Below are 113,508 nucleotides of genomic sequence, written 5' to 3'. Positions count from 1 at the left end.
GTAGGTTGATCGTAAGTCAGGCCCTGCTGCTGCAGCGCCCAGGCGGCGCGCAGCGCCAGCTGTTCGTTAAACGGCGCGGCAATCAGCTGTACGCCAATCGGTAAGCCGCTGGCGGTGAGCAGCGGTACGCTACATACCGGCAGGCCAGCGAACGAAATCGGCTGCGTCAGCATGCCCATGCTGGCGCGTGTCGGCAAATCCTGACCGTTGATGTGAATGGTTTCCTGGCCGATGGTGGTGGCGGTACAGGGCGTGGCGGGGGCGATCAGCACGTCATAATGGTCGAACAGCGGCAGCACCTGTTGCTGGAAGTGACGCCGGAAACGCTGGGCCTGCACATACCACGCGGCGGGCAGCATCGCGCCGGCCAGCAGGCGTTCGCGTGAATTCGGCTCAAAGCGTTCTGGCTGGGTGCGCAGAGCGGGCAGATAGTGATTGCCGCCTTCCGCCGCGGTCATGATAAACGCGGCCGCGCGCGCCAGTTCGGCCTGGGGCAGCGTCACTTCTTCTGCCGCGCCGAGCGCGCTGGCGGCTACCGCTACCGCCGCGCGCGCCTCATCATTGCACCAGGTGGTAAAAAAACCGCCCAGCGTCGCGCAGCGCAGCCCGTCGCTGCCCGCCTGCAGGCGGTCGCTGACCAACTCCGGCGGCCGCGTCAGCTGAAACGCATCCTCTGCGTCGCGGCCCTGCAGCGCATCATAAACCAGGCTGAGATCCTCAACCGAGCGGGCAAACGGGCCGATATGATCGAGGCTGGCGACAAACGGCTGCGTACCGCTGCGCGACAGGCGGCCAAAGGTGGGCTTAAGGCCGAAGATGCCGCACAGCGACGCCGGTACGCGAATCGAGCCGTTGGTATCGCTGCCGAGCGAAAAGTGCACCAGTCCGGCCGCTACCGCGGCGGCTGAGCCGCCGGATGATCCACCGGCGATGCGCGTGATATCTCGCGGGTTGCAGGTGGCGCCATAGTGACTGTTTTCGGTGGTAAAGCCGTAAGCGTAGGCATCCATGTTCAGCATACCGGAGAGTAGCGCGCCCGATTCACGCATCCGGCTGACCGCCCAGGCGTCTGCACGCGCCGCCGCCCGCGTGCTAAACAGGCTGGCACCCGCCAGCGTGGTATGGCCGGCTACATCAAACAGATTTTTTACCGCATACGGAATACCCGCCAGCGGTGGCAGCGTTTCACCGCGCAGGCGCTGCCGGTCAAGCTCTTCAGCCTCGCGCAGCATGCGCTGCCCGGTGATCGCCGTCCAGGCGTTGAGCGCCGGGTTATGCTGCTCAATCGCCGCCAGCGTATGGCGGGCAATCTCAGCGGCCCCGATTTCACCCTGCTGCAGCGCACGCTGCAGCGCTGCGATCGATAATGATGTCAGGCGCATGGCTGGAATACCCCGGCCACTTCCAGGCGATCGTCCAGCGGCAGCGCCATCAGCGGCGCGGCTATAGCCGCAATCCGGCTGAGCTGCAGCTGCAGCTCAGCACGACGTGCGTCATCCAGATCCAGTGCGAGGATCTGCTCCATCTGAGCGACATAGTTCGCCCACTCTGCGGATTCGGTCATGAGTCTCTCCTGTTAAAAACCGGCTGCGCTGCCGTTGCTGCGCGGATCGAAAGCGCCTTCCAGCATGCCGCTGGTGTGGCGCACTACGGCGCCCGCATGGCCTACCACTTCACTGAAGTCAGAGAGCAGCTCAACCTGATGACCCAGCAGACGCAGCCGACCCACCGTTTCCGGCGCTACGCGCGCTTCCAGTTTGAGTGAGTCAGAGGCCTCGCCCCAGGTGCGCCCCAGCAGCCAGCGTGGCGCACTGACCGCCTGCTGCAGCGGCATACCCTGAATGACGTGACGGGTAAAAATGGCCGCCTGCGTCTGCGGCTGACCATCTCCGCCCATCGATCCATACACCATGACCCGGCCATCTTTCAGGCGGGCGGCAGCAGGGTTAAGCGTGTGAAACGGCTGCTTGCCCGGCAGCAGCGCCAGCAGATGATCGGGCTGCAGGCTGAACGCCGCGCCGCGATTCTGCCAGGTGATGCCGCTGCCTGGCAGCACCACGCCGCTGCCAAATTCGTGGTAGATGCTCTGAATAAAAGAGACTGCCAGCCCGCTGCTGTCGATGGCGCCCATCCAGACGGTATCGCCCGGACCGCGTCCGGTTCCCCACGGCGCGGCGCGATGGTCATCAATATTGGTCGCAAGGCTGGCAAGATGATCGGCACTGAGCAGCGCCTGCACGTCGGTATCGCTATGGCGCGGATCGGTGATATGCCGATCGCGCAGGCTGAACGCCTGCTTGGTCGCCTCCACAATCCGGTGCAGCGTCTGAGCTTCATCAGCCTGCGCCATATCCAGACGATCGGTAATACCCAGAATCGCCAGCGACACCAGCCCCTGCGTCGGCGGCGTCATGTTCCAGATATCGCCTTCGCTGTGTGCGAGGTGGAGCGGGGTGCAGCGCCGGGCGCGATGCTGCTGCAGATCGTTCAGCGTGACCGGCATCCCCAGCGCGTGCATGTCATCTGCCAGCGACCGCGCCAGCCGGCCGCGGTAAAAGCTCTCCAGCCCCTCTTCACTCAGCTGGCTGAGCGTGGCCGCCAGCGCAGGCTGGGTAAAGCGGCTGCCCGGCTGTGGCGGTCCGCCGTCCGGCATAAACGTGGCGGCAAAGCCGGGCTGATGCTGCAGCTCAGGCGCTTTTGCGGCGGTAGCGGCCGCCTGCGAGGCGGTAACCGGTATGCCGTCGGCAGCGTAACGGATAGCATCGCGCAGCAGACGGTGTGGCGGCAGCGGCGCATGGCCCAGCTCCTGTGACAGGGTCAGCGCCTCCTGCCAGCCGCTGACGGTGCCGGCGACGGTCAGCGCCGCTTCCGGCCCGCGATGCGGGATCGTCTGCCGGCCCTGATAAAAACGCATTGTCGCCAGCGAGCCGGCGGCGCCACTGGCATCAATCGCAACGGGTTCTCCTTCAGGCGGCACCACCAGCCAGAAGCCGTCGCCGCCCAGCCCGTTCATATGCGGATAGACCACCGCAATGGTTGCGGCGGCGGCGACCATCGCTTCGAGTGCGCTGCCGCCGTCGCGCAGTACGGCAAGGGCGCTTTCACTCGCCAGATGATGGGGGGTGACGACCATGCCCTGCGGGGCCATGTTGCTCTGAATCATAATTGTTCCCGGCTGATTTCTGCTCATCTCCATCCGGCACAGCTGCCAAACCCGCTGCGGCGGCATTCCCTGACGTAAACATAAGCAAGAGCTGTTCCACTTTTTCTGTCGGTGGGTGCTGGATCGATTTATGCTAGAGCAGGGTGAAACGAAAGTTACAGGACAACGCATGAAACAACTCGATGAACGCCTGCGCAGCCAGTACGCGCAGCTGTCGCCTCAGGAGCAGCGCATTGCTGACTTTGTGTTTGACCATTTTGATGACCTGATCAGCTACAACAGTGCTGAACTGGCGCGGCTAAGCGGCGTCTCCAAAGCAACGGTAAGCCGGCTGTTCCGGCGCCTTGGCTATGAAAAATATAAAGATATGCGCGATGAGCTGCGCACCCTGCGGCAGAGCGGAATGCCGCTCACCGACAACCGCGATGCGGTGCAGGGCAACACGCTGCTGGCGCGCCACTATAAGCAGGAGATGGCAAACCTCACGCAGTGGATCAACCGTATCGACAGCCAGCAGTTAAGCGACGTCATCGCCGCACTGGGCAGCGCAAAACGCGTCTTTATCATCGGTATGCGCAACGCGTATCCGGTCGCGCTGCATCTGCGTCAGCAGCTGCTGCAGGCGCGTGCCCACGTGGTACTGCTGCCGCAGCCGGGCCAGACGCTGGGCGAAGAGCTGGTGGATATTACCCCGGACGATATGGTGGTGGTGATGGCGTTCCGGCGACGTCCGCGCCTGCTGCGTCCGCTGATGCAGCAGCTGCAGCAGCGTGATATCCCGCTGCTGGCGCTCTCGGAGCCGCAGGCGCAGGGGATTCAGGGCGTGGCACGCTGGCAGCTTTGTGCACCGCTTGACAGCGTGTCTGCCTTCGACAGTTACGCTTCAGCCATGAGCCTGGTCAATTTACTGGCAAACGCGCTGCTGCATGAAACCCTGTCGCAGGGGCGGCAGCGTATTCATCAGATAGCCGATCTCTATCAGCATCTGGATGAGCTGGAACACCGATAGCGGGCACTGAAATGGTGCGTTGCACCGTTTTGAATCTCTGAAGCAGGGTACGCCAGTACCCGATTTTTCCTGCTGCTGACCCCTTTTATGCCGGTTTGTTACCGGTTTTTTTCTGTCGCTTTGATTGGCACATTAGTTGCAGTCACTGCCTGTAAGAATCTTTTGTTTCACGTTCAACACACCGGGGTGCATAATGAAAAAGGTTTTACTGGCGGTAGCGGGTGCGGCGCTTTTACTGGCTCAGGCAGGCAGCGCGCAGGCGGATCAGCTACAGGATATTCAAAAGCGCGGCGTGATCCGCATCGCAGTGCCGCAGGATTTCCCGCCGTTTGGATCAGTGGGCACCGATCTGCAGCCGCAGGGATATGACATCGACATGGCGCGCTATCTGGCAAAGCAGATGAAACTGAAGTTGCAGCTGGTGCCGGTCTCCAGTGCCAACCGCGTACCTTATCTGCAGACGGACAAAGTCGATCTGGTGATCTCCAGCATGGGTAAAAATGCGGAGCGGGAAAAGGTCATAGCCTTCAGCCGCGCCTATGCGCCCTTTTTCCTCGGCGTGTTCGGGCCGAAAGGTGAGACGCTGAAGGATGCCGCCGCACTGAGCGGCAAAACGATCGGCGTTACGCGTGGCGCGGTTGAAGATATGGTGCTGAGCGCGGCCGCGCCGAAAGATGCGCAGGTCAAGCGTTACGAAGATAACAACACCACGCTTTCGGCTTATCTCTCCGGTCAGGTGCAGTATGTGGCAACCGGTAATCTGGTGGTGGCGGCCATTACCCGGCAGAACGCGGCAAAAGCGCCGGTGGCGCAGTTTATGCTGAAAGATTCTCCCTGCTTTATCGGTCTGAAGAAGAATGAGCCGGCGCTGAAAGCAGAGGTCGATACGCTGATCGAACAGGGTATAAAGGATGGTACGCTGAATAAGCTCTCGGAAGAGTGGCTGAAAGCGCCGCTGCGCGCTTCGCTCGGTGCCTGAGTCATGGCGCAGCTAAATTTCGCTGAACTCTGGCCTTACTGGCCGGAACTGCTGGCCGGGCTATGGGTCACTGTGCAGCTTACGGTGGTGGCTACGCTCGGTGGCGTCAGCCTCGGCATCCTCGGCGCAGCGCTGCGCAGCGGCAGGCCAGGCTGGGCCAGCCGCCTCTGGGGCGTCTATGTGGAGCTGATCCGCAATACGCCGTTTGTCGTACAGCTGTTTTTTATCGTGTTTGGCCTGCCCAACCTGGGGGTAAAACTTACCGCCGGAGAAGCTGCGCTGCTGGCAATGCTGATCAATCTCGGCGCTTACAGCACAGAGATTATCCGCGCCGGCATTCAGGTCACGCCGAAAGGACAGTGGGAAGCGGGGCGCGTGCTGGGTTTAAGCCGCGCGCAGACCTTTCTGCGCGTGGTGCTGCCACCTTCGCTGCAGCGCATCTATCCGGCCCTGGTCAGTCAGTGCATCATCGTTATGCTCGGCTCATCGGTGGTGTCGCAGGTCTCTTATGAGGAGCTGACCTTTGCGGCCAATCTGATTCAGTCCCGCACATTTTTGAGTTTTGAAGTCTACCTGGTGACCACGCTGCTCTATCTGGCGTTGTCAGTTGCGATGCGTCAGCTGCTGCTGGCGCTGGGGCGTAAATGGTTTGGAGTAGAGCCGGCATGACAACCTTTACCGACTGGGACATTCTGCGCAATCTGATGCTGGCCGCACGCTGGACGCTGCTGCTGTCGCTGGTGGCCTTCGCCGGCGGCACGCTGGTGACGCTGCCGCTGCTGCTGCTGCGCCTGCTGAAAAAGACGTGGCTGACGCGGCTGATTCAGGGCTATACCGCGCTGTTTCAGGGCACGCCGCTGCTGATGCAGCTGTTTCTCGCGTTTTTTGGCGTCGGGCTGTTTGGCGTGGACGTGGCGCCGTGGACCGCCGCCTCGCTGGCGCTGACCTTTTATACCAGCGCCTTTCTGCTCGATATCTGGTACGGCAGCATACGCGCGCTGCCAAAAGGTCAGTGGGAGGCGTCACGCTGCCTCGGCCTGAACTTCGGCCAGACGCTCTGCCGCGTCGTGGCACCGCAGGCGATCCGCATCGGCATTGCGCCGACGGTGGGCTTTGCGGTGCAGGTGATCAAAGGCACCGCGCTGGCCTCAATCATCGGTTTTATCGAGCTGACGAAAGCCGGCACTATTTTAAACAACGTCACGTATCAGCCGTTTAAGGTGTTTGGCCTCGTGGCGCTTGGCTACTTCCTGATGTGTTATCCGCTGTCGCGCTACAGCCAGTACCTGGAGAAAAAATTCCATGCCGCTCATCACCATTAATCAGGTTCAGAAATACTACGGCGAGAATCATGTCCTGAAAGGGGTTGATCTGGATATCGATAATGGCGAAGTGATCTCGATTATCGGCCGCAGCGGCTCCGGTAAAAGCACGCTGCTGCGCTGTATGAACGGTCTGGAGGGTTACCAGGAGGGCAGCATTAAGCTGGGCGGCATGACCATTACGCATCGTGAATCTCAGGCGCGTGAAATCAGCCGCTCGGTCGGTATGGTGTTCCAGAATTTCAATCTTTTTCCGCACATGACCGCGCTGGAGAATGTGATGCTGGCACCGCGCCGCGTGCTGAAAAAAAGCGCGGCGGAGTGCCGGCAGCTGGCAACAAAAATGCTGGAAAAAGTGGGGCTGGGTGAGCGACTGGACTACTACCCGGCCAGCCTCTCCGGTGGCCAGCAGCAGCGTGTGGCGATTGCCCGGGCGCTGGCGATGCAGCCAAAAGTGCTGCTCTGCGATGAGATCACCTCCGCGCTCGATCCGGAGCTGGTGGGCGAGGTGCTGAAGGTGCTGGAGCAGCTGGCGGCGGAGGGGATGACGCTGATACTCGTGACGCATGAAATGAATTTTGCCCGCGACGTGGGCGACCGGGTGGTATTTATGCATCAGGGGCGGGTGTGGGAGCAGGGCAGCAGTAAAACGCTGTTTGCGCAGCCGCAGACCGCCGAACTGAAACAGTTTATCTCGACCGTACGCCTCTGAGCGGGGCCATTAAGGAATTCACTATGGACATTCATCAGTTCTCTCAGATCAATCCGCCGCAGCGTCTGCTGATGGGGCCAGGGCCGATTAACGCCGACCCGCGCGTGCTGCGCGCCATGTCGAGCCAGCTGCTCGGGCAGTACGATCCGGCGATGACGCACTACATGAATGAAGTCATGGCGCTCTATCGTGGCATTTTTCGCACCGAAAACCGCTGGACGCTGCTGATTGACGGCACCTCACGCGCCGGCATCGAGGCGATTCTGCTCTCCGCTATCCGTCCCGGCGATCGGGTACTGGTGCCGGTGTTTGGCCGTTTTGGTCATCTGCTGTGCGAGATTGCGCGGCGCTGCCGGGCGGAAGTGCATACGATTGAAGTGCCCTGGGGCGAAGTGTTCTCGCCGGATCAGATTGAGGATGCGATCAAACGGGTTAAGCCGCGCCTGCTGCTGACGGTGCAGGGCGACACGTCAACCACTATGCTGCAGCCGCTGGCGGAGCTGGGCGCTATCTGTCGCCGGTATGGCGTACTGTTCTATACCGATGCCACCGCCTCTCTGGCGGGTAACGCGCTGGAAACTGATGCCTGGGGGCTGGATGCGGTCTCTGCCGGCATGCAGAAATGCCTGGGCGGTCCCTCCGGCACCTCTCCCGTTACCCTGAGCCCGCAGATGGAGGAGATCATCCGCAAGCGTAAATGCGTGGAGGAGGGGATCCGCACGGCGGCGCATCAGGATGGTGATGACGAGATGATCTACTCCAACTATTTCGATCTCGGCATGATCATGGATTACTGGGGGCCGGAGCGGCTTAATCACCATACGGAAGCGACCAGCGCGCTGTTTGGTGCCCGGGAATGCGCGCGCATCATTTTGCAGGAGGGGCTGGATAACAGCATCGCCCGGCACAAGCTGCATGGTGACGCGCTGCTGAAAGGCATCCAGGGCATGGGACTGGAGACCTTTGGCGATCTGCAGCACAAGATGAACAACGTGCTGGGCGTTGTCATTCCGCAGGGCGTGAACGGTGACCAGGTGCGCAAACTGATGCTGGACGATTTTGGCATTGAGATCGGCACCTCATTTGGTCCGCTGCACGGCAAAGTGTGGCGCATCGGCACCATGGGCTACAACGCGCGTAAAGATTGCGTGATGCAGACCCTGAGCGCGCTTGAAGCGGTACTGCAGCACTGCGGTTTTGGTACGCCGCAGGGTGCGGCGCTGCAGGCCGCCTGGGATCGCTACGGGAGCGAAGCATGAGTGCACGCCAGATGAGCGCTGAAGAGGCGCAGTCGGCCGCCGCGCGCATTATGGCGCGTTGTGATGCGCTGGCGGAGATCAGCGAGGAGGAGGATAGCCTGACGCGCGTTTATCTCTCTCCGGAGCACCTGCGCGCTAACGCCTGCGTGGCGGAGTGGATGCAGGCGGCGGGCATGCGGACCTGGCAGGATGCCGTGGGCAATATCTGCGGCCGCTATGAGGCGGCCGAGCCGGGCGCAGCGGCGCTGCTGCTCGGTTCCCATCTTGATACCGTGCGCAACGCCGGACGCTATGACGGCATGCTGGGCGTGCTGAGCGCAATTGAAACCGTGCAGTGGCTGCACGATCGCCGGCAGCGCCTGCCGCTGGCGGTCGAGATAGTGGGTTTTGCGGATGAGGAGGGGACCCGCTTCGGCATTACGCTGCTGGGCAGCCGCGGCCTGACCGGCAGCTGGCCGGAGAGCTGGATCACTCATCCCGACGGCAACGGCATTACGGTCGCCGCCGCGATGCAGGATGCCGGGCTGGATGCCGCACAGGTAAGTCTCGCAGCACGTCATGTCAGCGAGATCGCCGCCTATCTGGAGCTGCATATCGAGCAGGGGCCCTGCCTGGAGGAGGCGGATTTAGCTCTGGGCGTGGTCACCGCCATCAACGGCGCGCGCCGCCTTAACTGCCATTTTAGCGGCGAGGCGGGACACGCCGGCACTGTGCCGATGCTGCTGCGTAAAGATGCGCTGGCCGCCGCCGCCGAGTGGATGCTGTTTATCGAACAGGCGACGCAGGCGCCGCTGGTGGCGACAACCGGCACACTCAGCTGTCAGCCTGGCGCAGTGAATGTCATTCCGGGAGAGGTGCAGCTGTCGCTGGATATTCGCGGCCCGCAGGATGAGCCACTGGAGCGGCACCTGTCGCAGCTGTTAACGCAGGCGCAGGCGATTGCGCTGCGGCGCGGGGTGAGCTTCAGCGCCAGCGAATATTACCGCATTGCCGCGACGCCGTGCGATAAACGGCTGCAGCAGGCGCTGGGCGCGGCGGTTGAAACCGTTCAGGGCTGCACGCTGGCACTGCCGAGCGGGGCGGGCCATGATGCAATAGCCATGGCGGAGCGCTGGCCGGTCGGTATGCTGTTTGTGCGTAACCATCACGGTATCAGCCACCATCCGGCGGAATCGGTAAATACGAACGACGTGGCGCTGGGCGTGCAGGCGTATCTGCAGGCGGTAACCGCGCTGGCGCAGGCATAAGGGAGCGGGCATGAAGCTGAATGAGTTTAATCAGGCGGATGAGGCTGACGCCCGTCAGGCGATCGCGCACTGCGTCGCCATTGCTGCCTGGCAGCAGGCGCTGGTGGCCGCACGGCCCTATGCCTCCCTGAGTGCGCTGGCCGGGCAGGCGCAGCAGCTGGCGCAGCGCTGGCAACAGGCGGAGCTGGAGCAGGCGCTCAGCGCCCATCCGCGTATTGGTGAAGCAGCCCTGGGTACGGCGCATGAGGCCACGCTGTCGCGTCAGGAGCAGGCTGCGATGCAGCAGGCGGACCGCGACCTGCAGCTCGCGATGCGCGCAGGGAATCAGGCCTATGAAGCACGCTTTGGCCGGGTATTTCTGATCCGGGCCAGCGGACGCAGCGCGGAGCAGATGCTGGCAGAGTTGCAGCGCAGGCTTAACAATAATAAAGCGTGCGAACAGCAGGAGACGCTGGCGCAGCTGCGGGAAATTACCCTGTTACGGCTTAAGGAGAGCATCATATGAGCACCATCACCACGCACATTCTTGATACCGCGCTCGGCACACCGGCCGCAGGCGTTGCCGTCTCGCTGGAGCAGAACAGCCCGGAAGGGTGGTTTCCGGTCAGTGAAGGAGAAACCGATCGCGACGGGCGTATCAGCGATTTAACACCGGAACCTTTAGCGCCGGGGCACTACCGGCTGACGGCAGAGATTGGCGACTATTTTGCCGCTGGCGGGCGCGATGCGCTCTATGTCAGCGCGCAGATAGACTTTGTGATCGGACGGGCGGGCAGCCATTATCATCTGCCGTTTCTGATCTCCCCCTGGTCCTGGTCCACCTATCGCGGCAGCTGAACGGTCGCGCTTCATTTTGTGCAGCCTGTCACAAAACCTCTTTTTGAAAGACAAAAGCTATCAAAGCTTTCGGTCCATCCAAATATATTCTGCTCCTGAGTGCCGCTATCTTAACCGCAAAACGTGAAGCCAATGGAGCCGAATAATGAGCACGCCAGACCATAACGATAATGCTGCAGCGTCCGGAAAATGTCCTTTTCATCATGGAGCGTCAGAAGAGAAGAGCGTGCTTGCACGCGGCGCCGGCAGCGGCACCTCGAACCGCGACTGGTGGCCTAATATGCTGCGGGTCGACCTGCTGAATCAGCACTCCAGCCGCTCTAATCCGCTGGATGAAAATTTCAGCTACCGCGAAGCGTTCAGCCAGCTTGACTACGTGGCACTAAAAGCGGATATCCGCGCGCTGCTGACCGATTCACAATCCTGGTGGCCCGCCGACTGGGGCAGTTACATTGGCCTGTTTATTCGTATGGCGTGGCACAGCGCCGGCACCTACCGCACCATTGATGGCCGCGGCGGCTCCGGACGCGGACAGCAGCGCTTTGCGCCGCTCAACGCCTGGCCCGATAACGTCAGCCTTGATAAAGCACGACGCCTGCTCTGGCCGGTAAAACAGAAGTATGGCCAGAAAATTTCCTGGGCCGATCTCTATATTCTGGCGGGTAACGTCTCCCTGGAGAACGCCGGGTTCCGTACCTTTGGTTTTGGTGCCGGTCGTGAGGATGTCTGGGAGCCGGATATGGATGTGGACTGGGGCCATGAAAAAGAGTGGCTGGCCCACCGTCATCCCGAGAGCCTCGCAAATGCCCCGCTGGGCGCCACCGAAATGGGCCTGATCTATGTGAACCCTGAGGGCCCGGAAGCGAGCGGCGATCCGCGTTCTGCAGCACCGGCGATCCGCGCCACCTTTGGCAACATGGGCATGAACGATGAAGAGATCGTCGCGCTTATCGCTGGCGGGCATACGCTGGGTAAAACGCACGGGGCGGCGGCCGCCAGCCACCTTGATGTCGATCCTGAAGCCTCGCCGATTGAAGCGCAGGGCTTTGGCTGGCACAACAGCTACGGCAGCGGCGCCGGCGCAGATGCCATCACCTCCGGTCTGGAAGTGGTCTGGACGCAGACGCCAACCCAGTGGAGCAACTACTTCTTTGAAAATCTGTTCAAATATGAGTGGGTGCAGACGCACAGCCCGGCGGGCGCGATTCAGTTTGAAGCGGTAGATGCAGAAGCGATCATCCCCGATCCGTTTGAGCCGGAGAAAAAGCGCAAGCCCACCATGCTGGTGACCGATCTGACGCTGCGTTTCGATCCGGAGTTTGAGAAGATCTCGCGCCGCTTCCTGAACGATCCGCAGGCGTTTAATGAAGCGTTCGCCCGCGCCTGGTTCAAGCTGACTCACCGCGATATGGGACCCAAAGCGCGCTACCTCGGCCCGGAAGTACCGAAGGAAGATCTGCTGTGGCAGGATCCGTTACCGCAGCCGGTGCATCAGCCTGGCGCTGATGATATTGCGCAGGCTAAAGCGCAGATTGCCGCATCGGGCCTGAACGTCAGCCAGCTGGTCTCCGTGGCCTGGGCATCCGCTTCAACGTTCCGTGGCGGCGATAAGCGCGGAGGGGCCAACGGTGCGCGTCTGGCGCTGGCACCGCAGAACGGCTGGGCGGTCAATGCCGGCGTGGTAAGCGATGTGCTGCCGGTCTTGCAGCAGATCCAGCAGGCGTCCGGCAAGCTCTCACTGGCGGATATCCTTGTGCTGGCGGGCAGCGTCGGTATTGAGCAGGCGGCAGCCGCCGCTGGCGTGGCGGTACAGGTGCCGTTTATGCCAGGCCGCGTGGATGCGCGTCAGGATCAGACCGATATTGAGTCGTTTAACGTGCTTCAGCCGCTGGCCGATGGCTTCCGTAACTATCGTCGCGTGCAGAGCGGTTCCTCAACGGAGACTCTGCTGCTGGATAAAGCGCAGCAGCTGACGCTGAGTGCGCCGGAGCTTACGGCGCTGCTGGGCGGCCTGCGCGTGCTCGGCACCAACTATGACGGCAGTCAGCACGGCGTGTTTACCGATCGCCCGGGCGTGCTGAGCAACGACTTTTTTGTCAATCTGCTCGATATGCGCACCGCATGGCGCGCCACTGATGAACGCGCGGAGCTGTTTGAAGGACGCGATCGTGAAAGCGGTGCAGTGAAATATCACGCCACGCGCGCCGATCTGGTGTTCGGCTCTAACGCCATCCTGCGCGCGCTGGCGGAAGTGTACGCCAGCAGCGATGCGAAGCAGAAATTTGTCCATGACTTTGTGGCCGCCTGGACGAAAGTGATGAACCTGGACCGTTTCGATCTGGCGTAATTATCCTGCGCTGCATCGCGCCTGATACGCCCGTGTAAAAACAGAACCGGAAGCCACGCGCTTCCGGTTTTTTTGCTTTTCTCACCGGCGTTACCGGTGCCGGCCGGCGGTCTATTCCAGCGTCCACGTATCAGCATCGCGCCACGCCGGAAAGCGCTCGCGGTACGCCTGCAGCGCCTCCAGCGACAGCTCCGCATCCAGACGTGCCGGGGTGAACGGTTCAGCGGCTGCGAGGATCTCCCCCTGCGGTGAGATAATCTGGCTGTCGCCGCGGTAGCGATGATGATTGCCGTCGCTGCCCACCCGGTTACAGCCGGCGATATACGCCTGATTTTCGATGGCGCGCGCCATCAGCAGCGCCTGCCAGTGATGCGCGCGTGGAGCCGGCCAGTTGGCCACATAGAGCGCCAGATCGTAATCGTTGCGGTTGCGGGAAAACACCGGAAAGCGCAGGTCGTAGCAAATCTGCGGGAGAATGCGCCAGCCGCGCCAGTAAACCAACTCCCGGCGTTCGCCCGGCAGATAGTGCTGATGCTCCTCCGCCATACGAAACAGATGGCGTTTGTCATACTGATGCAGCGTGCCGTCTGGCTCCACCAGCAGAAACCGGTTTACCGCACCCGCTTCTGTCTGAATGGCCGCGCTGCCGCCGATCAGCGCCTGGGTGGCCCGCGCGTGATGCTGCAGCCAGGCCACCACCTCCTGCTGCGGCAGCGAAGCCTGTGCCGCCTCCATGGCAAAGCCGGTCGTAAACATCTCCGGCAGCACAATCACATCGCGTCCGCTCAGTTTTTCCAGCAGCCGATCAAAGTGACGCAGGTTAGCGGCGCCGTTCATCCAGCTCAGCGGCTGCTGCAGCAGAGTAATCTTCAAAGTTTGCACAGGCGCTCCGCGGCGGCGTCAAGCGTCGCCTCTTGTTTGGCAAAGCACAGGCGGATCAGCCGGTGCGGGAAAGGATCAGCGCAGAACACCGACAGCGGGATAGCAGCGACGCCCGCCTCTCTGGTCAGCCACTCGCAGAAGCTGACGTCATCGAGATCGGAGATCGCGCTGTAGTCCAGCAGTAAAAAATAGGTGCCTTCACAGGGTAATACCTGAAAGCGACTGGCTGCCAGCGCCTGCGTCAGACGATCGCGCCGCGCACGGTAAAACTCAGGCAGCGTCCGGTAGTGTTCCGGCTGCTGACGCAGCATATCCGCCAGCGCCAGCTGGGCCGGAGTATTGACGGAAAAGGTCAGGTACTGATGTACCTTACGCAGCTCGGCGCTGATAGCGGGTGGCGCTATGGCGTAGCCCACTTTCCAGCCGGTCATATGATACGTCTTGCCAAATGAGGAGACGGTGACCGCGCGCTGGCGCAGTCCGGCATGCGCCAGCACGCTGGCATGGCCTGCCGTGCTGAAACAGATATGCTCATACACTTCATCGCTCAGCACATAAATCTCCCGATCCGCAATCGCCTGCCACAGCGCCTCCAGATCGCTCTGCTGCCAGACGGTAGCGGAGGGATTGTGCGGCGTATTCAGGATCACCAGCCGCGTACGTGCGCTGAGCCGATCGCGAAACGCAGGCCAGGGGACGCGAAACTCAGGCGGCTGCAGGGCGATGCGCTGCATCACGCCGCCCGCCAGCGTTACCGCGGGCGCATAGCTGTCGTAGCTGGGGTCAAAGCAGATCACTTCGTCGCCGGGGCGCACCAGCGCGGTAATGGCAGCGTAGAGCGCTTCCGTCGCCCCGCTGGTCACGGTAATGTCGCTGCCGGCGTCGGGCCGGTAGCCATAAAGCCCGGCGGTTTTATCCGCTATGGCGTCGCGCAGTTCCGGCGTGCCGATCATCGGCGCATACTGATTGGCTCCCTGACTGACGTGATGCGCCAGCCACGCCTGCAGCAGGGCGGGGCCGCTGAAATCGGGAAATCCCTGGGAAAGATTAATGGCGCCGTGCCGGGCGGCAAGCGCGCTCATCTGCGTAAAGATCGTGGTGCCGGTCGCGGGAAGCTTGCTGTCGGGAATAAGATCAAATGGCGTCATAGTAAGCTGGCCTTGCGCATAAGCAGCGTGATAAGAAACCCTGTATTGCTGACACTATAATCAGGATGCTACTCTTTGGCAATCGAGACGCTTAGATGGCTAAATGCAGCTTTTACAGGAGCAGGTAATGGCACAACCTCATGACAACAGCGCCGCCGGCGAGGCGCTGGCGCAGACTTTGCTGGCGGCATCAACCGGGATAAATGACGGAGCGGCACGCCGGCTGGCGGAACAGCTGTTCAACTGGCAGCCCGCGACGGTGCCGGTTACGCTGCAGGGGCTGGCGGCGGAGCTGCAGCAGGATGAGGCGCTGCAGCAAATCCTCGGTGTACTGCGCTGGCGTTTTCTTACCCGTCCGGAAACGCTGCTGCCTGAGCATGGCTGCGCTGCGCCTGTCGGTTTTGCCGTCAGCGGGGCGTTAAGCGATCTGCTGATCCACTACTGCGCTGCCCCCGGCCAGCTGCCGCTGCGCGAAGCCGCCGATGCGCGCGAGCAGCATCTGCAGGCAGTTCAGCAGCTGTGGCGCGGATTTTCCGCCAGCTTTCGCCGCCGGGTCGGCAGCGAAGCGCTCTTCAGCTGGCCCGGATGTGACCAGCTGCTGCTGCAGTCGGTCTGGCATGACGCTCTCGGCTACAGCGGTGCAGCGCTGATCCGGCGCAGCCTCAGCGCTATCACGCTGAGTGATTTTTCCGGTATCGATGATGAGGAGATGCGCAACGCCTGTCTGCACAGCGCGCTGGCGCTGGGGCGCACCCTGATGCTGGCCGCTGACCATATTGCGGATGAAGAGGCGCTGGTTGCCCGCATTCGCCAGGCCGCGTAGGCGCTGGCGCAGGCAAAAAAAAAAACGCCTCCGTAAGGAGGCGTCTGGCACCTGGTGTCGGGATTATGCCGCTTCGCTGGGCTGCGCCCGCGGCCGGGGTTGTGGCTTCGGTGCGGCCAGGGCTTCCGGCACGAACTCATCTACATTAATGGCTTTCAGCCGGCTTGCTTCTGCGCGGATCAGCACCTGCGCTTCGCTCTCGTCGATCAGCCCCTCTTTCAGCGCCCGCTGCGCCAGCGCATCAAGGCGGGTAAAGGAGAGATGCTTTTTCTGTTGCTGACAGAGGCGATCGTGGATCACTTCTGCCGCCATCACATCCTGCAGCGCCTGCTCCAGCTGGCCCGCCGGATTATGCTCAGCTGGCGTCAGATACTGACCGCGGCCAAGGCGGGAGCGGGTGGCAGAAGGCAGCTGCAGCAGCTTCGCCAGTTTATGATCAAGTTTATCTGACGGCGGCAGGCAGCGTTTGCCGCCGGCGAAGATAGCCAGGCGCAGCGCACCGGCGGCCAGACGGTTCGGGAAGTTACGCAGCAGATCGTCCATCGCCACTTCTGCCTGATGCAGCGCATCCTGCACGCCCCAGTGCACCAGCGGCAGATCGGCCTCATGGCGGCCTTCTTCGTCATAGCGTTTCAGCGTGGCGGAGGCCAGATACATCTGGCTCAGCACATCGCCAAGGCGGGCAGAGATGCGCTCGCGCCGCTTCAGGCTGCCGCCGAGCACCGCCATGGAGATATCGGAGAGCAGCGCCAGGTTCGCGCTCAGACGATTAAGCTGCTGATAGTAGTGGCGCGTGGCGTCACGCGTCGGCGCGGCGCTGGTGCGGCCGTTGGTCAGGCCGAGCCACAGGCTGCGTACCGCGCTGCTGCCGACGTGACCGATATGGCTGAACAGCGCGTGGTCAAAGCGGGAGAGATCGTTCTTCGCCGCCGCGTCCATCTCTTTAAGCACCCAGGGATGGCAGCGAATGGCACCCTGGCCGAAGATAATCATGCTGCGCGTCAGGATATTAGCGCCCTCAACCGTAATGGCGATTGGCGCACCCTGATAGGCGCGGGCGAGGAAGTTGTTATCTCCGAGCATAATGCCTTTGCCGCCCGCGATATCCATCGCGTCAATAATGGCGCGCTGGCCGCGGTGGGTGCAGTGATACTTCACAATCGCAGAGAGCACGGCGGGCTTTTCACCCTGCATAATGCCGGTGGTGATCAGCGTGGCGGCCGCGTCCATAACGTAAGCATTACCGGCAATACGCGCCAGCGGCTCTTCAATACCTTCCATTTTACCAATCGCCACTTTGAACTGACGGCGGATGTGCGCATAAGCGCCGGTGGCCAGCGCCACGCTTTTCAGACTGCCGGTGGAGTTAGAGGGCAGGGTGATGCCGCGCCCGACCGAGAGGCACTCGACCAGCATGCGCCAGCCCTGACCGGCCATCGCCGGGCCGCCGATGATATAGTCAATCGGCACGAAAATGTTGTTGCCGCGCGTCGGGCCGTTCTGGAACGGCACGTTGAGCGGGAAGTGGCGATTACCAATCTCCACGCCCGGCGTATGGGTCGGGATCAGTGCACAGGTAATTCCCGGCTCCGGGTTATCGCCCAGCAGACCATCGGGATCGGAGAGTTTAAACGCCAGGCCCAGCACGGTGGCAACCGGTGCCAGCGTAATATAGCGTTTGTTCCAGGTCAGGCGCATGCCCAGCACCTGCTGACCCTGCCACTCGCCCATGCAGACCACCCCGGTATCAGGAATGGCGCCCGCATCAGAACCCGCTTCCGGGCTGGTCAGGGCAAAGCAGGGGATCTCATCGCCGCGTGCCAGACGGGGCAGATAGTGATCTTTCTGCTCCTCAGTACCGTAATGCTGCAGCAGTTCGCCCGGTCCCAGAGAGTTCGGTACGCCGACGGTGATTGCCAGAATACCGGAGACGCCAGCCAGCTTCTGCAACACGCGCGCCTGCGCATAAGCGGAAAACTCCAGTCCGCCATACTCTTTTTTGATGATCATGGCGAAAAAGCGGTGCTGCTTCAGATAGGCCCACAGCTCCGGCGGCAAATCGGCCAGCTCATGAGTAATCGCGAAGTCGTTTGCCATACGGCACGCTTCCTCAACCGGACCATCCAGAAACGCCTGCTCCTCAGCGGTGAGGTGCGGGCGCGGATAGTTGTGCAGCTTCTGCCAGTCCGGCTTGCCCTGAAACAGGTCGCCTTCCCACCAGGTCGTGCCGGCATCGATCGCTTCCTGCTCTGTGCGTGACATCGGCGGCATGACGTTACGAAAGCCCCGCAGGGCTGGTTTTGAAAACAGGCGCTGGCGCAGCGACGTCAGGTTAAGCGGCAGCAGGAGCAGCGCCAGCGGCGGCAGCAGCCAGGCGCTCCAGAGGCCGGTTAAGGCCATGGCAGCGGTCCAGAGCAGCAGGATGGCGCTGCTCAGACGCAGAGATATCTGATGATAAAAGAGGGCGCTAACCAGCAGTAGCGTCGCCACAATGGAAACCAGCAGCATAGTGAATCGCTCCGTAAGTAGTAAGAGGTCTGACCTGTTAGTCACAGGTTTAGAGCAGCCGCTCTTAATAAGCAATTCCTTTACATCACAATTACAACCAGGCTCACAAAATCATCGCGGCTGGCGCATTTATCGCCTGGCTACGCTGTGGCAGACGCGTTTTCCCTGCTGCCAGCGCTTTGCGCCCCTGTGGCATTCCGTTAAACTTGCCGGGTTAACCTCTCCGCTAAAGGACATCTCTTATGTATCAGGACATCATTCGCTCGGAACTCAACGAAGCCGCCGACACCCTGACCCGATTTTTAAGTGACGACGCGAACATCCACGCTATTCAGCGCGCTGCGGTGCTGCTGGCAGATAGTTTCAAAGCGGGCGGAAAAGTGCTCTCCTGCGGTAACGGGGGATCGCACTGTGACGCGATGCATTTTGCCGAGGAGCTGACCGGCCGCTATCGCGAAAATCGTCCTGGCTACCCGGCGATTGCGATTTCTGATGTCAGCCATCTCTCCTGCGTCAGCAACGACTTCGGCTATGACCATGTGTTTTCGCGCTACGTGGAAGCGGTCGGGCGCGAAGGCGATGTGCTGCTGGGGCTCTCCACTTCCGGCAACTCCGCTAACATCATCAAAGCGATTGAGGCCGCGCGCGCGCAGGGAATGAAAGTGATCACCCTGACCGGCAAAGATGGCGGCAAAATGGCGGGCAGTGCGGATATTGAGATCCGGGTTCCGCATTTCGGCTATGCCGATCGCATTCAGGAAATCCACATTAAAGTGATCCATATCCTGATGCTGCTGATTGAAAAAGAGATGGTTAAGTAATTTACGCTGCCTTCCCGCATGCCGGGAGGGGTGAGAAGGGGGGAAGCTATGTGCGAATTGCTTGGGATGAGCGCCAATGTCCCTACGGATATCTGTTTCAGTTTTACCGGACTGGTGCAGCGCGGCGGCGGTACCGGACCGCATAAAGATGGCTGGGGTATCGCCTTTTATGAAGGTAAAGGGTGCCGCACGTTTAAAGATCCGCTGCCGAGCGTAAATTCACCGGTTGCCCGCCTGGTGCAGGAGTATCCGATCAAATCGCACTCGGTGGTCGCGCATATCCGTCAGGCAAACCGGGGCGAAGTCTCGCTGGAGAATACGCATCCGTTTACCCGCGAACTGTGGGGCCGCAACTGGACTTACGCGCACAACGGACAGCTTAAAGGCTATCGCCAGCTCGACAGCGGCCACTTCCGCCCGGTGGGGGAGACCGACAGTGAAAAGGCGTTTTGCTGGATCCTCTCACAGCTGCAGGCGCGCTATCCGCGCACGCCAGGTAACTGGCCCGCCGTGTTCCGCTATATCGCTGAAATCGCCGGCGAGCTGCGTGAAAAGGGCGTTTTCAATATGCTGCTATCGGATGGTCGCTATCTGATGGCGTTCTGCTCCACCAATCTCTACTGGATCACGCGGCGCGCGCCGTTTGGTAAAGCGCGCCTGCTGGATCAGGATGTGGAGATCGATTTCCAGCAGCAGACCACGCCGCATGATGTGGTGACGGTTATCGCCACGCAGCCGCTGACCGGAAATGAAACCTGGCACCGGATAGCGCCAGGCGAGTGGGCACTATTTTGCCTGGGTGAGCGCCAGGAATGATTTGGACGCCGCGTCCGGTGCAGAAAGTACCGGCGTGTTGTTCACCGCATACTGACCCGTTGCGGTGACGTTAACGCTGGGCGGTACGTGATATTTAGCAAAATAGGCGTAGCCCGGCTGCAGTTCGCGCCAGAAATCGATGTAGGTCGAATAGCGATGACGCTGAAGATTGCTTTCCGTCATGCGGAACGGATAAATATTCAGCTGCATCTCCTGCTGGCCGTTACGCAGGGCCGCATTAACGTAGTTGAAAATCTCATCCATTGAGCCGTTGGTCATGGCGTAGCAGCCCACGGAAACGCAGTCGCCGTGAATCATCAGATAGTTGCCGTTATAGCCCTTGCTGCGATCGTACTGGTTAGGAAAACCGGTATTGATGGCGCGGTAAAAGCGGCTGTCAGGTTTCAGCTGATTGAGTTTGACGTTGTAGAAACCTTCCGGACTTTTGAAGTCGCCCTGGCGGCGCTTGGGACCGAGTCCGCCGGAAAAATTACAGATGCGATAGCTGTCCAGCAGGCGATATTCATTACCGATTTTGCCATAGAGCTCCAGCGTACGCTCTTCTTTGAAAATCTGAATAAACACCGGTGTACCCAGCAGTTGTTTTTTTAACTCTTTGCTTACCGGAGCCAGCGGCTGTGCGGGTTCAGGTGTGATTGCCCAGCTAAGGACTGGCATAAGAATCATCGCGAACAGCAGTGCGATTCTGCCCATTCTGTGTGTACCTTGAAGTGAAGAAAAACTCAGACGCGCAGCGTCACTCAGTTGCATTATCGGAAATATCCGCTATCGCTGCGCAACATTAACATTGTCTGGCTTTTAATCAAGATAGCGGGCAACAAAATGGCGCAAAGTTGTGATGCATCGGGGAGTAAAAGCGCTCAGGCGCGGCATCGGTGCCGATGACGATTGCTCAACGCCTTCGCTACTGTATACTTAGCCAGTGTCCGGAGGGGGTATGCGCAAAATCATTCATGTCGATATGGACTGCTTTTACGCAGCGGTTGAGATGCGTGACGATCCGTCGTTGCGGGATATCCCTATCGCGATTGGCGGCAACCGCGTTCAGCGCGGAGTGATCAGTACCGCTAACTATCCGGCGCGCAAATATGGCGTGCGCAGCGCCATGCCGACCTCGACCGCGCTGCGTCTCTGTCCGCACCTGCGCCTGCTGCCGGGACGCTTTGACGCCTATAAAGAAGCCTCGCGACAGATCCGCGACATCTTTCTCCGCTACACGCCGCTGATTGAACCGCTCTCGCTGGATGAAGCCTATCTGGATGTCACCAGCAGTCTGCACTGCCAGGGGTCGGCGACGCTGATGGCGCAGGCGATCCGCGCGGATATTCTGCGCGAAACCGGACTGACCGCGTCAGCCGGCATCGCACCGATCAAATTTCTGGCGAAAATCGCCTCCGACCTTAATAAGCCTGACGGCCAGTATGTGATCACCCCGCAGGCGGTGCCGGCGTTTCTGCATGAGCTGCCGCTCAGCAAGATCCCGGGCGTGGGCAAAGTGGCGACCAAAAAGCTGGAAGAGATGGGGCTGCGTACCTGTGCTGACGTGCAGCGCGCCGATCTGGCGCTGCTGCTGAAGCGGTTCGGAAAGTTTGGCCGCTCGCTCTGGGAACGCAGCAACGGCATCGATGACCGCGAAGTGATCGTCGAACGTGAACGTAAGTCGCTGGGGGTAGAGCGTACGCTGCCGGAAGATATCCACCACTGGGAGCAGTGCCTGCCGATTATCGACTACCTCTATGCGGAGCTGGATCGCCGTCTGGGGGCTATCCGGCCAGATAAGCAGATCGCCCGGCAGGGGGTGAAATTTAAGTTCAGCGATTTTCAGCAGACCACGCAGGAGCACGTCTGGGCGGTGCTGAATAAAGAGGATATGGTGGCGGTGGCGCGTCAGGTCTGGGAGGCGCGTCGGGCAGATCGCGGAGTAAGGCTGGTGGGACTGCACGTTACGCTGGTGGACCCGCAGCTGGAGCGTCAGCTGCTGCTGGGACTCTGAAATCTCCCCCGCCCGGCAAGCGGACAGGGGAGCGGCATCGATTACGCTTTTGCCGGAATCGCGTTCAGTAGCGCAGTGAGCAGCTTCCAGTAGAGGCCAACGCTCTCAATATGCACCTGCTCATCCGGCGAGTGCGGGCCGGTAATGGTCGGTCCGATAGAGACCATATCCATATGCGGATACGGTTTCTTGAACAGGCCACACTCCAGACCGGCATGGATCACCTGAATGTTTGGCGTTTTGCCAAACAGCGCTTCGTAGGTGGTGCGCGTCAGCGCCATGACCGGTGAGTCAGCGTCAGGCTGCCAGCCCGGATAACCGCCTTTTGGCGCAGTCTGCGCGCCCGCCAGCGCGCCCAGCGAGGTCAGCGTCTCTACCACCCACTCTCTGCCGGTATCGATCAGCGAACGGATCAGGCAGATGATTTCAGCGTTAGCCTGATCCATGCTGACCACACCCACGTTCAGCGAGGTTTCAACCACGCCTTTCGCCACGTCTGAATTACGGATCACGCCGTTAGGGGTGCTGTTGAGCAGGTTGATAAAGCGATCGCGGCTCTCTGCGCTCAGCGCCTCAGCCTGCTGCGCCAGCGGCTCGGTCTGCAGCACAATATGCTTCTCTTTGCTGCCGAGCTCGTTGAGCAGTATCGCCTGGAAGTGCATCGCCGCAGATTTCAGCGCGTCCACTTTGTGGCTCTCAACGGCCAGCGTGGCAAAGGCTTCACGCGGGATCGCGTTACGCAGCGTGCCGCCGGTAAAGTCGATCAGACGCAGATCCAGCTCGCGGGCATGGGCGGCCAGGAAACGCGCCAGCAGTTTGTTCGCGTTGCCGAGACCAAGATGGATATCCGCACCGGAATGACCACCTTTCAGACCTTTAAGCGTCAGCTTCAGCGTTTCATAGCCGGCTGGCACCGCTTCGCGACTCAGCGGCAGCGTGGTAATAAAGTCGATGCCGCCCGCGCAACCCATGTAGATCTCACCCTCTTCTTCAGAGTCGGTGTTGATCAGGATCTCTGCCTGCAGCCAGTCCGGCTGCAGGCCAAACGCGCCATCCATGCCCGACTCTTCGGTCATGGTCAGCAGCACTTCCAGCGGGCCGTGCGTCAGGCTGTTGTCAGCCAGTACCGCCAGCGCTGACGCCATGCCGATACCGTTATCTGCACCCAGCGTGGTGCCGCGCGCTTTCACCCATTCGCCGTCCACCCACGGCTGAATCGGATCTTTCGTGAAATCGTGGGCGGTATCGTTGTTCTTTTGCGGCACCATATCCAGGTGCGCCTGCAGGGCAACCGGCGTGCGGTTTTCCATGCCGGGCGTGGCAGGTTTGCGGATCAGAATATTACCGACCCGATCGCGTTCGACCCAGAAATTCTGCTCTTTGGCCCAGCTGACCACATATTCAGCCAGCGCCTCTTCATGATAAGAAGGGTGGGGAATGGAGCAGATTTTGGCGAAGATATCCCACAGCGGCTGCGGGGAGAGTTGAGACAATTCAGACACAACGCGTCTCCTGTATCAGCGTGGCGGACAGGCCGCTCGCACGCAGTTTCCGGTTTAAGATCGCCGTCAGCTCATCTGACGTGATGAGCCAGAGAATATCACCCTTTATTCGCAGGCGCGTCATCAGGCGCGCTAAAAACCTGCAACCAGTGTGACGGATGCTGGTTTTTAACGCGTCAGATCCTTATAATCTCGCGCAACCTTTTCCCCCTTGCATATTTTTAAGCCACTTTTGGTGGTTGGGATTCCTTTTATGAGCGAAAAATACGTCGTAACCTGGGACATGCTGCAGATTCATGCCCGTAAACTGGCCCAGCGCCTGCTTCCTGTGGAACAGTGGAAAGGCATCATCGCGGTAAGCCGCGGCGGTCTGGTTCCGGCATCGCTGCTGGCGCGTGAGCTGGGTATTCGCTACGTCGATACCGTTTGCATCTCCAGTTACGATCACGATCACCAGCGCGAAATGAAAGTGCTGAAGCGCGCCGAAGGCGACGGTGAAGGCTTTATCGTTATCGACGATCTGGTCGACACCGGCGGCACTGCGCAGGCGATCCGTGATATGTATCCGAAAGCGCGTTTCTGCACCATCTTCGCCAAGCCTGCTGGCCGCGCGCTGGTGGATGATTACATTGTGGATATCCCGCAGAACACCTGGATCGAACAGCCGTGGGACATGGGCGTGGTCTATATTCCGCCAATCGTCAAAAGCTGATTGATGCAACGCAAACAACGCCCGGTTAAGCCGGGCGTTGTGCTATTCGCGCCTCGCGCAGCCGGGGCGGGTGCAGTAAACTCATAGCCATCTATGCGACCGCCGCAGGAGAAACCATCAGATGGCCGAAAAAAATCTTAGCGAAGAGTTATTCAAGCCGCGTTTTAAACATCCCGAAACCTCTTCCCTGGTGCGCCGCCAGCATCACGCTACCGCACAGGTGCATAACGCGCTGGAGGGGGATACTCAGCGCGGCTGGTATCGCATGCTTAACAAGCTGCTCTGGACATGGCGCGGCCTGTCACCGCAGGAGATCAGCGAAGTCCTGGCGCGCATCGCCGTCAGCCGCTTTGAACACACCGATGAGGCGCTGCTGGATACGGTAATCGGCTATCGCGGTGGCAACTGGAATTTTGAGTGGTCAAAGCAGGCGGCGCTCTGGCAGCAGCGGGCGATGCAGAGCGAGCAGCATGATGAAGCGGGCCAGCAGTGGCTGCATGCGGCGAATCTCTACAGCCTCGCGGCCTATCCCTATATTAAAGGCGATGAGCTGGCTGATCAGGCGCAGGTGCTGGCTAATCGCGCCTATGAAGAGGCGACCCGGCGGCTGCCGGGCGAGCTGAAATCGCTGACGTTTCCTGTCAGTGGCGGCAGCCCGGTTACCGGGTTTCTGCATATGCCGGCGCAGGCCAGCGCACCTTATCCCACCGTGATGCTGTGCGGGGGGCTTGATTCGCTGCAGAGCGATCACTATCGGCTGTTTCATGACTACCTGGCCCCGCGCGGTATCGCTATGCTGACGCTGGATATGCCATCGGTTGGCTATAGCAGTAAATGGACGCTAAACCAGGACACCAGCCATCTGCATCAGCAGGTTCTGCGCGAGCTCAGCAACGTGCCGTGGATCGATCACACCCGCGTGGCGCTGTTTGGCTACCGCTTTGGTGCCAATATTGCGACCCGACTCGCCTGGCTTGAAGTACCGCGTATCCGTGCCGTGGCCACGCTGGGCGCGATGGTACACGGCGTGTTTGTTGACGCGGCGCGTCAGCAGCAGCTGCCGGACATGTATATGGATATGCTGGCGAGCCGGCTGGGTATGGCGTCAACGTCCGACAGCAACCTGCGCATTGAGCTGAATCGCTATTCGCTGAAGGTACAGGGGCTGCTGGGACGCCGCACCCCGGTGCCGATGCTGGCCGCTTACTGGCCGGACGATCTTTTCAGCCCGGAGGAGGACTCACGCCTGATTGCCGGTTCGTCGGCGCAGGGCAAAACGCTGGCTATTCCGGCTTCACCGGTATTTCACAGTTTTGAGAAAGCGCTGAATCAGATTTGTGACTGGCTCAGCAAACAGTTGCAGCGGTAACTGGCAAAACACAAAACCTCTGCTAAAACTTAATGTCGGCATATTACGCGCTGCGCCTTTTGCTCAGCGCGCTGCTTTTTTTACGGTTTATTTGAGGGAGAGAATTAGCATGACGTTACCGAGTGGTCACCCCCGTAGTCGCCTGCTTAAGCGCTTCACCGAATTGGGGCCGTACATCCGTGAAGGAAAATGCGAAGATACGCGTTTCTTTTTTGACTGCCTGGCTGCCTGCGTTAACGTAAAGCCTGCACCGGAGAGCCGCGAGTTCTGGGGCTGGTGGATGACGCTGGATGCGCACAGCGATCACTTTACCTACGAATATCACTTCGGCCTGTTTGATAAAGAGGGCGACTGGAGTGTGACAACCATTAAAGGTAAAGAGAACAACGAGCGTGTAGAGAGCACCCTGCGTAACTTTCATGAGCGGCTGAAAGCGATGCTGCACGAGCAGAAGCTCGATCTGCGTCCCGCAGCTGGTTTTAAAGAAGAGCCGGTTAAGCTGAGCGCATAACATAAAAAAAAGAGCCGGTCATGCGCCGGCTCTTGCGTTGTCAGGGTGTCGATACCGCAGCGGGTAATCAGAACTGATAGGTCAGCGCAACGGCAACCACATCGTCATTGTTCAGCCCCAGCTTGTTGTTGTCATCCAGCTGATTAATTTTGTAATCCACCATGGTCGACATGTTTTTATTGAAGTAGTACGTCAGGCCCAGATCAACATATTTCACCAGGTCTTCATCACCCACGCCTTCAATATCCTTGCCTTTGGTCTGTACATAGCCGAGTGACGGACGCAGACCGGACTCGAACTGATACTGCGCCACCATTTCAATGTTCTGCGCTTTGTTGGCAAAGCCGCGCGTGCCGATTGGCGTCATGTTGCGCGTCTCGGTGTAGATGGACGCCAGGTAGAGGGCGTTGGCATCATATTTAATACCGGCTCCCCAGGACTCCGCTTTGTCGCCGCGTCCGAGCAGGCCAGCCTGCTGCTGCTGGCTGGTGCGATCGGATGAGGTAATGGCTGACATCAGGCTGACGCCGCTATCGCCAATGGTGTAGCCCAGGGATGCGCCGTAGCCGTCGCCGTTCTGGGTGCTGGTATCCGCTGCGCTGCCGCGGCTGTTCGCGCTGTCGGCGTCGTTTTTACCCTGATACTGCAGGGCGAAGCGCAGGCCATCCACCAGACCAAAGAAATTACTGTTGCGGTAAGTTGCCACGCCTGACGTGCGCGCCGCCATAAAGTTATCGGTGCGCGCGGTGCCGTCACCCCCGAACTCAGGGAAGACGTCGGTCCAGGCTTCCACGTCATACAGCACGCCGTAGTTACGGCCATAATCGATTGAGCCGTAGTCGCCAAATTTCAGGCCGGCAAAGCCGAGACGGGTTTTGTTGCCGTTGTTCGCGTCACTGCCTTCAGAGCGGTTGCCCTGAAACTGATATTCCCACTGGCCGTAACCCGTCATCAGATCGTTGATCTGCGTCTGACCTTTAAAACCGAGACGCACGTAAGTTTTATCACCGTCCGCGCCTGCATTGTCACTGAAATAATGCATCCCTTTTACGCGACCGTAGAGATCCAGTTTGTTGCCGTCTTTATTATAAATTTCTGCGGCTTGTGCCGTTGTGGCCAGAGCCAGTGCGGAAACAACCAGTGCCAGTGTGCTTTTCTTCATTTGCTATCAATCCCGATGAGTAAAAAAAGTATGTACCCGTGAAAAGGTTTGTAAAACACGGGACGTTTTACCGATCGCTGATGAAGGTTTTATGACAGATTTGCGCAATCGGGGTGAATGAGGCGGTTAAGTTGTGCTGACTGGCCTGCGGAAATTCGCGCTTTTCCCGGCGTGGCTGTTGGCTTCCTTGCTGACTCCTGATAAAACGTCCGTTCGCGGATTTTTTCTCAGATGGCAGGAAAATATGAGTGGCAGTCAGACCCTGGTGGTCAAATTGGGTACCAGCGTTCTCACCGGCGGTTCGCGCCGGCTGAATCGGGCGCACATGGTGGAGCTGGTTCGCCAGTGTGCACAAATGCACGCGGCGGGACATCGCATTGTTATTGTCACCTCCGGCGCGATTGCGGCCGGACGTGAACACCTTGGCTATCCCGAACTGCCACCGACCATCGCCTCAAAGCAGCTGCTGGCTGCGGTGGGACAGAGCCGTCTGATCCAGCTGTGGGAGCAGCTGTTCTCTATTTATGGCATCCATATCGGGCAGATGCTGCTGACGCGCGCGGATATGGAAGATCGCGAACGCTTTCTTTATGCGCGCGATATGCTGCGCGCGCTGCTGGATAACCACATCGTTCCGGTGATCAACGAAAACGATGCGGTCGCCACGGCGGAAATTAAAGTTGGCGATAACGACAACCTCTCGGCGCTGGCGGCAATGCTGGGCGGAGCGGACAAACTGCTGCTGCTGACCGATCAGCAGGGGCTGTTTACCGCCGATCCGCGCACGAATCCGGAGGCGCAGCTGATTAGCGACGTGCACCAGATTGATGATGCGCTGCGGACGCTGGCGGGCGGCAGCGTGTCAGGATTAGGCACCGGTGGTATGGCAACCAAACTGCAGGCTGCGGATGTCGCCTGTCGCGCCGGCATCGATGTGATTATCGCTGCCGGCAGCCGTCCCGATGTGATTAGCGATGTGCTGAACGGCAAACCGGTCGGCACGCGCTTTCATGCGCAGCAGTCGCCGCTGGAGAACCGCAAGCGCTGGATCTTCGGCGCGCCGCCGGCCGGCGAAATCACCATTGATGATGGTGCCCTGGCGGCGGTGCTGGAGCGCGGCAGTTCGCTGCTGCCTAAAGGCATCCGCGAGGTGCAGGGAAATTTCTCACGCGGTGAGGTGATCCGGATCCGCAACCTGCAGGGACGCGATATCGCCCACGGCGTGACGCGTTACAACAGCGATGCGATGCGCATGATCGCCGGACATCACAGCCAGGAGATCGGTGATATTCTCGGTTATGAATATGGCCCGGTTGCCGTGCATCGCGACGACATGGTTGTCAGCTAAGGAGCAGAAAATGTTAGAGGAAATGGGTAAGGCGGCGCGGGCGGCATCGTACGCGCTGGCGGCGCTCTCCACCGCAGAGAAAAATCAGGTGTTGCTCACCCTGGCTGAAGGGCTGGAGGCGGATCACGCAGAGATTCTGGCGGCGAATGAACAGGATCTGGCCGACGCGCGGCAGAGCGGCATGAGCGCGGCACTGCTCGATCGCCTGACGCTGACGCCGCAGCGGCTGAAGAGTATCGCCGATGATGTGCGGCAGGTCTGCCAGCTGGCCGATCCGGTCGGACAGCTTATTGACGGGGGCCAGCTCGACAGCGGCCTGCGTATTGAACGGCGTCGTGTGCCGCTCGGCGTAGTGGGCGTTATTTACGAAGCGCGTCCGAACGTCACCGTTGATGTGGCGGCTCTCTGCCTGAAAACCGGCAACGCAGCCATCCTGCGCGGTGGTAAAGAGACATGGCGCACCAATGCGGCCACGGTCAGAGTCATTCAGCGTGCGCTGGTAAAACATAACCTGCCAGCCGGGGCCATACTGGCGATTGAAAATCCGGATCGCGAGCTGGTCAGTCAGCTGCTGAAGCTGGATCGCTATGTCGATATGCTGATCCCGCGCGGCGGGGCAGGGCTGCATAAGCTGTGCCGTGAACACTCCACTATCCCGGTGATCACCGGTGGTATCGGCGTCTGCCATCTCTATCTTGATGAGACGATGGAGATCGCGCCGGCGCTTGAGATCATCGTTAACGCCAAAAAACAGCGGCCGAGCGCCTGCAACTCGCTGGAGACGCTGCTGATCCATCAGGATCAACTCGATCGTTTCCTGCCAGCTTTCCTGCAGCGTATGGCGCAGGAAAAGATTACGCTGCACGGCGATGCCAATATTCTGGCGCAGCTGCAGACAGGGCCGGCCAGCGTCGTCGCAGTGAGCGAGGCGCACTATCGCGATGAGTGGCTGTCAAACGATCTCAACGTGAAGCGGGTAGCGGACATGGATGAGGCGATTGCGCACATTCGTGAATATGGCACCCAGCACTCCGACGGCATTCTGACGCGCAGCATCCGGCACGCGAATGCGTTTGTTCAGCAGGTGGACTCTTCTGCGGTCTACGTCAACGCCAGTACCCGTTTCACCGACGGCGGCCAGTTTGGTCTGGGCGCTGAGGTGGCAGTCAGTACGCAAAAACTGCACGCGCGCGGTCCGATGGGGCTTGAAGCGCTGACCACCTACAAATGGATTGGCTGGGGCGACGATACGCTGCGCCGCTAGCCGTCCTGCCCGCCTCAGATGGGTACCTGTACAGGTACCCATTTTTTTTGCTTTAGATCCACTCAATATCACAGCTTTCTGAAATTTATCTGTCATCTGTGGCGCGTCAGCCGCTTTTCACCCATTTTTTTGTGTAAGCGCTGGTCCGGGTTTAACAGAAGATTCCTGAAAACCTCAGTCAGAACAAGCTGTCACACATTCATTGCTGGTTTAGCGCAGACGGGCGAGGATAATGATCCTCCAGCTTCATTGATAATATCGCGTGGGTAGTAAACTAGCGGTAATATAAAATGAACTGGTAGCAAAAACCAAAATAACATTCAGTCTTTTACTGATGGCAGACAATTAACTGATGGTTAAAAAAGAGAGTACAAAACACGCTTTTACTGCCAGGCTGATTGCCGCATGCGAAAGTGCGGGAATTGTCGGACATGGACGAAACAAACAGGTTGCAAAGGCGTTGCAGCAAAGAGGATGCAAAATTTCAACGCCGGGGGTATGGAAATGGTTCAACGGTCAGTCGATTCCGGATGACGGGAATCTGTTAGCGCTAAGCGATCTGCTGGGCGTGCGCGTGGAGTGGCTGCAGTTTGGTATGGAGAAACCGGATGCCGGGCTTTCGCAGCAGCGTCTGCTCTCCGCCGGGCATATGTTCCGCGTGGAGAGCCTGGATATCGGCCAGCGCAGCGCGCAGGGCATTGCCGCGCGCGATGAGCTGGTAGAGACCATTCAGGCGATAGAATATGGTCTGGATGAGGCGCGCGTGCTGTTTAATGGCCGCCCGGCAGAAAGCATCCGGCTTATTGCGCTGAACAGCGATTCAATGGCCGGCACCTTCGCACCGCGCGATCAGCTGTTTGTCGATATCAGCGTACATCACTTTGATGGCGATGGAATTTATCTGTTTACGCTTGACGATCAGCTCTATCTCAAACGCCTGCAATTGCAGCATAAAAAAGTGGCCGTTATCTCAGATAACAAGCGCTATGAGACCTGGTATCTGACGCTGGATGAAGCCGATTCTCTGCAGGTGATCGCCCGCGTCATCATGAGCCAGGCACGTGATTATCAGATCCTGGGCTGAGCCGTTGCCGGCATCGGCAGAAAAAAATAACCCGGCTGAAATCATAAATTTAACTGCTGGTAAATAAAAAATTAACTGTTGGTGTTTGCCAAAGTATTAGAACATGTTAATAATTTGACCATAGATGGACGAAATCGTTGCCCCCGGATGGGCCCGCTCTTAAACAATTGAGGCGCTGCACAAGCGCGAAACTACCCACTCAAAATCAGTGTATTTTGGGATGGGGTGGATACGCACTCAGCAGCGTTGTCAGTTGTCTCCTGCCTTCACTTCTCTCTGCTTTTTCCTGGCCGTTTTTTAACGACCGGGAAAGCGGATTGTGGGTGATTCCAGTGGCACACCGGACGCACCGGCCTCTGCCGGAAGGCCGCGTTTGCCACCCCATCGCCAAAAACTCATTCACAGGAGGAGTTATGGCGATTATCCAATATGGCAAATCAGCGTTTACCGGTAATGCACGAACCCGGCGTCATCGACGACGCCAGCCACTCGCACGTCTGAACCGTACTATCGACAACGCACTCGGGCTCGAATGCGATGACGTCACGCTGCGCACTGCTGAACGTATCTGTCAGCGGGAGATTCGATCCAGAGTAGAGCGTGCCGTACTGGCGCCGGGACGCTCGCACAGTGAAAGCGCCAGTTTCGATAACTGCTGTTTACCCCACGTTCATCTCTACGCTACCCGTTAAGTTTCTCCTGCTTTTCCAGTTCTGAACGGAACGTTTTTACATTGCTCACTGTTTAACCACGCTTGAGCGTTGCGCTTGAATCTGGCGTGCGCGAATGGCTGACCGATCAGTGACGTTTAAGTGTGCTGACCCTGTGCGCAGCGTACTCCGTGTTGCGCCTCAAAGAAGGAACGGATATGAGCCAGATTATTGCCATTTTAAATTTTGAAGAGGGTTATCGCGAAGCGCCCTATCTGGATACGCAGGGCTTTCCCACCGTGGCGGGCGGCATCCGCATCGGACCAAAGGGCGCCTCGCTGAGCAACTACATCTTTCAGGTGCCGCGCCGCGTCGGGGACGTCTGGAAGCAGTGCATTGTGGAGAAAAAAGTGCAGGAGATGCAACAGCGCGAACTGATCCGCCAGGCGCTGCTGAAGTGCAACGATGCCCGCAGTGACGTGCTGATTAGCATGGCGTATCAGATGGGCGTGGAGGGGCTTGCGCTGTTTCGCGGCATGCTCACCTCGGTCACGCAGGGCGACTTTGACGCCGCAGCGAATGCCATGCTGGATAGCCTTTGGGCGCGGCAGACAGCCGGACGCGCCCGGCGGCATGCGGAAGCGATGCGCAGCGGCACCTATGACATCTACCGGGGGCTGCTATGAACATGAAGTGGATGATCTTCATCATTGCGGTACTGGCGGCAATCATACTGCTGCTCCTGCTGCAGCGCTTCACCACGCTGGAGTTTGTTAAACACGCGCGCCTGCTGTTTAAAACCTGGTCAGTGTGGCTCGCTTCACTCGGCTCCATGCTCAGCGCGTGGGCGCAATCTTTTCCCGCTTCCGCGCTCGATGCCTGGAACGCGCTGCCGCCGGACGTCAAAGAGGTTCTGCCGCACAACTACCTGGGGTTAATTGGTGCCTTTATGGTGGCAATGGGCGTTATGGCGCAGTTTGTGCGACAGAAAAATCTGGCGGAAAAACGCAGCGCGCTGGAGGAAAAATCATGAGTTTTCTTCTTTCCCTGCTGGCGGGCAGCTGGCACTGGCTGGCGGCGCTGTTCGGCATCATCGCCGCGCTGGTAGCCAGCTACGCTGGCGGTAAAAAGATCGGCAAAGTGCAGCAGCAGGCTAAAGCAGACACCGAACGCGCAGAAAAAACAGCGGCGCAGGCGGTAGCGGTTAACCAGCAGCAGCAGCAGCTGCGTGAGGAGGCCCGACGTGTGGAAATCAGCAACAGTAATCTTGATGATGCTGCCGCTCGTGACAAGCTGCAGCAATCGAAGTACCACCAGCCCTGAGGCGCCGGTCGTTATCGACTCCGCCTGCTCTCTGTTTTCACCCATTTATACCCACGGCAGTGACGCCGATCGCATGGATATTCGCACCGTGCGTGCCATTAACAATCACAACGACCTCTGGGATCGGCACTGCCGCACGCCGGCACGCTAACGCCGCTCCTTCTGACGCTATTCCAATACCCCTGTATAAGCCGAGGAGGCTGACATGATCGAAGTTAATTCATTTGCTGAACTGCGTACCACTGCACCTGCTAAAAACGGCGATTCTGCGTTTTTGCGCCGCTACAATGCGGACTCAAACTTTCGCGGTGGCGGTGACTTTACCGGTTTTATCGGGACGACCACGGCGGCTGACGATGGCGGTACGCTGGCGGTCGGTAATGGCTTCTACTGGAAGCGCGTGATCAACGACCCGGCAGACCTCAACGTCTACCACTTTGGTGCGAAGGGGGATGGCTACGCCAATGACACCGAACCCTTCAAACGCATGCTGGCGTGGACCCAGGGCTACAGCGGCAATATCCGCGATCTGCCGGTGCGCTTTCCGGGCGGTAAATTCCTGATTAACCCGATAGATATCAGTGATACTGAGGTCGCCTTCTTTGGCCTGCAGGGGGATGATGTGGAGCTGGGTTCGCTACCGCGTACCACGATCATTTCCGACAAGAGCGCCAATACGGTGTTCAAGGTGAAGGCGCGCCGCACCGCGATCAAAGGGATCACCTGGCATGGTCAGGCGTCCGCCGATACCAATACCAACAAAGGCACTATCACAGCCGAGCTGTGTACCAACGTGCAGCCCTTCTTCGAAAACACCTGCATCGAAGGCTCTACGGTAAATATCTACTGTTTCCGCGCGCAGAATAGCGGCGGGACCGTCATTAAAGTGCTGGATACCCTCGACAGCAAGTTTGACCAGATCTACACCCTGTGGACCTACGGGCGCGTATTCGACATCGGCTGGTCAAACTCGCCAAAAGGTAAGTGGGACCACTCCACCGCGATTGAGATCTGCAACTGTAACTTCCAGACCGGTTACGGTGACGCCACGCTCTATATGCCGCGCGTGACGCAGGGCATTATGCGTAACGTCTGGATTGAGCATACGCGTAACCCTGGCGATCTCTCCGACGGCGGCTGGACCATCGATACGCTGAACATTGAGGATTGCGGCTCGCCGTTTAACCTCAATAACGCCCGCGTGATCATGCGCCAGATTGGCCTGCAGTCGGGTGCCACTATCTCCAACGACCTGGCGGGCACGCGCTGGCTCTCGACGTTTGAGTATGGCTACCGGCGTGAGGAGAACCACGGCACTATTATCACCGGCTCCCTGCGCACGGGTTACTACAGCGGCCATAAAGTCACCAATAACACCGATACCGATAACTGGTATCGCCTGGGACAGCTCTTTTTCCCGGTGGCGAACCAGCAGTGGGTGATGGAGCTGATTGGTAAAGCGGATGCGACCCAGCCCACCGGCACGGCGGCGTCGCCGGTCAATATGGCCGGCACCGGTAAAACCTGGATCAACCTGCAGCGGCTGGATACCGTCTGGGCTGACGCCTGGCATATGGGCCAGCCTGCGGTGATGGATATCCGCTACAACCGGGTCGGCACCACCTATGCGGTGGTGTGGGTTAAGCTGCGCGCCAAAAGCGGTGATACGCTGATTAACCTGAAAACCACCGGGCCAACGCGTTTTGAGTCAGGCTCCTGCTCGCTGTTCCAGACTGACTTTTCGGTGGTGACCGATACCACCAAAATGGGCACGCTGAAGCCAGCGGCACGCTTTGGTTTTCATAACGGCGTAGCAGGCATTGGTGCCAATGAGAAAGGGGTGCTCACTGTCGCGACGGCAGCGGGTAATCCCACCAATAAAACGGCCCCTTCGGGCTTTGTGCTGGTCAATATCAACGGTGTTGATCGTAAGCTGCCTTATTACGATTAAGGCCAGCACCTTTTTGGCGAGGCTCCGGCCTCGCCTTTTTTTTTTGTGGTGGAAAACGCGCCGGCGCTGCTGAAAAAGCGGGCGGTTGAATCACCGCATCTTGACGCCGCGCGTCACATTTCCTATTTTTACTCCCCGTAGTTCCCGCCCCATTGCCGGTGTAGCTCAGTTGGTAGAGCAGCGCATTCGTAATGCGAAGGTCGCAGGTTCGACTCCTGTTTCCGGCACCAGTTAATTCCATCTCTTATAGATTATTTTTTCTTCCCCTTTCAGCATCTGCATAACACAGCCTCCGGCAGACCCCAGCTGGACGTATTCTCATCCGTTGACCAGACTTAGCGTTCCCCCCGAAAAGGAGAATGCGCAATGAGTACCCGATACAAAGTGACCTATGAACATCAGGATGGCGACGTTAAAAAGCGCGAAGAGGTGATACTGGAGAGCGAAAATGAGCCTTCAGATGAAGAGGCGCATGAAGCGGTGCTGCAGGATCTTGCGATGATGAAAACTCCCGGCACCGGCGTAGATGGCGTGGCGAAGTTCGATATTATCAGTATCGCCCCGGCTGACGAGTAAAAGGGGCGGTTGCCCCTTACCCCTGCAGCAGCTTAAGCACCTGCTGCGGTTCCTGCTGCGCCTTTGCCAGCACGGAGTTACCGGCCTGCTGCAGAATTTGCTGACGCGCCATCGCTGACACTTCCTGCGCATAGTCAGCGTCTTCAATACGCGAGCGGGCTGTTGCGTAATCGGTTGTGCTCTGGCTCTGCAGCCGCTGCGCCGACTCCAGCCGGTTGGCAATCGCACCCAGCTGGCTGCGCCGGCTGTCAATCAGCGCCAGGGCGCGATCCAGCGTTGCCAGCGGATCGTCCGGGTGCTTCAGGCGGATCTCATCGCCCATCTCTGAAACACGCATCGTCGTCAGATTGGTTGAGGCATCAGTGGTTGAAGAGATGCCCGCCTGAAAATAGATCTGAATATCACCGGTGCCCTGCAGCGTTTTCAGCATGATACTGCCGCTGCTGTCGTGGGTCACAAAGGTCGCTGTTTTATCAATGCCGGTATCCGGCGCATCCATATAGTAGTTGCCGTCAGCGTCCAGTCGCAGCACGTCGCTGGCGCTCTGGCCTGAGACGTCGGTATAGCGCAACTCAACGTTTGCCGGGTCCAGCGTGACGTAAGCTGTACCGGTTACGCTGTTTACGCTGCTAAAACTGTTGATAGCGCTGCTGCTGACCGCGCTGATAGCCAGCGAGCTGCTGCCGTTCTCGTCAGTATGTGCGGCCACCGCTGCGTTAAAATATTGATAATTACCGCCGCCGTTATCAACTTCCATCACGTACTGTGAACCGCTCTGCAGCAGCCGCGCATTACTCACGCTATTTCCGCTGGCATCCGTAAAGCTGAGCGTGGCGCTGCTGGTATCGATAGCGGGCGTTTGCGTTACAGCAGCCGGTGGCGTAGCAAAATCGGCGCTGCTTTTTGTCGGGGCGCTGGTGACCTGCGCAATAACATTTCCGCTGCTGCCAAAGTCCAGCGTGGCAGCGTGATAGAGACCGCCTTGCTCAACATAATAGCTGCCGTTATCAACGGTCAGATGCGCGGCGGGCGTAGCGGCAAGCGCAGTGCCATCCGATTGCTGAAAATTAACGGCCGGAATAGCACGCGCCGCTATGGTGTTTACGCTGCTGTAGAGCGGGGCGGATGTGGCGCGGCTGATTGCCACCGTTCCGGCGGCGTTAGCGGTGTCCCAGCGGGCGCTTACCGCCGCCAGATAGTATACCGGCTTGCCGTCAGCGCCGGTGCTCTGCACATACTGCCGGTTATCCGCGCTGCTGCGCATCAGCTGCGGCGCACCTGACGAAGGCGTATAGGTCACAGTAATAGCCGGATTGGTGAAATTCATATTGGTGGCAAGGCCGGTCACGCGGTTAACCGGCGTCACTTTGCCGCTGATGCCACCAATCACCAGATCTTTCAATCCCAGCGCGCCGACGCTAAAGCCCGGCGCGGAAAGGTCCAGCGTAATCTTTTCACGATCGTTGGCACCAACCTGGAAACCGATTTGTCCGGCGCTGCCGTCGAGCGTTTTGATGCCATTAAACGCAGCCGTGCTGTTCAGACGGTCGATCTCTTTCAGGTTAAGGTTGATCTCTCCCTGAATGGAGTCGGCGTCACTCTGCGAAAGGGTACCGTTCAGTCCCTGTACCGCCAGCTGCCGGATCCGCTGAACGCGGTTATTGATCTCATCCAGAGCGCCGGCAGTGGTATTTACCAGCGACAGCCCATCGCCTGCGTTGCGCTGCGCCTGCTGCAAACCGCGCTGCTGACTCTGCATCCGGTTGGCTATCGCCTGGCCTGCCGCATCATCACTTGCGCTATTGATACGCATCCCGGAAGAGAGATTACGTATCGCTGTTCCCAGCGCTGACTGGCTTTTGTTTGTGTTCTGCACCGCGTTGAGGGCAGAAAGGTTGGTTTGCAGGGAAATCATTTACTGGCTCACCGGTTGTTCTGTTGATAGCGTTATCGGCAGAAAGTGATTTTATTTTAACCATTATTTGACCTAAGTCGCTGTAGCGCTGCGGTGCTGTGATTTACAGCGGAATCGCGATCTTTTTTTACTGATATTAATCCTGGTGACCTTTACGCGTTTATCTTATCAGTCAGCGTAATATTCCTTTATTAAAGCTAATCAATCTGCATTTTAATTAACGGCAGGGTCGCTGCGTAAATTCTGTTTTCCTGACCTCCCCATTGACCCTGGCTTGTTCAGCGGAGAGAATGCCGTTTAAAGTTTTGAAACAGATCGCATTTTAAGGGCCTGAAGCCCATTGCAGTATGGCTGCGATAGCCATACTGGATTAACGCCTCCTGCTTCTCACGCGGCGCAACAGACGCAGCGGAATAATAAAAGAGCAGGGCGCACAGCACATATCATTAATGTTGCCACACGTTACGTTAAGGCCGCTGAAAAGTCGGTAAAACGATTTGCGCGACGTCGCGCCGCAGAGTGTGGCAGGTCAGTCGCTGATAACTTATTGATAAAGAATGATATCCAGCTGAAGCTAACGCTAAAGCCGCCACTCTTTGCCCGCCATCCAGCCGGATTGCAGGGTGAAGCGCAGGCAGCTGCGCGTCGTCAGCGGTATGCATTTACAAACGAATAATAAATAGTTCTGGCGTGCAGCGCTGGCGAAATTCTTATTATTACATTGAGTATTCATTTATTTAATTAGCGGAATTCCTTACTGAGGAAACTCCGAAAAAAATCCGGAATACAGTTAAGCCGGACGCAGGAATATGCCATCAGGCACGCGCGTTATCTGAACGGCAATGTTTAACGCCGCTGCGTTCGCCTTATTAATACTGACAAAACGAGTTCTGAGGTCTCATGCAAAATCCCGTAAACGACGTGTTACTGAGCGTCATTGTGCCGGTGTATAACGCAGCTGCTTATCTGGAAAGAAGCATTAATAGTCTGCTGCAGCAGACGGAAATGCGCTTTGAAGCGATATTTATCAATGATGGCTCAACGGATACGTCGCAGGCCATTCTTGAGCGGTTTGCGCACCATCCGCAGTTTCACATCATTGAACAGTCCAATATGGGCGTCTCTGCGGCACGTAATCAGGGGCTGCGCAGCGCACGCGGTAAATTTATCTGTTTTTTAGACGCTGATGATTTTTTGCCGCACGACGCCTTTGCCACCTGGGCTGGGCTGATGCAGGAAAATATCGGCATGTGTATCGGCGAGTCGCAGCATTTTACGCCTGCCGGTGAGCCGCTGGATCAGCCTGCCAACCGTGACGCATCGCGGCAGATGAGCGCGGCGGCAGCGGTCAACGACGTGCTCTATTTCCATCCCCGTCACGGCATCTGCGACAAGGTATTTCGCGCGGACGTTATCCGGCAGCATCAGCTGCGCTTTAACGAGGAGATCTTCAACTTCGAAGATCTGCTGTTTGTGATGAACTACCTCTATCTGCTGCAGAACCAGCAGGTAATCGTCACCGAACGCGTGGTCTACCACTACGTAAAGTCGGACAACTCCGCCACCCGTTCGGCGCTGCGGGAAAAACACTTCTCCTTTGCGCGTTCGTTTGGCCGGATGAAGGCGTTTATGACCCGGCAGCACCATCGCTACTACTACCATCTCGTGCTCAAGGTCACCTCTTCCTATATCAGCAAAGGGCTCAACAGCCGTGAATTCAGCGGTGCCTTTATTGAAGATTATATCGCGCTGTATCGCCGCAGTTTCCGCGCTTATCTCTCGTCCGGCCCGATGCTGAATCCCTGGAGCCTCTATTTCACCCTCTTTTTTGTCAGCCCGCGCGGCATTTCACAGCTGCGCCGCCTGGCGCGTAAAGCGTAAGGGGAACCGGAATGAAAGAGAAACTCAGAAACTCAATGTGGATGATCGCTGAAAAGCTGATCGCCGTGTTTGGCCTGATTTTTGTGACCTCTTACGTCGCCAAATATGTCGGCCCGACCACCTTCGGCATTATCTCACTCTCAATGCTGATTTTTCAGTTTTTGCAGAGCATCGCGGTAATGGGCAGCGATGTCATATTGCTGAAGCGCATTGCGCAGAATCACCGTTCGGGTATTCGTCTGATGATGGCTGCCGGCCTGCTGGTGCTGGGCGTCTACAGCGTCCTGGCAATCAGCGGCATGCTGATCATGAAAGCGGAGTGGAGCCCGGACGCGGTGGTCTTTATCTGTGCCGCTGCGCTGGCCTGCCTTTTCTCGGCGCTCGATCTGGTTAACATCTACAACGAGGCGATGCTCAATGCCCGTCTCAATGTGATCGCTAACGTTATCGGGCTGGCGATCAGCCTCTCGGTGCGATTCCTTATCTCCTGGCTGGAGCTGGATCCGCACTATCTGGCGATCCCGATTGTGCTCGCCACCCTTATTCCCTTTGTCATTAAGCTCGCGCTCTTTACGCGCCAGCACCGCCATGAACCGCTGCCGGCGCTGCGTCAGCTGAAGCAATATTCGCGCTATATGGTGGCATCAGGCATGTCGCTGGTTATTTCGGCCATTGCAGTCGGCATCTATACGCGCGTCAACCAGGTAAGCGTCTCTTACTTCCTCGGCGTAAAAGAGGCGGGCATTTTCTCTGTGGCGCTGACGCTCTCCACGGCGTGGGTATTTTTACCGGCCGCGCTGCTGGCGTCGTTTTATCCCGCTTTCTTTGCCGAGCGCAACCGCGAGCGGGCGATCGTTAAAGCGCAGCAGCTGCATCTGCTGGTGATTGGCGTCTCCGCGCTGGTGATTGTGGCGATCTGGCTGCTGTCAGGCTGGTTTATTGGCCATTTTTATGGCGCTGCCTATCTGGATGCGGTAGCCCCGACGCTGTTGCTGAGCGTGGGCGCGATGTGCGGTGTGCTGAGCAGCGTGATGGACCGCTTCATTGTGAAATATAACGGCTACCGCTTCCTGATCAAAAAGACCTTCGCGGTGCTGGTTATCTGCCTGATCTCTTCACTGCTGCTGGTGCCGCATTACGGCCTGACCGGCGCTGCACTGAGCGTGGTGATTACCGAATTCGTCTCCTTCTCCCTGCTTAATTATTTTTTCACCGCGCAACCCGTGGCGCGGATCCACCAGGTTTTTTTCAACCCCAGGAAGCTATGGCAGTTATTTAGCAATTACAAAACCTCAGACAGCAAAGAGAGTTTATCATGAATGACAATCCGCTCTTCAGTATCATCATTCCCGTTTATAACTCACAAAATACCATCCGGCGCACGCTGCTGAGCGTTTTGAACCAGACGTTCAGCAGTTATGAAGTGGTGGTGGTTAACGACGGCAGCCGCGATAACAGCGCGCAGATTCTGTCTGAGTTTGCCTGTTATCCGCAGATAACCGTGCTGGAGCAGATCAACGCCGGCGTCAGCGCTGCGCGCAATACCGGGCTGTTAAAGGCGCGTGGCGACTACGTGCTCTTCCTGGACGCCGACGACTGGGTCGATGACAATTTCCTGATGAGTTTTAAGCAGAATCTCAACGCCTGGCCGGCTGAAACCGTAGACCTGATGGTCGGCCACCTGAATGACGATCGCATTGGCAAGGTTTCGCAGGCGGGCTTTTTCAGCCAGCACGATATCCCTTATGTGCTGGGCGAGCTGGAGATCAGCGACAACATCGGCTATCTGCATAATAAATGCTACCGCCGGGAGATTATTGAATCCCTGAACCTGCGCTTTCTGGAGGGGATCTCAATGAGTGAAGATCTGCTGTTTAACCTGAAATATTTCAGCTGCATCAGTAACTTCCTGATTACGCCTAACGCGGCTTATCACTATGAAGATACCAGCGGATCGCTCTCCAAGCAGAAGGTGCAGTACAGTGAATTAAAGGTGCGTAAGCAGTCGCTGACCGCGCTGTATGACACTATCGTCGATAAATATCAGGCCAGCGAACTGGACCACTTTCTGAAAGGGATCTCAAAGCGCGTGCTGGCGCTGGATATGCAGATTGTCACTGCCATGTATCACGCATCCTTTTCACCGGCAGATATCGCAACAGAAATAGAACAGATAAAGCGCGGAAAATACTCAAAAGGTATCTTCACGCTGCTGAATAAAAATGAAAAACTGAAGTACATGATTATGAATCTGAACTCACTCACAGCGTACTATTTCCTCTATGCGTTATACAGAATGCGCGCATTCTGATCCCTGACCCTCCCGGCGTTGCCTTCCGATCTCTGTCTCTGGCAGAAGAGGGCAGCAGCCGGGAGAGACTGCTGCTTTTACTCACCGGTTACTACCTTCACTTGCACAATTTTTGTGACTCAGGTCAAATAACGTCAGGCAATCGATTGCGCGCCGGTTTTGTGCATTTTTAAAGCATAAATTTACCAGCCTGCGCATTTTTGCTGCTTTTGTGACGCGTATCTTGCGTTGTGACCCCCGCACGGTGACAAAAACGTATAGCATGAGCGCGGTTAAACGGCAGCCCGCAGCGGCTGACCGTGAACAGAGAGCCGGAGACCGGCTGCAATAATGATGAATCTGGAGAGAGTGATGAACAACTCACAAACCAGCACGCTGGCAACCGCCAGAGCGGCCAGGGGCTGGAGCAAGAGTGACACGGTGTGGATGCTGGGTCTGTATGGTACGGCGATTGGTGCCGGAGTGCTGTTTCTGCCGATTAACGCCGGCGCGGGCGGGCTGCTGCCGCTGCTGATCATGGCCGTACTGGCGTTCCCGATGACCTTCTATGCGCACCGCGCGCTGACGCGTTTCGTCCTCTCGGGTAAAAATCCGGGCGAAGATATCACTGACGTGGTGGAAGAGCACTTTGGCAGCGGGGCGGGTAAAATCATCACGCTGCTCTACTTTTTTGCTATCTATCCCATTCTGCTGATGTACAGCGTGGCCATCACCAATACCGTAGACAGTTTTATTGTGCATCAGCTTGGCCTGGTGTCGCCGCCGCGCGCGCTGCTGTCGCTGCTGCTGATCAGCGGGATGATGGTTATCGTGCGCTTTGGCGAGCAGATGATCGTGAAGGCGATGAGTATTCTGGTCTTTCCGTTTGTTGCCGTCCTGATGCTGCTGGCCGCCTGGCTGGTTCCGCACTGGCACGGTGCCGCGCTGCAGACGCTGTCGTTTAGCGAGGCAACGGGCAGCGGCAATCTGTGGATGACGCTGTGGCTGGCCATTCCGGTGATGGTTTTTTCATTTAACCATTCGCCGATTATCTCGTCTTTTGCCGTCGCAAAACGCGACGAATATGGCGCCGGTGCGGAAAAACGCTGCTCGCGCATACTGGCCAGCGCGCATCTGATGATGGTGGTCACGGTGATGTTTTTTGTGTTCAGCTGCGTGCTGAGCCTGTCGCCAGCCGATCTGCAGGCGGCCAAAGCGCAGAACATTACCATTCTTTCTTATCTGGCTAACCATTTTCAGGTGCCGATGATCGCCTGGCTGGGTCCGATTGTCGCGATGGTGGCGATCACGAAATCGTTCCTGGGTCACTACCTGGGGGCGCGCGAAGGCTTTAACGGCATCGTCACCAAATCGCTGCGCAGCCGGGGTAAAGCGATCGCGCCGCAGAAGCTGAACCGGCTGACCACGCTGTTTATGCTGCTGACCACCTGGCTGGTGGCCACGCTGAACCCCAGTATTCTTGGCATGATTGAAACGCTGGGCGGGCCGGTTATCGCGGCGATCCTGTTTTTGATGCCGATGTATGCGATTCAGAAAGTGCCGGCAATGCGCCAGTACAGCGGGAAAATCAGCAACCTCTTTGTGGTGATTATCGGAGTGCTGGCGATCTCTTCTGTCGCCTGGTCGCTGTTCAACTGACCGCAGCCGGGTCGCCGTCACCGGCGGCCCGGCCGTGGGCATTACGCCAGCGCGGTTTTAAACACGCTCATTGACTGCGCCAGCCGATCGGCCTGCTCCTGCAGCGCCTGCGAGGCGGCAGATGCTTCCTGCACCAGCGAGGCATTCTGCTGCGTCACCGCTTCCATCTGCGTAATAGCCTGATTAATCTCACCAATGCCGCTGCTCTGTTCGCTGCTGGCAATGGTAATTTCGCTCATAATCTCAGCCACGCTCTGCACGCTGCTGACGACTTCACTTATGGTAGATCCGGCGTGCGTCACCAGGCGGCTGCCTTCATCAACTTTGGTCACGGAATCTTCAATCAGGACTTTAATCTCTTTAGCGGCGGAGGCGGAGCGCTGGGCCAGGTTACGCACTTCCGATGCCACCACGGCAAAGCCGCGTCCCTGTTCGCCGGCACGCGCTGCCTCAACGGCGGCGTTAAGCGACAGAATATTGGTCTGGAAAGCGATAGAGTCGATGACGCTGATAATATCGACAATCTTCTTCGAGGAGTAAGTAATCGCCTCCATTTTATCGATAACCTGCTCCATCACCACGCCACCCTCTTTAGCCACCTCAGAGGTTTTTGAGACCAGCGAGTTTGCTTCGCGCGCGTTATCGGCGTTGTGCTTCACGGTCGCGGTCATCTGCTCCATCGCGGAAGCGGTCTCTTCCAGCGAGCTCGCCTGCTGCTCGGTGCGCGAAGAGAGATCGATATTGCCGCTGGAGATCTGATTAGAGGCAACGGCGATGGTATCGGAGCCGGCGCGCACGTTAGAGACGATGGTCATCAGATTGTCGTTCATGGTCTGCAGCGCCTGCATCAGCACGCCGGTTTCATCTTTACTGCGGACCGTTATGCGCGAGCTGAGATCGCCGGCGGCAACTTTGCTGGCGACGGCGACAGCTTCATTAAGCGGACGCACGATAGAGCGGGTCAGCAGCAGGCCCAGCAGCACGGCGGCAGCGATGGCGATAGCCGTGAAAATTACGGAAACCTGAATCGCCGTGGTGCCATCCTCAATGATGCCGACCCCTTCCTGATGGAGCTGGCTGGCCTGAGAGTCAGCAAAAGCGGCCGCGCTGAGCAAAAAGGTATTTTGCGTCTGAGTAATCTTTTTCAGCACGTAGTTGCTGGCTTCCTCTGTCTTGCCATCCCGCACCAGCGCCAGCACCTCATTTTTTTGCTGTTCAAACAGCTTGCTGGCGGCAAGTAATCCGGCAATTTTCTTTTTGCCTATCGGCGTGACCTGGATGGCCTCAATTTTTTTCATCGCGCTGTTGGTTTGCGCCGTCGCATCCGCAAGCTGAGCAAAGCGTTTAACATTATTTTCCGGTCGGGTGGTATCAATCACGATACCGCGCAGATATTTGATCTGATCATTAACGCCATCGCGCACGTCGAAGCCGAGGCGAACCTTAACAAAACGATCTTCTACAATAGAGGTAATACCGGTTTTGATATTGCTGATTTTCAGCCACGACGTAACGCCCACCACCATTAACAGGGCCACGACCAGGCCAAAGGCGATGCCCAGGCGTACCCCGACTTTCATATTCTTGATGCTCAACATTGGTTCTCCCTGTTTGCCAGAAATCAGACAGTAATAGGATGCGTCAGCAGGTGGATAATCTGCTGCGATAGACTGTTTTTAAAAGAAAAAGAGAAATCTGTCTGCGCAGGCTATCCCCGAAAACTCCGGCGCAGGCGCAACAGTTATCGGTAACTAATATATTTACTTTAATTTTTGCGCGCGGCAGCGAAGATCGGTTAGCAATACTAAATAGTGATGAATAAGCGGTACTGTTTCGGGGCGGGAGGAATAACCACAATAAAAAAGGCGCGATAGTCGCGCCTCAAGGGGAAGGGAGAAACAGGGCGGATTCAGCGCTGTTTTTCCAGCACGCTGAAAATGGCACTGGAGAGCTCATTGATCTCGAATTTTGCCACATAACCATCGGCGCCCACTTTGCGAACGTGATCCTCGTTGGCGCTGCCGGAAAGTGAAGAGTGGATGACGACCGGAATATGACGCAGCGCATCATCACGCTTGATATTACGCGTCAGCGTGAAGCCATCCATCTCCGGCATCTCCAGATCGGTCAGAACCAGGGCGATTTTATCGTGAATCGATTCGCCGCTGGCCTGCGCTTCTTTCTTAATTTCGTTGATTTTTATCCACGCTTCCAGGCCGGTATTGTGCATCAGGGCCGGAATACCCATGCTCTTCAGCCCCTGTTCGAGCAGCTGACGAGCCACTTTAGAATCTTCCGCCACGATAGCGACTGCGCCGGGCTTCAGATTAAAGTTTTTCGCGGTCTTAGCGTCAGGTTCAACGCCGCGCACCGAAGGAATGATGTCATAGAGGATCTGCTCTACGTCGAGTACCAGAGCAAGGTTATTGCTCTCACCATTGCTGTCAAGGCAGGCGATACTGGTGATATTGCGGCTGCTGATCCCCGCTTCTGCGGTATGCACCTGACTCCAGTCGAGACGTACAATATTCTCTACCGACTCCACCGCGAACGCCTGGGTACTGCGCGCATATTCGGTAACCAGCAGCAGATTCAGACCGGTTTCGGGCTTGCAGCCGGTTACGGCCGGCAGGTCGATGACCGGAATAAACTGCCCCCGGATACTGGCCATACCAAGTAGCGGTGAGTTCATACCAGCGGCGCGCGTGATGGCCGGCATCGGCACAATTTCGCGTAGCTTGAACACGTTGATGCCATACAGCTCAGATTTGCCTTTCAGCCGATCGGAACCCAGGCGAAACAGCAGCAGTTCAAATTTGTTGGACAGCGCCAGGTTTGCGCGTTCGTCGATCTCTTTCTGAAAATTATCCATCATGGCCTCGGGGCAGAATCTGGGCGGAGCAGGGAGAGGGCGGAAGTGCCATGATTAACTTATCGGCAGGGCGCGCGAAAAATGAAGGGAGAAGGGGAAGATTTAGCGCAAGGGCGCGATCGCCCTCACGCTATGGCCATACTATTTCAGGAGAATCGCGCGTACGCTTTTCCCTTTGATTTTGCCCTCTTTGAGCCTGATCAGCGCTTTTTTCGCCTGCGCTGCCGCAATAGCGACATAGGCGTGCGACGGTGTCAGGTCAATTTTACCGATCTGATCGGCGCTGAAGCCCGCTTCGCCTGTCAGCGCGCCCAGGATATCACCCGGACGGATTTTTGCTTTGCGTCCGCCATCAATACAGAGTGTCATCATGGCCGCAGGAAGCGCCTGTGCCGCTCTGCCTTTTAAGGTAGCGGCCGCCACCCAGTTAAGTTTCTGCTGCAGGTAATCCTCCAGCGCATGGGCGCGAGCCATGCCGTCAGGTGCCACAAAGCTCACCGCGAGCCCTTTTTCACCCGCTCGCCCGGTGCGACCAATGCGGTGCAGGTGCACTTCCGGATCCCACGCCAGCTCAAGGTTGACGACCAGCGCCAGCGATTTGATATCCAGACCGCGTGCGGCTACGTCGGTCGCAATCAGGACGCGGCTGCTGCCGTTAGCAAAGCGGATCAGCACGCGCTCACGATCGCGCTGTTCCAGATCGCCATGCAGCGCCAGCGCGCTGATATCGCGATCGTTCAGCGCAGCGGCAATATCATCGCACTCGCGTTTGGTGTTGCAGAACACCACGCAGGAGGCGGGCTGGTGCTGACTCAGCAGGGCGCACAGCAGGTTAACGCGCTCGCCTGCGCTCGCTTCGATAAACTGCTGCTCAATCGCAGGCAGCTCCGCTTCGGTTTCCGTTGCAACCGCCAGCGCGTCGCGCTGAAAACGCTGGCTCAGGCTGGCAATGGTGTCAGGCCAGGTGGCGGAGAAAAGTAGCGTCTGCCGTGCCGCGGGCGTGAAGCCAATAATCGCTTCCATATCGTCGCGGAAACCCATCTCCAGCATGCGGTCGGCTTCGTCGAGCACCAGCGTCTGCAGCTGGCTGAGATCGAGATTGTCGCGCTTAAGGTGATCCAGCAGTCGGCCTGGCGTGCCGACGACGATGTGCGGGGCATGCACCAGCGAATCGCGCTGTGCGCTCATCGGCTGGCCGCCACACAGCGTGAGAATTTTAATATTGCGCGTAAAACGTGCCAGCTGACGCAGCACATTGCTGACCTGTTCAGCCAGTTCACGCGTCGGGCAGAGCACCAGCGCCTGGGTATGAAACTGGCTGTTGTCGATACGATTAAGCAGGCCGATACCGAACGCAGCGGTTTTGCCGCTGCCGGTCTTCGCCTGCGCACGCACATCGCGGCCGGCAAGTATGGCGGGAAGCGACGCTGCCTGGATAGGCGTCATCGCATCAAAGCCCATATCGCGCAGGTTGTCGAGCTGGCTGGCGGGCAGTTGCGTCAGGGTTGAAAAAGCAGTCACAAAGATGTCTCAGATAGGAGGGAAGATAACGCGGCCAGTCTGGCAGAAAGCCACGCGGGCAGCAACGGTAATTCGCCTGATGCATACGGCCGGAGAGAGAACAAAAGCCTGTCCCGCATCAGGGGGCTTATTGTTGCAAAGTTTTAATAAGTTATTATCCGTAACGATCCGTTGGCGTATAAAAATCACTCAGCAAATAAGGAGATTAACGCTTTTAGTGCGTTTTTCAGCGGCAATTTAAGATAAATTTCCCCCGGGTCAGGCTTATATATTACGCAGCATAAGGAAATTCTTATTAAAAACCCTTGTTGTTCTGATCTATATTGAGCGCGCCATTTGGCGAACGAATTTACTTCAGAGGTCAATTTCATTGAGTCATAGTCTCCAGGGACATAGCGAAGACATTCTGAAAATCGTCGGCCGCGCCGTATTAACGCTGCACCTTCATGGAGAAGCTTTATCCTCTGATAAAGTCAGCTCAATGATCGCCTGTTATGCGGAAGAAGAGCCAGTCAGTGACGATGATCATCAGCGCCTCTACGCGCTGGCCATTCAGATGTTGTCGTAAAACGCTATGCAGCGGCGGGTGTCGCCGGTTAGTAAGACAAAAGCCTCCAGCCGGAGGCTTTTTTGTTTTTGGGCTGGGTGTTTAGCAGCGCGGGGCACTGAGAGGGTTCCGCCCGTCAGGGCAGGGCTGAGCGCGGCACCGGAGGGGTTCCGCCCGCCAGGGCAGAGCTGTGCGCTAAGCAGCGCGAGGCACCTAGGGGGTTCCGCCCGCCAGGCTTCTGGCAGTTTCAGCGGCATCTCCGCATGCGGACGGGCTAAGGGGCGGGTGGGCGCGCCCCTTAGCAATCCGCGCCCCGCGCCGTCCTCGCGAATTCCCGGACTTATCCCTCCGGCCTTAACGGACCGCGCGGATTCGCTCCTGCTCAGCCCGCGCTCTCGCCGGCGTCCTGCCGGCTCGCCCTGGCCGTCACTCTGCGCCCGGCGCTGCGGATAGCGCCCCTCTCCCCGCCTGCAAATTCTTCATTTTGTTTTTTTTAAATTTGGTCTGGTGTGCGCTGAAGCTCAGGTGCAGGACTGCCAGCCATGAAAAACAACATAAAGAAAAAAGAGCGGCAGCGGCTGGAAGCGCCACTCTCCCCGCCTGCAAACCCTTAATTTCATTTTTTAAATTTGGTCTGGTGTGCGCTGAAGCTTTTCTACAGAACCTTCAGCCATAAGACACTTATTGAAGAGAAAAAAAGCAGCAGCCGGGGGAAGCGCCATCCGGGTCCGCCGAGGGAGGGCACGGTTCCGGGATGAGCCGACAGGACGTCGGCGAAAGGGCGCGGTGAGCAGGAGCGAATAGCGGCCGGTCCCAGGGAAGCGGGCGTGAGCGAGGGAACCGCGCAGCGGCGGGCGGGGCTGGCGCAGGGCCGGGGAGTGCAGAGGGCGCGGCCTGGCGCCCTCTGCCCGGTCGCCGTGCCGGAGCAAAGACTGCCGCCGCAGCTGACGGCGAACGGAACCGGCCCCGGGGCAGCATCGCCGTGCCGGGGCGGAGGCTGCCGCCGCAGCGGACGGCGAACGAAACCGGCCCCGGTGCCCCGTAGCGAACGGAACCTGCACTTTCATCCGCACAGCTATACCGGCGCATTTACTCACGTGTCGCGCTGATTGGTCCTACCAAAAGCGCTAAAACCTTTTTGCCTGGTCACACTGCTGCAAAATTCTCCCGCAATGCGTTGCTTTCAGTTAACAACGCATTAACTATCTGACGCCATAAGCCCGGTTTCCTGAATGCGGTCCGACCACTTTCAGCGCGTCACGGGCACTGTTGCACGGTGCATGTTTTGCTGCACCGTGCCGGTTTCACTCCTCCGGAGATAATGGCATGCAGGTATGGCAGCAAAATTATGATCCGCTTAATAATCTGTGGCTTTCCAGCCTGGTCGCAGTGATACCGATTGTTTTTTTCTTTTTTGCGCTGATTAAACTCAAGCTCAAAGGCTACCAGGCGGGCACGGCGACCGTTGTGCTGGCGCTGCTGGTGGCGCTGCTGCTGTATGGCATGCCAGTGGGGCAGGCGCTGGCGTCGGCGGTGTATGGTTTTTTCTATGGCCTGTGGCCGATCGCCTGGATCATCATTGCCGCCGTGTTTGTGTATAAAATCTCGGTTAAAACCGGGCAGTTCGACATTATTCGCGCGTCGATCCTGTCGATCACGCCGGATCAGCGCCTGCAGATGCTGATCGTCGGTTTTGCCTTTGGCGCCTTCCTGGAAGGGGCGGCAGGGTTTGGTGCGCCGGTGGCCATTACCGCTGCACTGCTGGTCGGGCTGGGCTTCAAACCGCTCTATGCGGCGGGCCTCTGTCTGATTGTCAATACGGCGCCGGTAGCGTTCGGCGCGATGGGGATTCCGATTATTGTGGCCGGGCAGGTCACCGGGCTGGACAGCTTTCAGATTGGCCAGATGGCCGGGCGACAGCTGCCGTTTCTGACGCTGATTGTGCTGTTCTGGATTATGGCGATCATGGATGGCTGGCGCGGGGTGAAAGAGACCTGGCCGGCGGTGATCGTGGCGGGAGGATCGTTTGCCATTGCTCAGTTCCTGAGCTCCAACTTCCTCGGGCCGGAGCTGCCCGATATTATCTCCTCGCTCGCCTCATTGATCTGTCTGACGCTGTTTTTACGTCGCTGGCAGCCGGTACGCATTTTCCGTTTTGAAGAGCGCGATGCAGCTGACGCCATGCCCGGAGCGCAGCGCTATACGCTGGCGCAGATTGTGCGCGCATGGATGCCGTTTCTGTTCCTTACCGCGACGGTGACGCTGTGGAGTATTCCGCCGTTCAAGGCGCTGTTTGCCAAAGGCGGCGCACTCTATGACTGGGTCTTTACCGTGCCGGTACCGCTGCTGCATGAGCTGGTGGCGCGGATGCCGCCGGTGGTGAGTCAGGCCACGCCGTACGCTGCACTGTTTAAATTCGATGTGGTTTCAGCCACCGGCACGGCGATTCTGGTTGCGGCACTGCTGTCGATCCTCTGGCTGCGGATGAAACCGCGCGCGGCGCTGCAGACGTTCGCAGAGACGCTGAAAGAGCTGGCGCTGCCGATCTACTCTATCGGCATGGTGCTGGCGTTTGCCTTTATCTCTAACTACTCCGGGCTCTCTGCTACGCTGGCGCTGGCGCTGGCGCACACCGGGCAGGCGTTTACCTTTTTCTCACCGTTTCTCGGCTGGCTGGGCGTGTTTCTGACCGGATCGGACACCTCCTCCAACGCGCTGTTTGCCGCGCTGCAGGCGACCACGGCGCAGCAGATTGGCGTATCCGATATTCTGCTGGTGGCCGCTAATACCACCGGCGGCGTGACCGGTAAGATGATATCGCCGCAGTCGATTGCGATCGCCTGCGCGGCGGTCGGGCTGGTGGGGAAAGAGTCCGATCTGTTCCGCTTTACCGTGAAACACAGCCTGATTTTTACCTGCATGGTCGGGGTGATCACCACGCTGCAGGCCTACGTGCTGACGTGGATGATCCCGTGAGCGCGCCGCTGCGCGAACGTCTCAGCGCCTGGATCGGCGCGCAGCAGCTGACGCCCGGCATGCGGCTGCCGGGCGAGCGCCAGCTGGCGGCGCTGCTGGGCGTCTCGCGCTCCTCCCTGCGCGAGGCGATTCAGCAGCTGATTAACAGCGGTGTACTGATCAGCAAACGCGGCGGCGGCACCTGGCTGTGTCAGCCGCCGGAACCCTGGTCAGAACAGCGTATCGTCGAGCCGATGCGTCAGCTGCTGGCGGCCGATCCCGACTACCGCTGGGATATTCTGGAGGCGCGCCACGCCATTGAGGCCAGCACCGCCTGGCACGCCGCGCTGCGCGCAACGGAAGCGGATAAAGAAAAACTGCGCTACGCCTTTGATGCGCTGCTGCGGCTGAACGACTGCGGCGATCCCGATCTCGCCGCGCAGGCCGATCTGCGTTTTCATCTCGCGATTGCAGAGGCTTCACACAATCTGGTCTTACTGCAGACCATGCGCGGCTTTTTCGATTTGCTGCAGTCATCGGTACTGCACAGCCGTCAGCGCATGTATACCCAGCCGGTGATTTTTAACCGCCTCAATGAGCAGCATCAGGCAATGTTTGATGCGGTGATGGCAGGCGATGCCGCCGCCGCGCGTCAGGCGGCGATGGATCACCTCGGCTTTGTCCATACCACGATGAAAACGCTGCATGAAGATGAAGCGCGTCAGGCGCGCATCACCCGCCTGCCGGGCGAAACGGCAGCGACCCGTAAGGAGAACACCTGATGATTATCTCTGCTGCCAGTGACTATCGCGCCGCAGCGCAGCGCATTTTGCCTCCGTTCCTGTTCCACTATCTTGATGGCGGTGCCTATGCTGAGCATACGCTGCGGCGCAACGTGGCTGACCTCTCAGACGTCGCGCTGCGTCAGCGAGTGCTGAAAAATATGTCCGCGCTGAGTCTGGAAACCCGGCTGTTTAATGAGACGCTGGCGATGCCGGTGGCGCTGGCGCCAGTGGGGTTATGCGGCATGTATGCGCGCCGGGGGGAGGTGCAGGCGGCGCGGGCAGCGGCACAGAAGGGGATCCCCTTTACGCTCTCTACCGTCTCGCTCTGTCCTATCGAAGAGGTGGCGCCAGCCATCAACCGGCCGATGTGGTTTCAGCTCTATGTGCTGCGCGATCGCGGATTTATGCGTAACGCGCTGGAGCGCGCCAAAGCAGCCGGCTGCACCACGCTGGTGTTTACGGTCGATATGCCCACGCCGGGGGCGCGCTATCGCGATGCGCACTCCGGCATGAGCGGGCCGCACGCTGCGCTGCGCCGCTACTGGCAGGCAGCCACCCACCCGCAGTGGGCGTGGGACGTCGGGCTGCACGGCCGGCCTCACGATCTGGGCAACATTTCAGCTTATCTCGGCAAGCCCACCGGCCTGGAGGATTACATTGGCTGGCTGGCTAACAACTTCGATCCCTCTATCTCCTGGCAGGATCTGGAGTGGATCCGCGATTTCTGGGAGGGGCCGATGGTGATTAAAGGCATTCTGGATGCGGAGGATGCGCGCGATGCGGTGCGCTTTGGCGCTGACGGCATCGTGGTCTCCAACCACGGCGGACGGCAGCTCGATGGCGTGCTCTCGTCAGCGCGTGCGCTGCCGGCCATCGCCGATGCGGTTAAAGGCGATATCACCATTCTGGCAGACAGCGGCATTCGCAGCGGTCTGGATGTGGTGCGCATGCTGGCGCTCGGTGCCGACAGCGTGCTGCTGGGACGCGCCTTTATCTATGCGCTCGCCACACACGGCCAGCGCGGCGTGGAAAATCTGCTGACGCTGATTGAAAAAGAGATGCGGGTCGCGATGACGCTGACCGGCGCAAAATCGATCGCGGATATCACACAGGATTCGCTGGTACAGGCTAACGCCCTGCTGAGCGAGGCGGGTTTACAGCCCGCGCGCCCGCGCGCGGTGCGCTGAGCCAGGCAAAACAGAGCGGGTTGTCTATACTCAGTGCTGTCCACTAACAGGAGGAATGACATGACCATTCACAAGAAAGGATCGGCCCATTGGGAAGGTGACATCAAAGGTAAAGGTACCGTCAGCACAGAGAGTGGCGTACTGAATCAGCAGCCGTATGGTTTTAATACGCGCTTTGAAGGCGGGAAAGGGACCAACCCGGAAGAGCTGATTGGTGCCGCACACGCTGCCTGTTTCTCCATGGCGCTGTCGCTGATGCTGGGCAATGCCGGCCATAAGCCGGAGAGCATCGACACCACCGCCGATGTCTCGCTGGACAAAAAAGGCGAAGGCTTTGCCATCACTAAAGTGGCACTGACCAGCACCGTGTCGCTGCCAGGCGTGGATAAAGATGCCTTTGACGAGATTATTCAGAAAGCGAAAGCGGGCTGCCCGGTATCGCAGCTGCTGAATGCGGAAATCACGCTGGATTACACGCTGAATAACTGATTGCGCACCGCGCAACGGTCAATGTTTTAACGATGCGCCTGCGGGCGCATCATTGTTTCTGCACTCAGGCATACTCCGCATCATGCAGCGCTTCACGCACGTTACGCAGGCTGCTGCGCGCAATACGATACGCCTTGCGCGGATCGCCCGCCACAAACTCAAACGTGGGTGAATAGTAGAAGGGAAGCCAGCCATCGAAGCCATTTTCCCACTCCCAGCGCACCGGGCAGGGCCAGAGGATACCGTCATACAAAATGTAATAAACCCAGCGTCCGGCAGGACGGCGGGGGCGCGATTTCTTCATGGGATTCACAACGATGATAGTGTAAAACAGCTTATATTTTGAACCTTATTGCCAGCGCTTGCAATGGCGACTGGCTAAAATGTGAGCAAAGCAGTAAATCCTGGCCTCAATTCAGCGATGAACCTCGCCGCACAGCAAGACCACGTTAGGACGGACTTTGTAGATGCGATTGGCCATGGTTTCACAGGCCGTTTTTGTCGGATAAATACGCTCTGATACCGGCAACGCGTCACAGGCATCGTGCCCGCAGGCACTCACTAATAAAACAAAACCAATCAGCATAACCGGGCTCCTTTAACACCTTCGCGCTGGTACGGAATGTGTGGCTGTGTGTTCCCTTTTTTGATCCAGTATAGACAATTGCCTCACAGGTCAATGAACACCCCGAGCGGCTTTTTTATCCGAACGGTCTGCCAGCAGCGCGCTGCGCATCCAAACCCGGCACAATCCAGGCTAAACTGTGCAGCTGACCCCTATTAAACGAGTGAGAAAAGCATGTCTGATATTGCCCATCCTGCCAGCAGTCCAAAACAGGCTGCACTGCAGCTGGTTATCGAGCTGGTCCGTGCCGGAAAATTAAGCCCTCTGCATGGCGATGCGTCAAATATGATCTCCATTTATGAGCAGTTCAAGAGTCACTTTGAAGCGGATAAACATAAAGATTCTGCTATCTCCTGACAGCCTCAGCCGTCCGGCACGTTCTGCTGCAGCTAACCGATGCTGCGGCGACGGCCAGACGGCTGTTTCATGCAATTATGCCCCTGCCCCTGTATAATCACTCTCCTGCACTATTTTTCTGCCAGTTAATTTATCCGGATTGAGTTTTGATATTTCTCACACTTTCTGTATCCAGATCTGAAACCGGTTGCAGAAAATCTTCTGGCTGTGTATTCGTTAATTAAACATCATTCAAAGGAAACGATCATGCCAAAGATTTTACTGTGCTGTGCCGCCGGAATGTCCACCAGCATGGTGGTGCAGAAAATGGAAAAAGCGGCAAAAGAGCAGGGTGTTGATGTTGAGATAAAAGCAGTGGGAATAGAGGAGTTTAATGAAGAAATTCAGGGTTTTGACTGCTGCCTGCTTGGTCCGCAAATTAAATATAAACTGGCTGATTTCGCTCCGATAGCCCAGCAGCTTAATAAGCCTATCGCCGTCATAAATAGCATGGATTACGGCATGATGAACGGCGAAAAAATATTAGCAGATTCATTAAAACTGATTCACCCCTGAAAATAACGCCCGCACTCAAATAATTCTTCCGCCTGCGCAGCTGCTGCGCAGGTTAATTCTCTTGTTGCCTGTTGCAAGGAGCTTGCCCATGAGCAGCATCAGTGAATCTTTATTTGGCGTCATTGAAAACCGCATCAGCCCATTCGCCGGACGCCTCTCCAGCCAGCGTCACGTCATCGCAATTCGCGATGGTTTCATCGCTTCTATGCCGTTTCTGATTGTCGGCTCGTTTATGCTGCTGTTTGCCCATCCGCCATTCTCTGCCGACAGTTCATGGGCCTTCGCACAATGGTGGCTGGGTATGGTGCAGGCGCATGAAGCGCAGATCATGATGCCCTACAACATGACGATGGGTATTATGGCGCTCTACATCGCCAGCGCTATCGCCTATAACCTTGCCACCAGCTACAAAATGAACGGTTTTATGGCGGCCAGCCTGTCGCTGATGGCTTTTCTGGTGGTGGCAGCTCCCCAGAGTGACAAGACACTGCCGGTAGGCTCGCTGGGTGGTGAAGGGATCTTCACGGCGATTCTGGTGGCGCTGTTTGCCACAGAAATGATGCATTTCCTGCAGAAACACCATATCGGCTTTAAGCTGCCCGAGCAGGTTCCGCCAAAAATCCGCCAGTCGTTCGATCTGCTGATCCCGATTGTCGCCATTTTTCTCACGCTATTTCCGCTCAGCCTGTGGGTGCAGGCGCAGTTTGGCATGCTGCTGCCTCAGGCGATTATGGCCATCTTCGCGCCGGTTATCTCCGCATCTGATTCACTGCCCGCGGTACTGGTTGCGGTGCTTTTGTGCCATATGCTGTGGTTTGCCGGCATTCATGGTGCGGTGATCGTCGGGGGCATTCTGCAGGCGTTCTGGCTGACCAATCTCGGGCTGAATCAGCAGGCGCTGAACGCCGGAGAGCCGGTCATGCACGTGTTTATTGAACCCTTCTGGCAGTTTTTTATTGTGATAGGCGGATCGGGTTCCACTATGGGACTGGTGCTGCTTTATCTGCGCAGCCGTTCAGCGCACCTGCGTTCAATTGGCAAACTGAGTATTGTGCCCAGCATGTTTAACATCAACGAGCCGGTGATATTTGGCTCACCGGTGGTGATGAATCCCATCCTGTTTATTCCGTTTCTGCTTGCGCCGCTGGTTAACGCCGTGATCGCCTGGACCGCCACCAAAACTAACCTGATTAATCACGTTGTCTCACTGGCGCCGTGGACCACGCCCGCTCCGATTGGTGCCGCCTGGTCAACCGGCTGGGACTGGCGCGTGATCGTGCTGATCGCCGTGCTGGTGGCGATTGCCACGCTTATTTACTACCCGTTTTTCAAGATGTATGAGCGCCAGCTGCTGCAACAGGAGCAGGAGCAGGCCGCAGCGGCACAACTGGCTAAGGAGTCATGATGGAAATTGATGAAACCACGGTAATGGAGCTGATCATTCAGGCGGGAGAGGCGCGCTCCTGCGCCATGCAGGCGCTGCGTGCGGCGCGTAATCAGGCGTGGAGTGAAGCGGACGCACAGCTCACGGCCGCCACGCAGGCGGCAAAAGCGGCGCATCGTATCCAGACCGAACTGATTGGTGCTGATGAGGGCTGCGGCAAAATTCCGGTCAATTTAATTATGGTACATGCCCAGGATCATCTGATGAACGCCATGCTCTGTCGCGAACTGGCGGAAGAGATCATTCAGCTGCGTCGTGAACTGGCGGCGCAACAGTAAGGAGCAGCTATGCAGCATCATAATCCCGGTGCGTTCCCGGATGGATTTCTCTGGGGCGCATCAACGTCGGCGTATCAGGTTGAGGGCGCATGGAATACGGATGGCAAAGGACCGTCAGTCATCGACCACGCGCGCTTCAGCGATAACGTCACTGACTTTACCGTCTGCAGCGATCACTATCACCGCTTTAAAGAGGATATTGCGCTGCTGGCCGAAATGGGATTGAAAACCTACCGGTTTTCGATTGCCTGGAGCCGCCTTTATCCCGACGGCGACGGCGAGCTTAATCCGGCTGGCGTGGCGTTTTACCAGCAGCTGATTGATGAAATCTGCCGGCACGGCATTGAACCGCTGGTCACGCTCTACCATTTTGATCTGCCGTGGGCGCTGCAGCAGGCGGGCGGCTGGTCAAACCGGCGCACCGTCGCAGCGTTTGAGCGCTTTGCCGTCACCTGTTTTGAACACTATGGCAAGCAGGTAAAATACTGGCTGACCATCAATGAGCAGAACATGATGATCCTCAAGGGCGAGGTCATCGGCACGCTGGCAGAGGGCACAGAAGATGTGCAGCGCACCCTTTATCAGCAGAATCACCATATGATGCTGGCGCAGGCACAGGCGATGATCGCCTGTCATCAGCGTCTGCCGGGTGCAAAAATCGGCCCGGCACCGAATATCTCCTGCGTTTACGCCGCCAGCTCACGGCCGGAAGATGTGCTGGCCGCCGATAATTTTTCAGCCATTCGTAACTGGCTCTATCTCGATCTTGCGGTACACGGACGTTACAACGCGGTGGTGTGGGCCTTTTTACAGCAGCGCGGCTGGCTGCCGGAGATTGCGGCGGATGATATGGCGATCATTGCAGCGGGCAAACCCGATTTTATCGCGTTTAACTACTACGCCTCCGCTACCGTCAGCGCTGACCTGCCGGATGCGGCACGCGGTGAACTCAACAGTAAGCAGAAAGCGGATCAGCAGATGGCGGGCATCGACAGCACGGTGTATGTCGGCTGCAATAATCCGCATCTGTCGCAGAATCAGTTTGGCTGGTATATCGATCCGGTCGGCTTTCGCATCACCGCCCGTGAGATCTACGCGCGCTATGCGCTGCCGCTGATTGTCACGGAAAATGGCCTGGGCGCCTTTGATACGCTGGAAGCGGGCAACAAAGTACATGACGATTATCGTATCGCCTATCTGCGCGATCATCTGCGGCAGCTGCGGCTGGCGATTGCGGATGGCGTGGTGCTGTTTGGCTACTGTCCCTGGTCAGCGATCGATCTGGTCAGTACCCATCAGGGGATCGGTAAACGCTACGGCTTTATCTATGTAAACCGCGATGAACATGACCTGAAAGATCTGGCGCGCTATCGTAAAAAGAGCTTTTTCTGGTATCAGCAGCTTATTGCCAGCAACGGCGCTACGCTCGACGACGCGGTCAGCTACTGATCGCGCCGCGCGGGTCCGTCAGCAACCGACGCGCGTTCAATCAGCCGCCCGCTAAAGGGCGGTAACACGCTAACCGGCTTGCCTTCCAGCATGGCGACCAGCTGCGCCAGCGTGTGCTGGATCATTTCAGCAACCGGCACATGTACCGTGGTCAGCGGCGGCAGAAAAAAGGCGGCCATATTAATGTCATCGAAACCCACCAGAGAGACATCCTGCGGCAGCCGTTTTCCAGCCTCGTGCAGCGCCAGTGCCGCGCCCATCGCCATATCGTCATTACTCGCCATCAACGCGCTGAACGCGATCTGCGACGCCAGAAGCTGCTGTGTGGCCAGCTGACCGCTGAGCGAGGTCCATGCGCCCTGGATGACCCGGCCAGGCTCAAAGGGCAGCTGATGGGCAGCCAGCGCCTGCTGATAGCCCGCCAGCCGTGCGGCAGCGGTGGGCGAGCCCGGCAGGCCAGTAATAAAGGCAATATCCTGATGCCCGCGCTGGATCAGATACCGTACGGCATCAAAGGTATTCTGCTGATGTGTGGCCCAGACGCAGTGTTCTGCATGCTGCGTCAGCTGCCGGTTTACCACCATAATCGGAATGGCGTGCTGCTCAATCAGCGCTTCCAGCGCGGCCGTATCCAGAAAGCGCGGATAGATAATGATCGCGTCACAGCGCAGATCGAGCAGAAATTCAATGGCCGCCCGTTCATCGTCGGCGCTGGTTTTACCGTCCGCCAGAATCAGCTGGCGCCCGTAGTTATTGGTCAGGGTGGCGGTCTGATAAAGCAGCTCGCTGAAATAGGGGCCATTGAACAGGGAGTGGGTGACAATCAGACCAATATTCTGTGACTTCTGCGTTGCCAGACTGCGTGCCAGCAGGTTAGGACGATAGCCGGTCTCTTCGATCGCCTGAAATACTTTCTGCTGTGTCGCTTTACTGACGTAGCGCGTACCCGCCAGTACGCGCGATACGGTGGCTTTAGAGACGCCAGCCTTCCGGGCCACATCCAGCATTGTAATCATTTTTCCGTCCCATCATCCCTTCACGTGTAAGTGTGATAGTAACTGAAAATGCGCGGCGGCAGAGGAGTGCCCAGGTAAACAGTGAAGCCGATCAGGCAAAGAACCAGGCGGGCAGGATCGCAATCAGATTATTCAGCGTATGCAGGAAAATGGGCAGGGCGAGGTTATTACTGCGCAGGCGCGCATAGCAGAGCAGCAGCGAAAAGAGCGTCAGCGCTACCAGCGTTTCCCAGTGCACATATTGCGTATGTAGCGCCGCAAACAGCAGCGACGTCAGCAGCATGCAGGCGAAGCGGCTGCGGGGCGCCCAGAGCAGAAACGCCTGCAGCAGGAAGCCGCGAAACAGCACTTCTTCAAATACCGGCGCCAGCAGTACTGCCGTCAGCAGCAAAATCAGCATTGAGTTGCGCCCCTGCTGGCTCTGCTCAATCAGCCAGCCCTCCGGCTGTAAAAACTGCGTCTGAGCCACCATCAGCAGAAACAGGGCACCAATAAACAGCAGCGTCTGCAGAGGCCGCAGGGCACCCAGCGGAATATCGCTGCGCCGCTGACAATAAAAGCGGTAGAGCGGATAGATCACGGCGAACTCAAACAGGCAGAGTACCGGCACCAGCAGGCCATCATTCCGCAACGCACTATAGTTGGGAAAGAGCGTGATCAGCATCGTTACGAGGTAATAGACAACAAAGCAGCCCGCATAAAACAGGGTTAAGGTGACTTTGTCGGATTGAGTATCCATAGGCGACTCAGCGGGCAGGGGGAATGGCATAGTAGCAATGGCGCTGAGTGCTGTCGAGGTGCGCGATCTCAGATTTCAGTACCACCTGAGCTTTACAATAAAAACCAGGCACGGCGGGCAGATACCCGACGGGCGTGCCTGGCGGTCACCGGCCAGCGCGTTAACGAACGCGAACAGCCACGAACGTCATCAGAATAGCGCAGCCGATAAAAATCATGAGTTCCATAGTAAGCCTCCTCAGATGATTCTTAGAAATGATAGTTTTTTTCTGGGCAAAAGTGAGTCATTTAGTGCGATTAATCCTAAACTGGTCGCAGAAAATAGCCGTTTCCGGCGTGTAAACGGGCATTTTTTCAGCCGTTAGCGTTCGTTTAGGCGCCGCGCTTTGCTACTCTCAGAGGCGACATTGTTATCTGTTCGAAGGAGAGAGTTGTGACGCATTGTGGAAAAGTCCTGTTGCTAACCGCTGCCATGGCCTTGAGCGCCTGTCAGTCTGCCGGAAAAAACAGTACCCAGGCTGAGGCCAGCGTGGATCCGGAAACCGATCAGTGCCGCGCATCGCAGTATCAGCATTTTGTCGGCCAGCCGCTGACTGCAATCGGCAGCCAGAAATTTGCGGGTCCGGTACGCGCGATCCCCTGGAACGGTGCCGTCACCATGGACTTTAATCTGCACCGGCTCAATTTCATGGGCGATAAAGAGGGCAATATCACCCGCGTCTACTGCGGCTGACATCAGACGGACACGCGACTGTCATCGGGTTGTCATGCCCGGCGGCGAGGATACTCTGACAAACAGAGATCGCCTCGTCATCTCAGACATGCACTGTTCGTCTTGTTTCTTCCCGCTGCGGCGGGAATTTTTTTAACCGGCGAACGCGCTACTGCAACAAGAGGTAATGATGAAAAGATTTTCAGGCTTTCTGCTGTTAACGCTGCTGGCCCCGCTGGCGCATGCATCCGGCGAAGCTGCCTGGCAGGAAAATGAGCAGCAGAGCCGTCAGGCGTGCCTGCTGGCCAGTACGCTGGCGCAGGCGAAAATTGTGGGTAAGCCGGTGCAGTTTGACGACCGCACCGGTTATGACGCGCTGCTGCTGCAGGGACGCTATCCGCAAAAGCACATGAAAAACCGCACCGGACGTGAACTCTGCCTCTACCATCGTCAGAGCGGTAAAGCCGTCGTCAGCGAAGCCGATCAGCTGCGGGTCGCAAAATAAATCATCCCTCAGGCTCCCGGCTCGCTGCCCAGTAATTGTGCCAGCAGCGTCCGGTAGCTCTGCAGACGCTGCTCATCGCCCTCAAACTCCAGCTTTTCAATGACCCGCGCAATAACCGCTTTACTGGTCGCAGGCTGCCCCTCGGCCATCAGTTCCCGCATAATAGCCGCCAGCAGATCGCTCTCATGCGGCATGTGCCAGGCAGGCGTGTTGAAGTAGTCGGTAATCGCCCGACTGGCGCTGTCAGGATAGGTTCTCATGGCTGACCTCCGCAGAGACAACACGGCGTGCCGCCAGCAGGCGGCAGCAACAGAACCTGAACGGCGTGCCCGCAAACGTGGCCGCGCGTCTGGTTATTTTTTAAACATAGTTGCGCGCCTTAAGCTTGTCAGCAACGTTTCGTCATATTTTTTCACATTTGCCGATCGTCCTGATGCAGCGTCAGCGTCATCTGCCAGCGCTGCTGCGTCAGCAGGAATTCCGGACTGACGCTTGGGCTCCAGGAGTCATCGCCGCCAACTCCCATATGAAAACCATCAAGATGCAGCCAGCAGCCTGTTTCCGGTTGCAGCAGATGACGATGTGACGTATCGCGCAGCTGCTCAAGACTGTAGCGACTGAGTGAAAAGGCGAAATCACCGCTGATTTGCCAGCTGCCGCTGTCGAGCTGCCGGGTACCGCAGCGCAAACCATTCTCACCGGGGAAAACATAGTCGGTGGTAAGATCGGCAAGCGGCAGCTGCCAGCGGGAGAACTGCGCTGCCAGCTGGCGATCCGGATAGTTTTCGTGAGGACCCAGACCCAGCCAGCTGACCTGCTCCGGCGAGCGCGCCAGCTGGCAGCGCCAGCCGATACGCGCCGGCGGCGGTAATCCGGCGGCCTGCTCCACCGTCAGGGAAAGCGTAACCTCACCGCGGGCGCTGATAAAGTAGCGCTGGTGCGTGGTAAAGCAGACCTGCTCCTGCACGCGCCACTGATGCCAGCTTTCAATCTGTACCCCGTGCGCCAGGCTGTCGGCCTGCATCGCCAGCAGCACCGGTTCAAGCTCTTCGTAGCCGGCGCGCCGCCAGCGCTCGACCCAGGCGTTGGGATCCACGCTGGCTGCTTCACTGGTGCCGATATCGTTGTCAATCGGCGCGCGGACAAAGCAGGGCTGCAGCGGCGTCAGCAGGGTCTGCTGCTCACCCACCAGCCACGCGGTCAGCTCACCGCTGAGGCGCGAGAAGCGCCAGCGCTGCTGCGCGATCGCCACTTCAATCTCCTCCGGCTGCATAAGCAGCTGCGGCGCACTGTCGCCAATCGCCGGCAGGCGCAGCGGCAGCGCGGCAGGCAGCTGCCACTGATCCCACGCCACGCGGGCGTCAGCGTCGGACCAGGCGGTAGCGTCCGGCTGATGCACTGCAACATTCAGCCACGCGGCACCCTGCAGGCCTGACGGCAGCGCAATCTCAATCTGCTGACTGCCCTGCGGCGCAATATCGAGCGGCACCGTGCCGGTCGCAACCGGCACGCCGTCCTGCTCAATGCACCAGCGCAGCTGCTCGTTATCGCTGTGCCGGAACAGATATTCACTGGTAACGGTGATGCGGCCCGGCTGCGTGGCGTCGTGGTCAAAGCGGAAAAACTGCTGCGCGCGCTGCGCCTCAAACAGGGCGGGGTGCGGCGATCGATCAGCATAGACCAGGCCATTCATGCAGAACTGACGATCGTTAGGGGTGTCGCCAAAATCGCCGCCGTACGCCTGCCAGGCATTACCGCTGCTGTCGTAGCGCGTCAGGCTCTGATCGGCCCAGTCCCAGACAAAGCCGCCCTGCAGACGCGGAAACTCACGGAACGCCTGCCAGTATCTGGCAAAGCCGCCAAAGCTGTTCCCCATTGCGTGCGCATATTCACACAGGATCAGCGGGCGCTGTTCACCCGGCAGGCCAATCCACTTTTTCAGCGACCACTTGGGCACGGCCGGGAAGGGCTGATCCTGATCGACCCGCGCATACATCGGGCAGATAATATCGGTTGCATTGCTGTCTGCGCCGCCTCCCTCATACTGCACCGGACGCGTTGTGTCGCTGCTTTTAACCCAGCGGTAGAGGGCGTCATGCGTGCTGCCATGTCCGGATTCATTGCCCAGCGACCAGATAATAATGCAGGCGTGGTTGCGGTCGCGCTGTACCATACGCGTAACCCGCTCGCTGAAGGCGGCAAACCAGCGCGGATCGTCAGAGAGCCGGTTCATCGGCTGCATACCGTGCGTTTCAATATTTGCCTCATCCACCACATAGAGACCGTAGCGATCGCACAGGCGATACCAGAGCGGATGGTTAGGATAGTGGGCGCAGCGCACCGCATTGAAGTTATGCCGCTTCATCAGCACGATATCGCGGCGCATGCTGGCCTCATCCACTACCTGACCGCGTTCCGGATGGTGTTCATGGCGGTTAACGCCGCGGATCAGCAGCGGCTGGCCATTCAGGCAGAGCTGGCCCTGCTCAATGCTGACGCGCCGGAACCCGACATCATACGCTTCCGCTTCCAGTACCTGCTGCTGCGCATCCAGCAGTGTGACCACCGCGCGGTAAAGGTGGGGCGTCTCCGCGCTCCAGAGCCGTGGCTGACTCACCGGCAGCCGCAGCGTGGCCCGCTCCGGATAGCGTCCGCGCTCATCAATAATGGCGCTGCCGGGCGCCTGCTCCTGCGTGCCGATGCAGGTATCGCCCAGCCACAAAGAGACGCGAATATGGCAGCCTGCCAGCGCGGTCTGGCTGGCATCAAGCTTGACGCTGACGCGCAAGTCACCCTGCGAATACTCCGGGCTGAGCACGGTTTCAAGCTGGATATCCGCGAAGCGGACGTCCGGTTTATGCAGCAGCGTCACATCGCGGAAAATGCCGCTCATGCGCCACATATCCTGATCTTCCAGATAGCTGCCGTCACACCAGCGCAGCACCATCACGGCCAGGCGATTTTCGCCTGCCTGCAGCGCGGCGCTAAGGTCAAACTCCGCCGGCAAACGGCTGTCCTGAGAGTAGCCAAGCCAGTGTCCGTTACACCACACAAAGCAGGCCGAATTAACACCGTCAAAAATAATGCGCGTCTGGCCCCGCTGCAGCCACTGCTCATCAACAGTAAATGTGAGCGAATAGCATCCGGTAGGGTTGGCCTGCGGCACAAACGGCGGATTAACCGGAATAGGGTACTGCACATTGGTATAAACTGGCGCATCATAACCGTACAGCTGCCAGTTAGCCGGTACCGGAAGCGCCGTAGCATCCGGCAGATCCTGCTGCAGCCAGCTCTCCGGCACCGCTTCAGGCTGGGTAAAATAGCTGAACTGCCACTCACCGTTCAGCGACTGCAGGGAAGGCGACGGGCGATCCTCGCGGGCGGCCTGTTCATCGCGCCAGCTGGCAAAGGGCGGATGGGTATCGAGACGGTGCAGGCTGGTGATAACCGGATTTTCCCAGTCGCGACGCGCCAGAATAGCCGCTAAGGAGAGCGCAGAAGTCATGATGATATCTCTGAAATTGTAATGCGCTCACATTGATGGAAATAGCATCAGCTGTAAAGCGGTCTTTGCTGAAACCGTGACAAAAAAGCAGGATCTGCAGCAGGCTGCCTGCTGCAGCAAAACGTTTCGCCATTAGATGTTGAATTGTTACGCTTTTTTAAGGCTTATTTATTCACAAAAGTGAGGAAAAGCGCTTGTTGTTTTCTTCTGCTCAGTGCTAACGTCAGCACTCCTTTCCTTATCGAGTTCATTGCATGAAAAATCTGATTGCAGAACTCCTGCTCAGGCTGGCGGAGAAAGAAGAGGCGTCCAAAGATCTGGTGGTACAGATCGAGGCGCTGGAGATAGTACTGACTGCCATGCTGCGCCAGCTGGATGCGGAACAGCACCATCAAATCGCCAGCGCGATTAAAAACGCGATGCCGCCCGCCGCGCCGGTTGCTGAGAGCGCTGATGCGGTGCTGCTGCGAAATTACATCGAAAAATTACTCAAATACCCTCGCCAGTAAGCGCGCGTAAGCGATTTGCCGCTGTGTTACTGATTTTCGTGCCAGACTGATAAAGCCCCCCTACACGGAGATCCCGGCAATGAAAAATTCGTTACTGATTCTGACTGGCGCTGCGCTGCTGTTTACCGTCGGCAGCGCCGGCGCTGCAGAAAAAACGCCGCAGCAGGAGAAGATGGCGCGCTGTAATCAGCTCGCCGCCACGCAAAATCTGAAAGGCGATGAGCGCAAAACGTTTATGAGCGACTGCCTGAAAAAAGAGAGCAAGCTCGGCAATATGACGCCGCAGCAGCTGAAAATGAAAAGCTGCAACAGTGCAGCCGGGGAAAAAGATCTCTCGGGCGATGCGCGCAAAACCTTTATGAGCACCTGCCTGAAAAAAAGCGCCTGATGATAAAAGCGGCATCTGATTAATGACTTAGCTGCCGCTTGCTTTATTTTTCCTGCCAGTTTCCCACGCTTTGCCACACTTACTCTTTGCAGGGGTTTGTCATCCCGCATCCGAAAATAATAAAGGAGCAAGGTGTGAGCTATCAATCTATCACAGAGCTTAACGCGCTGGCGCAGCAGCAGCCCGCGCCGTTCAGCGTGGGCGAGACCGACATTATTTTGATTCGCGATGGCGATCAGGTGCAGGCGTTTCAGGCCAAATGCCCGCACGCCGGCGCGCCGCTGGCGGAAGGGGCCGTCTGTGACGGCAAACTGATCTGCCCGTGGCACAAAGCGGTATTTCAGCTGCAGGATGGAAAAATGTGTGAACCGCTGGCGCTGGCCAACCTGACGCGTTATCCGGTGCGGATCGAGCAGGGCAAGGTGCTGGTCAGTGAACAGCCGCTTTCTGAGGCATCCGCACCCGCTGCGGCAGATAGCGCGCCAGTCTATGTCATTCTCGGCAGCGGAGCGGCGGGCGCCGCGGCAATCTGGACGCTGCGCGATGAGGGATTCAGCGGACAGATTATTCGTATCGAGCGGGAGGCCGCGGCCCCGTATGACCGTACCGCGCTCAGCAAGTTTGTGCCGTCGGGCAAAATGGCTATTGAGGATGTCCCTGCGCTGCTGGAGCAGGATGTGCTGGGGCCGGTCGAACTGCTGCAGGATGAGGTGGTGCAGCTGCAGGCGCGTGCAAAGACGCTAACGCTGAAAAGCGGAGAGCAGGTGAGGTTTGACCGGCTGCTGGTGGCGACCGGCGGCGTACCGCAGGCGCCGGATATTCCCGGCCGGGATCTGGCCGGCGTTCACCTGCTGCGTTCGCGCGATCAGGCTGAGGCGCTGCTGAACGATGTCGATGAAACGCAGGAGCTGGTGATTGTCGGCAACAGTTTTATCGGTATGGAAGTTGCCGGAGCGCTGCGCAGTCGTGACGTCAAGGTCACCGTGGTTGCCCGCCAGCGTCTGCCGTTTGTAAAACAGTTTGGCAAAGAGATAGCGGAGCATTTTTATGCGCTGCACCGCAGCAACGGCGTTATCTTTGAGCAGGGTGAGCCGGAGGCGCTGGAGGGAGAGCGTGAAGTCACTGCGGTACGCCTGAAAGGAGGCAAAACGCTGCCCGCGCGGCGGGTGCTGCTCGGCACCGGCGTCAGACCCGCAACCGGGTTTGTGCATGACTTAACGCTGCAGGAGGATAGCAGCCTCCTGACCGATCGCCAGCTGCGGGTTACGGATAGCGTCTGGGTCGCCGGCGATATCGCCACCTATCCCACCGCCGATGGCGAACAGCGCATCGAGCACTATCGCGTGGCTCACCAGCAGGGGCGGATTGCCGCGCTGAATATGCTGGATAAGCAGATTGAGTACGACCGCGTACCTTTTTTCTGGACGGCGCACTACGGCACCCGTTACGAATATCTCGGGCATGCCGAAGAGTGGGATGAATATCGTCTGCTGGGTTCGCTGGATGACCAGACGTTTATTGCGTTCTACTGCCAGCAGGGGAGAATTGCAGCGGTCTGCTCGGCCGGATTGTACACGCTTACCGCCGCGCTAATCGAACAGATGCAGCAGCCGCTGACGCTGGCGCAGGGCGTGGCGCTCTATGAGCAGTACACCGCGTAACTGCCCGGCTTAATTCCGGTCCTCAGTTCAGGAAAGAGGACCGGATCGCCGACAGAAGAGGGCTGCGATTACGCTTTGCTCAGCGCCTCTGACTTCGCCATGCAGCGCTGCATGGCGTTCATCACCGCCGCGCGAAAACCATTCTCTTCCAGCGCTTTTACCGCCTCAATCGTGGTGCCGCCGGGCGAGCAGACCTGATCTTTTAGCTCAGCAGGATGTGTGCCCGTCTCGATCACCATCTGCGCAGCACCTTTCACCGCCTGCGCGGCAAACTGATACGCCTGCGCGCGCGGCATGCCGCCCAGCACGGCCGCGTCGGCCATCGCTTCAATAAACATAAATACATATGCCGGAGCAGAGCCGCTGACGCCCACAACCGCGTGGATCAGATACTCTTTGACCACGGCGGCTTTCCCGAAACTTTCAAAAATAGCGACGATATCGTCCACTTCCTGCGGCTCCACCAGCACGTTAGGTGTCACCGAGGTCATGCCCTCATTGACCAGCGCCGGCGTATTGGGCATCACCCGCACAATTTTGCGATCGTGACCCAGCACGCCGGCCAGCGAATCCAGCGTCACGCCTGCGGCAATCGAGACCACCAGCGCATCCTTCTTCATCACGCCCGCCAGATCGCTGAGCACTTTCAGAATCACATCAGGTTTGACCGCGCCAAACAGGATATCCGCCTCGCGCGCCAGTGCTTCTGCGCTCTCCGCCGCGCTGATCCCGTACTGCTGCGCCATCTGCTGGTTGGTTTCCGCTTTGCGGTCCCATACCAGAATATTGGCCGGGGCGATAAGCCCACTGTTGACCAGGCCGCTGATAATCGCCCGGGCCATATTGCCGCAGCCGATAAAGCCGATTTTTTTCTCCAGCATCGCTCTCTCCTTAATCGTATTGATTTCGCTGCGGGTTAGCTTACGTCAGCGCTCGTGAATAACAAGTGCCGGCAAAATATCGATTGCCTTTCCTGACCAGCGCGGCAAGATCGCGCCTGTGATTCATTACAGGGAAACCATTATGTCAATCTGGGTCGATGCTGACGCCTGTCCGGTGGTCATTAAAGAGGTACTTTACCGCGCTGCCGAACGGACAAAAGTGACGGTGACCTTTGTCGCTAACCAGCCGCTGCGCGTGCCGCCTTCACCCTTTCTGAAGACGCTGCAGGTCGCGGCCGGTTTTGACGTGGCGGACAATGAAATTGTGAAGCGCGTGCAGCCCGGCGAGCTGGTGATCACCGGCGACATTCCGCTGGCGGCAGAAGTGCTGGAAAAAGGGGCTGCCGCGCTGAATCCGCGCGGCGAGCGTTACTCGCCTGATACCATCCGGCAGCGCCTGACCATGCGCGATTTTATGGAAACGATGCGCGCCAGCGGCATTCAGAGCGGCGGTCCGGCGGCGCTGAGCCCGCGTGACCGCCAGCTGTTTGCCAACGAACTCGACAAGTGGCTGCGTCAGCGCTGATCAGACAAAGCTGTCATCATCATCAAAGCCGCCGTTGTCAAAATCATTCAGATCGCTGTTGTCGGCAAAGCTGTTGTCATTCCAGCTGCTGTTGTCACTGAGAAACGCATTGCTGCTGTCGTTGCCGTTGAACGTATCCAGGTTCTCATCCACCTGCGGCAGCGCCGGTTCGTTGATAATATTCACGATCTCCTCCGGCTGCGAGTGATGAAACAGGCTGGTGAGCATATCCGCCATCACCACGCCACCTGCCACGCCCACGGCCGTCTGCAGCGCGCCGCCGAGAAAGCCCGTGCCGCGGGCCGGTGCGGCTGGCTGCTGCGCATACTGCGGGGGCGGGCTGTTCCAGCCAGGCTGCTGCTGCTGCGGTTGCTGCTGACGCGAACCGCCGCCAAATAAACCGGAAAGAAAGCCGCCGCTCTGCTGCGGAGCCTGCTGCTGTGCCTGGTTATTTTCCAGCTCGGTGATGCGGGCATTCAGCTTTTTCAGCGCAGCTTCCTGAATCAGAATCGCCTGAGCCATGTAGTAGGGCGCGTCGGGCTGGTTCTGCAGATGCTGACGGATAAGCTGTTCCGCGCCCGCATCGCGCGGGCTACTCTGCTCACCGGCCTGTTTTAACCGGCTAAAGAGATTTTCAATGAGTTGCTGTTCCTGATTTTGCATGGTGAACCTCCGTTGGCGTTAAGGCTATCTATATGCGGGCAGGGGGCGCGAAAGTAAATCACTGACGTGGTAAGCAAATGTTGCCCGCTTACACCGCCCGGGTAATGCACAAAATGCGCATGGTTTTTCGCTGTAAATTCAGTGAGCTAATTATAGCAGCCGCCAGAGTGCGCGTATTTTGTGCTTTGAAACTGGCTGCTGAAATAAAATCCGGATATTATGCGACGCATTATTGACCTGATCGCCTGCCGGCGCGGCAGAGCACGGCGGAGAATAAGCCCGGATGTCATTACCCATCTATCTTATCGGCGCACGCGGATGCGGCAAAACCACTATCGGCCAGGTGCTGGCGCGCATGCTGAATTACACCTTCTGCGATACCGACCACTACCTGCAGCAGGCCGCGCAGCGCAGCGTGGCTGAAATTGTTGCCAGCGAAGGCTGGGAGAGCTTCCGCGCGCGCGAAACCGAGGCGCTGCGCGCCGTCACCACGCCAGCAGCGGTGATAGCCACCGGCGGCGGGATGGTGCTGGCTGAAGTGAACCGCCGCTTTATGCGCGAGCGGGGGCATGTGATCTGGCTCAGCGCACCGGCGGAAGCGCTGGCGAACCGGCTGCAGCAGCAGCCTGAAACCGCGCAGCGGCCCACGCTTACCGGCCAGCCAATTGCCGAGGAGATGGATGAGATCCTGCGCCTGCGCGCGCCGCTCTATCAGCAGGCGGCCCACTATCAGGTTGATGCCATGCAGCCGCCAGAGCAGGTTGCAGAACAGATCATCCGTTCGCTCGCGCTGGCCCGCGCCAGCTGATTTTTATCAGAAAACTCCCGCTTTACTGGCATCAATGCATGCTGGTCTATACTCAGTAACAGGCAGCGGATCGCCACTGCCGTGTGGAACACTGATAAGAGAGGGAAAACGATGCCATCCAGACCACCCTATCCGCGTGAAGCCCGTGTTGTGGCCGTCGAAAAAGGGCCCGAAGGTAAAAAAGTTACCTGGTATGAACTGCGTGCCGATCATCCTAAAGAGAACTCCCTGATCAGCGAGCATGAATCTGAGCAGGAAGCGCAGGATGCGAAAGATCGCTACGAAGATGTGGAAAAAGAATAAGCCGCACTGGCAGGGACGCCAGTGAATTCTCCGCACTCTCCTGAATTTTCCTGCCGCTGCGCCAGCAGCGATTTATTTGCGTGACACCCTGAGGGCTTCCCTTGTAATCTGCTGATAACCTTCATGTGCTGCGAGGAAAAAGCATGCTCAATGTCAGTGATTATTTCGACGGAAAAGTGAAATCGATCGGGTTCGACAGCGTGACCATCGGCCGCGCCAGCGTAGGCGTTATGGCTGAAGGCGAGTACACCTTTGGCACCGGCCAGCCGGAAGAGATGACGGTGGTGAGCGGCGCACTGAAAGTGCTGCTGCCAGGTGAGGCGGAGTGGAAGTGGTATGAGGCGGGCAGCACATTTAATGTCCCTGGCCACAGTGAGTTTCATCTGCAGGTAGCTGAGCCTACCTCCTATCTCTGCCGCTACCTGTAAACGGCGCAAGAGAGACAGAGCTGCAACCTTCAGGCTGCAGCTTTTTTTATGCCTGATTAGCGTGGTGCTTCGCCGCCGAGTGCGTCGGTCAGGCTGGCGATCAGCGCAGCGAGTTCGCCGGTCATCAGCGTAAAGTCAGCGTCAAAGCGCAGAGCGAAATCCTCGCGATCAATATCATCATTCTGTTCACGCAGCGTATCGCTGAATTTCAGGCGCTTTACTGAACCATCATCAGCAATCACAAACTGAATTCGCTCCTGCCAGTCGAGCGCCAGTCTGGTCACCACTTTGCCCGCTTCAATGTGGTTGGCGATCTCATCGGAGATCAGATCCTGCTTCTTGCAGCGGATCACGCCGCCATCTTCCAGCAGCGCTTTCAGCTCCGCCTCATCCATCAGGGCGTAGCCTGCGGGCAGGTCGCCGCCGCGCACCCACTCCGTCAGCGTCAGCTCAATCGGCTTCTCCATGGTCAGCGGCACGACCGGCAGCGAGCCGAGACTTTTGCGCAGCAGCGCCAGCGTATCTTCCGCTTTTTTGGCGCTGGCGCAGTCAACAGCGATCAGGTTATTGACCGTATCGATCCACAGAAAGGTCTGACTGAAACGGCTGAAAGCGCGTGGCAGCAGGCTGTGCAGCACTTCATCTTTCAGCGAATCTTTTTCGGTTTTCTTCAGCTTGCGGCTCTGTTCCGCCTCCAGCTTCTCAATTTTGGCATCCAGCGCCTGCTTCACGACCGGTGAAGGCAGAATTTTCTGCTCGGTACGGGCGCAGATCACTATCTGTCCGTTGACCTCATGGGCCAGCGCTTCCCCGCGGTTACCCATCGGCGATACCCAGCCGGTCTGGGCCATATCCTGACTTCCGCACGGTGAGAACGTAAATGCATCAAGCTGTTTTTCCAGATCGTCTGCGGACAGCGGAAGGTCACGATTCAGACGATAAACCATCATATTTTTAAACCACAACATCGGGATTCCTTACCGTGGGTGCGATCGGGCGCACAAGTCTCAAACAGGGAGCGCGCATGATAGCGAAACCTGCGCCGGGTTTCATTGCCTTTCCCGAATCGCCCCTCTACTGTATCTCCACCCCATGTGAATAATGAGGAATAACCCGTGCGTATCGGTATCGATTTAGGCGGCACCAAGACAGAGGTTATTGCTTTATCGGATGACGGCACGCAGCTGTTCCGTCATCGCGTGAATACCCCGCGCAACGACTACGCTGCTACGGTCGGCGTGATGGCGGATCTGGTTCGTCTGGCCGAAGCGCAGACCGGAGAGCGGGGCAGCGTCGGGGTCGGTATTCCCGGCTCGATTTCGCCCTATGCGCAGCGGGTTAAAAATGCCAACTCCACCTGGCTGAACGGACAGCCGCTGGATAAAGATCTGGCGCAGGCGCTGAGCCGGGAGGTGCGTATTGCCAATGATGCAAACTGTCTGGCGGTCTCTGAAGCCACCGACGGCGCCGGCGCCGGTCAGCCGCTGGTGTTTGCGGTGATCATCGGCACCGGATCCGGCGCGGGGATCGCCATGAACGGCGTGTCGCGTATCGGGGTCAATGGCAACGCCGGCGAGTGGGGGCACAATCCGCTGCCGTGGATGGATGCCGACGAGCAGCGCTTTCAGCAGGAGGTACCGTGCTACTGCGGCTTACGGGGATGTATTGAAACCTTTGTCTCCGGAACCGGTTTTGCCACCGATTACCAGCGGTTAAGCGGGCAGGCGCTCAGCGGTGCGGAGATTATGCAGCTGATTGCGCAGCAGGATCCGCTGGCAGAGCAGGCGATGAGCCGCTACGAACAGCGGCTGGCGAAATCGCTGGCGCAGGTGGTAAATCTGCTCGATCCCGACGTGATTGTGCTGGGCGGCGGAATGAGCAATGTGGATCGTCTTTACCAGACGCTGCCCGGCCTGATGCAACCCTGGGTGTTTGGCCGCGAGTGTGAAACGCCGGTGCGTAAAGCGCTGCACGGTGATTCCAGCGGCGTTCGCGGCGCAGCGTGGCTCTGGCCGCTGGAGGGACAGGCGACGTTATGACTTACGCGGTGCAAAGCCAAACCACGCTGGCTGGGTGCGATCGGGCGGCGGCGGTAGCGCGGCGGACTGGCCAACCAGCTGCCAGGCGCGCAGGCACAGCGCCTCATCTCCCTGCGTCTGGGTAACGGCAAAGCGCCCGCTGGCCTGCCACTCCAGCCGCAGCCAGCACTGCTGTCCGGCGTAGTGCGCCGCATCGCGAAACTGCTGGTTAAGCTGATGCTGAACGCTGCGCGTCCAGTGGCAGGAGGCGCTTTCCGGTGCCACGTCCGGCTCGCACAGGTTGCTTAATGCGGCTGGCGGCGTGGCAGGCGGACGGGCGCAGCCAGTCAGCGTCAGCGCTGCCAGCAGCAGACCGGCTGCGGCGGCGATCAAATTTATTCTCATAACAGAACCTGAAAAACGGGAGCCAGCCGCTGAGTCTACCGCGCGCCGGGCGGAAAGCTATGGCATTCCTCTGACTCTCTGCAGAACCAGAATCAGTCGCAGGTTACTCCCCCGGCAGCTGCAGCTTGCTGTATCCCAGACCATTCATTTTCCGCACCCGGATCTGAACCGGGATACGCTCTTTCATCGCCTCAACGTGGCTGATCACGCCGATGGTTTTCCCGCTGGCGTTAAGCGCATCCAGCGCGTCGAGTGCGGTATCGAGCGTCTCAGCATCCAGCGTGCCAAACCCTTCATCAAGGAACAGAGATTCGATGCGGGTTTTGTGGCTGACCAGATCGGAGAGCGCCAGCGCCAGCGCCAGACTCACCAGAAAACTCTCACCGCCCGAAAGCGTCCGGGTATCGCGGGTTGCGTCCGCCTGCCAGGTATCCACCACCTCAAGCTCCAGCTCATCGCTGAGGCGTCGCTGCAGCAGATAGCGACCATGCAGGCGATCGAGCTGACGATTCGCCAGCCAGACCAGATGATCCAGCGTTAACCCCTGCGCAAACCGGCGGAACTTGTCACCTTTGGCTGAACCGATCAGATCGTTGAGGCGGCTCAGCTGCACCAGCTCAGCTTCATCGGCGGCGATCTCTGCCAGCAGCGCCTGCTGCTGCTGACGCAGGTGTGCATCACTCTGCAGCTGCTGCTGCGCTTCTCCCTGCTGGCGCGCGTTATCACGCAGCGCCAGGCGTAATGTCTCCAGCTGCTGGCTGAGAGCGGCAGCCTGTTCATCATTGAAGCCAGCGGGACGCTGCTGCTGCTGCTGCGCCAGCCGCTGCTCCAGCTGTTCATAAAGAGCAATCTGCTGCAAACGCTGCTGCTCCAGCTGCTGCAGACGGGCGCGCAGCGGCAGCAGCACCTCTTCCGGCAGCAGCGCCGCGTGCAGTGCTGCTTCATCAGCAAATTCGCTCTGCCGCAGCGCCTGGCTGAACTGCTGTTGCGCCTGCTGCAGGCGCTCCGTCAGGGCGGCCTGCTGGCTGTACGTCTGCGCCAGCTGACCCTGCAGGCTGTGCAGTCCGCTTTGCGCCTGCTGCCACTGCTGCAGCGCCCCTGCCAGCGCCTGTTCCAGCTGCTGCAGTAGCGTGTGCTGCTGCCGGCGCGCCTCCGTTACGCTGCGCGTGCCAAACAGCTGGCTGCGCTGCTGCTGCAGATCCTGCTGCTGCTGCTGCATCAGCGTCAGAGCGTGCTGCAGGCTCTCCTGCTGCTGCTGTTCACGCTGCAGCGTCTGCTGCAGGCTATGCTGCTCGCTCCCCGCTCTGGCGATCTGCGGCTGCAGAGAAGTCAGTAATTGCTCACTCTCTTGCCAGCGCAGCCAGCGCTGCTGCTGTGCGGCAAACCAGCTGGCGCGTCCGGCGGGTTCCGGCAGGCGAAGCTGATGGGCCGCGAGCTGCTCCGTCAGCCGCGCCGCAGCGTGCTGCAGCGCCTGCTGTTCATCTCTGAAACGCTGCTCCAGATCGGCCAGCTGCTGCTGTGCGCTCTCCCGCTGCTGCTGTGCAAGCTGCTGCTCCTGCAGATGCTGCTGCCACCGCTGCTGCTGCTGCAGATGGGCATCTTTAGCCTGCTGCAGCACTGCCGCCGCCTCTTCACGCGCCTGCAGCTGCTGTTGCTCCGTCAGCTCCTGCGCCTCCAGCTGCTGCTGCCAGGCAGTGAACTCTGCATGCTGCGCCGGCGTAAAGTGCAGCCCCAGCGGGGTGCACAGCGCCTGCCACCTGGTATCGATGGTGGCCAGCTGGCGATCCAGTTCAGCCAGCTCCTCTTCCAGCGCCTGCTGCTGCTGCAGAGAGAGTTTCTGCTGTTCGCCCTGTGCCGTGCCCGCCTCTTTCAGCTGCGCCACTGCCGTCTCCAGCGCGGTAAGCCGCTGCTGATTCTCATCCGGCCGGAGCTGCTGATAGTCCGCTACCGCCGGGTGCTGACAGGAACCACACAGCGGGCAGGGGGCGTCAGGCTGTAGTCTGGCGCGCTCATCAGAGAGCCGGGCAATGGTCCGTTCCAGTTCGCACAGGCGACGCAGATCGAGCAGCGCCTGATGCTCGCGCTTCCAGCTGTCGCGCAGTTTCTGCAGTGTCTCTTCACCCTGCAGGTAACTCTGCTGCAGCTGCGTCAGCCGGGCAGCCCGCTGTACGCGCTGCGGTTGCAGCGATTGCCACTGCGCGGCCAGCAGCGTCAGCTGCTGACGCGGGGCGCGCTGCTGCTGATAGCGCGCAAGAGCATTGCGCAGATCGGCGCTGCGCTGCTGATTTTCCAGAGAGGTCAGCGCCTGCTCAGCCTGTTCGCGCCGCTGGCGGCTCTCCGTCTCCGCCTGCGCTAATGGCTTAGCCGCCTGTTCACGCGCTGCCAGCGTCTGCTGTAGCTGCGCCAGCTGCTGCTGCTGCCGCTGCTGCTGTCCGGCAAGCTGCGTCGCCGCCTGTTCACGCTCCTCAAGGTGTCCGATATCAGCCTGCCAGCGCGCCAGCTCCGGTCCCCAGCCGGCGGTAGCCGCTTCGCGCGTGCGCCACGCCTGCTGTTCAGCCAGCTGTAGCTGTAAGCGTTCACTCACCTGTTGCTGCTGCTGCAGCGCCTGTTCGCTGCGGGCGACCGCCTGTTGCTGCTGCGTCAGCTGCTGCTGCTGTTCACTCAGCTGCTGCGCGGTGCGCGCTATCTGCTGATCGAGCGGCAGCACCTGTTCAGTCAGCAGCGTTTCGAGCTGCTGTCCGGCTTCCACCGCCTCATCGCGCTTCTGCAGCGCCTGCTGATAATCGCGTTCCGCCTGCTGCAGCGTGGTTTCAGCCTGCTGCTGCTGCGCCTGTAGCTGCCGGACCAGCTGCTGCTGTGCATCACTGTCCTGCTGCAGCTGTTCACGCAGCTGCAGTCCGGCGCGCAGCTTCTCTGCCGGCTCGGCGCGCGCCAGCTGCTGGCGCTCTGCGGACGCCTGCTGCCACGCCTGCTCCGCTGCCTGGCGCGCCGCGTCAGCGTCCTGCTGCTCCTGCGTCAGCTGCTGTGCCTGCGCCAGCCACTGCTGCTGCGTCTGCGCCTGCGTAAGCTGTGCATTCAGCGCGCGCTCCTCCGCGCTTAAGGTCTCCAGCTGCTGTGTGAGCGACGCCCGCTGCGCCTCATCCAGCAGCGCGATGCCGCCGGCACGGGCGCGCAGCGTCTCAAGCGCGCCGCGCGCCGCGCGCCAGCGTTCAAAGATATGGATGGAGATATCGCCATAAATTTCGGTACCGGTCAGCTCCTCCAGCAGTTCGGCACGCTCGCCGGGCCGGGCGTTGAGAAACGCGGCAAACTGACCCTGTGACAGCATCATTGAGCGGGTGAAGCGGGCAAAATCGAGCCCGGAGAGCGACTCTATGGCTTTCAGCTTATCGCCGACTTTATCCGCCACGATCTGATTATCAGCGACCCGCGCCAGCTCCACGCGCGGCGCCTGCAGCTTGCCGTCAGCCTGACCGCGCGCCCGGTTCTGGCTCCAGAAGGCGCGCCAGGCTTCACCTTTGATTTCAAACTCGACTTCAGCCAGACACTCGGCGGTGTCGCGCGTCATCAGCTGATTCTCACTCTGCGACAGCCCGCCAAGGCGCGGCGTCTGGTGATAGAGCGCCAGGCAGATCGCATCCAGCAGCGTGGTTTTGCCGGCGCCGGTAGCGCCCGTGATGGCAAACAGACCGTTGCTGGCGAACGGCTCCTGGCGGAAGTCGATCAGCCATTCACCGCGCAGCGCGTTGAGATTTTTAAAACGTAGCGTCAGAATTTTCATGCGGATGGATCCTCGAGGGCGGCCAGCGCGCTGCGAAACAGGCGGGTCAGTCCGTCACTCTGCTGCGCGTCCAGCTCTGACTCCTGTGCCAGGCGACGGGCAAAAACCTCTTCGACTTTCAGTTCGCTCAGCGTCTCATTTGTCAGCCGTTCCAGGCTGCGCTGACGCAGCGCGCGGCTGCGGCGCACCAGCAGCACCTCTACCGGCAGCGTGGCCGTGAGCTGTTCAATACGCCGCTGCAGATCGGTGAGGTACTCCTGCGTGGTGATCTCGATATCCAGCCATACCGGCAGCGATCCCTCATAGCGGGCAAACTGGGCCAGCTGCGCCTCAATCTCTGCCATCGAACCTTTTAGCATCTGCATCGGCTGAAAGGCGGGTATGGTCAGCGCGGTTACGCTCTCCAGCGTGCGGCCAAAATCGAGTAGCCAGACGCTTTTATCACGTCCGCTCTCATCAAAACTGAGCGGGATCGGTGAGCCGCTGTAGCGAATATGTTCCGTGCCGGCAATCCGCTGCGCGCGGTGAATATGGCCGAGTGCAATGTAGTCTGCGGGCGGAAACGCCTGCGCCGGAAACGCATCCAGCGTGCCGATATAGATATCGCGTACCGCGTCGCTTTTGGTCACGCCCACGGTAGTGAGGTGGCCGGTGGCGACGATTGGCAGCGGCTCATCCAGCCGTTCTCTTTCTGCCACGGCGGCGCTATAGCAGTGCTGGTAATGCTGCTCGATCGCCTGCAGCAGCGATAACTGCTTGTCGCGACCGGACTGACCGGCCCGACTGCGCAGAATATCGCGCGGGCGCAGATAGGGGATGGCGCACAGCAGCGCGCCCGGCGATCCGTCGCGCTGCGTCAGCGTCAGCACCTGCTGTTCACCGCCGGGGGTAGCGCTGGTGATCACCTGGGTGTTAAGGCAGGCCAGCAGTTCGCGCGACTCATTCAGCGTGGCGACTGAATCGTGATTGCCCGCCAGCACAACCAGCTGACAGCCGCTGGGCTGCAGCGCGACCACAAACCGGTTAAACATTTCACGGGCGTAACTGGGGGGCGAACCGGTATCAAACAGATCGCCTGCCACGATCAGTGCATCAACCTGATGCTCAGCAATTTGCCGGAGCAGCCAGTCAAGAAAAGCCTGGTGTTCGGCGGCGCGACTCTTGCTGTAAAAAAACTGACCGAGGTGCCAGTCTGCGGTATGAATAATGCGCATGGGGTGTCCTGCCTGAAAGCTGGCGGCCAGTATAACGGCTTCGGGCACAAAGGAAAAAAGACGTTTTTGCCGGTGCGAGGGTGGTTTTTATCTCTTGCTTACCGGCCGGGTTTTTCATAAAAGTGTCATAAAACTGACGCATAATGACGCCGCATATCCTAGTGACATCCCGTCACACTCGCAGGAGCAATAATGGCCAAGCGCATTTTGGTTGTGGAAGATGAAGCGCCCATCCGGGAAATGTTATGTTTTGTGCTGGAACAGAACGACTATCAGCCTATTGAAGCGGAAGATTATGACAGCGCGATTAGCCGGCTGATTGAACCCTGGCCCGATCTGATCCTGCTGGACTGGATGTTGCCCGGCGGCAGCGGCATCCAGTTTATCAAGCATCTGAAGCGCGAAGCCATGACGCGCGATATCCCGGTCATGATGCTGACCGCGCGCGGTGAGGAAGAGGATCGCGTACGTGGACTGGAAGTAGGCGCAGATGATTACATTACCAAGCCGTTCTCACCGAAAGAGCTGATGGCGCGTATCAAAGCCGTCATGCGGCGCATCTCTCCGATGGCGGTCGAAGAGGTGATTGAGATGCAGGGGCTGAGTCTCGATCCCTCCTCACACCGCGTGATGTCAGAGACCACGCCGCTGGAGATGGGGCCAACCGAATATAAGCTGCTGCATTTCTTCATGACGCATCCGGAGCGGGTCTACAGCCGCGAACAGCTGCTGAACCACGTCTGGGGCACCAACGTCTATGTCGAAGATCGCACCGTAGATGTGCATATTCGTCGCCTGCGTAAAGCACTGGAAATCTCCGGCCACGATCGTATGGTGCAAACCGTACGCGGAACAGGGTATCGTTTCTCTGCCCGCTACTAAACGGAGCCTGCTACCGTGCTGGAACGCCTCTCCTGGAAGCGATTACTGACCGAGCTGGCGCTGGCCTGTCTGCCTGCGCTGCTGTTCGGCCTGCTGTTTGGTTATCTGCCGTGGTGGCTGCTGGCAGCCGTCTCAGGCGTTCTGGCCTGGCACTTTACTAATCTGATGCGGCTCTCCCACTGGCTGTGGGTCGACCGCTCAATGACGCCGCCCACCGGGCGCGGCAGCTGGGAACCGCTGTTTTATGGCCTCTACCAGATGCAGTTGCGTAACCGCCGTCGCCGCCGCGAGCTGGGAAACCTGATCAGGCGTTTTCGCAGCGGCGCGGAGTCGCTGCCGGATGCCGTGGTGCTCACCACCGAAGAGGGCACCATTTTCTGGTGCAACGGCCTCGCTCAGCAGCATCTGGGGCTGCGCTGGCCGGAGGATAACGGCCAGAATATTCTCAACCTGCTGCGCTATCCTGAATTCTCCCGCTATATCCGCCAGCGCGACTTTGCCCGGCCGCTGACGGTGGTGCTGAATAATCAGCGGCACATGGAGTTCCGCGTGATGCCTTACAGCGAGGGGCAGTGGCTGATGGTGGCGCGCGATGTGACCCAGATGCATCAGCTGGAGGGCGCCCGCCGCAACTTTTTTGCCAACGTCAGTCATGAATTGCGTACGCCGCTCACGGTGCTGCAGGGCTATCTGGAGATGATGGACGATGAGGCGATGAATGCGCGCACGCGCAGCAAAGCGCTGGGCACGATGCAGGAGCAGACCCGGCGCATGGACAGCCTGGTCAGGCAGCTGCTGACGCTGTCGCGCATCGAGGCGGCCCCGGCGCTCGATCTCAAAGAGCGGGTCGATGTACCGGCCATGCTGCATCTGCTGCAGCGCGAAGCGGAAACGCTGAGCCAGGGGCGCCATGTTATTCACTTCCATACCGATCCTCACCTGCGCGTACTGGGTAACGACGAGCAGCTGCGCAGCGCTATCTCTAACCTGGTCTATAACGCGGTTAACCACACGCCGGAAGGCACGCATATTCATATCAGCTGGCTGCGCACGCGGCAGGGAGCGGAGTTTAAAGTCTGCGATAACGGTCCCGGCATCAGCGAGGAGCATCTGCCGCGCCTGACGGAGCGTTTTTACCGCGTTGATAAAGCGCGGTCGCGCGCTACCGGGGGCAGCGGACTGGGGCTGGCGATCGTCAAGCATGCGCTGAGCCATCACGGTGCGCGGCTGGAGATCAGCAGCTGGCCGCATCAGGAGACCTGCTTTCGCTTTCTGCTGCCGTCGCGTCTGATTGTGGAAGAGGCCGCGCAGGAGCGGGCGGGGTAATCTGCATTGCGCCGTTTTCGCAGGCTTGCCACAATAGCGCTCTTCTTCTCTCTGACGGCGGCTCCATGCTGAAATCTCTGCTGTTCACACTTCTGCTGCTCTTCTCTGTGCTGGCGCAGGCGCAAAAAGCGATGCTGGCCGGCAACCTCAGCAGCGCCGGGTCAGATACGCTGGGCTATCTGATGACGCTGTGGGGGGAAGATTTCAGCCTGCAGGCGCCCGGCGTCAACGTTCAGGTACAGGCGGCGGGCTCTTCGACCGCGCCAACGGCGCTGGCAGCGGGAGCCGCACAGCTGGGCGCGATGAGCCGGCCGATGCAGAACGATGAGCGACAGCTGTTTATTGCCCGCTACGGCTATCCGCCGCTCGCCGTACCGGTCGCCATGGATGCGCTGGTCGTGGTGGTGAACCAGGCTAATCCGCTGCAGCGTATCAGCCAGCCGCAGCTTGATGCGCTCTATTCTGTTACCCGGCTGTGCGGCGGCACGCAGGTTCCGCAGCGCTGGGGCGATACGGGCGTGACAGATGATAAGTGGGCGCAGCGGCGCATCCAGCGCTTTGGCCGCAACTCTGCCTCCGGCACCTGGGGGTTCTTCAAGCAGCAGGCGCTTTGCCGCGGCGATTTTCGCGCTGACGTGGCGGAGTTTCCCGGTTCGGCTGCCGTGGTGCAGGCGGTTGCGACCACGCCAGAGAGTATCGGCTACGCCAGCTTTGGCTTTCATCTCAGCGGTGTGAAGATCGTGCCGATTGTCACCCGGACCGGCGAAAGCATCATGCCCGATGCCGATACCATCCGCAGCGGCCGCTATCCCTGGTCCCGGCCGCTCTATATTTACGTGAACAAACCACCGGGCAAGCCGCTGCCGCCGCTGGTGGCGGCATTTCTGCATCAGGTACTGTCGTCGCAGGGACAGCGGCGGGTGGCGGAAGCGGGCTATTTACCTCTCTCCGATGCGCAAATCTCCGCTGCGCGGGCGGCCATTGAATAAGCAGCAAGCGCGTGCTCAGGAAAATGAATTTTCTTCATGTCTGCTGAAAATTCTTCCGTTGCCCCGCGCGCGGAAGCGTGGCACTCTTTGGACATATAGCCATCCAGATGGCTGAAATAACCAGAAGAAATTATACCTGACCGCAACTACCGGTCTGCAAGGAGAATCTATGCCCGCTCAGCACGCCCCGTTCCGCGCCGATACCGTCGGCAGTTTTCTGCGTCCCGCTGCGATCAAACAGGCGCGCGAACAGCACGCCCGTGGTGAGATTAGCGCTGAGCAGCTGCGCGAAGTGGAAGACCAGGCTATTCGCGATGTTGTCGCGCAGCAGCGTGCCAATGGCCTGCAGGTTGTCACTGACGGCGAGTTCCGTCGCGCGTGGTGGCACTTCGATTTCTTTGGCGATCTGAATGGCGTAGAGCTGTTCGAAGCGGAGCAGGGGATCCAGTTCAACGGCGTACAGACCAAAGCGCACGGTGTAAAAGTCACCGGTAAAGTCTCGTTTAATCCGGCGCATCCGATGCTGGAACACTTCCGCTTTCTGCAGAGTATCGCCGGCGACGCGGTCGCTAAAATGACGATTCCCAGCCCGAGCGTGCTGCATTTCCGCGGCGGCCGCAAGGTTATCGACGCCACGGTTTACCCCGATCTGGATGCCTACTTTGCCGATCTGGCGCAGACCTATAAAGACGCCATTGCCGCGTTTTATGCTGCCGGCTGCCGCTATCTGCAGCTGGACGATACCGTCTGGGCCTATCTCTGCTCCGGGGAGCAGCAGGAGCAGATCCGCGCACGCGGCGACGATCCGCAGGCGCTGGCCCGCACTTATGCGCAGGTGCTGAACACGGCGCTGGCAGATAAACCGGCCGATCTCACCGTCGGGCTGCACGTATGCCGCGGTAACTTCCGCTCGACCTGGATATCAGAAGGCGGCTATGAGCCGGTCGCGGAGATCCTGTTTGGCGGCGTGAATATCGATGCCTTTTTCCTGGAGTATGACAATGAACGCTCCGGCGGATTTGAGCCGCTGCGCTTTATTAAGCCAGGTCATCAGAAAGCGGTACTCGGCCTTATCACGACCAAAACCGGCGCGCTGGAAGATCCTGAACAGGTCAAAGCGCGGCTGCAGGAAGCGGCGCAGTACGTCAGCCTCGATCAGATCTGCCTCAGCCCGCAGTGCGGCTTTGCTTCCACCGAAGAGGGTAATAGCCTGAGCGAAGCGGAGCAGTGGCAGAAGATCCGTCTGGTAGTGGATATCGCTAAACAGGTGTGGTGAGAGTGTAAAGTTGTGCAGACAGGCGCGTAAATCGCGCCTTTTGTGCATCCGAAACCGCACTTATGCAAGAACAACTTTCGCTTTGTCTGAATTTTAAACAAATCATCTGGGGTGTTTAGCGGCTATTTCGCCCATATTCACTGCCTGCATACGCTTATGCGCGATATCCTTCTGGTTTTCCGATCCTGTATTGTCTTTCTCCGCTATAAACGTTTTAATTTGCGCCGTTGTCGATTCATCCCTCTGTGAACAGAAGAAAAGCAGATTAAATCACCTGCGCTGTCTCGATTCGGCCCGCATTTCGCACTGGGTAATCCAGCTAAGCCATTGTTATCGCGCAATCAGGGGACAACACAAACTCAACTTCCACCGCAACATCAGCTACAGGCACGACAGAAGTTATGACATACCGTTTAACCTCGAGGGACATCCTTGCGCTGGGCTTTATGACCTTTGCCCTGTTCGTTGGCGCAGGCAACATTATCTTTCCACCGATGGTGGGAATTCAGTCTGGTGAACACGTCTGGGTCGCCGCACTCGGCTTCCTCGCGACCGCGGTCGGCCTGCCGGTCATGACCGTGATCGCGCTGGCGCGCGTTGGCGGCGGCATTGATGCGCTCAGTTCGCCAATCGGTAAAGCAGCGGGTCTGCTGCTGGCGACGGTCTGCTATCTGGCCGTGGGACCGCTGTTTGCGACGCCGCGTACCGCGACCGTTTCGTTTGAAGTCGGTATCGCTCCGCTGACCGGTGACGGCCCGCTGCCGCTGTTTATCTACAGCCTTATTTACTTTGCGCTGGTCATCGGGATCTCCCTCTATCCGGGCAAGCTGCTGGATACCGTCGGCCACGTGCTGGCGCCGCTGAAAATTGTCGCGCTGACCATACTCGGCGTTGCCGCGCTGGTCTGGCCGGCGGGCGGTATTGCGCCTGCGACGGCAGACTATCAGCGCGCGGCGTTCTCTACCGGTTTTGTAAATGGCTATCTCACCATGGATACGCTGGGCGCCCTGGTGTTTGGTATCGTGATTGTGAATGCGGCGCGTTCGCGCGGCGTTGAAGATGCGAAACTGCTGACGCGCTACACCATGCTGGCTGGCCTGATCGCCGGTGTCGGACTGACGCTGGTCTACCTGAGCCTGTTCAAGCTCGGCTCCGGCAGTGCCGGCCTGGTTGACCAGAACGCCAACGGCGCCGCCATTCTGCACGCTTACGTACAGCAGACGTTTGGCAGCATGGGCAGCTTCTTCCTCGCGGCGCTGATCTTTATCGCCTGCATGGTAACGGCCGTTGGCCTGACCTGCGCCTGCGCTGAGTTCTTTGCACAGTATCTGCCGCTCTCTTACAAAGCGCTGGTGTTTATCCTGGGGCTGTTCTCGATGGTGGTATCAAATCTGGGGCTGAGCCATCTGATTCAGATCTCCATCCCGGTGCTGACAGCAATTTATCCGCCCTGTATCGTGCTGATAGTGCTAAGCTTCACCCTCAACTGGTGGAACCGCAGCTCGCGTATTATTGCGCCAACCATGCTGGTCAGCCTGCTGTTTGGCATTGTGGATGCAATCAAAACCACCAGCTTTAAAGAGATACTGCCGCTGTTCAGCCAGCATCTGCCGCTGGCCGATCAGGGACTCGCCTGGCTGCCGCCTTCGCTGGCAATGATGGTGATTGCTGCCGTCGTGGATCGCGTTAAAGGACCACAGCAGGTAGTCGTCCGGCAGTAAACGACACGGCTGTTCATTCCGACCACGGGCTTGCCCGTGGTTTTTTCATTTTCACAGGACCTGTTTGTTATGCAAGAAACCAACACGCTCAAACGCGGACTGAGCACGCGCCATATTCGCTTTATGGCGCTGGGATCGGCAATCGGTACCGGGCTGTTTTACGGCTCGGCGGATGCTATCAGGATGGCGGGGCCCAGCGTTTTACTGGCCTATATTATTGGTGGCGCGGTGGCCTATATCATCATGCGTGCGCTGGGGGAGATGTCGGTTAACAATCCGCAATCAAGCTCCTTTTCGCGCTATGCGCAGGATTATCTCGGTCCGCTGGCGGGCTATATCACCGGCTGGACCTACTGCTTTGAGATCCTGATTGTGGCGATCGCGGATGTCACCGCGTTTGGCATCTATATGGGCGTCTGGTTTCCGGATGTACCGCACTGGATCTGGGTGCTGTCGGTAGTGCTGATTATCGGCGCCATCAACCTGATGAGCGTGAAGGTGTTTGGCGAAGTAGAGTTCTGGTTCTCTTTCTTTAAGGTCGCCACCATTATCATCATGATTGTGGCGGGCTTTGGCATGATTTTCTGGGGCATCGGCAACGGCGGAACGCCGACCGGGATCCATAATCTCTGGAGCAACGGCGGCTTCTTCGCCCACGGTATTGTGGGTATGCTGCTCTCGCTGCAGATGGTGATGTTTGCCTATGGCGGGATCGAAATCATCGGTATTACCGCCGGTGAAGCGGATGAGCCCGCCAAATCGATTCCGCGCGCGATCAATTCGGTGCCGCTGCGTATCCTGGTGTTTTATGTGGGTACGCTGTTTGTCATCATGTCGATCTACCCGTGGAATCAGGTCGGTACCGAGGGCAGCCCCTTTGTGCTGACGTTCCAGCATCTGGGTATCGCTGCGGCGGCGTCAATTCTTAACTTTGTGGTGCTGACCGCTTCGCTATCTGCCATCAACAGCGATGTGTTTGGCGTGGGGCGTATGCTGCACGGTATGGCGCAGCAGGGCCATGCGCCTAAAGTGTTCCAGAAAGTCTCTTCGCGCGGCATCCCGTGGGTGACGGTGGTGGTGATGATGTTTGCGATGCTTATCGCCGTTTATCTGAACTACCTGATGCCGGAAAAAGTCTTCCTGGTGATCGCCTCGCTGGCGACCTTTGCCACGGTCTGGGTATGGATCATGATCCTGCTGTCGCAGATCGCATTCCGGCGCAAAATTGGCAAGGCGCAGGCGGCGCAGCTGCAGTTTGCCGTACCGGGCGGCAGTGCCACCACCTGGGCAGGCGTGCTGTTTCTCGCCTTTATCATTGCGCTGATTGGCTATTTCCCTGATACGCGAATTTCACTCTACGTGGGCTTTGCCTGGATTGTGCTGCTGCTGCTGGCGTGGCCGCTGGTGAAAAAGCAGAAACGCTGAGCGTCAGGCTAAAAAGAAAAGAGTCGCCCTGTGTGGCGACTTTTTTTATGGGAAAAAAAGTATTCGGCGCATCCTGTCGCCGAAAAATAGAACCAAAACGGAAAAATAGGTCAAAACTAAGGGATGATTGACGCACTCAGAATACGCTAAATTTCATAGCGTTATGTCACAGCGGACAAATATAGAATTATCGCAATTCAGCCATAAAAACGCTTCAGCAGAACGAAGAGGCGGCCGGGAAACTGATAAGCCCGCATGGCGGGCTGAACAAAGGTGCAACTGACTCAGGGAGCCCATGTGACGGGGGCGAGGGCGCTGCTGTCGACTCCCTGCCTGAGCTGAGCCAGCGTCGATTGATAAGGACAGAGCGTGCCGATGGCGCTGTCGTGACAGTCTGGCTGATGCCACTCTGCCTGCAGTAAAGGGTGCTGCCGATCCACCGGCGCGAGCTGGCGCAGCGCATCCAGACTCTGCGCCTGAAAGTAAATGCGCAGCCGGCGGCTGTTGTCACGCGTATCGCGCCAGCGCTCAAACACCAGGCTGCTGCCCGGCGGGATATTACCGCGCGCGTAGCCCGGCAGCTGCCAGCTGAAATTCATCAGGGTGCGCACCATTGCGATATTGGTATCGTGGGCTACCAGCAGCAGCCAGCGGGTATCGGGCGAGCCGGGACGATCTTCGAGCGCCGCGATCGCCGCATCGAGCAATATTGAGCCGCGCTTTTGTGCCAGATAAGGGACATCGTTACTCAGATCGTAATTTGCGGTGAGCAGTGGCAGCAGCGCTGTAATCTGCTGCGCGCTGTTCAGGCGCCCCTGCGCCAGCGCCTCTGGCGGCAGATTTTCACTCCAGCCGAGACGCAGCGTTTCCACCATGCTCGCCATGACGCTTAATCCCTGGATATAGCTGTGGCCGCTCCGGGTCTGCTTCAGCTGCCACGGGCGCGAAAAAAAGCGGCAATCGCCGTCACAGACCGCCGCATTTAGCTGCCGGATCGCCGGCTGCAGCCGCTGCTGCAGCGCAGCAAGGTCGCCAGCCCGTGCGGCAATCGCTGCCTGCTCGCGGGCAGGATCGGTCCGGGCAAATGGAAATTTATCGCTCTGAAACAGGGGATCCGCCCCATCGGCAACAACGTGCACCGGCACACCGCAGCCGGGAAACGCGCCGTCAGTCAGCGCCTGTGCCGTGGCCCGCGTGCGCTGCAGCGGGCTGGCGCGCACATAAAGTTGCCGGCTGTCAGGGCAGCCCGCGTGGAGCAGGCCCGCCTGACGGTAGTAGTTACCCTGCCAGCGTCCTTTATTGACCACCGCGCTGTAGCCGTGACCGGTAAGCTCGCCATCCGCCGTGCTCCAGCGCGGCCAGGGGTGCTGCGTGGCCGCTTCAATCTCTGCCCGGTTAGCCGCCGTCGGAGGACGTACGCCGTGCCGGCCGATCTCCACCACCTTTTCCAGCTGCCAGCGATCGGCTGCGGTGGCGAGCAGCGGCAGCAGCAGCAATATCAGCAGCGATTTCACGTCAGCGGCTCCGCCAGCAGCGCATTGATCTGCGGCCAGAGCGTGGCGTTAGCCAGCAGCACCGGATTGCCCTGCGTCAGGCCATTATTCTGCTCATAACGGTTGGTCTCTCCACCCGCTTCCCGCATCAGTACGATGCCTGGCAGGCCGTCCCACGGCTGCATGCGCGCTTCGTAATAGCCGGTCAGCCGCCCGGCCGCCGCCCACGCGCTCATCAGCGCCCCGGAACCGTTGCGGATAAACATGCCGCCCTGCTGCAGCAGCGCGCTGATAAAGTCGAGCAGTGGAGCCGCAGGCTGACTGGTGGAGCAGCCCAGACCAAACAGCCCCTGGCTCAGCTGGCCGGCGCTGTGTGCCCGGATACGCTGCTCGTTCATCCATGCGCCTTTGCCCCGGCAGGCGTGAAAGATCTCCTGATGATTGGGATCGCATACCACGCCAATAACCGGTTCGCCTTCACACACAATCGCCAGCGCCACGCACCAGTTGTGCAGCCCGCTGAGAAAGTTGCTGGTGCCATCAATCGGGTCAACTACCCAGATAAAGCGTGCCTGTCCGGCGTCTCCGCCGCTCTCCTCACCGATAACCGCGTCTTCAGGAAAGCGTTCAAGGATAAGGTGCCGGATTAACTCCTCAACGTTGCGGTCAGCCTCACTGACCAGATCCTGTAAATCCTTCTTATATTCTGCAACCAGCTGGTTACGCTGCTGATACCACGACATGGCGCGACTGCCAGCGGCTCTGGCGACCTCGCAGGCAAACTGATAGCGCGCCTCTAATTCAGTTAACGTAGCTGATGACATGTTTCCCTCTTATCATTTTCTGGCTGGTGTAGTAACCAGACGTGCCTGAACAGGCGGAATGGTGGTGTGGCCGGGTCTGGTAAAGTTAAGAAAGGCTTCATTAAGCCGCAGATATATGCGGCTGGCAAGAGGGGAGAGGAGGTATTGGCGCGGATTATGGATTCAGAGGCGCTGTGCGCGAGCATCCGCCATCAGACGCGGATAGAAAGCAAAAAACAGCGCTTCCAGCGCGTCATAGTGATCAACAAAATCCTGATAGGAGTCGCGCAGCGCCGCAAGACGGGGACGGCGATACGCCATGCCGCGCAGCACCCGCTCCAGCCGCGCCGGTTCGGCGTAGTGTTCAAACCAGCGTTCGCGCCACATCACCGCGTTGAGCTCAATAAAGCTTTCTGGCGTTCCCGCCAGCTGCGGCACAATATGCTGCTGTGCAGCCTCACTAAAGGCGGCGAGTGAGATATCGGGCTGGAACTGCTGCCAGTGGCGCGCAAGAAAATGATCCCAGATCACATCAAGCGTAATCGGGGCTACGCGCCGCGTTTCCGGACGAAACCACTGCCGGGCGGTACGCACTTCAGGCAGGTTGTCCGTCAGCACATCGATACGGCGGTGCAGGGCGATCCCCGCTGCAACCGGTGCCGGCCACTGCGCCTGAACGTTGCCGCGCACAAAGTCGGCCAGCAGGTTGCCCAGCAGCGAGCTTTCTGCCAGCGTGGCAAGATGAAGGTGAGCAAGAAAATTCATGCGCTATTATAGGCAGAATCGCGTCTCTGCAGCCAGTTGTTCAGAATTTCCCACTTTTCCGCTAAACTATGCCGCCTGTTTTTGAGTCCGGAAAAGTTATACATGCGTGTCGCCGATTTTAGCTTTGAGTTGCCCGAATCCCTGATTGCCCACTATCCCCAGGCGCAGCGCAGCGGATGCCGTCTGCTGTCCCTTGATGGCCCGAGCGGCGCCCTGACGCACGGTGTCTTTACCGATGTGCTGGAGAAGCTTAATCCCGGTGATCTGCTGGTGTTCAATAATACGCGGGTGATCCCGGCGCGCGTCTATGGACGTAAAGCCAGCGGCGGCCGGATTGAAATGCTGGTAGAGCGTATGCTGGATGATAAGCGGGTGCTGGCACACGTGCGTGCCTCAAAGGCGCCAAAGCCGGGCGCTGAGCTGCTGCTGGGCGACGATGAGAGCGTAAAAGCGACCATGGTGGCGCGGCACGATGCGCTGTTTGAGATCGCCTTTACCGATGAACGCGCGGTGCTCGATATTCTCAATAGCGTAGGCCATATGCCGCTGCCGCCCTATATCGATCGCCCGGATGAAGAGGCCGATCGCGAGCTTTACCAGACGGTATACAGCGCCCGTCCTGGCGCGGTGGCAGCACCAACCGCCGGGCTGCACTTTGATGAACCGCTGCTGGAGGCGCTGAAAGCCAAAGGGGTGGAGATGGCGTTTGTGACGCTGCACGTCGGGGCCGGTACCTTCCAGCCGGTGCGCGTTGAAAATATCAATGACCATATCATGCACTCGGAATATGCAGAGGTGCCGCAGGATGTGGTTGACGCGGTGCTGGCCTGTAAAGCACGCGGCAATAAAGTTGTCGCGGTAGGGACCACGTCGGTGCGCTCGCTGGAGAGCGCCGCTCAGGCGAGTCAGGATGCGCCGCTGGCGCCTTTCTTTGATGACACGCAGATCTTTATCTATCCTGGCTATCGCTACCAGATTATCGATGCGCTCATTACCAACTTCCATCTGCCGGAATCGACGCTGATTATGCTGGTTTCTGCGTTTGCCGGCTATAAAAACACCATGGCGGCGTACCAGAGCGCGGTGGCCGAACAGTACCGTTTCTTTAGCTACGGGGATGCGATGTACATCACCCGTAATCCGCACGCTCCTGACGAACCTGTCGGAAGCACACACCCTTAATGTTCCGGTGCCGCCTGCGGGTGGCACGGCTACAGTCGGGTAAATCAGACTGTTTCTCTGATGAGGTTAATGTGAAATTTGAATTAGATACAACAGACGGACGCGCGCGTCGCGGACGTCTGGTTTTCGATCGCGGCGTGGTTGAAACTCCGGCATTTATGCCGGTGGGCACGTATGGCACCGTTAAAGGCATGACGCCGGAAGAAGTGAAAGAGACCGGTGCGCAGATCCTGCTGGGCAACACTTTCCACCTCTGGCTGCGTCCGGGGCAGGAGATCATGAAGCTGCACGGCGATCTGCATGACTTTATGAACTGGCAGGGACCGATTCTGACCGATTCGGGCGGCTTCCAGGTATTCAGCCTGGGTGATATCCGTAAGATCACCGAAGCGGGCGTGCATTTCCGCAACCCGATCAACGGCGATCCGATCTTCCTCGATCCGGAAAAGTCGATGGAGATCCAGTACGATCTCGGCTCCGATATCGTGATGATTTTCGATGAGTGCACGCCATATCCGGCTGACTGGGATTATGCAAAACGTTCGATGGAGATGTCGCTGCGCTGGGCACAACGCAGCCGCGATCGCTTCGATTCGCTCGGTAATAAAAATGCGCTGTTCGGGATTATCCAGGGTGGTGTTTACGAAGATTTACGAGATGTCTCCGTCAAAGGTCTGGTAGAGATTGGCTTTGATGGGTACGCTGTGGGCGGCCTCGCGGTGGGTGAGCCGAAAGAGGATATGCACCGTATTCTGGAACATGTCTGTCCGCAAATTCCGCAGGATAAACCGCGCTATCTGATGGGCGTCGGAAAGCCAGAAGATCTGGTGGAAGGCGTACGCCGCGGTATCGATATGTTTGACTGCGTTATGCCTACCCGCAACGCGCGCAACGGTCATCTGTTTGTTACCGACGGCGTGGTGAAAATCCGCAACGCGAAGTATAAAGATGACACCGCGCCGCTGGATGCGGAGTGTGATTGTTACACCTGTCGCAATTACAGTCGCGCCTACTTGCACCATCTTGATCGCTGTAACGAAATACTGGGCGCACGCCTGAATACGATTCACAATCTGCGCTATTACCAGCGTCTGATGGCGGGTTTACGCCAGGCTATCGAAGAGGGTAAATTAGAGCACTTTGTTAGCGAGTTCTACCTACGGACGGGCAAAGCGGTTCCACCGTTAAACGTCTGATTATTCTATCAATGAGGGAAATTAAATGAGCTTTTTCATTTCTGACGCCGTCGCAGCAGCGGGCGCTCCGTCACAGGGAAGTCCGTATTCTCTGGTGATCATGCTGGTGGTTTTTGGTCTGATTTTCTACTTCATGATCCTGCGTCCGCAGCAGAAGCGCGCCAAAGATCATAAAAAGCTGATGGACTCCATCTCGAAAGGGGATGAAGTGCTGACCAACGGCGGCCTGGTGGGTCGTGTCACTAAAGTTGCTGATACCGGTTATATCGCTATCGCCCTGAACGACACCACTGAAGTAGTGATTAAACGTGATTTCGTGGCCGCCGTCCTGCCGAAAGGGTCGATGAAGGCGCTGTAATTTTATCTTCCCGAAGGGAACTGCCGTGTTAAACCGTTATCCTTTGTGGAAGTACATCATGCTGGTCGCCGTTATTCTTATCGGCCTGCTGTATGCGCTTCCTAACCTTTATGGTGAGGATCCGGCCGTTCAGATCACTGGTGCGCGCGGAAGCGCCGCCAGTGAGCAGACGTTGGATCAGATCCAGAACGTACTCAAACAAGACAACATTCAGAGCAAATCCCTCGCACTGGAAAATGGCGCTATTCTGGCGCGTTTCGCTAACACCGATGTGCAGCTGCGCGCGCGCGAAGCGCTTACAACTGCGCTGGGTGACGATTTCGTGGTAGCCCTCAATCTCGCACCGGCCACGCCGCGCTGGCTCACTCTGCTGGCAGCGGAACCGATGAAACTCGGTCTGGACCTGCGGGGCGGGGTGCACTTCCTGATGGAAGTGGATATGGATACCGCGCTGGGCAAGCTGCAGGAGCAGAATGCAGACGGCCTGCGCAGCGATCTGCGTGAAAAGAATATTCCTTATACCAACGTCAGCAAACTCGCTAACTACGGTGTGGAAGTGCGTTTCCGCGACGCCAAAAGCCGCGATGACGCGATCGGCTACCTGACGCCACGCCACCGCGATATGGTATTCACCAGTGCGGGCAGCGATGCAATGCGCGCGGTGATGACCGATGCGCGCCTGAGCGAAGCGCGGGAATATGCGGTACAGCAGAATATTAATATCCTGCGCAACCGTGTTAACCAGCTGGGCGTTGCTGAGCCGCTGGTGCAGCGTCAGGGTGCCGACCGCATCGTGGTTGAGCTGCCGGGTATCCAGGATACCGCGCGGGCAAAAGAGATCCTTGGTGCCACCGCGACGCTGGAGTTCCGTCTGGTTAATACCAGCGTAGATCCGGGTGCTGCGGCAAATGGACGCGTGCCGGGTGACTCAGAAGTGAAGAAAACGCGGGAAGGGCAGCCGGTTGTGCTCTATAAGCGTGTCATTCTTACCGGCGATCACATCACCGATTCCACGTCCAGCATGGATGAGTACAACCAGCCGCAGGTGAATATTTCACTGGATGGCGCGGGCGGTAACATCATGTCGAACTTCACCAAGGACAACATCGGCAAGCCGATGGCGACCCTGTTTGTGGAGTACAAGGACAGCGGCAAGAAAGATGCCAACGGCAGAGCGATTCTGGCGAAGCAGGAAGAAGTGATCAACGTGGCGAACATTCAGTCACGGCTGGGTAATAGCTTCCGCATCACCGGTATCAGCAACCCGAACGAAGCGCGTCAGCTGTCGCTGCTGCTGCGTGCCGGTGCGCTGATTGCGCCGATTCAGATTGTCGAAGAGCGTACCATTGGCCCGACTATGGGTCAGCAGAACATCACCCAGGGTCTGGAAGCCTGCCTGTGGGGTCTGATCGCTTCGATCATCTTTATGGTGGTGTTCTACAAAAAGTTTGGTCTGATTGCGACCAGCGCGCTGCTGTGTAACCTGGTGCTGATTGTCGGCATCATGTCGCTGCTGCCAGGCGCCACGCTCACCATGCCGGGCATTGCCGGTATCGTGCTGACGCTGGCGGTTGCCGTAGATGCCAACGTGTTGATTAACGAACGTATTAAAGAAGAGCTGCGTAACGGACGCTCGGTACAGCAGGCGATTCATGAGGGCTACAAAGGCGCCTTCTCCAGTATCGTCGACGCCAACGTCACCACGCTGATTAAAGTCATCATTCTTTATGCGGTGGGTACCGGCTCCATCAAAGGCTTTGCAATCACCACCGCTATCGGTATTGCAACCTCGATGTTTACCGCTATCGTCGGCACCCGTGCCATCGTTAACCTGGTGTACGGCGGCAAACGCATCAACAAGCTGTCTATCTGAGGAGTGCGTTGTGGCACAGGAATATAGTATTGAACAGCTGAACCACGGGCGTAAGGTCGTAGACTTTATGCGCTGGGATACGCTGGCGTTTATCATCTCGGGTCTGCTGATCGTGGCGTCAATCGCCATTATCGGCGTGCGCGGGTTTAACTGGGGACTCGATTTCACCGGCGGTACGGTGATTGAGATTAACCTGGAGAAACCTGCAGATCTCGATGCGCTGCGCGAAGGTCTGGTAAAAGCGGGCTTTGACGAGCCGCTGGTGCAGAACTTCGGCAGCAGCCGCGACGTGATGGTGCGGATGCCACCTGCGACCGGCAATGCGGGTCAGGAGCTGGGCAACAAGGTGTTGTCCTCTATCAATCAGACCACGCAGCAGAACGCGACGGTAAAACGCATTGAGTTTGTCGGACCAAGCGTAGGTAGCGACCTGGCGCAGGCGGGGGCGATGGCGCTGCTCTCTGCGCTGATCGCTATTCTTATCTACATCGGGTTTCGCTTTGAATGGCGTCTGGCGCTGGGCACCGTGCTGGCGCTGGCGCATGACGTTATCATCACCTGCGGCCTGCTGGCGCTGTTCAGCATTGAAATCGATCTGACCATCGTTGCCTCGCTGATGTCGGTGATTGGTTACTCGCTTAACGATAAGATTGTGGTTTCTGACCGTATTCGTGAGAACTTCCGTAAGATCCGTCGCGGTTCTTCTTACGATATCACCAACGTGTCGCTGACCCAGACGCTGAGCCGTACCCTGATCACTTCTATCACCACGCTGGCGATGATCCTGATCCTGTTCATCTTTGGCGGCGCGCTGCTGAAAGGCTTCTCGCTCACGATGCTGATTGGTGTGACGATCGGTACGATCTCATCCATCTACGTCTCTTCAGCGCTGGCGCTGAAGCTGGGGATGAAGCGTGAGCATATGCTGGTGCAGAAAGTGGAAAAAGAGGGCGCCGATCAGCCTTCTATTCTGCCGTAAGCCCGGCGCTGACCGATGCAAAAAGGCCCTTCTCCGGAAGGGCCTTTTTTTATGGCGCGGCGTCTGCCGTTACCTCATGTACGCGCACATAGCCGAGCCGATCCGGTGTCAGGCCACTCAGGTGCAGCGGCACTGTTACCGTGCTGCGCGGCATCAGGCTGGCGGGCACGCTGATGCGCTGACTCAGGCTGTCGGCGGCCAGCGGCTGACCACTGGCGGGATCGCTTTCACCCCACACCACGGTCGCGCTCAGCGCGGGTACCGGCTTGTCATCAGCAGAGCGGATAACCAGGCTGGCCTGGCTGCCGTTTGCTTCTGCACTCACGTTCAGCAGTGCGAGACGCAGCGTACCCAGCTGCGTCTCCAGATCAACCGGCGTCGCGGAACCGGGCACCAGCCATGCGCCCTGAGTGGAGCGGCTGTTAAGCTGGCCCTGCTGCTCCAGCGCGCTGGCGCGGCGGGTGAGATGACGCATCTGCTGATTGAGCTGGCTCACCTCCTGATGCAGCTCTCTGACCTGCGGGGCAGGAGGCGGAGTGCTGCAGCCGCTCAGCAGCAGCAGCGACAGCACTGCCGGAACCGGAAAGCTCCTGAGTCTCATGCTCTCTCCCGCACCTTATTCCGGAATACGCAGTACCTGGCCCGGATAGATTTTGTCCGGATGGCTCAGCATCGGCTTGTTAGCTTCGAAGATTTTGTTGTACTGATTTGGATCGCCGTAGACCTGTTTGGAAATAGCGCTCAGGGTGTCGCCTTTCTTCACTGTGTAGAGGTTAGCTTCGCGTGCGGTGTCGCTGACGGTGACTTTATCATCCACTTTAGTGATGCCGGCAACGTTACCCGCTGCCACCAGAATCTTCTCTTTGAGCTCCTGTGAAATGCCGTCGCCGCTGACGGTTACAGTATCACCCTGCACATTGACGTTGACTTTATCGCTGTCTGGCAGGCCGAGCTTGTTGATATGATCCTGCAGCTTTTTGCTGGAGTCATCACCGCCTGTCACGCTGTCCCACAGTTTCTCTCCTGCTTCTTTGACGAAGTTAAACAGACCCATAGTTCCTCCTGTGATTGTGCCGGATTGGCTCTTTAAGCGTAGTGCGTTTTTGAAATTTGCTGGCAGAAGCGGTTATGAGCGCTGAAAAAATCGCCAGGCAGGCGGCCTCTGTTTTGTTAAATGTGAGTTCGCGTTACACTGTGTGGCCCAAAATCTCGCGACAGGAAACGTCATGCATTGCCCATTCTGTTCCGCTGTGGATACCAAAGTGATCGACTCACGCCTGGTCAGTGAAGGTTCCTCGGTGCGCCGCCGCCGTCAGTGTCTGGTCTGCCATGAGCGCTTTACCACGTTTGAGATGGCGGAGCTGGTGATGCCGCGCGTGGTAAAAAGCAACGACGTGCGTGAGCCTTTTAACGAAGATAAGCTGACCAGCGGCATGATGAAGGCGCTGGAGAAGCGTCCCGTCAGTGCTGATGCGGTCGATAGCGCAGTCAATCACATTAAAACCCAGCTGCGTGCGACCGGCGAACGTGAGATTGCCAGCAAGCTGATTGGCAATCTGGTGATGGAAGAGCTAAAAAAACTGGATAAGGTCGCCTATATCCGCTTCGCCTCGGTCTACCGCAGCTTTGAAGATATCCGCGACTTTGGCGAAGAGATCGCCCGCTTACAGGACTGAATCATGACCGATGCTCGCTATATGGCGCGCGCGCTGGAACTGGCGCGACGCGGTCGTTTCACCACCACGCCAAACCCCAACGTCGGCTGCGTGATCGTGCGTGACGGCACAATTGTCGGCGAAGGCTGGCATCAGCGCGCGGGTGAACCGCATGCTGAAGTGCATGCGCTGCGCATGGCCGGAGAGCAGGCGCGCGGTGCAACCGCCTACGTTACGCTGGAGCCGTGCAGCCATCATGGCCGGACGCCACCCTGCTGCGATGCGCTGATTGCCGCTGGCGTCAGCCGCGTGGTGGCCGCCATGCAGGATCCTAACCCGCAGGTCGCAGGGCGCGGTCTCTGGCGCCTGCAGCAGGCGGGAATTGAAGTCAGTCACGGGCTGATGATGGCGGAAGCGGAAGCGCTCAATCGCGGGTTTCTCAAGCGTATGCGCACCGGGTTTCCCTGGATACAGCTCAAGCTTGGCGCTTCACTGGATGGGCGCACAGCGATGGCGAGCGGTGAGAGCAAGTGGATCACCTCGGCGGCCGCCCGCCGGGATGTGCAGCAGTTCCGCGCGCAGAGTTCCGCCATTCTTACCAGCAGCGCCACCGTGCTGGCCGACGATCCATCACTCACGGTACGCGCAGATGAACTCAGCGACAGCGTTCGCCAGCAGCTGGATACGCAGACTCTGCGGCAGCCGGTGCGGGTGGTGGTTGACAGCCAGCAGCGCGTGACGCCGCAGCACCGGCTGATTCATCAGCCGGGTGAGAGCTGGCTGATGCGTACCGCTCCTGATGACGCCGCGTGGCCGGAGAGCGTAACGCAGATTGCGGTGCCGCCGCGCGGCGAACAGCTTGATCTGGTCGCGATGATGATGCTGCTCGGTCAGCGTCAGATTAACAGTGTCTGGGTCGAGGCGGGAGCGGGCCTGGCGGGCGCGCTGATTCAGGCCGGACTGGTGGATGAGCTGATTATTTATATCGCACCGGTGCTGCTTGGCGACGCCGGACGCGGGCTCTGTACGCTCCCCGGACTGGAGGCGTTGAGCGCCGCGCCGCGCCTCGATTTTCGTGATGTGCGCAAAGTGGGTGACGATCTGCGTCTTACCCTGACCCTGCGTTAAGCATGCACGGAAAAGCCTGAGCGCCCGGCTAAAGAGTATGATAGAATCCGCCCCCTTCTGCGGGGGCTATAAAACACACACCCAAAGGATATGTATGAACGTTATCGAAGCTGCTGTTGCCACGCCTGATGCTAAAATTGCCATCGTGATTGCGCGTTTTAACAACTTTATTAATGACAGTCTGCTGGATGGCGCGGTAGATGCGCTGAAGCGTATCGGTCAGGTTAAAGCTGAAAACATCACCGTGGTCTGGGTGCCGGGCGCCTATGAGCTGCCGCTGGCCGCGCGCGCGCTGGCGAATACCGGTAAGCACGACGCGATTGTTGCGCTGGGCACGGTGATCCGTGGCGGCACTGCCCACTTCGAATATGTGGCAGGTGAAGCGAGCTCCGGTATCGCTAACGTGGCAATGAGCTGCGAAATCCCGGTCACCTTCGGCGTTCTGACCACCGAAAATATCGAGCAGGCGATTGAACGCGCCGGCACGAAAGCGGGTAACAAAGGCGCAGAAGCCGCGCTGACCGCACTTGAAATGATCAACGTATTGAAAGCCATTAAAGCCTGATTTTTGTAAGGGGAATTTTGTGAAACCTGCTGCTCGTCGTCGCGCCCGTGAGTGCGCTGTCCAGGCGCTCTACTCCTGGCAGTTGTCCAACAACGACATTGCCGATGTGGAATACCAGTTTCTGGCGGAACAAGACGTCAAAGACGTCGATATTAGCTATTTCCGCGAACTGCTGGCCGGTGTGGCGACCAACAGCGCGTACCTGGATGGCCTGATGAAACCCTGGCTGTCGCGCCAGCTTGAAGAGCTGGGTCAGGTAGAAAAAGCGATCCTGCGCCTCTCGCTCTATGAGCTGAGCAAGCGTGCGGATGTGCCTTATAAAGTCGCCATCAACGAAGGTATTGAGCTGGCAAAAGTGTTTGGCGCTGAAGACAGCCATAAGTTTGTCAACGGCGTGCTGGATAAAGCCGCTCCGCAAATACGACCAAACAGAAAGTAGTGCAGAAGGCCGGGTAACCGGCCTTTTTTCATTGAGACCTGATTTATGTCCTGTGGTGAATTTGAACTGATCGCACGCTATTTCAACCGTGTAACCAGCTCCCGTCGCGACGTGGAGAAGGGCATTGGTGATGACTGTGCGTTACTAAACGTTCCTGACAAACAGACCCTCGCTATCAGCACCGATACGCTGGTGGCGGGCGTCCATTTCTTACGCGATATCCATCCGGCCGATCTCGGCTACAAGGCGCTGGCGGTAAATCTCAGCGATTTAGCTGCGATGGGCGCCGATCCGGCATGGCTGACGCTGGCACTGACGCTGCCTGAGGTCGATGAGACCTGGCTGGCGGGCTTCAGCGACAGCCTGTTTGAGCTGCTCGACTACTACGATATGCAGCTGATTGGCGGCGACACCACGCGCGGTCCGCTCAGCCTGACGCTGGGTATTCACGGGCTGGTGCCTGTCGGGCGCGCGCTGAAGCGCTCCGGTGCAAAGCCGGGTGACTGGATCTATGTTACCGGCACGCTGGGTGACAGCGCGGCAGGACTGTCGCTGCTGCAGCATCATCATCGCCTTGACGATCCGGCGGTGCACGAGGTGCTGATCAAGCGTCATCTGCGTCCGATGCCGCGCGTGCTGCAGGGCCAGGCGCTGCGCAGCCTTGCTACCTCGGCGATCGATATCTCTGATGGCCTGATTTCCGATCTTGGCCATATTCTGACGGCCAGCCGGGTTGGCGCACGCCTGAATCTCGACGCGCTGCCGCTCTCCGCTACGCTGCGCGATCATTTTGCGCCGGAGCAGGTGCTGCGCTGGGCGCTGAGCGGCGGTGAAGATTATGAACTCTGCTTCACGGTGCCTGAAGTTAACCGCGGCGCGCTGGATGTGGCGCTGGGCCGGCTTGGCGCACCTTATACCTGCATCGGACAGATCGCCCCGGAAGCGGAAGGGCTGACGCTGCTGGAGCACGGCAAGCCGCGCCGCTTTAACCATAAAGGATTTGACCATTTTGACGCGCGATAAAGATGTAGCGAAAAGTCGCCTGCGGATGCGCAATCCCTGGCATCTGCTGGCAACCGGTTTTGGCAGCGGATTAAGCCCTTTTATGCCGGGTACCGTAGGCTCGGTGGCCGCGATCCCGTTCTGGTGGCTGATGACGTTTCTGCCGCTGCAGCTCTATTCGCTGGTGGTGCTGGTGGGTATCAGCGTGGGCGTCTATCTCTGTCATCGCACCGCGCGTGACATGGGCGTACACGATCACGGCAGCATCGTCTGGGATGAGTTTGTCGGCATGTGGATCACGCTAATGGCGATCCCGGTGCTTAACGGCTGGTGGGTACTGGCTGGTTTTGTCATCTTCCGGATTTTTGATATCTGGAAACCGTGGCCTATTCGCTGGTTCGATAAGAACGTTCATGGCGGAATGGGCATTATGGTCGACGATATCATCGCCGGCGTAGTCTCCGCAGCCGTATTATACGGCGCCGGCCTGCTGCTGTAAGGGCGGCCAGGGGCGCATAAATGCGTATAACCCGCGGTATATGATTCGGCCAGGGGCGCATGAATGCGCCCCCTACGTATATTTTGTAGGGGCGGTATTTATGCCGCCCTGGTTTCAGGCGCATCGATACGTATAACCGCGGTACATGGCTCGGCCAGGGGCGCATGAATGCGCCCCCTACGTATATTTTGTAGGGGCGGTATTTATGCCGCCCTGGTTTCAGGCGTATCGATACGTATAACCGCGGTACATGGCTCGGCCAGGGGCGCATAAATGCGCCCCCTACGTCATGTTTTTGTAGGGGCGGCATTTATGCCGCCCTGGTTTATGCGGATATCAATTGCTTACTCATACCCTACAGCCGGATGCGGCTGATAGACCATCTCCAGCTCGGCGATATCTTCCGCACTCAATTCAACGTCAACCGCTTTAACCAATTCGGCAAACTGCTGCTCACGTGAAGCGCCGATAATAGGGGCGGTCACGGCGGGTTTATGCAGCAGCCATGCCAGTGCGACCTGCGCGCGCGTCACCTTTTTCTCCGCGGCAATGGTGGCCAGTCGCTCCGCAATCGCGGCGTCGTTCTCTTCTGTACCGGTATACAACTTCTCCATCACATTATCAGAGACCGAGCGTGCGGTAGTTTCCCCCCAGGGGCGCGTCAGTTTGCCGCGCGCCAGCGGGCTCCACGGCAGCACGGCGATGCCCTCACGCTGACAGAGCGGGTGCATCTCCTTTTCCTCTTCGCGCTGGATCAGATTGTATTGATCCTGCATGCTGACAAAGCGCGCCCAGCCATGATCTTGCTGCAGCTGCAGTGCCTGAGCAAACTGAGAGGCGTGCATGGAAGAGGCGCCGATATAACGCGCCTTACCCGCTTTCACGACCTCATCCAGCGCCTGCAGCGTCTCTTCAACGGGCGTTGCATAGTCCCAGCGGTGGATCTGCAGCAGATCCACATGATCCATGCCGAGTCGCATCAGGCTGTCATCGATCGACTGCAGAATATTCTGCCGCGACAGGCCCTGCGACAGGTTGCTGAGCGGGAAGTAAACTTTGGTCGCGACCACCACGTCATCGCGCCGCGCGAAATCTTTCAGCGCGCGTCCGAGGATCTCTTCGCTGCTGCCGTCAGAATAGCTGTTGGCGGTATCAAAAAAGTTGATCCCCGCGTCCAGCGCCTGTTTGATCAGCGGCCGGCTGCTCTCTTCCGGCAGCGTCCAGGCGTGGTTGCCGCGCATCGGATCGCCATAGGTCATGCAGCCTAAGCAGAGTCGGGATACCTGGAGATCGGTCTGGCCTAAACGAACGGTTTTCATTGAGAGCTCCTGCTCTTATGCGTGGGAAAAGGATTCCGTAAGCATAGCAGCAGGAGCGAAGAGGGGAGTTATTGCGCGAGCCAGGCAGCGATCTGCTGCTGAATGCCGGTGGCATCCAGTTGATAGTCGTGACGCACCTCTTCCTGAGTACCCTGTGGAATAAACTCATCTGGCAGGCCAAGGTTGAGCACCGGCACGGCCAGGCGTTTCGCCATCACAAACTCATTTACGCCGCTGCCGGCGCCACCCATGATGGCACCTTCTTCCAGCGTCACCAGCGCATCATGGCTCTGCGCCAGCTCGCGAATCAGGGTTTCATCCAGCGGTTTCACAAAGCGCATATCTACCAGCGTGGCGTTCAGTGCTTCAGCCGCGGCCTGCGCATCCGGCAGCAGCGTGCCGAAATTGAGGATCGCCAGCTTTTCACCCTGACGCTTCACCACCCCTTTGCCCAGCGGCAGACTGGTAAGTGGCTCAAGCGTGGCACCGGTACCGGTACCGCGCGGATAGCGCACCGCGCTCGGACCCGCCTGATAGTGATAGCCGGTGTAGAGCATCAGGCGACACTCATTCTCGTCGCTTGGCGTCATAATCACCATGCCGGGCACGCAGCGCAGATAGGCGATATCAAATGCGCCCTGATGCGTCTGACCATCCGCGCCGACAATACCGCCGCGGTCGATAGCAAACAGCACCGGCAGCTGCTGAATCGCCACATCGTGGATCACCTGATCGTAAGCGCGCTGCAGGAAGGTGGAGTAAATCGCCACGACCGGCTTGTAACCGCCAATCGCCATGCCGGCAGCAAAGGTCACGGCGTGCTGTTCAGCAATCGCCACGTCAAAATATTGCTGCGGATAGGCGCGCGAATAACTCACCATGCCGGACCCTTCACGCATTGCCGGCGTGACCGCCATCATGCGCGGATCGTCAGCGGCGATCTCGCTCAGCCAGTCGCCAAAAATCTTCGAGTAGCTCGGCAGACCAGGCACGCTTTTTGGCAGCGCACCGCTGGCCGGGTCAAACTTCGGTACGGCATGCCAGGCGATAGGATCCTGCTCGGCAGGGGCATAGCCTTTGCCTTTTTTGGTCATGATATGCAGGAACTGCGGACCTTTAAGATCGCGCATATTCTTCAGCGTGCTGACCAGCGTCAGTACATCATGGCCGTCAACCGGACCGATGTAGTTAAAGCCCAGCTCCTCGAACAGCGTGCCGGGCACCACCATGCCTTTCAGATGCTCTTCGGTGCGCTTCACCAGCTCTTTAATCGGCGGCAGACCATCCAGCACGCGCTTGCTGCCTTCGCGCAGGCGCGAATAGGTTTTACCGGAGAGGATCTGCGCCAGGCGGTTATTCAGCGCGCCGACGTTCTCGGAGATCGACATCTCATTGTCGTTGAGGATCACCAGCATATCGGGCTTGATATCGCCGGCATGGTTCATCGCCTCAAACGCCATTCCGGCGGTAATGGCGCCGTCGCCGATGATACAGGCGGTGCGGCGACCTTTGCCTTCCCGCTCGGCGGCCACCGCCATGCCGAGACCGGCGCTGATAGAGGTAGAAGAGTGTCCAACGCTCAGGACGTCATATTCGCTCTCACCGCGCCATGGAAACGGATGCAGGCCGTTTTTCTGCCGGATGGTGCCGATGCGATCGCGGCGTCCGGTCAGAATTTTATGCGGATAAGCCTGATGGCCTACGTCCCAGACCAGATGGTCAAACGGGGTGTTGTAGACGTAATGCAATGCGACGGTCAGCTCGACAACGCCCAGACCCGACGCAAAGTGGCCGGATGAGCGGCTGACGCTATCCAGCAGATACTGACGCAGCTCGTCGCACAGGGCCGGAAGTTTCTCTTTCGGCAGTAAACGTAATTCCTGCACCGTGCCTGCTAACGCCAGTGTCGGGTATTTTGCAATATCAAAACTCATCAGAGACTCATTATGAAAGTTATTTATCGCGTTCAATTATGAAGCTTGCCAGCGCTTGTAATACGCTTGTGTCATAGCCCTGACCGGCGAGGATCTCCAGCGCCCCCAAAGCTTCCTGATAGAGCGCCTGCGCTTTTATACGCGCGCCCTCAAGCCCTAACAGGGCCGGGTAGGTACTTTTGCCCAGCGCCTGATCGGCGCCCTGGGTTTTGCCCAGCACGGCGGTGTCGCCGGTGACATCCAGAATGTCATCCTGCACCTGAAACGCCAGGCCGATAGCATCAGCATAGGTGTCCAGCAGCGGCAGCGCCAGGCGAGCCGGCTCGCCTGCAGCCAGCGCGCCCAGACGCACGGCAAGACGGATCAGCGCGCCGGTTTTGTGGCGATGGATCTGCTCAAGCTGCGTCAGATCGATCTGTTTGCCTTCGGCCGCTAAATCCAGCGCCTGGCCGCCGCACATACCGGCAACGCCGCTGGCCTGCGCCAGTTCAGAGATCATTCTCACGCGCGTCGCCGCGCTGACGCCCGGCATTGGTTCATCAGCCAGGATAGAGAAGGCCAGCGTTTGCAGCGCATCGCCCGCCAGAATGGCCGTATCTTCACCATAACGAATATGACAGGTAGGCTGTCCGCGGCGCAGCGCGTCATCATCCATCGCCGGCAGATCGTCGTGAATCAGCGAATAGGCGTGAATACACTCTGTGGCGGCGGCAGGCGCATCAAGGCTGGCTGCGTCGGCGTTAAGCATTTCACCGGTGGCATAGACCAGAAAAGGACGCAGACGCTTACCTCCTAATAGTGCCCCATAATGCATGGCATTCACCAGCGGGGAACTCTGAAAAGGCAGTGGATCTATTAAACGTGTCAGCGCCTGATTTACGCGCTCATGATAGGTTTGCTGTAGCTGGACAAAATCCATTAGTCGTTATCCGGCGTAAAAGGGGTAAGGTCGGCCGTTTTATCATCGCTCAGCAGGATCTGTACGCGCTGTTCAGCCTGCTGCAGCGTCTGCTGACCGCTGCGCGCCAGCTGCACACCGCGCTCAAACTCATTCAGCGCCTCTTCCAGCGGCAGCTCGCCGCTTTCCAGCCGGCTCACAATCTGCTCCAGCTGCTGCAGGGCGGTTTCAAAACTCACGGGCGCTTCGGCTTTTTTCGGCATAATCAGTGTCGACTCACAGTTTGGGACATCTTCGTGCAATCGGTCATGGTAGCCGACGGGGAATAATAAGCAAAATGTTGAATGTGATTGCGGTAGCAGAAGCAGTCACGCAGTAAAGGTGGTATACTTTTGCGCCTCGGATGCGGACGCTCTCGCGATCCCCGCAATATTATGATCTTACCAGCTAAGTGCTGATGATTTTAGCACTTATTTGCCCAACGAAGCTGTGTCGCCATGAAGTTTATCATCAAGCTCTTCCCTGAAATCACCATCAAAAGTCAGTCGGTGCGGCTGCGCTTTATCAAAATTCTTACCGGCAATATCCGCAATACCCTGCGTTCTCTGAATGAGGATATCAAGGTGGTGCGTCACTGGGATCACATTGAAGTGCGCGCTAAAAATGAAGCGCTGCGTGAAATCATTGTGGATGAGCTGACGCGTATTCCTGGTATCCACCACGTGCTCGCCGTTGAAGATCGTGCTTACACCGATATGCACGATATCTTTGAGCAGACGCTGGCGCTGAACCGTGAGCGCCTGGAAAATAAAAGCTTCAGCGTGCGCGTAAAACGTCGCGGCACCCACAGCTTCAGTTCACAGGATGTGGAACGCTATGTAGGCGGCGGGCTGAATCAGCATATCGCCAGCGCGCGCGTGCAGCTGAAGCAGCCGGATGAGACGGTTAATCTGGAGATTGAAGACGATCGTCTGCTGCTGATCACCGGTCGCTTTGAAGGGCTGGGCGGCTTTCCAATCGGCACGCAGGAAGATGTGATGTCGCTGATCTCCGGTGGTTTTGATTCCGGTGTGTCGAGCTATATGCTGATGCGACGCGGCTGCCGCGTACATTACTGCTTCTTTAATCTTGGCGGCGCGGCGCATGAGATTGGCGTGCGTCAGGTAGCACACTATCTGTGGAATCGTTTTGGCCGCTCACACCGCGTGCGCTTTGTCGCCATCAATTTTGAGCCGGTCGTCGGCGAGATTCTGGAAAACGTTGATGACGGGCAGATGGGCGTGGTGCTGAAGCGCATGATGGTTCGCGCTGCGTCAATGATTGCCGAGCGCTACGGTGTACAGGCGCTGGTGACCGGCGAAGCGCTGGGTCAGGTATCGAGCCAGACGCTGACCAACCTGCGCCTGATCGATAACGCATCCGATACGCTGATCCTGCGTCCGCTGATTTCACACGATAAAGAGCATATTATTAACGTGGCGCGGCAGATCGGTACGGAAGATTTCGCCCGCACCATGCCGGAATACTGCGGCGTTATCTCAAAGAGCCCGACGGTTAAAGCGGTGAAAGGCAAAATTGAAGCGGAAGAGCAGAATTTCAACTTCGATATTCTTCAGCGCGTGGTGCAGGAAGCGACTAATCTCGATATCCGCGAGATTGCTGAACAGACCGAAGAAGAAGTGGTGGAAGTAGAGACCGTGGACTCTTTTGGCACTAACGATGTGGTGCTCGATATCCGTGCCGCTGACGAGCAGGACGCTTCCCCGCTGGATCTCAGCGGCGTGGAAGTGAAGTCGCTGCCGTTCTATAAGCTCAGCACGCAGTTTGGCGATTTGGATCAGAACCGGACCTGGCTGCTCTATTGCGATCGTGGCGTGATGAGCAAACTGCAGGCGCTTTATCTGCACGAGCAGGGTTTTACAAACGTGAAAGTTTATCGCCCATAGCACGTCAGGGGCGCCACCGGGATTATCCGCCGGGATATCACCGGAATTTGTTGGGGCGCATTAATGCGCCCCCTACGTCTGGCTTCGTAGGGGCGCCATTAATGGCGCCCTGGTTTATGTGCGGCATCCGATTCGGCCCAGGGGCGCATTAATGCACCCCTACGGTGATACCGGAATTAATTTCGCGCAACGGAATTCGCAGAGGCGCACTTTATTCGCGCTCGTCGAACTCCTGATAATTATAAATGCCTGCCGCCAGCACCAGCTGTGAGGCGACTTCGCGTGCGGTCTCTTTATCCTGCAGCAGATCCACCAGCTTTAATGCAAAATCAAACGCTGTACCCGGTCCCTGGCTGGTGAGCAGATTGACGCGCGGATCCCATACCACGCGGCGCTCCATCCATTTCGCATCCGGAATTGTCTTTTTCAGGCCCGGAAAGCCGGTCATATTCCCGACCGGAAAAAGATCGTGCGGCACCAGTACCGTGCCTGGCGCTGCGCAAATAGCCGCCACAATTTTGCCTGTCAGATGAAACTGGCGCACCGTTTCCACCAGCAGCGGGCTGTCGCGGAACGTCTCCGCACCTTTCAGACCACCGGGCAGAACAACGGCGTCAAAATCGTTATCTGCCACTTCTGCCAGAGGGGCATCAGCCAGCAGGCGCACGCCGCGCGAGCATATAATTTCCCGTGTGCCGTCACTCTCTGCGCTGGCGGTAGTGACAGTGATGCCGCCGCGCACCAGCACGTCGATGGTGGTGACCGCTTCGGTCTCTTCACTGCCATGAGCGAGGCATACCAGTACGGATGGGCTGGCGTTCATATTGTGACTCCTTACGTTTTACCAGATCATAAAGGCGGCTATTCTCCGGCAGCGTAATGCCCTGACTGCGCGCGCGGCGCAGCAGATAGCCGGTAATATAATCAATTTCAGTTTGTCGCTGCGTACGGATATCCTGCAGCATAGAAGAGACATTGGCGGCAGTCGTGTCGATAACGTCATAAATAATGGCGCGTAGCGTCTCTGCGTCCATATGCTGTCCTTCACGCGTCAGCAGCAGCGCCAGCTCGTCGCACAGCGTATCGATCTGCTCCGGCCAGGCGCGCAGCGCGCCGTTCAGGCACTCATGCTCTACCGTTAGCGGATTGATAACGCAGTTCACCGCCAGCTTGCGCCAGCAGGCGGAAGCAATATCATCATGCCAGGCAACGTCAGGTAATGCCTGATGCAGCAGATCCGCGAGATGGCTCAACGGCGCGGCGTCACAGCTGACCGGTCCGATATGCGTGATGCCAGCCGCCACGTGGCGGATCACTGTCCCGTCATGCATCGCCGCATGGGTGATGATGCCGCGCAGCAGCGGCTGCGTCAAATCGCGCAGCTCCTCCAGCGTTCCCATACCGTTATGCAGCAGCAAAACCGGCATGTCCGCGCGCAGCACGCTCTGAAGATTTTTAATTGCTGGCGAAACCTGTGGCGCTTTCAGGGTAACCAGCAACAGGTCGCTGCGCGCCAGAAACAGCGGATCGTTGGCGATAAAGGTGTGATTGCTCACTTCGCCCTGCAGATCGGTGACGTTAACGGAACAGTAGGGCTGCGGCACGCGCAGCCAGCCCTGTACGTCGTGACCCTGACGGGCCAGCGCAGTCAGCCAGACCTGCCCCAGCGCGCCGCAACCCAGCACGGTAATTTTCATTCTGCCTCCTGCTGGCGGGGTATTTTCACATCACATACTCAGTATAGCTTTGAGCTGCCGCGTGTTTTATTAGCGCAGCAAGACGCGTATTATGCATGTCACTTTAGTATCAGGAGAAGAAAAGATGCCATCTTTCGATATCGTTTCCGAAGTCGAGCTGCAGGAAGTCCGCAACGCGGTAGAAAATACCAACCGTGAACTCTCAACCCGCTTCGACTTTCGTAACGTCACCGCCAGCGTTGAGCTGAATGAGAAGAACGAGACGATTAAAATCACCACCGAGTCCGATTTTCAGGTGAAGCAGATTGTCGATATTCTGCGTGAAAAGCTACTGAAGCGCGGTATTGAAAACGCTGCGATAGAGGTGCCGGAGGAGATTGAACACAGCGGTAAAAGCTGGAGCGTAGAAGCCAAACTGAAAAAAGGCATTGAAAGCGACGTTGCCAAAAAGCTGGTGAAGCTGATCAAAGACAGCAAGCTTAAGGTGCAGACGCAGATTCAGGGCGACGAACTGCGCGTGACCGGCAAATCTCGCGACGATCTGCAGGGCGCGATGGCGCTGGTGCGCGGTGGCAACCTCGGCCAGCCATTCCAGTTCAAAAACTTCCGCGATTAATCCTCTCTGGCGCACGCCGTACCGCGATAGATCGACAGCGCACCATGCCGGATAGATCGCTGTAAAAAAAGCCCGACGCAGTGGTCGGGCTTCAGATTCAGCAGCTGGCGAGCAGCGCCTCTATCTCAACGCGGCTCGTGACTTTGCTGTCGATTTTGATATACGCGCTTTTCTCTTCCGGCACGATAAATACGGATGCCACGCCAGGCTGAGCTTTCAGACGTTTTTCCAGATTCGGCACGGCCAGCACGGCGTCGCTCAGTACCAGCCGCAGGCTGCTGACGTAAGGCGGCTCCTGCATCGACATCGCAACAAACAGCCAGGCCGCAGCGATAATCGCTCCGATGAGAAATACCGTCTGCGCATCAATATGACCAAAAATCCAGCCGCCGAGGCTGCCGCCAATCGCCACTCCAAGAAACTGGCTGGTGGAGTAGATACCCATGGCGGTGCCCTTATAACCAGCCGGTGACTCTTTGCTGATCAGCGAGGGCAGAATGGCCTCCATTACGTTAAACGCGAGGAAAAAGAGCTGCACGCCAGCCACCAGCGTCCAGAAGTGGCCTTCTGCTCCCCAGAGAACGATTTCCGCAATGATAATCAGCGCCACGCAGCTGACAAAAACCCGCTTCATACGGCGCTTTACTTCGGCGTAGATAATGACCGGCACTACGGCGACAAAGGCAACCAGCATGGTCACCAGATAGATTTTCCAGTGCTCAGCTGCCGGGAGGCCTGCCAGTTCAAACTGGCCGGGCAGGGCGACAAAGCTCGACATCAGCAGCACGTGCAGACAGAGAATGCCGATATTAAGCTTCAGCAGTCTGGGATTGGCCAGCACGGCGCGAATGCTGCCTTTTACCATCCCGGACTCGCGGTTAAGCACGTGACCGCGCGCATTCGGCACGACCAGCAGCGTGATAACGATACCCAGCGTTGCCAGCAGCGCAATCATCCAGAACAGCGCATGCAGCCCCAGCGCGTGCGTGACAATGGGTCCGGCCACCATGGCAATCGCAAAGGTCACGCCAAAACTGATACCGATAAACGCCATCGCTTTAGTGCGGTTCTGCTCACGGGTGAGATCGGACAGCAGCGCCATTACGGCGGCGGCAATAGCGCCGGAGCCCTGTAACGCGCGACCAAGAATAATGCCCCAGATTGAGATTGTCGTGGCGGCGATCACGCTGCCAAGGACAAACAGCAGCAGGCCGCCGACAATCAGCGGCTTGCGTCCGATACGATCGGAAAGCAGCCCGAAGGGGATCTGAAAAATGGCCTGTGCCAGACCATAAATACCAATTGCCAGACCAATCAGGGTTTCGCTGGCACCCTGCAACGCCATGCCGTAAGTAGTAAGTACCGGCAGAACCATAAACATTCCGAGCATACGCAGGGAAAAAACGGTACCTAAACCCCATGTAGCGCGCAGCTCTACCGGCGTCATTTTATTGTCGTTCATTCCAACCTCTGTAAGTGTCTGCCTGTCATGCACCATGCTGCAGCAGCCAGTAACACCCTGTTGCTGCAAATCGATTTATTTCGGGCATTTAGCACCCATTTTAGGGAGCAGGGGAGGGCGGGTAAAACATTTGTTTTTAAGCAGTGGTAACAAAAAGAAAGGGCGCGAAAATCGCGCCCTTTCTCAGAGTGACGGTGCCCGCTTACCAGACGTAAGTGAGCAGGTCTTTGGATGCGGGAGCCATGAAGTCAACTGACATCATGACGCTCAGCGCGGTGATGGCGATGATAGAGAACACAAACAGTTTACGCGCCCAGACTTTATCGTTTGAGGTTTTGTAACCTGAGAGTGCCATACCCAGCCACCAGACGCTGACCGCCGCAGCCACGATCAGATATTTGTAGCCCGCATAACCACCCAGTGAGAGCATCAGCGTGGCAATCATAAACGCCAGAATGTAGAGCGTAATATGATTTTTCGCCACAGAGATGCCTTTCACCACCGGCAGAACCGGAATGTTGGCGGCCTGGTAATCTTTAAAGCGGAAGATGGCAATCGCGTAGGAGTGCGGCATCTGCCACAGGCTAAAGATAGCCAGTAAAATTAATGCGCCAGCATCAAACTCATTGGTGACTGCGCAGTAGCCAATTACCGGTGGCGCAGCACCGGAGAGGCTGCCGATCAGCGTTCCGTAGACCGAATGACGCTTCATATAGAGGCTGTAAACGCCAACATAGACCACGAAGCCCATGACCGCCAGCCACATGGCCAGCGGGTTGGCGCCGAAATACAGCAACGCAAAGCCAGCAATACCCAACGCAGTGGCATAAACCAGGCTTACTTTCGCCGAGATCAGGCCTTTGACCAGAACCCGGTTCCGCGTTCTCTCCATTTTGATGTCGATATCGCGGTCAATCACATTGTTGAATACACAACCCGATGCGACCACCAGCGATACGCCAGCCAGCGCGGTGAGAAACAGGGGATAATCGATGCTGCCTTTAGAGGCCAGCAGAAATCCACCGATGACAGAAATTAAATTTCCGAAAATAATTCCTGGTTTTGTTACTTGCAGGTATTGCTTAATCATTACGCGTGACTCTTTAGTGGGCCATCATGTTGTAGTTGAGGTTCCACATAATCCACAGTGAACCGATCACAACAATCAGAATGATGATTGCTGAGAAGACAATGGCCACCATGTTCCAGCCACCCTCTGATTTGCTGTCCAGATGCAGGAAGTAGACCAGGTGCACCAGCACCTGAACCACTGCACACACCAGAACCACACCCAGGATGGTGCCGTGTGAGGCACTGCCATCCATTACCATCCAGAACGGGATCGCCGTCAGGATGATAGAGAGGATGAAGCCGATCATGTAAGACTTCACGCTACCGTGTGATGCACCATGTTCGTTTACAGAATGACTCATTACATGGCCCCCATCAGATAGACAACGGTGAATACGCAGATCCACACCACATCCAGGAAGTGCCAGAACAGGCTCAGGCACATGATACGGGTACGGTTGCTCTCAGTCAGACCACGTTTAGCGATCTGGAACATCAGAACCGCCATCCAGATCAGACCAGAGGTAACGTGCAGACCGTGCGTACCAACCAGAGTAAAGAAGCCAGAAAGGAAGCCACTACGGTTTGGACCGAAGCCTTCCGCAATCAGGTGATGGAATTCATAGATTTCCATCCCGATAAATCCGGCACCGAACAGGAAGGTCAGGGCCAGCCAGCCAATGACCGAACCTTTGTTCTGGTTGTTCATCGCAATCACTGCCATTCCATAAGTAATGGAGCTCAGCAGCAGCAGCGCGGTTTCAACCAGCACAAACGGCAGTTCGAAAATATCTTTACCTGCCGGGCCACCGGCAGTGTTGTTGACCATTACTGCATAGGTCGCAAACAGCGTTGCGAAGATAATGCAGTCACTCATCAGGTAGATCCAGAAGCCAAAGACTTTATTGGCTCCTGCATCGTGATGCCCATGCTCCGCATGGGCGTCGTGGTGGTGTTTTACGGTTTGAGTCGACATTATTTCAGACCTGCTTTGCTGATGTCATCAAAGTGCTTCTTCTCGATCTGCTCGATTTCAGCAACCGGAACGTAGTAATCCACGTCCTCATCGAAGCTCTTCACAATCCAGGTCACGATGGTGCCCAGGAAAGTGAGACCCGCCAGCCACCAGATATGCCAGATCATGGCGAAACCGAAGACTGTTACGAATGCAGCGATAACAATGGCCGCGCCGCTGTTTTTCGGCATATGAATTTCTTCATATTTTTCTGGCTGCTTGTACGCTTCGCCTTTCTCTTTCATTTCCCAGAACGCATCACGCTCGTGGATATGAGGGATAACAGCAAAGTTGTAGAACGGTGGTGGTGAAGAGGTTGCCCACTCCAGCGTACGACCGCCCCACGGGTCACCAGTCAGATCGCGGTTCTGATCGCGGTCACGTACCGATACCCAGAACTGAACCAGCTGGCACAGAATACCGCAGGCAATCAGCGCCGCACCGCCAGCTGCAACAACCAGCAGCGAGTGGAACTGTGGATCGATATCCTGGCTCAGACGACGGGTCATACCCATGAAGCCCAGTGCGTACAGCGGCATAAAGGCAACAAAGAAGCCGATGATCCAGAACCAGAAGGCGCGTTTACCCCAGGTTTCGTTCAGCGTGAAGCCAAATGCTTTCGGGAACCAGTAAGTCACACCGGCCATGCAACCGAAGACAACACCACCGATGATAACGTTATGGAAGTGTGCAATCAGGAACAGGCTGTTGTGCAGGACAAAGTCTGCGCCCGGTACGGCCAGCAGTACGCCGGTCATACCACCGACTGAGAAGGTCACCAGGAAGCCGATGGTCCACAGCATCGCTGAGTTAAACTCAATACGACCCTGATACATGGTGAACAGCCAGTTAAAGATTTTCACCCCGGTCGGAATCGCGATGATCATCGTCATGATACCGAAGAAGGCGTTAACGTTAGCGCCCGCACCCATGGTGAAGAAGTGGTGCAGCCAGACGATGAACGACAGTACGGTAATGGCGATGGTTGCCCACACCAGTGAGGTGTAACCAAAGAGACGCTTTTTCGAGAACGTCGCGGTAACTTCAGAGAAGACACCAAAGACCGGCAGAACGAGGATGTACACTTCCGGGTGACCCCAGACCCAGATCAGGTTGACGTACATCATCATGTTACCGCCCATATCATTAGTAAAGAAATGGAAGTCGAGGTAACGATCAAGCGTCAACAGTGCCAGCGTCACGGTCAGAACCGGGAACGCAGCGATGATCAGGACGTTGGTGCAGAGTGATGCCCAGGTAAAGACCGGCATTTTGAACAGGTCCATGCCCGGCGCACGCATCTTCAGAATGGTCACGAAGAAGTTGATACCGGTCAGCGTGGTCCCGATCCCTGAAAGCTGGAGACTCCAGATCCAGTAGTCGACCCCGACGCCAGGACTATACTCCGCGCCAGAAAGCGGCGGATAAGCCAGCCAGCCAGTCTGCGCGAACTCGCCCACACCCAGAGAGATGTTCACCAGGATCACACCGACCGCGGTAAACCAGAAGCTCAGGTTGTTCAGGAACGGGAACGCAACGTCACGGGCACCGATTTGCAGCGGAACCGCGATGTTCATCAGACCTACAACAAATGGCATTGCCACGAAGAAGATCATAATCACGCCGTGAGCGGTGAAGATCTGATCGTAGTGGTGCGGAGGCAGAATACCCGCCTCACCGGCAGAAGCCATAACCTGTTGGGTACGCATCATTACTGCATCGGCA

Annotated in this window: 111 protein-coding genes and 1 tRNA gene (2 of these 112 only partly in view); 71 read left to right on the top strand and 41 right to left on the bottom strand. The window is 58.2% G+C overall.

Annotated features, from left to right (window positions below; genetic code table 11):
* The 3 genes in view from FS690_RS07530 to FS690_RS07520 are tightly spaced (at most 12 nt apart) and all read right to left on the bottom strand, a layout consistent with a single transcriptional unit that may run on beyond the window.
* Positions 1-1,382 carry the 5' portion of an AtzE family amidohydrolase gene (locus FS690_RS07530; protein ID WP_039382825.1) on the bottom strand. 16 nt of this gene lie to the left of the window's left edge, so 1,382 of the gene's 1,398 nt are visible here — the first part of the coding sequence; the start codon lies at positions 1,380-1,382; the stop codon falls past the left edge of the window.
* Positions 1,373-1,564, bottom strand: coding sequence for an oxalurate catabolism protein HpxX (hpxX, locus tag FS690_RS07525; protein WP_039382827.1), 192 nt, complete (start codon positions 1,562-1,564; stop codon positions 1,373-1,375). The genes FS690_RS07530 and hpxX overlap by 10 nt, the downstream gene beginning before the upstream one ends.
* A gap of 12 nt (positions 1,565-1,576) precedes the next feature.
* Entirely contained in the window at positions 1,577-3,163 is a 1,587-nt protein-coding gene (locus FS690_RS07520) for a gamma-glutamyltransferase family protein (RefSeq protein WP_145339307.1), read from the bottom strand.
* Positions 3,164-3,332: 169 nt separating this feature from the next.
* On the opposite strand from FS690_RS07520, the gene hpxU reads away from it, so the two are divergent.
* The 10 genes from hpxU (at position 3,333) to katG (ending at position 12,875) form a co-directional block, all read left to right on the top strand.
* Positions 3,333-4,172, top strand: a complete 840-nt coding sequence (gene hpxU, locus FS690_RS07515) for a MurR/RpiR family transcriptional regulator HpxU (protein ID WP_039382830.1) — start codon at positions 3,333-3,335, stop codon at positions 4,170-4,172.
* 193 nt (positions 4,173-4,365) lie between these two features.
* A complete protein-coding gene (locus tag FS690_RS07510) occupies positions 4,366-5,151 on the top strand; it encodes a transporter substrate-binding domain-containing protein (RefSeq protein WP_145339306.1) in 786 nt (261 codons plus the stop codon).
* Positions 5,152-5,154: 3 nt separating this feature from the next.
* Positions 5,155-5,820 carry an amino acid ABC transporter permease gene (locus FS690_RS07505; protein WP_039382832.1) on the top strand — a complete coding sequence of 222 codons (666 nt, stop codon included), beginning with the start codon at positions 5,155-5,157 and terminating at the stop codon, positions 5,818-5,820.
* Positions 5,817-6,473, top strand: coding sequence for an amino acid ABC transporter permease (locus tag FS690_RS07500; RefSeq protein ID WP_145339304.1), 657 nt, complete (start codon positions 5,817-5,819; stop codon positions 6,471-6,473). Before FS690_RS07505 ends, FS690_RS07500 begins: the two co-directional genes overlap by 4 nt.
* Entirely contained in the window at positions 6,454-7,185 is a 732-nt protein-coding gene (locus tag FS690_RS07495) for an amino acid ABC transporter ATP-binding protein (protein WP_039382834.1), read from the top strand. Before FS690_RS07500 ends, FS690_RS07495 begins: the two co-directional genes overlap by 20 nt.
* A 23-nt stretch (positions 7,186-7,208) precedes the next feature.
* A complete protein-coding gene (locus tag FS690_RS07490; protein WP_145339302.1) occupies positions 7,209-8,444 on the top strand; it encodes an alanine--glyoxylate aminotransferase family protein in 1,236 nt (411 codons plus the stop codon).
* Entirely contained in the window at positions 8,441-9,691 is a 1,251-nt protein-coding gene (gene hpxK / locus FS690_RS07485) for an allantoate amidohydrolase (protein WP_145339300.1), read from the top strand. The genes FS690_RS07490 and hpxK overlap by 4 nt, the downstream gene beginning before the upstream one ends.
* A gap of 10 nt (positions 9,692-9,701) precedes the next feature.
* Positions 9,702-10,196 carry a 2-oxo-4-hydroxy-4-carboxy-5-ureidoimidazoline decarboxylase gene (uraD, locus tag FS690_RS07480; protein WP_145339298.1) on the top strand — a complete coding sequence of 165 codons (495 nt, stop codon included), beginning with the start codon at positions 9,702-9,704 and terminating at the stop codon, positions 10,194-10,196.
* Complete coding sequence (gene uraH, locus FS690_RS07475) at positions 10,193-10,528, top strand: hydroxyisourate hydrolase (protein WP_039382842.1); 336 nt, start codon at positions 10,193-10,195, stop codon at positions 10,526-10,528. Before uraD ends, uraH begins: the two co-directional genes overlap by 4 nt.
* 145 nt (positions 10,529-10,673) lie before the next feature.
* Entirely contained in the window at positions 10,674-12,875 is a 2,202-nt protein-coding gene (gene katG / locus FS690_RS07470) for a catalase/peroxidase HPI (RefSeq protein WP_145339296.1), read from the top strand.
* Positions 12,876-12,986: 111 nt separating this feature from the next.
* On the opposite strand, the gene FS690_RS07465 is transcribed toward katG, so the two are convergent.
* The gene (locus tag FS690_RS07465) at positions 12,987-13,757 is read right to left on the bottom strand and encodes an amidohydrolase (RefSeq protein WP_104084600.1); all 771 of its coding nucleotides are present in this window, start codon (positions 13,755-13,757) and stop codon (positions 12,987-12,989) included.
* Complete coding sequence (locus tag FS690_RS07460) at positions 13,745-14,905, bottom strand: pyridoxal phosphate-dependent aminotransferase (protein ID WP_145339294.1); 1,161 nt, start codon at positions 14,903-14,905, stop codon at positions 13,745-13,747. The genes FS690_RS07465 and FS690_RS07460 overlap by 13 nt, the downstream gene beginning before the upstream one ends.
* A 127-nt stretch (positions 14,906-15,032) precedes the next feature.
* Between FS690_RS07460 and FS690_RS07455 the strand changes: the two genes are divergently transcribed.
* Positions 15,033-15,728 (top strand): hypothetical protein, encoded by a 696-nt coding sequence (locus FS690_RS07455; protein ID WP_145339292.1) that lies wholly within the window; start codon positions 15,033-15,035, stop codon positions 15,726-15,728.
* A 63-nt stretch (positions 15,729-15,791) separates the two neighbouring features.
* On the opposite strand, the gene fadE is transcribed toward FS690_RS07455, so the two are convergent.
* On the bottom strand, positions 15,792-18,236 hold the full coding sequence (fadE, locus tag FS690_RS07450) for an acyl-CoA dehydrogenase FadE (RefSeq protein ID WP_145339290.1): 2,445 nt from the start codon (positions 18,234-18,236) through the stop codon (positions 15,792-15,794).
* 242 nt (positions 18,237-18,478) lie between these two features.
* Between fadE and lpcA the strand changes: the two genes are divergently transcribed.
* Both lpcA and FS690_RS07440 read left to right on the top strand, forming a co-directional pair.
* Positions 18,479-19,057, top strand: a complete 579-nt coding sequence (gene lpcA, locus FS690_RS07445; protein ID WP_065650032.1) for a D-sedoheptulose 7-phosphate isomerase — start codon at positions 18,479-18,481, stop codon at positions 19,055-19,057.
* A gap of 48 nt (positions 19,058-19,105) precedes the next feature.
* Complete coding sequence (locus FS690_RS07440; protein ID WP_039382863.1) at positions 19,106-19,873, top strand: class II glutamine amidotransferase; 768 nt, start codon at positions 19,106-19,108, stop codon at positions 19,871-19,873.
* On the opposite strand, the gene dpaA is transcribed toward FS690_RS07440, so the two are convergent.
* A complete protein-coding gene (dpaA, locus tag FS690_RS07435) occupies positions 19,844-20,587 on the bottom strand; it encodes a peptidoglycan meso-diaminopimelic acid protein amidase (protein WP_039382866.1) in 744 nt (247 codons plus the stop codon). The two genes, FS690_RS07440 and dpaA, sit on opposite strands and share 30 nt — an antisense overlap.
* Positions 20,588-20,831: 244 nt before the next feature.
* On the opposite strand from dpaA, the gene dinB reads away from it, so the two are divergent.
* Positions 20,832-21,887 carry a DNA polymerase IV gene (gene dinB / locus FS690_RS07430; protein WP_071668489.1) on the top strand — a complete coding sequence of 352 codons (1,056 nt, stop codon included), beginning with the start codon at positions 20,832-20,834 and terminating at the stop codon, positions 21,885-21,887.
* A 41-nt stretch (positions 21,888-21,928) separates the two neighbouring features.
* Here the strand turns inward: dinB and pepD are convergent, their stop codons facing one another.
* Positions 21,929-23,389, bottom strand: a complete 1,461-nt coding sequence (gene pepD, locus FS690_RS07425; protein WP_039382873.1) for a beta-Ala-His dipeptidase — start codon at positions 23,387-23,389, stop codon at positions 21,929-21,931.
* Positions 23,390-23,642: 253 nt separating this feature from the next.
* On the opposite strand from pepD, the gene gpt reads away from it, so the two are divergent.
* The 3 genes from gpt to crl all read left to right on the top strand — a co-directional run bounded on the left by gpt (position 23,643) and on the right by crl (position 25,981).
* Complete coding sequence (gene gpt / locus FS690_RS07420; RefSeq protein WP_007887137.1) at positions 23,643-24,101, top strand: xanthine phosphoribosyltransferase; 459 nt, start codon at positions 23,643-23,645, stop codon at positions 24,099-24,101.
* Between the two features lie 121 nt (positions 24,102-24,222).
* Positions 24,223-25,470, top strand: coding sequence for an esterase FrsA (frsA, locus tag FS690_RS07415; RefSeq protein WP_039382875.1), 1,248 nt, complete (start codon positions 24,223-24,225; stop codon positions 25,468-25,470).
* A gap of 109 nt (positions 25,471-25,579) precedes the next feature.
* Positions 25,580-25,981, top strand: coding sequence for a sigma factor-binding protein Crl (gene crl / locus FS690_RS07410; protein WP_039382877.1), 402 nt, complete (start codon positions 25,580-25,582; stop codon positions 25,979-25,981).
* A 67-nt stretch (positions 25,982-26,048) separates the two neighbouring features.
* Here the strand turns inward: crl and ompC are convergent, their stop codons facing one another.
* On the bottom strand, positions 26,049-27,143 hold the full coding sequence (ompC, locus tag FS690_RS07405) for a porin OmpC (RefSeq protein WP_145339288.1): 1,095 nt from the start codon (positions 27,141-27,143) through the stop codon (positions 26,049-26,051).
* 244 nt (positions 27,144-27,387) lie between these two features.
* Here ompC and proB point away from each other — a divergent pair, with 244 nt between their 5' ends.
* The 11 genes from proB to FS690_RS07350 all read left to right on the top strand — a co-directional run bounded on the left by proB (position 27,388) and on the right by FS690_RS07350 (position 35,339).
* Entirely contained in the window at positions 27,388-28,491 is a 1,104-nt protein-coding gene (gene proB, locus FS690_RS07400) for a glutamate 5-kinase (RefSeq protein ID WP_039382881.1), read from the top strand.
* A gap of 10 nt (positions 28,492-28,501) precedes the next feature.
* Positions 28,502-29,755: a glutamate-5-semialdehyde dehydrogenase gene (gene proA / locus FS690_RS07395; RefSeq protein ID WP_255471474.1), complete on the top strand. Its 1,254-nt coding sequence runs from the start codon at positions 28,502-28,504 to the stop codon at positions 29,753-29,755.
* Between the two features lie 352 nt (positions 29,756-30,107).
* Complete coding sequence (locus FS690_RS07390; RefSeq protein WP_145339286.1) at positions 30,108-30,839, top strand: XRE family transcriptional regulator; 732 nt, start codon at positions 30,108-30,110, stop codon at positions 30,837-30,839.
* 413 nt (positions 30,840-31,252) lie between these two features.
* The gene (locus tag FS690_RS07385; RefSeq protein WP_071668492.1) at positions 31,253-31,531 is read left to right on the top strand and encodes a hypothetical protein; all 279 of its coding nucleotides are present in this window, start codon (positions 31,253-31,255) and stop codon (positions 31,529-31,531) included.
* A gap of 176 nt (positions 31,532-31,707) precedes the next feature.
* Complete coding sequence (locus tag FS690_RS07380) at positions 31,708-32,175, top strand: glycoside hydrolase family protein (RefSeq protein ID WP_039382888.1); 468 nt, start codon at positions 31,708-31,710, stop codon at positions 32,173-32,175.
* Positions 32,176-32,177: 2 nt separating this feature from the next.
* Positions 32,178-32,522 carry a hypothetical protein gene (locus tag FS690_RS07375; RefSeq protein WP_175540454.1) on the top strand — a complete coding sequence of 115 codons (345 nt, stop codon included), beginning with the start codon at positions 32,178-32,180 and terminating at the stop codon, positions 32,520-32,522.
* Entirely contained in the window at positions 32,519-32,812 is a 294-nt protein-coding gene (locus FS690_RS07370; protein ID WP_039382893.1) for a hypothetical protein, read from the top strand. The genes FS690_RS07375 and FS690_RS07370 overlap by 4 nt, the downstream gene beginning before the upstream one ends.
* A complete protein-coding gene (locus FS690_RS07365) occupies positions 32,775-32,963 on the top strand; it encodes a hypothetical protein (RefSeq protein WP_128083791.1) in 189 nt (62 codons plus the stop codon). The genes FS690_RS07370 and FS690_RS07365 overlap by 38 nt, the downstream gene beginning before the upstream one ends.
* A gap of 54 nt (positions 32,964-33,017) precedes the next feature.
* Positions 33,018-34,763 (top strand): amylovoran biosynthesis protein AmsF, encoded by a 1,746-nt coding sequence (locus FS690_RS07360; RefSeq protein ID WP_145339285.1) that lies wholly within the window; start codon positions 33,018-33,020, stop codon positions 34,761-34,763.
* A 154-nt stretch (positions 34,764-34,917) separates the two neighbouring features.
* Positions 34,918-34,993, top strand: a tRNA-Thr gene (locus FS690_RS07355).
* Between the two features lie 136 nt (positions 34,994-35,129).
* The gene (locus tag FS690_RS07350) at positions 35,130-35,339 is read left to right on the top strand and encodes a hypothetical protein (RefSeq protein WP_039382899.1); all 210 of its coding nucleotides are present in this window, start codon (positions 35,130-35,132) and stop codon (positions 35,337-35,339) included.
* A gap of 16 nt (positions 35,340-35,355) precedes the next feature.
* Here FS690_RS07350 and FS690_RS07345 read toward each other — a convergent pair whose 3' ends face one another.
* A complete protein-coding gene (locus FS690_RS07345; protein WP_145339283.1) occupies positions 35,356-37,254 on the bottom strand; it encodes a flagellin in 1,899 nt (632 codons plus the stop codon).
* Positions 37,255-38,154: 900 nt separating this feature from the next.
* Between FS690_RS07345 and FS690_RS07340 the strand changes: the two genes are divergently transcribed.
* The 4 genes from FS690_RS07340 (at position 38,155) to FS690_RS07325 (ending at position 43,084) form a co-directional block, all read left to right on the top strand.
* Positions 38,155-39,135, top strand: a complete 981-nt coding sequence (locus FS690_RS07340) for a glycosyltransferase family 2 protein (RefSeq protein ID WP_145339281.1) — start codon at positions 38,155-38,157, stop codon at positions 39,133-39,135.
* A gap of 11 nt (positions 39,136-39,146) precedes the next feature.
* Entirely contained in the window at positions 39,147-40,454 is a 1,308-nt protein-coding gene (locus tag FS690_RS07335) for a flippase (RefSeq protein ID WP_071668493.1), read from the top strand.
* Positions 40,451-41,446, top strand: a complete 996-nt coding sequence (locus FS690_RS07330) for a glycosyltransferase family A protein (RefSeq protein WP_071668494.1) — start codon at positions 40,451-40,453, stop codon at positions 41,444-41,446. Before FS690_RS07335 ends, FS690_RS07330 begins: the two co-directional genes overlap by 4 nt.
* Positions 41,447-41,797: 351 nt before the next feature.
* Positions 41,798-43,084, top strand: coding sequence for an HAAAP family serine/threonine permease (locus FS690_RS07325; protein WP_104084608.1), 1,287 nt, complete (start codon positions 41,798-41,800; stop codon positions 43,082-43,084).
* 41 nt (positions 43,085-43,125) lie between these two features.
* Here the strand turns inward: FS690_RS07325 and FS690_RS07320 are convergent, their stop codons facing one another.
* From FS690_RS07320 to dbpA, 3 genes are all read right to left on the bottom strand, one after another.
* Entirely contained in the window at positions 43,126-44,682 is a 1,557-nt protein-coding gene (locus tag FS690_RS07320) for a methyl-accepting chemotaxis protein (protein ID WP_108570215.1), read from the bottom strand.
* A 311-nt stretch (positions 44,683-44,993) separates the two neighbouring features.
* Positions 44,994-45,956 (bottom strand): chemotaxis protein, encoded by a 963-nt coding sequence (locus tag FS690_RS07315; protein ID WP_108570214.1) that lies wholly within the window; start codon positions 45,954-45,956, stop codon positions 44,994-44,996.
* A gap of 141 nt (positions 45,957-46,097) precedes the next feature.
* Entirely contained in the window at positions 46,098-47,477 is a 1,380-nt protein-coding gene (gene dbpA / locus FS690_RS07310) for an ATP-dependent RNA helicase DbpA (RefSeq protein ID WP_039382913.1), read from the bottom strand.
* Positions 47,478-47,847: 370 nt separating this feature from the next.
* Between dbpA and FS690_RS07305 the strand changes: the two genes are divergently transcribed.
* From FS690_RS07305 to FS690_RS07285, 5 genes are all read left to right on the top strand, one after another.
* Positions 47,848-48,045, top strand: a complete 198-nt coding sequence (locus tag FS690_RS07305; protein ID WP_039382914.1) for a hypothetical protein — start codon at positions 47,848-47,850, stop codon at positions 48,043-48,045.
* A 1,305-nt stretch (positions 48,046-49,350) separates the two neighbouring features.
* Positions 49,351-51,000: an L-lactate permease gene (gene lldP, locus FS690_RS07300; protein ID WP_039382920.1), complete on the top strand. Its 1,650-nt coding sequence runs from the start codon at positions 49,351-49,353 to the stop codon at positions 50,998-51,000.
* Complete coding sequence (lldR, locus tag FS690_RS07295) at positions 50,997-51,761, top strand: transcriptional regulator LldR (protein ID WP_233207401.1); 765 nt, start codon at positions 50,997-50,999, stop codon at positions 51,759-51,761. Before lldP ends, lldR begins: the two co-directional genes overlap by 4 nt.
* Positions 51,761-52,951, top strand: coding sequence for an FMN-dependent L-lactate dehydrogenase LldD (gene lldD / locus FS690_RS07290; RefSeq protein WP_071668602.1), 1,191 nt, complete (start codon positions 51,761-51,763; stop codon positions 52,949-52,951). The genes lldR and lldD overlap by 1 nt, the downstream gene beginning before the upstream one ends.
* Before the next feature lie 60 nt (positions 52,952-53,011).
* Positions 53,012-53,440 carry an OsmC family protein gene (locus FS690_RS07285; RefSeq protein WP_071668603.1) on the top strand — a complete coding sequence of 143 codons (429 nt, stop codon included), beginning with the start codon at positions 53,012-53,014 and terminating at the stop codon, positions 53,438-53,440.
* 64 nt (positions 53,441-53,504) lie between these two features.
* On the opposite strand, the gene FS690_RS07280 is transcribed toward FS690_RS07285, so the two are convergent.
* Positions 53,505-53,744, bottom strand: a complete 240-nt coding sequence (locus FS690_RS07280; protein ID WP_039382924.1) for a hypothetical protein — start codon at positions 53,742-53,744, stop codon at positions 53,505-53,507.
* A gap of 111 nt (positions 53,745-53,855) precedes the next feature.
* On the bottom strand, positions 53,856-54,026 hold the full coding sequence (locus FS690_RS18355) for a hypothetical protein (protein WP_166713742.1): 171 nt from the start codon (positions 54,024-54,026) through the stop codon (positions 53,856-53,858).
* Positions 54,027-54,239: 213 nt separating this feature from the next.
* Here FS690_RS18355 and FS690_RS07275 point away from each other — a divergent pair, with 213 nt between their 5' ends.
* The 5 genes from FS690_RS07275 (at position 54,240) to FS690_RS07255 (ending at position 58,148) form a co-directional block, all read left to right on the top strand.
* The gene (locus tag FS690_RS07275) at positions 54,240-54,422 is read left to right on the top strand and encodes a hypothetical protein (RefSeq protein WP_039382925.1); all 183 of its coding nucleotides are present in this window, start codon (positions 54,240-54,242) and stop codon (positions 54,420-54,422) included.
* 246 nt (positions 54,423-54,668) lie between these two features.
* Entirely contained in the window at positions 54,669-54,977 is a 309-nt protein-coding gene (locus tag FS690_RS07270) for a PTS sugar transporter subunit IIB (protein WP_104084615.1), read from the top strand.
* Between the two features lie 88 nt (positions 54,978-55,065).
* Positions 55,066-56,382, top strand: a complete 1,317-nt coding sequence (locus tag FS690_RS07265) for a PTS sugar transporter subunit IIC (RefSeq protein ID WP_104084616.1) — start codon at positions 55,066-55,068, stop codon at positions 56,380-56,382.
* A complete protein-coding gene (locus FS690_RS07260; RefSeq protein ID WP_039382928.1) occupies positions 56,382-56,699 on the top strand; it encodes a PTS lactose/cellobiose transporter subunit IIA in 318 nt (105 codons plus the stop codon). Before FS690_RS07265 ends, FS690_RS07260 begins: the two co-directional genes overlap by 1 nt.
* A gap of 9 nt (positions 56,700-56,708) precedes the next feature.
* On the top strand, positions 56,709-58,148 hold the full coding sequence (locus FS690_RS07255) for a glycoside hydrolase family 1 protein (protein ID WP_145339279.1): 1,440 nt from the start codon (positions 56,709-56,711) through the stop codon (positions 58,146-58,148).
* Here the strand turns inward: FS690_RS07255 and FS690_RS07250 are convergent.
* Both FS690_RS07250 and FS690_RS07245 read right to left on the bottom strand, forming a co-directional pair.
* A complete protein-coding gene (locus tag FS690_RS07250) occupies positions 58,142-59,164 on the bottom strand; it encodes a LacI family DNA-binding transcriptional regulator (protein ID WP_039382930.1) in 1,023 nt (340 codons plus the stop codon). The genes FS690_RS07255 and FS690_RS07250 overlap by 7 nt on opposite strands.
* 91 nt (positions 59,165-59,255) lie before the next feature.
* Positions 59,256-59,903, bottom strand: a complete 648-nt coding sequence (locus FS690_RS07245; protein WP_039382931.1) for a CPBP family intramembrane glutamic endopeptidase — start codon at positions 59,901-59,903, stop codon at positions 59,256-59,258.
* A 432-nt stretch (positions 59,904-60,335) separates the two neighbouring features.
* Between FS690_RS07245 and FS690_RS07240 the strand changes: the two genes are divergently transcribed.
* Both FS690_RS07240 and FS690_RS07235 read left to right on the top strand, forming a co-directional pair.
* Entirely contained in the window at positions 60,336-60,635 is a 300-nt protein-coding gene (locus tag FS690_RS07240) for an I78 family peptidase inhibitor (RefSeq protein WP_104084619.1), read from the top strand.
* A gap of 169 nt (positions 60,636-60,804) precedes the next feature.
* Positions 60,805-61,119 carry a hypothetical protein gene (locus FS690_RS07235; protein ID WP_039385730.1) on the top strand — a complete coding sequence of 105 codons (315 nt, stop codon included), beginning with the start codon at positions 60,805-60,807 and terminating at the stop codon, positions 61,117-61,119.
* A gap of 8 nt (positions 61,120-61,127) precedes the next feature.
* Here the strand turns inward: FS690_RS07235 and FS690_RS07230 are convergent, their stop codons facing one another.
* A complete protein-coding gene (locus FS690_RS07230) occupies positions 61,128-61,379 on the bottom strand; it encodes a biofilm development regulator YmgB/AriR family protein (RefSeq protein WP_145339277.1) in 252 nt (83 codons plus the stop codon).
* A gap of 152 nt (positions 61,380-61,531) precedes the next feature.
* Complete coding sequence (locus FS690_RS07225) at positions 61,532-64,624, bottom strand: beta-galactosidase (protein WP_145339275.1); 3,093 nt, start codon at positions 64,622-64,624, stop codon at positions 61,532-61,534.
* 254 nt (positions 64,625-64,878) lie between these two features.
* Here FS690_RS07225 and iraP point away from each other — a divergent pair, with 254 nt between their 5' ends.
* The 3 genes from iraP (at position 64,879) to FS690_RS07210 (ending at position 67,182) form a co-directional block, all read left to right on the top strand.
* Positions 64,879-65,133: an anti-adapter protein IraP gene (gene iraP, locus FS690_RS07220; RefSeq protein WP_094112120.1), complete on the top strand. Its 255-nt coding sequence runs from the start codon at positions 64,879-64,881 to the stop codon at positions 65,131-65,133.
* A gap of 79 nt (positions 65,134-65,212) precedes the next feature.
* Positions 65,213-65,521, top strand: a complete 309-nt coding sequence (locus tag FS690_RS07215) for a PsiF family protein (protein WP_039382937.1) — start codon at positions 65,213-65,215, stop codon at positions 65,519-65,521.
* A 134-nt stretch (positions 65,522-65,655) separates the two neighbouring features.
* Entirely contained in the window at positions 65,656-67,182 is a 1,527-nt protein-coding gene (locus FS690_RS07210; protein ID WP_108569650.1) for an FAD-dependent oxidoreductase, read from the top strand.
* A 68-nt stretch (positions 67,183-67,250) separates the two neighbouring features.
* Here the strand turns inward: FS690_RS07210 and proC are convergent, their stop codons facing one another.
* Positions 67,251-68,063 carry a pyrroline-5-carboxylate reductase gene (proC, locus tag FS690_RS07205; protein ID WP_104084623.1) on the bottom strand — a complete coding sequence of 271 codons (813 nt, stop codon included), beginning with the start codon at positions 68,061-68,063 and terminating at the stop codon, positions 67,251-67,253.
* Positions 68,064-68,205: 142 nt separating this feature from the next.
* On the opposite strand from proC, the gene FS690_RS07200 reads away from it, so the two are divergent.
* Complete coding sequence (locus FS690_RS07200; RefSeq protein WP_039382940.1) at positions 68,206-68,649, top strand: YaiI/YqxD family protein; 444 nt, start codon at positions 68,206-68,208, stop codon at positions 68,647-68,649.
* Here the strand turns inward: FS690_RS07200 and FS690_RS07195 are convergent, their stop codons facing one another.
* Positions 68,650-69,312 (bottom strand): DUF2076 domain-containing protein, encoded by a 663-nt coding sequence (locus FS690_RS07195; RefSeq protein ID WP_145339273.1) that lies wholly within the window; start codon positions 69,310-69,312, stop codon positions 68,650-68,652.
* Positions 69,313-69,595: 283 nt separating this feature from the next.
* Here FS690_RS07195 and aroL point away from each other — a divergent pair, with 283 nt between their 5' ends.
* The 3 genes from aroL to ppnP all read left to right on the top strand — a co-directional run bounded on the left by aroL (position 69,596) and on the right by ppnP (position 70,851).
* Positions 69,596-70,120, top strand: a complete 525-nt coding sequence (gene aroL / locus FS690_RS07190) for a shikimate kinase AroL (protein WP_039382942.1) — start codon at positions 69,596-69,598, stop codon at positions 70,118-70,120.
* A 111-nt stretch (positions 70,121-70,231) separates the two neighbouring features.
* Positions 70,232-70,423 (top strand): YaiA family protein, encoded by a 192-nt coding sequence (locus FS690_RS07185; RefSeq protein WP_039382943.1) that lies wholly within the window; start codon positions 70,232-70,234, stop codon positions 70,421-70,423.
* Between the two features lie 143 nt (positions 70,424-70,566).
* Positions 70,567-70,851, top strand: coding sequence for a pyrimidine/purine nucleoside phosphorylase (gene ppnP / locus FS690_RS07180; RefSeq protein WP_039382944.1), 285 nt, complete (start codon positions 70,567-70,569; stop codon positions 70,849-70,851).
* A gap of 56 nt (positions 70,852-70,907) precedes the next feature.
* Here ppnP and rdgC read toward each other — a convergent pair whose 3' ends face one another.
* Entirely contained in the window at positions 70,908-71,819 is a 912-nt protein-coding gene (rdgC, locus tag FS690_RS07175; RefSeq protein WP_039382945.1) for a recombination-associated protein RdgC, read from the bottom strand.
* Positions 71,820-71,966: 147 nt separating this feature from the next.
* Between rdgC and mak the strand changes: the two genes are divergently transcribed.
* Positions 71,967-72,890 carry a fructokinase gene (gene mak / locus FS690_RS07170; protein WP_145339271.1) on the top strand — a complete coding sequence of 308 codons (924 nt, stop codon included), beginning with the start codon at positions 71,967-71,969 and terminating at the stop codon, positions 72,888-72,890.
* Here mak and FS690_RS07165 read toward each other — a convergent pair.
* The 3 genes from FS690_RS07165 to sbcD all read right to left on the bottom strand — a co-directional run bounded on the left by FS690_RS07165 (position 72,885) and on the right by sbcD (position 78,269).
* Positions 72,885-73,274: a cell envelope integrity TolA C-terminal domain-containing protein gene (locus tag FS690_RS07165; RefSeq protein WP_082032647.1), complete on the bottom strand. Its 390-nt coding sequence runs from the start codon at positions 73,272-73,274 to the stop codon at positions 72,885-72,887. The genes mak and FS690_RS07165 overlap by 6 nt on opposite strands.
* Positions 73,275-73,377: 103 nt before the next feature.
* Positions 73,378-77,055, bottom strand: coding sequence for an AAA family ATPase (locus FS690_RS07160; RefSeq protein ID WP_145339269.1), 3,678 nt, complete (start codon positions 77,053-77,055; stop codon positions 73,378-73,380).
* Positions 77,052-78,269, bottom strand: a complete 1,218-nt coding sequence (gene sbcD, locus FS690_RS07155; RefSeq protein ID WP_108569653.1) for an exonuclease subunit SbcD — start codon at positions 78,267-78,269, stop codon at positions 77,052-77,054. Before sbcD ends, FS690_RS07160 begins: the two co-directional genes overlap by 4 nt.
* Positions 78,270-78,461: 192 nt before the next feature.
* On the opposite strand from sbcD, the gene phoB reads away from it, so the two are divergent.
* The 6 genes from phoB (at position 78,462) to proY (ending at position 85,888) form a co-directional block, all read left to right on the top strand.
* Positions 78,462-79,151 (top strand): phosphate response regulator transcription factor PhoB, encoded by a 690-nt coding sequence (gene phoB, locus FS690_RS07150; RefSeq protein WP_039382949.1) that lies wholly within the window; start codon positions 78,462-78,464, stop codon positions 79,149-79,151.
* 15 nt (positions 79,152-79,166) lie between these two features.
* Positions 79,167-80,477: a phosphate regulon sensor histidine kinase PhoR gene (phoR, locus tag FS690_RS07145; RefSeq protein WP_071668615.1), complete on the top strand. Its 1,311-nt coding sequence runs from the start codon at positions 79,167-79,169 to the stop codon at positions 80,475-80,477.
* A 68-nt stretch (positions 80,478-80,545) separates the two neighbouring features.
* Complete coding sequence (locus tag FS690_RS07140; RefSeq protein WP_104085324.1) at positions 80,546-81,466, top strand: PstS family phosphate ABC transporter substrate-binding protein; 921 nt, start codon at positions 80,546-80,548, stop codon at positions 81,464-81,466.
* A 169-nt stretch (positions 81,467-81,635) separates the two neighbouring features.
* A complete protein-coding gene (locus FS690_RS07135) occupies positions 81,636-82,742 on the top strand; it encodes a cobalamin-independent methionine synthase II family protein (RefSeq protein ID WP_145339267.1) in 1,107 nt (368 codons plus the stop codon).
* Positions 82,743-83,143: 401 nt separating this feature from the next.
* The gene (brnQ, locus tag FS690_RS07130) at positions 83,144-84,463 is read left to right on the top strand and encodes a branched-chain amino acid transport system II carrier protein (RefSeq protein WP_145339265.1); all 1,320 of its coding nucleotides are present in this window, start codon (positions 83,144-83,146) and stop codon (positions 84,461-84,463) included.
* A gap of 69 nt (positions 84,464-84,532) precedes the next feature.
* Positions 84,533-85,888, top strand: coding sequence for a proline-specific permease ProY (proY, locus tag FS690_RS07125; RefSeq protein WP_039382953.1), 1,356 nt, complete (start codon positions 84,533-84,535; stop codon positions 85,886-85,888).
* 284 nt (positions 85,889-86,172) lie between these two features.
* Here proY and FS690_RS07120 read toward each other — a convergent pair whose 3' ends face one another.
* The 3 genes from FS690_RS07120 to FS690_RS07110 all read right to left on the bottom strand — a co-directional run bounded on the left by FS690_RS07120 (position 86,173) and on the right by FS690_RS07110 (position 88,949).
* Complete coding sequence (locus FS690_RS07120; RefSeq protein ID WP_145339264.1) at positions 86,173-87,402, bottom strand: histidine-type phosphatase; 1,230 nt, start codon at positions 87,400-87,402, stop codon at positions 86,173-86,175.
* Positions 87,399-88,205: an inositol monophosphatase gene (locus FS690_RS07115; protein WP_039382955.1), complete on the bottom strand. Its 807-nt coding sequence runs from the start codon at positions 88,203-88,205 to the stop codon at positions 87,399-87,401. Before FS690_RS07115 ends, FS690_RS07120 begins: the two co-directional genes overlap by 4 nt.
* A gap of 162 nt (positions 88,206-88,367) precedes the next feature.
* Positions 88,368-88,949 carry an ACP phosphodiesterase gene (locus tag FS690_RS07110; RefSeq protein ID WP_039382956.1) on the bottom strand — a complete coding sequence of 194 codons (582 nt, stop codon included), beginning with the start codon at positions 88,947-88,949 and terminating at the stop codon, positions 88,368-88,370.
* A 102-nt stretch (positions 88,950-89,051) separates the two neighbouring features.
* Here FS690_RS07110 and queA point away from each other — a divergent pair, with 102 nt between their 5' ends.
* The 5 genes from queA (at position 89,052) to secF (ending at position 94,537) form a co-directional block, all read left to right on the top strand.
* Positions 89,052-90,131 carry a tRNA preQ1(34) S-adenosylmethionine ribosyltransferase-isomerase QueA gene (gene queA, locus FS690_RS07105; RefSeq protein ID WP_145339263.1) on the top strand — a complete coding sequence of 360 codons (1,080 nt, stop codon included), beginning with the start codon at positions 89,052-89,054 and terminating at the stop codon, positions 90,129-90,131.
* A 71-nt stretch (positions 90,132-90,202) separates the two neighbouring features.
* A complete protein-coding gene (tgt, locus tag FS690_RS07100) occupies positions 90,203-91,327 on the top strand; it encodes a tRNA guanosine(34) transglycosylase Tgt (RefSeq protein WP_039385736.1) in 1,125 nt (374 codons plus the stop codon).
* A gap of 25 nt (positions 91,328-91,352) precedes the next feature.
* Positions 91,353-91,685 carry a preprotein translocase subunit YajC gene (gene yajC, locus FS690_RS07095; protein WP_039382958.1) on the top strand — a complete coding sequence of 111 codons (333 nt, stop codon included), beginning with the start codon at positions 91,353-91,355 and terminating at the stop codon, positions 91,683-91,685.
* 25 nt (positions 91,686-91,710) lie between these two features.
* A complete protein-coding gene (secD, locus tag FS690_RS07090; protein ID WP_071668617.1) occupies positions 91,711-93,558 on the top strand; it encodes a protein translocase subunit SecD in 1,848 nt (615 codons plus the stop codon).
* Positions 93,559-93,568: 10 nt separating this feature from the next.
* Entirely contained in the window at positions 93,569-94,537 is a 969-nt protein-coding gene (gene secF, locus FS690_RS07085) for a protein translocase subunit SecF (protein ID WP_065649969.1), read from the top strand.
* Positions 94,538-94,586: 49 nt separating this feature from the next.
* On the opposite strand, the gene FS690_RS07080 is transcribed toward secF, so the two are convergent.
* Positions 94,587-95,138, bottom strand: coding sequence for a DUF3251 domain-containing protein (locus FS690_RS07080; protein WP_145339261.1), 552 nt, complete (start codon positions 95,136-95,138; stop codon positions 94,587-94,589).
* Between the two features lie 15 nt (positions 95,139-95,153).
* Positions 95,154-95,591: a peptidoglycan-binding protein LysM gene (lysM, locus tag FS690_RS07075; RefSeq protein WP_039382962.1), complete on the bottom strand. Its 438-nt coding sequence runs from the start codon at positions 95,589-95,591 to the stop codon at positions 95,154-95,156.
* 172 nt (positions 95,592-95,763) lie between these two features.
* On the opposite strand from lysM, the gene nrdR reads away from it, so the two are divergent.
* The 6 genes from nrdR (at position 95,764) to pgpA (ending at position 99,825) form a co-directional block, all read left to right on the top strand.
* Positions 95,764-96,213 (top strand): transcriptional regulator NrdR, encoded by a 450-nt coding sequence (gene nrdR, locus FS690_RS07070; protein WP_039382963.1) that lies wholly within the window; start codon positions 95,764-95,766, stop codon positions 96,211-96,213.
* Positions 96,214-96,216: 3 nt separating this feature from the next.
* Positions 96,217-97,320, top strand: coding sequence for a bifunctional diaminohydroxyphosphoribosylaminopyrimidine deaminase/5-amino-6-(5-phosphoribosylamino)uracil reductase RibD (gene ribD / locus FS690_RS07065; protein ID WP_145339259.1), 1,104 nt, complete (start codon positions 96,217-96,219; stop codon positions 97,318-97,320).
* A gap of 94 nt (positions 97,321-97,414) precedes the next feature.
* The gene (gene ribE / locus FS690_RS07060) at positions 97,415-97,885 is read left to right on the top strand and encodes a 6,7-dimethyl-8-ribityllumazine synthase (RefSeq protein ID WP_039382965.1); all 471 of its coding nucleotides are present in this window, start codon (positions 97,415-97,417) and stop codon (positions 97,883-97,885) included.
* Positions 97,886-97,904: 19 nt separating this feature from the next.
* Entirely contained in the window at positions 97,905-98,324 is a 420-nt protein-coding gene (gene nusB / locus FS690_RS07055; protein ID WP_039382966.1) for a transcription antitermination factor NusB, read from the top strand.
* 45 nt (positions 98,325-98,369) lie between these two features.
* On the top strand, positions 98,370-99,347 hold the full coding sequence (gene thiL, locus FS690_RS07050; protein WP_039382967.1) for a thiamine-phosphate kinase: 978 nt from the start codon (positions 98,370-98,372) through the stop codon (positions 99,345-99,347).
* The gene (gene pgpA / locus FS690_RS07045; RefSeq protein ID WP_039382968.1) at positions 99,334-99,825 is read left to right on the top strand and encodes a phosphatidylglycerophosphatase A; all 492 of its coding nucleotides are present in this window, start codon (positions 99,334-99,336) and stop codon (positions 99,823-99,825) included. Before thiL ends, pgpA begins: the two co-directional genes overlap by 14 nt.
* Before the next feature lie 344 nt (positions 99,826-100,169).
* Here pgpA and FS690_RS07040 read toward each other — a convergent pair whose 3' ends face one another.
* From FS690_RS07040 to xseB, 4 genes are all read right to left on the bottom strand, one after another.
* Complete coding sequence (locus FS690_RS07040) at positions 100,170-101,144, bottom strand: aldo/keto reductase (RefSeq protein ID WP_039382969.1); 975 nt, start codon at positions 101,142-101,144, stop codon at positions 100,170-100,172.
* A gap of 68 nt (positions 101,145-101,212) precedes the next feature.
* A complete protein-coding gene (dxs, locus tag FS690_RS07035; protein ID WP_145339257.1) occupies positions 101,213-103,078 on the bottom strand; it encodes a 1-deoxy-D-xylulose-5-phosphate synthase in 1,866 nt (621 codons plus the stop codon).
* Between the two features lie 19 nt (positions 103,079-103,097).
* A complete protein-coding gene (ispA, locus tag FS690_RS07030; protein ID WP_145339256.1) occupies positions 103,098-103,997 on the bottom strand; it encodes a (2E,6E)-farnesyl diphosphate synthase in 900 nt (299 codons plus the stop codon).
* Positions 103,997-104,239, bottom strand: a complete 243-nt coding sequence (gene xseB, locus FS690_RS07025; RefSeq protein WP_039382972.1) for an exodeoxyribonuclease VII small subunit — start codon at positions 104,237-104,239, stop codon at positions 103,997-103,999. The genes ispA and xseB overlap by 1 nt, the downstream gene beginning before the upstream one ends.
* 234 nt (positions 104,240-104,473) lie before the next feature.
* On the opposite strand from xseB, the gene thiI reads away from it, so the two are divergent.
* Positions 104,474-105,922 (top strand): tRNA uracil 4-sulfurtransferase ThiI, encoded by a 1,449-nt coding sequence (gene thiI, locus FS690_RS07020; protein ID WP_145339254.1) that lies wholly within the window; start codon positions 104,474-104,476, stop codon positions 105,920-105,922.
* A 211-nt stretch (positions 105,923-106,133) separates the two neighbouring features.
* Here thiI and yajL read toward each other — a convergent pair whose 3' ends face one another.
* Both yajL and panE read right to left on the bottom strand, forming a co-directional pair.
* Positions 106,134-106,745, bottom strand: a complete 612-nt coding sequence (yajL, locus tag FS690_RS07015; RefSeq protein ID WP_113654932.1) for a protein deglycase YajL — start codon at positions 106,743-106,745, stop codon at positions 106,134-106,136.
* Positions 106,699-107,619, bottom strand: coding sequence for a 2-dehydropantoate 2-reductase (gene panE / locus FS690_RS07010; RefSeq protein ID WP_145339252.1), 921 nt, complete (start codon positions 107,617-107,619; stop codon positions 106,699-106,701). Before panE ends, yajL begins: the two co-directional genes overlap by 47 nt.
* Before the next feature lie 124 nt (positions 107,620-107,743).
* On the opposite strand from panE, the gene FS690_RS07005 reads away from it, so the two are divergent.
* Complete coding sequence (locus tag FS690_RS07005; protein WP_039382976.1) at positions 107,744-108,235, top strand: YajQ family cyclic di-GMP-binding protein; 492 nt, start codon at positions 107,744-107,746, stop codon at positions 108,233-108,235.
* 97 nt (positions 108,236-108,332) lie between these two features.
* Here FS690_RS07005 and FS690_RS07000 read toward each other — a convergent pair whose 3' ends face one another.
* The 5 genes from FS690_RS07000 to cyoB form a co-directional block, all read right to left on the bottom strand.
* Complete coding sequence (locus FS690_RS07000; protein ID WP_145339250.1) at positions 108,333-109,697, bottom strand: MFS transporter; 1,365 nt, start codon at positions 109,695-109,697, stop codon at positions 108,333-108,335.
* 202 nt (positions 109,698-109,899) lie between these two features.
* Complete coding sequence (gene cyoE / locus FS690_RS06995) at positions 109,900-110,787, bottom strand: heme o synthase (RefSeq protein ID WP_039382978.1); 888 nt, start codon at positions 110,785-110,787, stop codon at positions 109,900-109,902.
* Positions 110,788-110,800: 13 nt separating this feature from the next.
* Positions 110,801-111,130, bottom strand: a complete 330-nt coding sequence (locus FS690_RS06990; RefSeq protein ID WP_039382979.1) for a cytochrome o ubiquinol oxidase subunit IV — start codon at positions 111,128-111,130, stop codon at positions 110,801-110,803.
* Positions 111,130-111,744: a cytochrome o ubiquinol oxidase subunit III gene (locus FS690_RS06985; protein ID WP_039382980.1), complete on the bottom strand. Its 615-nt coding sequence runs from the start codon at positions 111,742-111,744 to the stop codon at positions 111,130-111,132. The genes FS690_RS06990 and FS690_RS06985 overlap by 1 nt, the downstream gene beginning before the upstream one ends.
* A protein-coding gene (gene cyoB, locus FS690_RS06980) for a cytochrome o ubiquinol oxidase subunit I (RefSeq protein WP_065649951.1) crosses the window boundary here: on the bottom strand, positions 111,744-113,508 show its 3' portion. Its footprint extends 218 nt past the window's final position; only the last 1,765 of its 1,983 coding nucleotides appear in the window; its start codon lies beyond the right edge, outside the window; its stop codon occupies positions 111,744-111,746. Before cyoB ends, FS690_RS06985 begins: the two co-directional genes overlap by 1 nt.

Source organism: Pantoea sp. PSNIH1 (assembly GCF_007680655.1).
Lineage (GTDB): Bacteria > Pseudomonadota > Gammaproteobacteria > Enterobacterales > Enterobacteriaceae > Pantoea > Pantoea eucrina.
Note: the sequence above shows the minus strand (reverse complement) of the source record. Positions and strands in the feature narration are given on the sequence as shown.

Bases quoted from the DNA above. Each gene is read 5' to 3' on its own strand.
- dpaA (WP_039382866.1), bottom strand. From the start codon at position 20,587: ATGGGCAGAATCGCACTGCTGTTCGCGATGATTCTTATGCCAGTCCTT.
- FS690_RS07235 (WP_039385730.1), top strand. From the start codon at position 60,805: ATGAAAAGATTTTCAGGCTTTCTGCTGTTAACGCTGCTGGCCCCGCTG.
- FS690_RS07330 (WP_071668494.1), top strand. From the start codon at position 40,451: ATGAATGACAATCCGCTCTTCAGTATCATCATTCCCGTTTATAACTCA.
- FS690_RS07265 (WP_104084616.1), top strand. From the start codon at position 55,066: ATGAGCAGCATCAGTGAATCTTTATTTGGCGTCATTGAAAACCGCATC.
- crl (WP_039382877.1), top strand. From the start codon at position 25,580: ATGACGTTACCGAGTGGTCACCCCCGTAGTCGCCTGCTTAAGCGCTTC.
- ribD (WP_145339259.1), top strand. From the start codon at position 96,217: ATGACCGATGCTCGCTATATGGCGCGCGCGCTGGAACTGGCGCGACGC.
- FS690_RS07250 (WP_039382930.1), bottom strand. From the start codon at position 59,164: ATGATTACAATGCTGGATGTGGCCCGGAAGGCTGGCGTCTCTAAAGCC.
- ispA (WP_145339256.1), bottom strand. From the start codon at position 103,997: ATGGATTTTGTCCAGCTACAGCAAACCTATCATGAGCGCGTAAATCAG.
- FS690_RS07195 (WP_145339273.1), bottom strand. From the start codon at position 69,312: ATGCAAAATCAGGAACAGCAACTCATTGAAAATCTCTTTAGCCGGTTA.
- FS690_RS07040 (WP_039382969.1), bottom strand. From the start codon at position 101,144: ATGAAAACCGTTCGTTTAGGCCAGACCGATCTCCAGGTATCCCGACTC.
- dinB (WP_071668489.1), top strand. From the start codon at position 20,832: ATGCGCAAAATCATTCATGTCGATATGGACTGCTTTTACGCAGCGGTT.
- FS690_RS06990 (WP_039382979.1), bottom strand. From the start codon at position 111,130: ATGAGTCATTCTGTAAACGAACATGGTGCATCACACGGTAGCGTGAAG.
- FS690_RS07315 (WP_108570214.1), bottom strand. From the start codon at position 45,956: ATGGATAATTTTCAGAAAGAGATCGACGAACGCGCAAACCTGGCGCTG.
- FS690_RS07460 (WP_145339294.1), bottom strand. From the start codon at position 14,905: ATGACGCCATTTGATCTTATTCCCGACAGCAAGCTTCCCGCGACCGGC.
- iraP (WP_094112120.1), top strand. From the start codon at position 64,879: ATGAAAAATCTGATTGCAGAACTCCTGCTCAGGCTGGCGGAGAAAGAA.
- FS690_RS07370 (WP_039382893.1), top strand. From the start codon at position 32,519: ATGAGTTTTCTTCTTTCCCTGCTGGCGGGCAGCTGGCACTGGCTGGCG.
- FS690_RS07495 (WP_039382834.1), top strand. From the start codon at position 6,454: ATGCCGCTCATCACCATTAATCAGGTTCAGAAATACTACGGCGAGAAT.
- FS690_RS07260 (WP_039382928.1), top strand. From the start codon at position 56,382: ATGGAAATTGATGAAACCACGGTAATGGAGCTGATCATTCAGGCGGGA.
- proY (WP_039382953.1), top strand. From the start codon at position 84,533: ATGCAAGAAACCAACACGCTCAAACGCGGACTGAGCACGCGCCATATT.
- dxs (WP_145339257.1), bottom strand. From the start codon at position 103,078: ATGAGTTTTGATATTGCAAAATACCCGACACTGGCGTTAGCAGGCACG.
- FS690_RS07160 (WP_145339269.1), bottom strand. From the start codon at position 77,055: ATGAAAATTCTGACGCTACGTTTTAAAAATCTCAACGCGCTGCGCGGT.
- frsA (WP_039382875.1), top strand. From the start codon at position 24,223: ATGGCCGAAAAAAATCTTAGCGAAGAGTTATTCAAGCCGCGTTTTAAA.
- FS690_RS07510 (WP_145339306.1), top strand. From the start codon at position 4,366: ATGAAAAAGGTTTTACTGGCGGTAGCGGGTGCGGCGCTTTTACTGGCT.
- FS690_RS07500 (WP_145339304.1), top strand. From the start codon at position 5,817: ATGACAACCTTTACCGACTGGGACATTCTGCGCAATCTGATGCTGGCC.
- thiI (WP_145339254.1), top strand. From the start codon at position 104,474: ATGAAGTTTATCATCAAGCTCTTCCCTGAAATCACCATCAAAAGTCAG.
- gpt (WP_007887137.1), top strand. From the start codon at position 23,643: ATGAGCGAAAAATACGTCGTAACCTGGGACATGCTGCAGATTCATGCC.
- proB (WP_039382881.1), top strand. From the start codon at position 27,388: ATGAGTGGCAGTCAGACCCTGGTGGTCAAATTGGGTACCAGCGTTCTC.
- FS690_RS07490 (WP_145339302.1), top strand. From the start codon at position 7,209: ATGGACATTCATCAGTTCTCTCAGATCAATCCGCCGCAGCGTCTGCTG.
- FS690_RS06985 (WP_039382980.1), bottom strand. From the start codon at position 111,744: ATGTCGACTCAAACCGTAAAACACCACCACGACGCCCATGCGGAGCAT.
- FS690_RS07080 (WP_145339261.1), bottom strand. From the start codon at position 95,138: ATGAGACTCAGGAGCTTTCCGGTTCCGGCAGTGCTGTCGCTGCTGCTG.
- hpxX (WP_039382827.1), bottom strand. From the start codon at position 1,564: ATGACCGAATCCGCAGAGTGGGCGAACTATGTCGCTCAGATGGAGCAG.
- uraD (WP_145339298.1), top strand. From the start codon at position 9,702: ATGAAGCTGAATGAGTTTAATCAGGCGGATGAGGCTGACGCCCGTCAG.
- FS690_RS07255 (WP_145339279.1), top strand. From the start codon at position 56,709: ATGCAGCATCATAATCCCGGTGCGTTCCCGGATGGATTTCTCTGGGGC.
- yajC (WP_039382958.1), top strand. From the start codon at position 91,353: ATGAGCTTTTTCATTTCTGACGCCGTCGCAGCAGCGGGCGCTCCGTCA.
- FS690_RS07505 (WP_039382832.1), top strand. From the start codon at position 5,155: ATGGCGCAGCTAAATTTCGCTGAACTCTGGCCTTACTGGCCGGAACTG.
- lpcA (WP_065650032.1), top strand. From the start codon at position 18,479: ATGTATCAGGACATCATTCGCTCGGAACTCAACGAAGCCGCCGACACC.
- lldD (WP_071668602.1), top strand. From the start codon at position 51,761: ATGATTATCTCTGCTGCCAGTGACTATCGCGCCGCAGCGCAGCGCATT.
- yajL (WP_113654932.1), bottom strand. From the start codon at position 106,745: ATGAACGCCAGCCCATCCGTACTGGTATGCCTCGCTCATGGCAGTGAA.
- FS690_RS07285 (WP_071668603.1), top strand. From the start codon at position 53,012: ATGACCATTCACAAGAAAGGATCGGCCCATTGGGAAGGTGACATCAAA.
- FS690_RS07280 (WP_039382924.1), bottom strand. From the start codon at position 53,744: ATGAAGAAATCGCGCCCCCGCCGTCCTGCCGGACGCTGGGTTTATTAC.
- proA (WP_255471474.1), top strand. From the start codon at position 28,502: ATGTTAGAGGAAATGGGTAAGGCGGCGCGGGCGGCATCGTACGCGCTG.
- xseB (WP_039382972.1), bottom strand. From the start codon at position 104,239: ATGCCGAAAAAAGCCGAAGCGCCCGTGAGTTTTGAAACCGCCCTGCAG.
- FS690_RS07520 (WP_145339307.1), bottom strand. From the start codon at position 3,163: ATGATTCAGAGCAACATGGCCCCGCAGGGCATGGTCGTCACCCCCCAT.
- FS690_RS07380 (WP_039382888.1), top strand. From the start codon at position 31,708: ATGAGCCAGATTATTGCCATTTTAAATTTTGAAGAGGGTTATCGCGAA.
- FS690_RS07350 (WP_039382899.1), top strand. From the start codon at position 35,130: ATGAGTACCCGATACAAAGTGACCTATGAACATCAGGATGGCGACGTT.
- hpxU (WP_039382830.1), top strand. From the start codon at position 3,333: ATGAAACAACTCGATGAACGCCTGCGCAGCCAGTACGCGCAGCTGTCG.
- cyoE (WP_039382978.1), bottom strand. From the start codon at position 110,787: ATGATTAAGCAATACCTGCAAGTAACAAAACCAGGAATTATTTTCGGA.
- FS690_RS07340 (WP_145339281.1), top strand. From the start codon at position 38,155: ATGCAAAATCCCGTAAACGACGTGTTACTGAGCGTCATTGTGCCGGTG.
- FS690_RS07245 (WP_039382931.1), bottom strand. From the start codon at position 59,903: ATGGATACTCAATCCGACAAAGTCACCTTAACCCTGTTTTATGCGGGC.
- FS690_RS07215 (WP_039382937.1), top strand. From the start codon at position 65,213: ATGAAAAATTCGTTACTGATTCTGACTGGCGCTGCGCTGCTGTTTACC.
- fadE (WP_145339290.1), bottom strand. From the start codon at position 18,236: ATGCTGCTGGTTTCCATTGTGGCGACGCTACTGCTGGTTAGCGCCCTC.
- FS690_RS07200 (WP_039382940.1), top strand. From the start codon at position 68,206: ATGTCAATCTGGGTCGATGCTGACGCCTGTCCGGTGGTCATTAAAGAG.
- aroL (WP_039382942.1), top strand. From the start codon at position 69,596: ATGTCATTACCCATCTATCTTATCGGCGCACGCGGATGCGGCAAAACC.
- FS690_RS07335 (WP_071668493.1), top strand. From the start codon at position 39,147: ATGAAAGAGAAACTCAGAAACTCAATGTGGATGATCGCTGAAAAGCTG.
- lldP (WP_039382920.1), top strand. From the start codon at position 49,351: ATGCAGGTATGGCAGCAAAATTATGATCCGCTTAATAATCTGTGGCTT.
- FS690_RS18355 (WP_166713742.1), bottom strand. From the start codon at position 54,026: ATGCTGATTGGTTTTGTTTTATTAGTGAGTGCCTGCGGGCACGATGCC.
- FS690_RS07225 (WP_145339275.1), bottom strand. From the start codon at position 64,624: ATGACTTCTGCGCTCTCCTTAGCGGCTATTCTGGCGCGTCGCGACTGG.
- FS690_RS07275 (WP_039382925.1), top strand. From the start codon at position 54,240: ATGTCTGATATTGCCCATCCTGCCAGCAGTCCAAAACAGGCTGCACTG.
- FS690_RS07440 (WP_039382863.1), top strand. From the start codon at position 19,106: ATGTGCGAATTGCTTGGGATGAGCGCCAATGTCCCTACGGATATCTGT.
- FS690_RS07385 (WP_071668492.1), top strand. From the start codon at position 31,253: ATGGCGATTATCCAATATGGCAAATCAGCGTTTACCGGTAATGCACGA.
- ompC (WP_145339288.1), bottom strand. From the start codon at position 27,143: ATGAAGAAAAGCACACTGGCACTGGTTGTTTCCGCACTGGCTCTGGCC.
- thiL (WP_039382967.1), top strand. From the start codon at position 98,370: ATGTCCTGTGGTGAATTTGAACTGATCGCACGCTATTTCAACCGTGTA.
- ribE (WP_039382965.1), top strand. From the start codon at position 97,415: ATGAACGTTATCGAAGCTGCTGTTGCCACGCCTGATGCTAAAATTGCC.
- FS690_RS07375 (WP_175540454.1), top strand. From the start codon at position 32,178: ATGAAGTGGATGATCTTCATCATTGCGGTACTGGCGGCAATCATACTG.
- FS690_RS07185 (WP_039382943.1), top strand. From the start codon at position 70,232: ATGCCATCCAGACCACCCTATCCGCGTGAAGCCCGTGTTGTGGCCGTC.
- FS690_RS07360 (WP_145339285.1), top strand. From the start codon at position 33,018: ATGATCGAAGTTAATTCATTTGCTGAACTGCGTACCACTGCACCTGCT.
- proC (WP_104084623.1), bottom strand. From the start codon at position 68,063: ATGCTGGAGAAAAAAATCGGCTTTATCGGCTGCGGCAATATGGCCCGG.
- FS690_RS07320 (WP_108570215.1), bottom strand. From the start codon at position 44,682: ATGTTGAGCATCAAGAATATGAAAGTCGGGGTACGCCTGGGCATCGCC.
- queA (WP_145339263.1), top strand. From the start codon at position 89,052: ATGCGTGTCGCCGATTTTAGCTTTGAGTTGCCCGAATCCCTGATTGCC.
- ppnP (WP_039382944.1), top strand. From the start codon at position 70,567: ATGCTCAATGTCAGTGATTATTTCGACGGAAAAGTGAAATCGATCGGG.
- FS690_RS07005 (WP_039382976.1), top strand. From the start codon at position 107,744: ATGCCATCTTTCGATATCGTTTCCGAAGTCGAGCTGCAGGAAGTCCGC.
- FS690_RS07165 (WP_082032647.1), bottom strand. From the start codon at position 73,274: ATGAGAATAAATTTGATCGCCGCCGCAGCCGGTCTGCTGCTGGCAGCG.
- FS690_RS07270 (WP_104084615.1), top strand. From the start codon at position 54,669: ATGCCAAAGATTTTACTGTGCTGTGCCGCCGGAATGTCCACCAGCATG.
- hpxK (WP_145339300.1), top strand. From the start codon at position 8,441: ATGAGTGCACGCCAGATGAGCGCTGAAGAGGCGCAGTCGGCCGCCGCG.
- lysM (WP_039382962.1), bottom strand. From the start codon at position 95,591: ATGGGTCTGTTTAACTTCGTCAAAGAAGCAGGAGAGAAACTGTGGGAC.
- FS690_RS07115 (WP_039382955.1), bottom strand. From the start codon at position 88,205: ATGTCATCAGCTACGTTAACTGAATTAGAGGCGCGCTATCAGTTTGCC.
- uraH (WP_039382842.1), top strand. From the start codon at position 10,193: ATGAGCACCATCACCACGCACATTCTTGATACCGCGCTCGGCACACCG.
- FS690_RS07455 (WP_145339292.1), top strand. From the start codon at position 15,033: ATGGCACAACCTCATGACAACAGCGCCGCCGGCGAGGCGCTGGCGCAG.
- FS690_RS07230 (WP_145339277.1), bottom strand. From the start codon at position 61,379: ATGAGAACCTATCCTGACAGCGCCAGTCGGGCGATTACCGACTACTTC.
- panE (WP_145339252.1), bottom strand. From the start codon at position 107,619: ATGAAAATTACCGTGCTGGGTTGCGGCGCGCTGGGGCAGGTCTGGCTG.
- nrdR (WP_039382963.1), top strand. From the start codon at position 95,764: ATGCATTGCCCATTCTGTTCCGCTGTGGATACCAAAGTGATCGACTCA.
- FS690_RS07325 (WP_104084608.1), top strand. From the start codon at position 41,798: ATGAACAACTCACAAACCAGCACGCTGGCAACCGCCAGAGCGGCCAGG.
- katG (WP_145339296.1), top strand. From the start codon at position 10,674: ATGAGCACGCCAGACCATAACGATAATGCTGCAGCGTCCGGAAAATGT.
- phoB (WP_039382949.1), top strand. From the start codon at position 78,462: ATGGCCAAGCGCATTTTGGTTGTGGAAGATGAAGCGCCCATCCGGGAA.
- FS690_RS07390 (WP_145339286.1), top strand. From the start codon at position 30,108: ATGGTTAAAAAAGAGAGTACAAAACACGCTTTTACTGCCAGGCTGATT.
- FS690_RS07000 (WP_145339250.1), bottom strand. From the start codon at position 109,697: ATGAACGACAATAAAATGACGCCGGTAGAGCTGCGCGCTACATGGGGT.
- FS690_RS07135 (WP_145339267.1), top strand. From the start codon at position 81,636: ATGCCCGCTCAGCACGCCCCGTTCCGCGCCGATACCGTCGGCAGTTTT.
- FS690_RS07345 (WP_145339283.1), bottom strand. From the start codon at position 37,254: ATGATTTCCCTGCAAACCAACCTTTCTGCCCTCAACGCGGTGCAGAAC.
- FS690_RS07110 (WP_039382956.1), bottom strand. From the start codon at position 88,949: ATGAATTTTCTTGCTCACCTTCATCTTGCCACGCTGGCAGAAAGCTCG.
- rdgC (WP_039382945.1), bottom strand. From the start codon at position 71,819: ATGTTGTGGTTTAAAAATATGATGGTTTATCGTCTGAATCGTGACCTT.
- brnQ (WP_145339265.1), top strand. From the start codon at position 83,144: ATGACATACCGTTTAACCTCGAGGGACATCCTTGCGCTGGGCTTTATG.
- sbcD (WP_108569653.1), bottom strand. From the start codon at position 78,269: ATGCGCATTATTCATACCGCAGACTGGCACCTCGGTCAGTTTTTTTAC.